Origin of the sequence: Paenibacillus turpanensis (genome assembly GCF_011421635.1) — a bacterium.
In the GTDB taxonomy this organism is placed as follows: Bacteria; Bacillota; Bacilli; order Paenibacillales; family YIM-B00363; genus Paenibacillus_AK; species Paenibacillus_AK turpanensis.
In genome coordinates this window covers 1-91,861 of record NZ_WTLI01000023.1, presented here as the reverse complement: position 1 = coordinate 91,861, position 91,861 = coordinate 1, and the positions used below count along the sequence as shown (strand labels likewise).

90 protein-coding genes, 3 pseudogenes and 1 riboswitch are annotated in these 91,861 nt (G+C 49.2%); of the genes and pseudogenes, 69 read left to right on the top strand and 24 right to left on the bottom strand.

Going from position 1 to position 91,861, the window contains the following annotated elements; genetic code table 11:
- Nucleotides 1-84: 84 nt before the first annotated feature.
- Entirely contained in the window at nucleotides 85-1,317 is a 1,233-nt protein-coding gene (gene sstT, locus GQS10_RS19295) for a serine/threonine transporter SstT (RefSeq protein WP_166245296.1), read from the bottom strand.
- 244 nt (nucleotides 1,318-1,561) lie between these two features.
- On the opposite strand from sstT, the gene GQS10_RS19290 reads away from it, so the two are divergent.
- The 10 genes from GQS10_RS19290 to GQS10_RS19245 all read left to right on the top strand — a co-directional run bounded on the left by GQS10_RS19290 (nucleotide 1,562) and on the right by GQS10_RS19245 (nucleotide 10,059).
- Entirely contained in the window at nucleotides 1,562-2,437 is an 876-nt protein-coding gene (locus tag GQS10_RS19290; protein ID WP_166245295.1) for a radical SAM/SPASM domain-containing protein, read from the top strand.
- Between the two features lie 164 nt (nucleotides 2,438-2,601).
- Nucleotides 2,602-3,138 (top strand): CueP family metal-binding protein, encoded by a 537-nt coding sequence (locus tag GQS10_RS19285; protein WP_166245293.1) that lies wholly within the window; start codon nucleotides 2,602-2,604, stop codon nucleotides 3,136-3,138.
- A gap of 159 nt (nucleotides 3,139-3,297) precedes the next feature.
- Nucleotides 3,298-3,972 carry a restriction endonuclease gene (locus GQS10_RS19280; protein WP_166245291.1) on the top strand — a complete coding sequence of 225 codons (675 nt, stop codon included), beginning with the start codon at nucleotides 3,298-3,300 and terminating at the stop codon, nucleotides 3,970-3,972.
- A gap of 18 nt (nucleotides 3,973-3,990) precedes the next feature.
- Nucleotides 3,991-4,386 carry a hypothetical protein gene (locus GQS10_RS19275; protein WP_166245289.1) on the top strand — a complete coding sequence of 132 codons (396 nt, stop codon included), beginning with the start codon at nucleotides 3,991-3,993 and terminating at the stop codon, nucleotides 4,384-4,386.
- 143 nt (nucleotides 4,387-4,529) lie between these two features.
- Entirely contained in the window at nucleotides 4,530-5,054 is a 525-nt protein-coding gene (locus GQS10_RS19270) for a DinB family protein (protein ID WP_166245287.1), read from the top strand.
- Nucleotides 5,055-5,077: 23 nt separating this feature from the next.
- Nucleotides 5,078-5,500, top strand: a complete 423-nt coding sequence (locus GQS10_RS19265) for a hypothetical protein (RefSeq protein ID WP_166245285.1) — start codon at nucleotides 5,078-5,080, stop codon at nucleotides 5,498-5,500.
- A 126-nt stretch (nucleotides 5,501-5,626) separates the two neighbouring features.
- Nucleotides 5,627-6,838, top strand: a complete 1,212-nt coding sequence (locus GQS10_RS19260; protein ID WP_166245283.1) for a hypothetical protein — start codon at nucleotides 5,627-5,629, stop codon at nucleotides 6,836-6,838.
- A 305-nt stretch (nucleotides 6,839-7,143) separates the two neighbouring features.
- The gene (locus GQS10_RS19255; protein ID WP_166245281.1) at nucleotides 7,144-7,593 is read left to right on the top strand and encodes a hypothetical protein; all 450 of its coding nucleotides are present in this window, start codon (nucleotides 7,144-7,146) and stop codon (nucleotides 7,591-7,593) included.
- A 15-nt stretch (nucleotides 7,594-7,608) separates the two neighbouring features.
- Nucleotides 7,609-8,526, top strand: coding sequence for a tetratricopeptide repeat protein (locus tag GQS10_RS19250; RefSeq protein WP_166245279.1), 918 nt, complete (start codon nucleotides 7,609-7,611; stop codon nucleotides 8,524-8,526).
- Entirely contained in the window at nucleotides 8,527-10,059 is a 1,533-nt protein-coding gene (locus GQS10_RS19245) for an AAA family ATPase (RefSeq protein ID WP_424991809.1), read from the top strand.
- A gap of 67 nt (nucleotides 10,060-10,126) precedes the next feature.
- On the opposite strand, the gene GQS10_RS19240 is transcribed toward GQS10_RS19245, so the two are convergent.
- Nucleotides 10,127-11,212, bottom strand: coding sequence for a copper amine oxidase N-terminal domain-containing protein (locus GQS10_RS19240; RefSeq protein WP_166245277.1), 1,086 nt, complete (start codon nucleotides 11,210-11,212; stop codon nucleotides 10,127-10,129).
- A gap of 88 nt (nucleotides 11,213-11,300) precedes the next feature.
- Nucleotides 11,301-11,389, bottom strand: a riboswitch (cyclic di-GMP riboswitch).
- A 316-nt stretch (nucleotides 11,390-11,705) separates the two neighbouring features.
- Between GQS10_RS19240 and GQS10_RS19235 the strand changes: the two genes are divergently transcribed.
- The 13 genes from GQS10_RS19235 to GQS10_RS19175 all read left to right on the top strand — a co-directional run bounded on the left by GQS10_RS19235 (nucleotide 11,706) and on the right by GQS10_RS19175 (nucleotide 30,564).
- On the top strand, nucleotides 11,706-13,187 hold the full coding sequence (locus tag GQS10_RS19235; protein WP_166245275.1) for a family 43 glycosylhydrolase: 1,482 nt from the start codon (nucleotides 11,706-11,708) through the stop codon (nucleotides 13,185-13,187).
- Between the two features lie 168 nt (nucleotides 13,188-13,355).
- A complete protein-coding gene (locus GQS10_RS19230; RefSeq protein WP_166245273.1) occupies nucleotides 13,356-14,354 on the top strand; it encodes a stalk domain-containing protein in 999 nt (332 codons plus the stop codon).
- A gap of 224 nt (nucleotides 14,355-14,578) precedes the next feature.
- The gene (gene desA / locus GQS10_RS19225) at nucleotides 14,579-15,601 is read left to right on the top strand and encodes a Delta(5) desaturase DesA (RefSeq protein ID WP_166245271.1); all 1,023 of its coding nucleotides are present in this window, start codon (nucleotides 14,579-14,581) and stop codon (nucleotides 15,599-15,601) included.
- A 94-nt stretch (nucleotides 15,602-15,695) separates the two neighbouring features.
- Nucleotides 15,696-16,838, top strand: a complete 1,143-nt coding sequence (locus GQS10_RS19220; protein WP_166245269.1) for a sensor histidine kinase — start codon at nucleotides 15,696-15,698, stop codon at nucleotides 16,836-16,838.
- Nucleotides 16,835-17,434, top strand: coding sequence for a response regulator transcription factor (locus tag GQS10_RS19215; RefSeq protein ID WP_166245267.1), 600 nt, complete (start codon nucleotides 16,835-16,837; stop codon nucleotides 17,432-17,434). Before GQS10_RS19220 ends, GQS10_RS19215 begins: the two co-directional genes overlap by 4 nt.
- 597 nt (nucleotides 17,435-18,031) lie before the next feature.
- Nucleotides 18,032-20,449 (top strand): nitrite reductase large subunit NirB, encoded by a 2,418-nt coding sequence (gene nirB, locus GQS10_RS19210; RefSeq protein WP_166245265.1) that lies wholly within the window; start codon nucleotides 18,032-18,034, stop codon nucleotides 20,447-20,449.
- A gap of 18 nt (nucleotides 20,450-20,467) precedes the next feature.
- Nucleotides 20,468-20,803 (top strand): nitrite reductase small subunit NirD, encoded by a 336-nt coding sequence (gene nirD / locus GQS10_RS19205; RefSeq protein WP_166245263.1) that lies wholly within the window; start codon nucleotides 20,468-20,470, stop codon nucleotides 20,801-20,803.
- A gap of 11 nt (nucleotides 20,804-20,814) precedes the next feature.
- Nucleotides 20,815-22,020, top strand: a complete 1,206-nt coding sequence (locus GQS10_RS19200; protein WP_166245261.1) for an MFS transporter — start codon at nucleotides 20,815-20,817, stop codon at nucleotides 22,018-22,020.
- A gap of 106 nt (nucleotides 22,021-22,126) precedes the next feature.
- Nucleotides 22,127-24,544, top strand: coding sequence for a nitrite reductase large subunit NirB (nirB, locus tag GQS10_RS19195; RefSeq protein WP_166245259.1), 2,418 nt, complete (start codon nucleotides 22,127-22,129; stop codon nucleotides 24,542-24,544).
- Between the two features lie 26 nt (nucleotides 24,545-24,570).
- Complete coding sequence (nasC, locus tag GQS10_RS19190) at nucleotides 24,571-26,691, top strand: assimilatory nitrate reductase catalytic subunit NasC (RefSeq protein WP_243735280.1); 2,121 nt, start codon at nucleotides 24,571-24,573, stop codon at nucleotides 26,689-26,691.
- 167 nt (nucleotides 26,692-26,858) lie between these two features.
- Nucleotides 26,859-27,665, top strand: a complete 807-nt coding sequence (gene speD / locus GQS10_RS19185) for an adenosylmethionine decarboxylase (protein ID WP_166245257.1) — start codon at nucleotides 26,859-26,861, stop codon at nucleotides 27,663-27,665.
- Between the two features lie 197 nt (nucleotides 27,666-27,862).
- Nucleotides 27,863-28,027, top strand: a complete 165-nt coding sequence (locus tag GQS10_RS19180; RefSeq protein WP_166245255.1) for a hypothetical protein — start codon at nucleotides 27,863-27,865, stop codon at nucleotides 28,025-28,027.
- Between the two features lie 140 nt (nucleotides 28,028-28,167).
- Complete coding sequence (locus tag GQS10_RS19175; protein WP_166245253.1) at nucleotides 28,168-30,564, top strand: immunoglobulin-like domain-containing protein; 2,397 nt, start codon at nucleotides 28,168-28,170, stop codon at nucleotides 30,562-30,564.
- A 181-nt stretch (nucleotides 30,565-30,745) separates the two neighbouring features.
- Here the strand turns inward: GQS10_RS19175 and GQS10_RS19170 are convergent, their stop codons facing one another.
- Complete coding sequence (locus tag GQS10_RS19170) at nucleotides 30,746-31,201, bottom strand: hypothetical protein (RefSeq protein ID WP_166245251.1); 456 nt, start codon at nucleotides 31,199-31,201, stop codon at nucleotides 30,746-30,748.
- Nucleotides 31,202-31,466: 265 nt separating this feature from the next.
- Here GQS10_RS19170 and GQS10_RS23820 point away from each other — a divergent pair.
- The 4 genes and pseudogenes from GQS10_RS23820 to GQS10_RS19160 all read left to right on the top strand — a co-directional run.
- Nucleotides 31,467-32,141 (top strand): annotated as a pseudogene (locus GQS10_RS23820) (S-layer homology domain-containing protein); the annotation flags it as partial.
- A gap of 942 nt (nucleotides 32,142-33,083) precedes the next feature.
- Nucleotides 33,084-34,598: pseudogene (locus GQS10_RS23815) on the top strand (bifunctional metallophosphatase/5'-nucleotidase); the annotation flags it as partial.
- A 354-nt stretch (nucleotides 34,599-34,952) separates the two neighbouring features.
- Entirely contained in the window at nucleotides 34,953-37,844 is a 2,892-nt protein-coding gene (locus GQS10_RS23810; protein WP_424991810.1) for an immunoglobulin-like domain-containing protein, read from the top strand.
- A 90-nt stretch (nucleotides 37,845-37,934) separates the two neighbouring features.
- Nucleotides 37,935-39,098, top strand: a pseudogene (locus GQS10_RS19160) (DNA-binding protein); the annotation flags it as partial.
- 92 nt (nucleotides 39,099-39,190) lie between these two features.
- Here GQS10_RS19160 and GQS10_RS19155 read toward each other — a convergent pair.
- Entirely contained in the window at nucleotides 39,191-39,787 is a 597-nt protein-coding gene (locus GQS10_RS19155; RefSeq protein WP_166245244.1) for a methyltransferase domain-containing protein, read from the bottom strand.
- Between the two features lie 313 nt (nucleotides 39,788-40,100).
- On the opposite strand from GQS10_RS19155, the gene GQS10_RS19150 reads away from it, so the two are divergent.
- The 4 genes from GQS10_RS19150 (at nucleotide 40,101) to GQS10_RS19135 (ending at nucleotide 43,145) form a co-directional block, all read left to right on the top strand.
- Nucleotides 40,101-41,351 (top strand): glycosyltransferase family 4 protein, encoded by a 1,251-nt coding sequence (locus GQS10_RS19150; protein WP_166245242.1) that lies wholly within the window; start codon nucleotides 40,101-40,103, stop codon nucleotides 41,349-41,351.
- A 66-nt stretch (nucleotides 41,352-41,417) separates the two neighbouring features.
- On the top strand, nucleotides 41,418-42,659 hold the full coding sequence (locus GQS10_RS19145; protein ID WP_166245240.1) for a glycosyltransferase: 1,242 nt from the start codon (nucleotides 41,418-41,420) through the stop codon (nucleotides 42,657-42,659).
- Nucleotides 42,660-42,664: 5 nt separating this feature from the next.
- Entirely contained in the window at nucleotides 42,665-42,838 is a 174-nt protein-coding gene (locus GQS10_RS19140) for a hypothetical protein (protein WP_166245239.1), read from the top strand.
- Nucleotides 42,839-42,884: 46 nt separating this feature from the next.
- Nucleotides 42,885-43,145, top strand: a complete 261-nt coding sequence (locus GQS10_RS19135) for a hypothetical protein (protein WP_166245238.1) — start codon at nucleotides 42,885-42,887, stop codon at nucleotides 43,143-43,145.
- A gap of 45 nt (nucleotides 43,146-43,190) precedes the next feature.
- Here GQS10_RS19135 and GQS10_RS19130 read toward each other — a convergent pair whose 3' ends face one another.
- Nucleotides 43,191-44,582 carry a peptidase G2 autoproteolytic cleavage domain-containing protein gene (locus GQS10_RS19130; protein WP_166245236.1) on the bottom strand — a complete coding sequence of 464 codons (1,392 nt, stop codon included), beginning with the start codon at nucleotides 44,580-44,582 and terminating at the stop codon, nucleotides 43,191-43,193.
- Between the two features lie 129 nt (nucleotides 44,583-44,711).
- On the opposite strand from GQS10_RS19130, the gene GQS10_RS19125 reads away from it, so the two are divergent.
- Nucleotides 44,712-45,227 carry a hypothetical protein gene (locus GQS10_RS19125; protein ID WP_166245234.1) on the top strand — a complete coding sequence of 172 codons (516 nt, stop codon included), beginning with the start codon at nucleotides 44,712-44,714 and terminating at the stop codon, nucleotides 45,225-45,227.
- A 273-nt stretch (nucleotides 45,228-45,500) separates the two neighbouring features.
- Here GQS10_RS19125 and GQS10_RS22975 read toward each other — a convergent pair whose 3' ends face one another.
- From GQS10_RS22975 to GQS10_RS19105, 4 genes are all read right to left on the bottom strand, one after another.
- Nucleotides 45,501-45,968, bottom strand: coding sequence for a YecA family protein (locus GQS10_RS22975; RefSeq protein ID WP_207952349.1), 468 nt, complete (start codon nucleotides 45,966-45,968; stop codon nucleotides 45,501-45,503).
- Between the two features lie 287 nt (nucleotides 45,969-46,255).
- The gene (locus GQS10_RS19115) at nucleotides 46,256-47,251 is read right to left on the bottom strand and encodes an SPL family radical SAM protein (RefSeq protein ID WP_166245232.1); all 996 of its coding nucleotides are present in this window, start codon (nucleotides 47,249-47,251) and stop codon (nucleotides 46,256-46,258) included.
- 326 nt (nucleotides 47,252-47,577) lie between these two features.
- The gene (locus tag GQS10_RS19110; protein ID WP_166245230.1) at nucleotides 47,578-47,940 is read right to left on the bottom strand and encodes a hypothetical protein; all 363 of its coding nucleotides are present in this window, start codon (nucleotides 47,938-47,940) and stop codon (nucleotides 47,578-47,580) included.
- Between the two features lie 27 nt (nucleotides 47,941-47,967).
- Nucleotides 47,968-48,882 (bottom strand): DUF1848 domain-containing protein, encoded by a 915-nt coding sequence (locus GQS10_RS19105; protein WP_166245228.1) that lies wholly within the window; start codon nucleotides 48,880-48,882, stop codon nucleotides 47,968-47,970.
- Between the two features lie 194 nt (nucleotides 48,883-49,076).
- Here GQS10_RS19105 and trhA point away from each other — a divergent pair, with 194 nt between their 5' ends.
- Both trhA and GQS10_RS19095 read left to right on the top strand, forming a co-directional pair.
- The gene (trhA, locus tag GQS10_RS19100; RefSeq protein WP_166245226.1) at nucleotides 49,077-49,724 is read left to right on the top strand and encodes a PAQR family membrane homeostasis protein TrhA; all 648 of its coding nucleotides are present in this window, start codon (nucleotides 49,077-49,079) and stop codon (nucleotides 49,722-49,724) included.
- A gap of 16 nt (nucleotides 49,725-49,740) precedes the next feature.
- A complete protein-coding gene (locus GQS10_RS19095) occupies nucleotides 49,741-50,079 on the top strand; it encodes a DUF1904 family protein (RefSeq protein ID WP_166245224.1) in 339 nt (112 codons plus the stop codon).
- 103 nt (nucleotides 50,080-50,182) lie between these two features.
- Here the strand turns inward: GQS10_RS19095 and GQS10_RS19090 are convergent, their stop codons facing one another.
- The 4 genes from GQS10_RS19090 to GQS10_RS19075 all read right to left on the bottom strand — a co-directional run bounded on the left by GQS10_RS19090 (nucleotide 50,183) and on the right by GQS10_RS19075 (nucleotide 54,511).
- Nucleotides 50,183-51,928, bottom strand: a complete 1,746-nt coding sequence (locus tag GQS10_RS19090) for an HD domain-containing phosphohydrolase (protein WP_166245222.1) — start codon at nucleotides 51,926-51,928, stop codon at nucleotides 50,183-50,185.
- Between the two features lie 378 nt (nucleotides 51,929-52,306).
- The gene (locus GQS10_RS19085) at nucleotides 52,307-52,525 is read right to left on the bottom strand and encodes a hypothetical protein (protein ID WP_166245220.1); all 219 of its coding nucleotides are present in this window, start codon (nucleotides 52,523-52,525) and stop codon (nucleotides 52,307-52,309) included.
- 180 nt (nucleotides 52,526-52,705) lie between these two features.
- Nucleotides 52,706-53,983 carry an ArsB/NhaD family transporter gene (locus GQS10_RS19080; RefSeq protein WP_166245218.1) on the bottom strand — a complete coding sequence of 426 codons (1,278 nt, stop codon included), beginning with the start codon at nucleotides 53,981-53,983 and terminating at the stop codon, nucleotides 52,706-52,708.
- A gap of 24 nt (nucleotides 53,984-54,007) precedes the next feature.
- Entirely contained in the window at nucleotides 54,008-54,511 is a 504-nt protein-coding gene (locus GQS10_RS19075; RefSeq protein WP_166245216.1) for an antibiotic biosynthesis monooxygenase family protein, read from the bottom strand.
- A 56-nt stretch (nucleotides 54,512-54,567) separates the two neighbouring features.
- On the opposite strand from GQS10_RS19075, the gene GQS10_RS19070 reads away from it, so the two are divergent.
- From GQS10_RS19070 to GQS10_RS19055, 5 genes are all read left to right on the top strand, one after another.
- A complete protein-coding gene (locus tag GQS10_RS19070; RefSeq protein ID WP_166245215.1) occupies nucleotides 54,568-54,903 on the top strand; it encodes a DUF1450 domain-containing protein in 336 nt (111 codons plus the stop codon).
- A gap of 122 nt (nucleotides 54,904-55,025) precedes the next feature.
- Entirely contained in the window at nucleotides 55,026-55,151 is a 126-nt protein-coding gene (locus tag GQS10_RS23570) for a hypothetical protein (protein ID WP_279538024.1), read from the top strand.
- A gap of 104 nt (nucleotides 55,152-55,255) precedes the next feature.
- Entirely contained in the window at nucleotides 55,256-55,408 is a 153-nt protein-coding gene (locus GQS10_RS19065; protein WP_166245213.1) for a hypothetical protein, read from the top strand.
- A 139-nt stretch (nucleotides 55,409-55,547) separates the two neighbouring features.
- Nucleotides 55,548-56,726, top strand: coding sequence for a MalY/PatB family protein (locus GQS10_RS19060; protein WP_166245211.1), 1,179 nt, complete (start codon nucleotides 55,548-55,550; stop codon nucleotides 56,724-56,726).
- Nucleotides 56,727-57,047: 321 nt separating this feature from the next.
- Nucleotides 57,048-57,794 (top strand): YwmB family TATA-box binding protein, encoded by a 747-nt coding sequence (locus GQS10_RS19055; protein ID WP_166245209.1) that lies wholly within the window; start codon nucleotides 57,048-57,050, stop codon nucleotides 57,792-57,794.
- On the opposite strand, the gene GQS10_RS19050 is transcribed toward GQS10_RS19055, so the two are convergent.
- Nucleotides 57,791-58,015, bottom strand: a complete 225-nt coding sequence (locus tag GQS10_RS19050; RefSeq protein ID WP_166245207.1) for a DUF1128 domain-containing protein — start codon at nucleotides 58,013-58,015, stop codon at nucleotides 57,791-57,793. The two genes, GQS10_RS19055 and GQS10_RS19050, sit on opposite strands and share 4 nt — an antisense overlap.
- 129 nt (nucleotides 58,016-58,144) lie before the next feature.
- On the opposite strand from GQS10_RS19050, the gene GQS10_RS19045 reads away from it, so the two are divergent.
- Genes GQS10_RS19045 through yyaC form a run of 3 tightly spaced genes read left to right on the top strand, consistent with a single transcriptional unit; the run spans nucleotide 58,145 to nucleotide 59,716 of the window.
- Nucleotides 58,145-58,498, top strand: a complete 354-nt coding sequence (locus GQS10_RS19045; protein ID WP_166245205.1) for a CidA/LrgA family protein — start codon at nucleotides 58,145-58,147, stop codon at nucleotides 58,496-58,498.
- On the top strand, nucleotides 58,488-59,210 hold the full coding sequence (locus GQS10_RS19040) for an LrgB family protein (protein ID WP_166245203.1): 723 nt from the start codon (nucleotides 58,488-58,490) through the stop codon (nucleotides 59,208-59,210). Before GQS10_RS19045 ends, GQS10_RS19040 begins: the two co-directional genes overlap by 11 nt.
- Complete coding sequence (yyaC, locus tag GQS10_RS19035) at nucleotides 59,207-59,716, top strand: spore protease YyaC (RefSeq protein ID WP_166245201.1); 510 nt, start codon at nucleotides 59,207-59,209, stop codon at nucleotides 59,714-59,716. The genes GQS10_RS19040 and yyaC overlap by 4 nt, the downstream gene beginning before the upstream one ends.
- Here yyaC and GQS10_RS19030 read toward each other — a convergent pair whose 3' ends face one another.
- Together GQS10_RS19030 and GQS10_RS19025 are read right to left on the bottom strand one after the other, a co-directional pair.
- The gene (locus tag GQS10_RS19030; protein ID WP_166245199.1) at nucleotides 59,717-60,829 is read right to left on the bottom strand and encodes a GGDEF domain-containing protein; all 1,113 of its coding nucleotides are present in this window, start codon (nucleotides 60,827-60,829) and stop codon (nucleotides 59,717-59,719) included. It lies immediately after the preceding gene.
- 191 nt (nucleotides 60,830-61,020) lie between these two features.
- On the bottom strand, nucleotides 61,021-61,788 hold the full coding sequence (locus tag GQS10_RS19025) for a TSUP family transporter (protein ID WP_166245197.1): 768 nt from the start codon (nucleotides 61,786-61,788) through the stop codon (nucleotides 61,021-61,023).
- A gap of 177 nt (nucleotides 61,789-61,965) precedes the next feature.
- Here GQS10_RS19025 and GQS10_RS19020 point away from each other — a divergent pair, with 177 nt between their 5' ends.
- Complete coding sequence (locus GQS10_RS19020) at nucleotides 61,966-62,640, top strand: Rossmann-fold NAD(P)-binding domain-containing protein (protein WP_166245195.1); 675 nt, start codon at nucleotides 61,966-61,968, stop codon at nucleotides 62,638-62,640.
- Nucleotides 62,641-62,642: 2 nt separating this feature from the next.
- Here GQS10_RS19020 and GQS10_RS19015 read toward each other — a convergent pair whose 3' ends face one another.
- Together GQS10_RS19015 and GQS10_RS19010 are read right to left on the bottom strand one after the other, a co-directional pair.
- The gene (locus GQS10_RS19015) at nucleotides 62,643-62,957 is read right to left on the bottom strand and encodes a dehydrogenase (protein ID WP_166245193.1); all 315 of its coding nucleotides are present in this window, start codon (nucleotides 62,955-62,957) and stop codon (nucleotides 62,643-62,645) included.
- A gap of 83 nt (nucleotides 62,958-63,040) precedes the next feature.
- Entirely contained in the window at nucleotides 63,041-63,490 is a 450-nt protein-coding gene (locus GQS10_RS19010; RefSeq protein ID WP_243735274.1) for a cupredoxin domain-containing protein, read from the bottom strand.
- 180 nt (nucleotides 63,491-63,670) lie between these two features.
- Here GQS10_RS19010 and uptA point away from each other — a divergent pair, with 180 nt between their 5' ends.
- The 16 genes from uptA to GQS10_RS18930 all read left to right on the top strand — a co-directional run bounded on the left by uptA (nucleotide 63,671) and on the right by GQS10_RS18930 (nucleotide 75,697).
- Nucleotides 63,671-64,270 (top strand): undecaprenyl phosphate transporter UptA, encoded by a 600-nt coding sequence (gene uptA, locus GQS10_RS19005; protein ID WP_166245191.1) that lies wholly within the window; start codon nucleotides 63,671-63,673, stop codon nucleotides 64,268-64,270.
- A 112-nt stretch (nucleotides 64,271-64,382) separates the two neighbouring features.
- Nucleotides 64,383-64,949, top strand: a complete 567-nt coding sequence (locus GQS10_RS19000; RefSeq protein WP_166245189.1) for a thioredoxin family protein — start codon at nucleotides 64,383-64,385, stop codon at nucleotides 64,947-64,949.
- An 18-nt stretch (nucleotides 64,950-64,967) separates the two neighbouring features.
- Nucleotides 64,968-65,594 carry an MBL fold metallo-hydrolase gene (locus tag GQS10_RS18995; RefSeq protein ID WP_166245187.1) on the top strand — a complete coding sequence of 209 codons (627 nt, stop codon included), beginning with the start codon at nucleotides 64,968-64,970 and terminating at the stop codon, nucleotides 65,592-65,594.
- 377 nt (nucleotides 65,595-65,971) lie between these two features.
- Complete coding sequence (locus tag GQS10_RS18990) at nucleotides 65,972-67,135, top strand: YhgE/Pip domain-containing protein (protein WP_166245185.1); 1,164 nt, start codon at nucleotides 65,972-65,974, stop codon at nucleotides 67,133-67,135.
- Between the two features lie 28 nt (nucleotides 67,136-67,163).
- Nucleotides 67,164-67,748: a TetR family transcriptional regulator gene (locus GQS10_RS18985; protein ID WP_166245183.1), complete on the top strand. Its 585-nt coding sequence runs from the start codon at nucleotides 67,164-67,166 to the stop codon at nucleotides 67,746-67,748.
- 81 nt (nucleotides 67,749-67,829) lie between these two features.
- Nucleotides 67,830-68,135, top strand: a complete 306-nt coding sequence (locus tag GQS10_RS18980) for a hypothetical protein (protein ID WP_166245181.1) — start codon at nucleotides 67,830-67,832, stop codon at nucleotides 68,133-68,135.
- 158 nt (nucleotides 68,136-68,293) lie between these two features.
- Complete coding sequence (locus GQS10_RS18975; RefSeq protein WP_166245179.1) at nucleotides 68,294-68,992, top strand: CpaB family protein; 699 nt, start codon at nucleotides 68,294-68,296, stop codon at nucleotides 68,990-68,992.
- Between the two features lie 34 nt (nucleotides 68,993-69,026).
- A complete protein-coding gene (locus GQS10_RS18970; protein WP_166245177.1) occupies nucleotides 69,027-69,896 on the top strand; it encodes a CpaE/TadZ family protein in 870 nt (289 codons plus the stop codon).
- Nucleotides 69,897-71,255, top strand: a complete 1,359-nt coding sequence (locus tag GQS10_RS18965; RefSeq protein WP_166245175.1) for an ATPase, T2SS/T4P/T4SS family — start codon at nucleotides 69,897-69,899, stop codon at nucleotides 71,253-71,255.
- Nucleotides 71,252-72,181 carry a type II secretion system F family protein gene (locus GQS10_RS18960; protein ID WP_166245173.1) on the top strand — a complete coding sequence of 310 codons (930 nt, stop codon included), beginning with the start codon at nucleotides 71,252-71,254 and terminating at the stop codon, nucleotides 72,179-72,181. The genes GQS10_RS18965 and GQS10_RS18960 overlap by 4 nt, the downstream gene beginning before the upstream one ends.
- A gap of 30 nt (nucleotides 72,182-72,211) precedes the next feature.
- A complete protein-coding gene (locus GQS10_RS18955; RefSeq protein WP_166245171.1) occupies nucleotides 72,212-73,120 on the top strand; it encodes a hypothetical protein in 909 nt (302 codons plus the stop codon).
- Between the two features lie 19 nt (nucleotides 73,121-73,139).
- A complete protein-coding gene (locus GQS10_RS18950; protein ID WP_166245169.1) occupies nucleotides 73,140-73,289 on the top strand; it encodes a hypothetical protein in 150 nt (49 codons plus the stop codon).
- Nucleotides 73,286-73,432, top strand: coding sequence for a hypothetical protein (locus GQS10_RS18945; protein ID WP_166245167.1), 147 nt, complete (start codon nucleotides 73,286-73,288; stop codon nucleotides 73,430-73,432). Before GQS10_RS18950 ends, GQS10_RS18945 begins: the two co-directional genes overlap by 4 nt.
- A gap of 33 nt (nucleotides 73,433-73,465) precedes the next feature.
- Nucleotides 73,466-73,891 (top strand): hypothetical protein, encoded by a 426-nt coding sequence (locus GQS10_RS18940; RefSeq protein WP_166245165.1) that lies wholly within the window; start codon nucleotides 73,466-73,468, stop codon nucleotides 73,889-73,891.
- A gap of 76 nt (nucleotides 73,892-73,967) precedes the next feature.
- The gene (locus GQS10_RS18935) at nucleotides 73,968-74,390 is read left to right on the top strand and encodes a hypothetical protein (RefSeq protein WP_166245163.1); all 423 of its coding nucleotides are present in this window, start codon (nucleotides 73,968-73,970) and stop codon (nucleotides 74,388-74,390) included.
- A gap of 119 nt (nucleotides 74,391-74,509) precedes the next feature.
- Nucleotides 74,510-75,697, top strand: a complete 1,188-nt coding sequence (locus tag GQS10_RS18930; RefSeq protein WP_166245161.1) for a M24 family metallopeptidase — start codon at nucleotides 74,510-74,512, stop codon at nucleotides 75,695-75,697.
- Between the two features lie 552 nt (nucleotides 75,698-76,249).
- On the opposite strand, the gene ytvI is transcribed toward GQS10_RS18930, so the two are convergent.
- Nucleotides 76,250-77,365 carry a sporulation integral membrane protein YtvI gene (ytvI, locus tag GQS10_RS18925; RefSeq protein WP_166245158.1) on the bottom strand — a complete coding sequence of 372 codons (1,116 nt, stop codon included), beginning with the start codon at nucleotides 77,363-77,365 and terminating at the stop codon, nucleotides 76,250-76,252.
- Nucleotides 77,366-77,537: 172 nt separating this feature from the next.
- On the opposite strand from ytvI, the gene GQS10_RS18920 reads away from it, so the two are divergent.
- The gene (locus GQS10_RS18920) at nucleotides 77,538-77,918 is read left to right on the top strand and encodes an ATPase (protein WP_166245156.1); all 381 of its coding nucleotides are present in this window, start codon (nucleotides 77,538-77,540) and stop codon (nucleotides 77,916-77,918) included.
- Nucleotides 77,919-77,969: 51 nt separating this feature from the next.
- Here GQS10_RS18920 and GQS10_RS18915 read toward each other — a convergent pair whose 3' ends face one another.
- Both GQS10_RS18915 and ilvD read right to left on the bottom strand, forming a co-directional pair.
- Nucleotides 77,970-78,959 (bottom strand): EAL domain-containing protein, encoded by a 990-nt coding sequence (locus GQS10_RS18915; RefSeq protein WP_243735273.1) that lies wholly within the window; start codon nucleotides 78,957-78,959, stop codon nucleotides 77,970-77,972.
- 251 nt (nucleotides 78,960-79,210) lie between these two features.
- Nucleotides 79,211-80,881 carry a dihydroxy-acid dehydratase gene (ilvD, locus tag GQS10_RS18910; protein WP_207952352.1) on the bottom strand — a complete coding sequence of 557 codons (1,671 nt, stop codon included), beginning with the start codon at nucleotides 80,879-80,881 and terminating at the stop codon, nucleotides 79,211-79,213.
- Between the two features lie 330 nt (nucleotides 80,882-81,211).
- Between ilvD and gatC the strand changes: the two genes are divergently transcribed.
- The 4 genes from gatC (at nucleotide 81,212) to GQS10_RS18890 (ending at nucleotide 85,082) form a co-directional block, all read left to right on the top strand.
- Complete coding sequence (gene gatC, locus GQS10_RS18905; protein ID WP_166245150.1) at nucleotides 81,212-81,499, top strand: Asp-tRNA(Asn)/Glu-tRNA(Gln) amidotransferase subunit GatC; 288 nt, start codon at nucleotides 81,212-81,214, stop codon at nucleotides 81,497-81,499.
- Between the two features lie 35 nt (nucleotides 81,500-81,534).
- Nucleotides 81,535-83,010 (top strand): Asp-tRNA(Asn)/Glu-tRNA(Gln) amidotransferase subunit GatA, encoded by a 1,476-nt coding sequence (gatA, locus tag GQS10_RS18900; protein WP_166245148.1) that lies wholly within the window; start codon nucleotides 81,535-81,537, stop codon nucleotides 83,008-83,010.
- A complete protein-coding gene (gene gatB, locus GQS10_RS18895; RefSeq protein WP_166245146.1) occupies nucleotides 83,010-84,458 on the top strand; it encodes an Asp-tRNA(Asn)/Glu-tRNA(Gln) amidotransferase subunit GatB in 1,449 nt (482 codons plus the stop codon). The genes gatA and gatB overlap by 1 nt, the downstream gene beginning before the upstream one ends.
- Before the next feature lie 174 nt (nucleotides 84,459-84,632).
- Nucleotides 84,633-85,082, top strand: a complete 450-nt coding sequence (locus GQS10_RS18890) for a MarR family transcriptional regulator (protein ID WP_166245144.1) — start codon at nucleotides 84,633-84,635, stop codon at nucleotides 85,080-85,082.
- A 201-nt stretch (nucleotides 85,083-85,283) separates the two neighbouring features.
- On the opposite strand, the gene GQS10_RS18885 is transcribed toward GQS10_RS18890, so the two are convergent.
- A complete protein-coding gene (locus GQS10_RS18885; RefSeq protein WP_166245142.1) occupies nucleotides 85,284-85,769 on the bottom strand; it encodes a hypothetical protein in 486 nt (161 codons plus the stop codon).
- Nucleotides 85,770-85,831: 62 nt separating this feature from the next.
- Between GQS10_RS18885 and GQS10_RS18880 the strand changes: the two genes are divergently transcribed.
- The 4 genes from GQS10_RS18880 (at nucleotide 85,832) to GQS10_RS18865 (ending at nucleotide 90,243) form a co-directional block, all read left to right on the top strand.
- Nucleotides 85,832-86,554: an MgtC/SapB family protein gene (locus GQS10_RS18880; RefSeq protein ID WP_424991808.1), complete on the top strand. Its 723-nt coding sequence runs from the start codon at nucleotides 85,832-85,834 to the stop codon at nucleotides 86,552-86,554.
- 48 nt (nucleotides 86,555-86,602) lie between these two features.
- A complete protein-coding gene (locus GQS10_RS18875; RefSeq protein WP_166245140.1) occupies nucleotides 86,603-87,889 on the top strand; it encodes a DUF4097 family beta strand repeat-containing protein in 1,287 nt (428 codons plus the stop codon).
- A 65-nt stretch (nucleotides 87,890-87,954) separates the two neighbouring features.
- Complete coding sequence (locus GQS10_RS18870; RefSeq protein ID WP_166245138.1) at nucleotides 87,955-88,398, top strand: Fur family transcriptional regulator; 444 nt, start codon at nucleotides 87,955-87,957, stop codon at nucleotides 88,396-88,398.
- A 189-nt stretch (nucleotides 88,399-88,587) separates the two neighbouring features.
- Nucleotides 88,588-90,243, top strand: a complete 1,656-nt coding sequence (locus GQS10_RS18865; RefSeq protein ID WP_166245136.1) for a glycosyl hydrolase family 18 protein — start codon at nucleotides 88,588-88,590, stop codon at nucleotides 90,241-90,243.
- A 52-nt stretch (nucleotides 90,244-90,295) separates the two neighbouring features.
- Here the strand turns inward: GQS10_RS18865 and GQS10_RS18860 are convergent, their stop codons facing one another.
- A complete protein-coding gene (locus GQS10_RS18860; RefSeq protein WP_166245298.1) occupies nucleotides 90,296-90,616 on the bottom strand; it encodes a DUF2614 family zinc ribbon-containing protein in 321 nt (106 codons plus the stop codon).
- A gap of 104 nt (nucleotides 90,617-90,720) precedes the next feature.
- Between GQS10_RS18860 and GQS10_RS18855 the strand changes: the two genes are divergently transcribed.
- A complete protein-coding gene (locus GQS10_RS18855) occupies nucleotides 90,721-91,611 on the top strand; it encodes a nucleotidyltransferase-like protein (RefSeq protein WP_166245134.1) in 891 nt (296 codons plus the stop codon).
- Nucleotides 91,612-91,679: 68 nt separating this feature from the next.
- Here GQS10_RS18855 and GQS10_RS22970 read toward each other — a convergent pair.
- On the bottom strand, nucleotides 91,680-91,861 hold a 182-nt coding region (locus tag GQS10_RS22970; protein ID WP_207952347.1), incomplete at its 5' end, for a hypothetical protein.

Here is a 91,861-nt window from a genome sequence, read left to right as displayed (position 1 = left end):
AAGTTGGCCCATCGCCTTAACTTAATGACATTGACCTCGGGCCTCCTGCTCTTTTTCTATGATACGGGCTATTACGACTGGCTTTTACGCCAAATTGGTCAGCTCTCTGCCTTCTTTACGATACTTCGCATATTCAGCAGTTGCGGTAAACAGTACGTCGGAGGACGAGTTCAGTGCAGTTTCGCAGGAGTCCTGAACTACCCCGATTATGAAACCAACGCCAACGACCTGAATTGCGACATCGTTCGGAATACCGAACAAGCTGCACGCCAGTGGAATGAGCAGGAGGGAACCGCCGGCAACACCGGAGGCGCCTGCAGCTGAAACCGCAGACAGGACGCTGAGAATCAGGGCCGTACTGAAATCGACTTGAATGCCAAGCGTATGAACCGCGGCTAATGTTAGGACGGAAATCGTTACCGCGGCCCCCGCCATATTGATCGTAGCCCCTAATGGAATCGAAACCGAGTACGTATTTGTATCCAGCTTCAGCTTTTCACAAAGACTCATGTTAATAGGGATATTGGCAGCGGAGCTCCGGGTAAAAAATGCGGTAATCCCACTTTCCTTCAGGCAGCGGAAAACAAGTGGATACGGATTTCTGCGAATCGTTAGGTACACAATCAGCGGGTTCACAACAAGCGCGATCAAGAGCATACATCCCACGAGAAGGAGCAGGATTTTGCCATAATCGAGTAAGGAGGAAAGCCCGTTGGAAGCAATGGAATCAAAAACGAGTCCCATGATTCCGAGTGGTGCCAGCTGAATGACCCATTTGACGATTTGAGATACGGCATCGGAAAAATGAGTGATCAGATTCTTCGTTGTGTCACCGGCACCCCGTAAAGCAATCCCTAGAAGAATCGCCCATGTCAGGATTCCGATATAGTTGCCGTTCATGAGCGCGTGGACAGGGTTGTCAACGATGTTGAATAGCAAGGTCTTAAGTACCTCAATAATCCCTTCCGGAGGGGTTAAGTTCTCGGCGCCCTTTACAAGCGAAAGGCTGACAGGGAACACAAAGCTTGCAACAACGGCAATTAGCCCCGCGAGAAATGTGCTTATGCCATATAGGGCCAGAATCGATTTCATATTCGTTTTATGACCCTTCTTATGGTTGGAGATGGCCGACATCACGATGAGCAGGACTAACACAGGGGCCACGGCCTTTAATGCAGATACGAATAAGGAGCCGAAAATAGTGACACCTTTTGCGGCTTCTGGCACTGTGAGTGCCAAGATAATACCCAATACGATCCCCACGAGTATTCGTTTGACTAGGCTAATTTGATTCCATTTGAGAAAGAGTGCTTTCATATTTTTCCTCCGAATCTTTAACCCTATCCGATACGCAGCGGTAGGGGGAAAGTTGTATTTTGCGTTAGTTTATCATGAATCATGTAGGATGTGTATATTGGATTGTGAAATAGAGTACAAGCTTAATTTAAATGCTTTGCTTATTCCCAACAAAGCTCCGTTATCGCAAAAGGCCATCCTGTGGTACTATGGCTATAGAATCACAGAATGAAAGTTAGACGAACCAGGGAACGGGGATAACGTGTTGAAAACATTTAAAAAGGTTTATATAGAAATTACGAGCATTTGCAATTTGGCCTGCAGCTTTTGCCCGCCGACGGAGCGCAAGGCCAACTTTATCAAGGTTGAAGACTTTGCGACAAGGCTTGACGAGATTAAGCCGCATACGAGCTTTATTTATTTGCATGTAAAAGGGGAGCCGCTCCTTCATCCTAATATCGACCAACTGCTCGATATAGCCCATGAGAAGGGCTTTAAGGTCAATATCACGACAAACGGCACGCTGATCGCGAAAAATCGGCATAAGCTGCTCGGTAAACCTGCGCTGAGACAAATGAATTTTTCGCTGCACAGCTTTGATGGCCATGAGGGCTCGACGAACCGCGAAGGGTATTTGCGGGAAATCCTTTCCTTTGTCCGCGCGGCGGAAGAGCATCAGGTCATCTTCTCGTTCCGTCTCTGGAATTTGACGCAGGACAACGTAACGAATGCGCAGCGTCAGCGAAACCGTGAGACACTCCAGGTGATTGAGGACGAGTTCGGACTTGATTTTAAAATTGAGGAAAAGGTCGTGCCCGGAAGCGGAGTGCGAATCGCTGAACGGGTCTACTTGAACCAGGATTATGAATTCCAATGGCCGAGCTTAACAGCACCCGAAGATGATGGAAAAGGCTTTTGCCACGGACTTCGTACCCAAGCGGCGGTTCTCGTGGACGGAACGGTGGTGCCGTGCTGTTTGGATGGGGAAGGGGTAATTAACTTAGGCAATATCAACAAGACTTCCTTTTCGAGTATCGTAGAAGGAGAGCGCGCAAACAACCTAGTGGAGGGCTTTTCCCGCCGGGAGGCTGTTGAGGAATTATGCCGCCGGTGCGGGTACCGCCAACGGTTTGGGGCGTAGGGCATTATACTAAGGCAAGGACACGGGATTGTTTTACTGTGTCCTTTTTTCGCTGCGTGATCATCGGAGCAGGGACTATCGGTTTTCCAATTTGTGATGTATTTCATTGTGAAATTCAAGCCTAAGGCTTATGATGCAGGTGCGGATAAGAGGAGGCTGAATTCATGTTAAATCGAAGGATCATCGGAGTTACTGCAGTCGTTACGGCTGTTTTGCTGGGGGCATATCTTTACACACAACAGGCGGGAAGCGACACTCTGAAGGAAACGCAGAACATCAAACAATTGGTGCAGGATTACAGCAGGGGGAGCTTAAAGGCTCAGGCGGCATCGATTACTCCACGGCAGCTGATCGTCACAACCAATGACAAAAGCAAGGTTGCTTATGATTTGCCGAAAGAGGAGTTTTTTGTATCCATCGCCCCATATCTCAACAACACGCATCCTTGCGCAACCCACAGCTTAACAAGCTGCCAAGGCGAATTAACGAACCAGTCATTTCACGTTTATATTGAAGACGCCAAGGGAAAGGTCGTCGTAGATCAGACGATGAAATCCGAGGCTAACGGTTTTATAGATTTATGGCTTCCCCGGGATAAGACATACAGCATAACGGTCAAACATAACGGAAAAACCGTAAAATCAGAGCTATCCACCTTCGAAACGGACAATACCTGCATTTCTACACTGCAGCTGATGTAAAGAAGAATATGTAGATGCCACTTTTAGTTTAATGAGCACCGAGATGGTGCTTTTTTTATTTGTCTTTTTCCTGAATTAAACTATTTTTACATGGATATTTGTAGGAAAATGTTCTTCTGTGTCGAAATGAACAATAAATACCTAAATGGAGAGTGGCTTATGGCACGTACGTATTATGCAGAAGGAAGGCAAGTGGCTTATCTTATACGAGGAGGGCTCATTTTAATCGGATTAAGTGTGTTCTTTTTTACAGGGTTAAAAAAATACTGGTGGTTATTTTTTATCATTATTTTTGGAAGTGTAATTGTGGGTGATATTTTAGGTGCTAGGTGGACGAGAAAAAGAAGACTGGAAAAGAAAGGAGGTTTGAAAAAACAGAAGAACGATGCGCCTGCTGTAGTAAAGGATAAAAAATCTAACCCATCCATTTCAAAAGCTTTGTCTGACAGGGAGCTGTTGAAAGCTAACGTTCATACCTTATCGGGCACTGATTTTGAACGGTTGATGGAGCTGTATTACATAGACCAAGGATACCAAGTTCAGCGTGTTGGAGGAGCAGGGGATCATGAAGTCGATCTTATCTTAAAGGGTAAAGAGGGCTATAAAATTGCGGTGCAATGTAAGCGCTGGAAGCAAGATGTTGGGAATGATATTGTCCTTCGTTTGAAGTCTGGCAAGCAAGTGCATGGTTGTTATGACGCTTGGATTGTAACGACGAGCAATTTTACGAAATCTGCGAAAGAGGCCGCGGAGAAACTGAATATTCGTCTAATTAACGGCTTAATTTTAGATGATCGTCTAATGAAGTGGAAGTCAAAAAAGGGCATTTCCTAATGTGCTGGAGGATAAAACATGAGAAGGAAACAAAAACAATCGATATCAACATTTTTGATCAGTGCACTCGCGTTTTTATTCGCTTGTAAAGCTTTCGTTTGGGTGTTGGAAAGTCAAATTGTTCATACAACGATCCATATACCAGAATTGAACTATGCAATTATTGGCGTAAGCATTGCGTTATTATTGCGAATAGGATTTGTTTGGATGAGGGCAAAAGGGAAAAATGTGAGTAAGAGTGACGTTTCGTTTGATTCTAACCAGGAAGAAGCATCCTACGAGAGTAACGAGTATAGTTGTGCAGCCTGCGGTAAATCCGTAAGTGAAAAGGTAAGACAATATTGTTTAAGCAAGCCAAACCGATTTAAGGGGAATGTATACTGCTATAACCATCAAGTAACTCATTCCTCATAAATTTTACAAAATCGAAAGCCTATCGTCTACGAATAGACGGTAGGTTATTTTTTATGGGATCGCTAAGTTAACTGTTGTATAATAATGGGAAAACGTCGAGTGTAAATACCTTAACTTAAGTATCCCACGAAAGGAGAGCCCTCATGAACTTTACTTTAAACGAAGCAATGGAGGTTTTGGAACGCACTCCGCAATCTTTTAAGACTCTATTGTCCGGCTTGTCCGTTGGCTGGCTGCAGTGCAATGAAGGCGAGGGGACATGGAACGCAGAGGAGGTCATCGATCATCTCATTGAAGCAGAAACGACTAATTGGCTGCCGAGGCTCGAGATGATCCTTCAAGAAGGCGAACGCCGTCCTTTCCCGCCGTTTGACAGGTTTGCTCATCTGAATGGCAAATCCGAACAGCAGTCCATGGAAGAAAAGCTGCAGCACTTCCAATCGATCCGTACTCAAAATATCGTCAAGCTACAGGCTCTCATACCACCGGGGACGAATCTAGAACAGACGGGGCTGCATCCCGCTTTTGGCAAGGTAAAGCTCAGAGAGCTGCTTTCAACGTGGGTCGTTCATGACTTGACTCACATGGCGCAAATCACCAGAGTGATGGCTAAGAGATATAGTGAAGACGTCGGGCCCTGGAAGGAATACTTAGGGATCTTGAAATAGACTCCACTGCCCCTTTAGCTTTAATGTATTACAATGAATTTCACGAATTCGAGCATCAAGCGGAAGAGACCAAGAAGGGTCTTTGGTCAGACGAGCTTCAAGTACGAGCCGAGGATGAAAAAGTGAATCGGGCATATGTGATGTCGGGAATGGACCAAGAGATCCTAACGTCGAAAGAACAATCGACACTTCGCTCCGATGAGGTTATGATTCATTTGCAAATCACCAACGACGGAGATTTTTTACGGTACAAGGCCCTGTCTGACGAGGCCAAAAAATCGCTGATCTTTGATTACGTAAAGTATAATGTAAGAACGGATATCGAATTTGCCCAAACGCGTTTCGTGAATATTTTGTATAAAGACGCGATCTACGCGGAGGCCAGACTCGAAGCAGGGGCCAAGCTTGAAGCGATGAAGGTTACTTTTTACAAAGAGGGCGAATAATTTGAAAGTGTAAGCCGGGTGCTAAAGCATCTGGCTTTTTTGTTATTCGAAAATAGGATAGGAATAAATGGATAATTCTGGTACCCTATGAATGGGTCAAGATGAAACGGAAGGAGGGTGCTGAATATGAAAAAGCTGATGGCAGTTCTAATTGTATTTGTTCTATTGATAACGGGTTGCGGCACGAGCGTGAGTCCCGGCACTTTCGGCGAAGCCCAGCCACCCCCAGCTCCTGAACAGGAGGAAGAGCCTCCTGATGTAAAAGAAACTGTAACGCTCAAGGAGCAAGCCGAGGTTCCGATGGAGAAAGAGGAAGAGTCGTCTCAAGCATCGACAGTAATCCTAGACGGTAATACCATTTCAGTAGATCTCAAAGTCATCGATTATGTTCAAAAGCTAGAAGGATTTGATTCCGCTTCCGATGAGCTGCTTTTTTACGAAACAACGGATTTGGATCAAGACGGGAAACAGGAGGCCGTGCTTGCGTTCGGGCAAAAATATGAGAATGCCGTGGATACCTATGTTACGCACAGCTATGTCTTGCGGAACAATGGCGGAGAAGTCGAAGTACTGGGCTCAAACCTGATTGGCGGGAGCGCCTATAATACGTACGAGGTTAACGTTATCGAGCTTAAGGGTTCACCCCATCGGTATGTATACCATGGACTGACGAACGGTGGAAATTTATCCGGATTCCTTCTGTATAAGCTGGAAGGGAACGAGATTGTATTATTTGACGGATCGGCGTCAGCGACCGGAAGCGGAATGGACGAGTTGGTATCCTCCGGCGAAGACGGAATCTATGATGGCTATATTTCGGATCGAAGCAGCTATGATGTTTATTACATCCCCGTACAAAAGTATTACCATTTCGACGGCAGCAAGTTCGTCCTTAGTGGAACATCGGTTTCGTTACCGGAGAAACCGACTACTCCGAGAGAAGCCTTATTCCAGTTCTTATCGTTAACGGCATTAATGATTGATAACGAGGATCTTTCGAAGCGTCTATCCGAGCTGTGCAGCTGCGGCCAATACGAGTTTAATGAACGTGAGATGGAGCTGATCCGATTTTGGCTGGATGAACATTTGCATGGGCTTTCGGCGGAGGAGGAGGCCCATGCGGAAACGAGTTTGCTGCAGGAATACGTCGAGCTTGTCATCAAGGACAATTTACAGCAGGCAGGTAAGGATGGCGGCGAACAAGCCGCACTATCCTTTAGGCTGAAACCAAACGGAACCTCTTGGGTTATTGAAAAAGTGATTCGAGGTGGAGAGGCGGAGCATAAGGAGCAAGAACCGATTTCTTCTCTCGATACAGCGAAGCAGCAGACGGAGTAGTCGAACTAGGAAACGCTGTTCTTAGAGTTTTTAGAATTAGAGGTTACGTAAGACAAAGCATCATAAAAACGCCCTTTCCCTCCAATTCGGGGGAGAAAGGGCGTTTTCCATTCGATTGAAATCTGCGGCTGACTCCCCGAATTTCAACATATATATAAAAAATCGACAAAATACGACTATAAGTTTAGTCTATGAATCTCGAAACAAGTAAATAAGTACTACTTGGGAAAAATGGTTGAATTATACAATAGATATGCTAGGATTAATGTCATAAAGTTATCTTTTTATAAAAAGGGGGCTCTTTGATGCGTGAGGAGTATCTAGTTCAACCGAGTCTAACGGTGAACTCGCAGCGTTCGGAAACGTATTCGATCGACAAGCTGTTTTATGTTGCATTTTTCGGGGGCGTGGTTGCTCTTACTGGATTGGCTGTCAAAAATGCAAAAATGCTGCGAATGAGCCAGGCGGTTGTGATCGGGATGATCGCTGCAGCTGTTATTGTTTTTGGAGTGAAGCTGGGCTTTTATTATGCCGTTCTGGAGCACCTCATTGAGGTGGAGAATCGGGTTGCTCGTTATATGGCCCGAGCGCTGGAAATGGTTTTATGTGCGGGGTTTTATTTTTCAATGAAGAAGAGCTATCAGAATCATATGCTGCTGGTCGGCGGCGAGCGACCGATTTTAAAGCCTGCCTTGGCATGGTGCGGGGTTTCGATTTTGATTGAAGGAAGCCTGATTATGCTGATAGCTATGTAGGCAAGGAGGTGCGGGATGGAATTTACAACGGTGAGAAATGAGAGTGCGGAACCCAGCCTGGAGAAGAAAATGCAGCTCATCCGTCATTATATAGGGCTTTTGAGATACGAGAAGACCTTGAGCCTTATCAAAGAAGCATTAGCTGATGAGCCGGAGCACGGGGAGTTGTATTTTTGGGGGGCGGCAGCATTTTATGCGCTAGAGAAGTATCCGGAAGGGGAATTGTACCTCGATGAGGCGTCACGGTTAGGATACAACCCGATTAAGGTTGCATCTTTGCGGGGCCATCTTTACCAAGATGCGAAACGCTGGGTCGAGTCGGAGCAGGCTTATCTGGAATCGCTGCGCCTGGACCCGAACCAAGCCGGTGTTTATGCCGCTTATGCGACGCTCATGCTTGCAGCCGGGCATGAATCGAAGGCGAAGAAGCTGCTAAAGATGGCCCAGCAGCTAGACCCGCAGGATTCCGACGTCTTATATTATCAGTTTTTATATAAGCTTACCAAGAAAAATAAGCAGGATATTCTGCATTCGCTGCAGCGCTCTGTTGAAGGGGCATCCAGTGAATTACAAATGCTGTACCAGTTAGCTTTACATGAGTTATATCATGAACGTTTGAAATCCGCGAAGGAATATTATCGGCAGGCATTTCTGCTCGACCCGAGCAATAAGTCGGTGCTGGAGGTGTTAGAGATCCTTGAGCTGGATACGCATTGGTTATTTGCTCCCATCCGATTCGTTAACAAAATCGGCGGTCCGCCTGTAGTGTATGCTGTAGGACTGATGCTCGTCTTGGGGCTGCGGTTCTTCGGTTGGGAGCAAGCATCGATGATCTGTATTTATGTGTATTTGGCTTACGTTGTTTATTCGTGGACCGCAGCAGGCATATATAAAGCAATTTGGAAGCGTAAATTTAAAGGAGTCGTCGTTTAAATGATGGATAAAATTGCATGGCTTCAGGATATGGCAAGGAAGAATCCAACGGAAGCACAGGGGTGGTACTGGCTCGGTAAGGAGCAATTGGAGCATGGTGATGCGATTGGTGCGCTGCAATCGTTTACGGAGGGGCTGCGGCACAGCGACGATTCGCTTCGCGGCATGCTTTTGACGGAGCTATCCAATGCAACGGCGGCGCTTCAGACTGGGGCTGCTAAGGGAGCTCCGGCGGTTGGGCCGGACTTGGAGGGCGGACGACCCGGAGCGGGAACAGAAGCCGCTGCCGCATCCAACACGGCAGGAGCTTCCGAAACCGCAACCAAGGAAACCTCCTCGGTCGAGCAGGAGCTGCAAGAGGTTACACAGGTAACGGCGGCGGTGCTTGCTTCGGTCGAACAGTTCTTGAGAGAGACCGAAGATTATAGAAAAGAATCATCCACGGGTGGACAGCTAGACTCAAGCGTAGACCTGCCGGCTGTAGTGGGGGATGTGTCCGAGGGTGGCGCTGCATCTTCTGCCGATATTGCCTCTAGCGAGGTGGATGCTGGTACAAAGGAAGAGGGGCTGAAGGAGCCGGAGGAAGCATGGAAGCCCCGAGGTAAACCCGGATTGCATGTTCTTCATGGCGGGTTGGACTCGGCTTCTGCCCCAGAGCCAGCACCGGACAAGCATCGGATTACCTTTGCCGATGTCGCGGGACTGGCAGATTTAAAAAAAGCGATTCAAATGCGCATTATCAGCCCGTTTTATAATCAAGGGTTATTCTCCAGATTCCGCAAGAAAACAGGGGGAGGCGTATTGTTATACGGTCCTCCGGGCTGCGGCAAAACGTTTATTGCGAGAGCGACGGCGGGAGAATGCAAAGCGAACTTTATTAATGTACATATTACGGATATCTTGGACCCGTATATCGGGGTAAGTGAGTCGAATCTATTGGAGATCTTTGAAAAGGCACGCCATCGGAAGCCGAGCGTCATGTTTTTTGACGAAATTGACGCGATCGGGTTTAACCGCTCGAAATCGTCTTCGCATATGAGGGGGCTAGTCGATACGCTGCTGACTCAGATGGAAGGAATGGATACTTCCACCGATCAGGTACTCGTCATTGGCGCGACCAATATGCCTTGGGATGTGGATAATGCCTTGAAGCGGCCGGGACGCTTTGACCGTTTGATCTTTGTGGCTCCGCCGGATGAGGTGGCGCGGGAGCAAATGTTCCGGCTAAAGCTTTCAGGGCGTTACGTCGGCATTATTAATTGCGCCCGGCTGGCCGAACGGACGGAGTTTTTCTCGGGCGCTGATATTGAAAATGTGTGCGAACGTGCTGCGGAGTATGTGCTGGGTGAAATTATGGACACCGGTGTGGAGCGTCCGATTGAACAGCGCGATGTGGAGCGGGCGATTGAGGAGACGCAGCCTTCCACGTTGGAGTGGATGCGCACCGCCAAAAATTACGTGAAGTACTCCAATCAATCCGGCCTGTACAATGACGTGGAGCAATACTTAAAAAAACATAGTAAACGAATATAGCAGACAGAGCTCAAACAGAAACGACCTTATCCCGCGAATGGCTGGATAAGGTCGTTTTTTCAATGCGTTAAGGAGCTGTGACTGTAGAATCCGTTGTATCGGTGCTTGTAGACGGGCTCGTCGTGGATGAATCCGTCGTTGCTTCTGTCGTGGATGGATCCGAAGTTGTTCCCGCCGACGCTTCTGTCGAGGAAGCATCTGTCGCCGCGTCGGTCGTTGTAGAATCGGCAGCAAGCGCGGCTTCCTCCGTGGTGGTTGCCGGCTCGGACTCAATGATGATGATGCTTTTCGTTTCCGGATCGTAAGAAACCTCCGCGCCGAACGCTTCCGCCAAGAAACGGGCAGGGATAAAGGTACGGTTGTGGATGGACTGCGCTGCAACATCCAGTTTATGTTCAACCCCGTTAATAAGTGCCGTAGAGCTTCCCAGTACTAGCTCCACAGTAGTATCCCCGCGTACGACGGATACCGTTCCTGTCGCCGCATCGAAGGATACCTCGGCTTCAAGAGCCTCTGCCATAGCGCGGAATGGGACCATTGTGCGTTCATTTTCGATGAACGGCTGTGCGTCGAAAGCCGGACGTTTGCCGTTGACGAACGCTTTTAATCCGTCTTCGCCTTGTTTCTCGAGAAGCTTGGCGAGCTTCTTCACGGCATTGATATCTTTGGGCGCAAATTGCACGATCTTTTCCTGAGTTTCAACGGCGGCCTCAGTGTCCCCTGCCTGCTCCAGCTCTTCGACAAGCTCCTCCGCGTTTTCTACATCTTCTTTGGTTGCCCGGCCGGCGAGTAAGCCTTCAATTACAGCTTGGGCGGGAGTGCCCTGTACTCGTTCCAGTGCCCGTTCCAAGCCCTTCGCCTTATCTTTCTTCACGGACCCGGTCTCCTCGTCAGCTTCCTCGGATGCAGGCTTGTCCGCTTCCTCAGCCTCTGTGGATTCCGCACCCGTCTCTAGCTGCGTATCTGCTTCCGAATCTGCCTTTAATTCCACCTCGTTCTCGCTCTTCTTCGTCTCCGCCTCACTTGCTTGTTCCGAGCGCACCTCGTCCTTTTCCTTAGGTCCCTTAGCTCCTACAGCCGTTCCGCCAAGCATGCTTCCAAGCATTACAGAGAGAGCCAGCAGCAATGTTGTTTGCTTTTTCCACCTTGTCATTGTTGTGTCATTCCTCCTACAAAGTTGTCTTGGGAAAAATAAAAACTCGCCACGGCTGCCCGCAAACGAGTTATATTGTTAATCGCTTTGCGGTAACTGGCTGGCATGAGCGCTGCTGCGCTGGTAGCCCCTATAGCTTTGCGTCCCCGTCTTTCGGCGGGTTTGCCTTTGTCGCTTATGTGGTTACTTCTAAGCTACTATGATAGGGGGCGCCTGTCAATGATAGTTTCAACACAATATTACAATTTTCGACATATATGTTTGGGGTGCTTCACAATCCATACGATAGAACCGTGAGATGATGAAAAAATACTACAAAACGATGAACAAATTATATTTTGTTTTTGTCCAAAGGTACTTATGATAGGTTTTGTACAGTAGGTTGTAAGCGCATACACAACAGAAATGGGAGTGAGGTGATTCGTTATTTTATAGGAGAAAAACTGGTAGGGGCACGGAGAACGAACATTCCATTCATTCAGGAGGTATCGTGATGAAGCACAAAAGTAAGCGAATAATAATGATTTTGGTGGCCACATTCCTTATGCTCGCCTCGTTTCCATTTCAAGCCCAAGCGGCTTCGACGACATTCATCAATCCGGTTGCACCGTACTCCTCGGCGGATCCACATGTCATGAAGCATACGGACGGGTATTATTATTTCGTCCATACGTCACAAGGATGGGATAAGCTCGATATTTCCCGCTCGACTTCACTGACGGGAATCGGTAATGGTGAAAGAAAAACCGTATTCACCAAGTCCTCAGCGTATTGCGCCGGATCCAATTGTTATTCCGGTAACATTTGGGCTCCTGAGCTGAATTATATTGACGGAGCATGGTACTTATATTTCAGTGCGGGGAGCAGTGAGCCGAATACTCCGCACCAGCGGATGTGGGTTATCAAAAATACGAGCGCCAACCCTTTACAGGGCACATGGTCCGCTCCGATCAAGCTGAAGGATACAGCCGATTACTGGTCGATTGACCATACCGTAGCGAAAATCAACGGTCAGCTTTATATCGCTTGGTCGGAAATTGCGCCCAACCAGCCGCAGCGCATTATGATCGCTAAGATGAGCAGTCCAACGGCGATACAGGGCAGAGGAGTCGTCATATCCTCTCCGACGAATGCTTGGGAAAGATCGGGATCACCTGTGAATGAAGCGCCTTCCTTTATCACGCATGGCTCTAAGGTGCATATGACCTTCTCGGCCAGCGGCTGCTGGACGGACGATTACAAGTTAGGATTGCTTTCGGCAAACTTGACTGCAGACCTAACGGTGGCAAGCAATTGGACCAAAAGCTCAAGTCCCGTATTTCAGAAAACAAGCACCGTATTTGGCCCGGGACATAACAGCTTCGTGAAATCGCCCGACGGGAAAGAGGATTGGATCGTCTATCATGCCAATGACGGTTCAGGACAAGGCTGCGGTGAGCAGAGAACGACGAGAATCCAGAAGGTAACCTGGAACGGGGATACTCCAGTTTTCGGAGCACCGGTGAACCCGGCGACAGCGATTACGAGACCTTCCGGGGAAGGAACTGGAGATATTTTTTACCGCATTAAAAACCGCAACAGCGGAAAGGTGCTTGCTGTAGAAACTGCATCAACAGCCGATCGGGCCAATGTGCTGCAGTGGACCTACAATGGATCGGGTGACCAAAAGTGGGCGCTTGACCCGGTATCCGGCGGATACTTCAAGCTAAGAGCAAGCCACAGCGGTAAAGTAGCCGACGTCCTTGATTTTTCTACGGAAGATGGCGCAAATGTGATCCAGTGGCCTGATCTTGGAGGCACGAATCAGCAGTGGAGCTTTATCTCAACGAATAATCAATATTTTGAGATCCGAAATCGCAACAGCGGCAAAAACCTTGACGTGTACAACGGAAGTTTAGAGGATGGCGGCAATGTCGGTCAATGGGCGGATTTGAACAATACGGTACAGCAGTGGATTTTTGAACGGGTGAATTAATGAAAACAGCCGATGCAGCTCCGGATGGGGAGGCGTCGGCTGTTTCTATTACCATATTGTTAAATGATTCACACGGAGAATTTGTCTAAATTTGGTGATTAATACAAGCGAATCTGCTATGATGGGTAGGCACAAATCGAATCTTATGTTTACTACTTGGAGGCTGTTATGAAAAAGAAATTGTCGCTTGTAATGCTTTTTACCATGCTTGTTTCTTGTTTTGCTGCGATGCCTGTAATGGCTGCGGAAAAAAGGGCTGAGACCATTAACCTCATTAATGATCAATCGGGTTACCAAATTATTGTTGAGAACTTTATCGGGGTTCAAGAAATTACGGCGAAGGATATGGACGATCAAGAGTTTCAAACGACGGTTCTCGTGATGCAAACTCCGGAGAAAGCGAGCGATGGAAGCTACCCTATCTTTGAAGTAGTGACACAGGATCCTGCAGCACATCAGCTGGAATCTTTTCCGGGGAGCTACCTAGACGGACAGCTGGGCAGCTTCAGCGGCACGTTTGCCGATGGAAAACTCATGTACAGTCCAAGCTTTAGTATGGAACGCGATTTGAAGGATATCGTAGAAGGAAGAGTATTCTCGTTTGACTTCTTCGTCGCGGATAAAGACGGGAACCTGATTTTTGATGTAGCCGACATGAATTTCATGTTTGTGAATGAAGGCAGCGCAAACGCAGCTGCTCCCACTCAAGAAGCTGCGGCACAGCAGCCCTCCAATGCGGTAGCGCAGTCGACGGCTTCCAAGGTAATCGTCAACGGAAAGGAAGTTGCTTTCGAAGCGTACAATATCGATGGCAGCAATTATTTCAAGCTGCGCGATCTGGCGCAGGCTGTCAACGCAACGGACAAGCAGTTTGAAGTAGGCTGGGACGGGGCAAACAATGCAATTAATCTAGCCACGAAGCATGCTTATACGCCAGATGGCAATGAACTAAAGGTGTCCGGTCAGGCGGGAGCGAAGGAAGCACTGCCAACTCCGTCGAAAATCTATGTTGACGGTCAAGAGGTACAGTTTACAGCGTATAATATTAATGGGAATAACTATTTCAAGCTTCGGGATCTCGCGCAAGCAATCGACTTTGCCGTGACATGGGATGGAGCAGCCAATCAGGTTGGAATTAACACGGCGGAAGGCTATACGGCAAACTAAGCAGCGGGGAACGAAAGCTGAACACATAAATAAAGGTGGAGCTGGGAAAATCCAGCTCTACCTTTTTTCATTAACGAACAAATGGACATGACATTTGTCATACTCTCGACTTGACGTTTATGACTAACCCATAAACCGTGTATTTTCTATAATGGAAAATACAACAATATTGCTTATAAAGCACGGTTTCGTACCGGTATACGAAAGTCGAGGAGGAATTTAGCATGTCTCAGGCGAAACTGATGGAATTGAAAAAAAATGTTGCCCCATACGAGGCGACCGACATAAAAAAGAGCATCTGGCAGATTGTGAATACGGTTGGGCCGCTTTTAGTGCTTTGGTACGCGGCTTATGCGAGCCTTTCGATCTCGTTCTGGCTAACCCTGCCGCTGGCGATCATCACGTCAGGCTTTGTCGTTCGAACCTTTATTCTGTTCCACGATTGCTGCCATCAATCCTTTTTCAAAAATCGTCTTGCCAACGATATTGTCGGGACGATTACCGGCGTGTTGACGCTTTGCCCTTACGAGCAGTGGAAACGTAGTCACTCGATTCATCATGCGACGAGCAGCAATTTAGATAAGCGCGGCATCGGCGATATGTGGGTGCTGACCGTTGACGAGTATGCGGAAGCATCCTTCTGGGTGCGCATGGCTTATCGTATTTACCGGAACCCTTTAGTGATGTTCGGTCTTGGACCGATTTATATTTTCTTGATCTCTTACCGTTTTAATGTGAAGGATGCGAGACGCAAAGAGCGAATCAACACGCATGTGACCAATGTTTTGATTGTAGCCTTGTATGCGCTGTTGATTTGGGCGATCGGCTGGCAGGCCTTCGTTCTTGTTCAGGGGCCGGTGTTTTTCTTCTCGGGCTTATTTGGAATTTGGCTGTTTTATGTTCAGCATCAATTTGAGGATACGTACTTTGAGCATGAAGAAGAGTGGACGTATGTGCAGGCTGCGGTCGAAGGAAGCTCTTATTACAAGCTGCCGAAGCTGCTGCAGTGGATTACGGGGAATATCGGCTTTCACCACGTCCATCATTTAAGCCCGAAGGTGCCGAACTATAATTTGGAGAAGGCGCATCTTGCTGCGCCGCCGCTTCAAAAGGCGACAACAATCACGATTCGCACGAGCCTCAAAGCTCTTCGATTCCGCCTCTGGGATGAGCGTCAAAAAATGTTTGTCGGCTTCAAGGATGTGAAGAATACGCTTCGTCATACGAAACCGGCAACAGACAAGTAACCGGCTTCGTACGCGCGAGCTGTCAATAGGGGCGTCTCCTTGAAGTCGTAAACCGGCCGGGAGCGCCCTGATTTTGTGAAATGAGGGATGATGCATGAACAAGTGGCATCAAATTTTCCAAAGAAATACGGGGTTATCCCCTTATGTGTGGGTTGTGTTTTACATCCTCCCGTTTTACTTTATTTTCCGCTCCTCCTCAACGTGGGAGGTTGTGTCAGGCATTGTGATGATTATTGTTTTCTTTGTTTGTTATGTGCTGTCCTTTGTGTCAAAAGGATGGCTCGTTTACTTTTGGACTAGTGTACAGATCGGCATTTCCATTGCCATGACGTTGATTTTCGGATATGTATATTTCTCCTTGTTTTTGGCTTTTTTTATAGGTAATATACATAATCGGATCGCATTTTTTACCTTATACACCTTTCATCTTGTCAGTACCTTTGCTACGATTAATTATGGCTTTGCCTCGCAAAACCCGGTGTTTATCACGCAGCTTCCATTTGTTCTCGTCTGTTTGATCGGTGTGATATTGCTTCCGGTCAATACTTATAATAAAAATAAACAGGATAAGCTCGAAGGGCAGCTGGAGGACGCGAATAAGCGGATTTCGGAGCTGGTGAAGCTGGAGGAACGGCAGCGGATCGCCAGGGATTTGCACGATACGCTCGGACAGAAGCTTTCTTTAATTGGGCTAAAGAGTGATTTGGCAAGCAAGCTGGTAGGCAAGGATCCGAAGAAGGCGGTGGCGGAGATGAATGACGTCCGTCAAACCGCCCGAAGCGCTCTGAAGGAAGTTCGGGAAATGGTTACGCAAATGCGGGGCGCTCGAATCGAAGAAGAGCTATTCCGTGTCAAGCAAATTTTGAAGGCGGCGGAAATTGAACTGGTTCTGAAAGAGGAAGCTCCCCTGGACGATATTTCGTTGATCTCGGAAAATGTGGTCAGCATGTGCTTGAAGGAAGCGGTGACCAATGTCGTCAAGCACAGTGCGGCCACGCAATGCATGATAGAGTTTAGCCCGAACCGGACTGATCTCACTGTAAAGGTGATGGATAACGGGGTAGGGATCGGCAGCCAGATGAGCTTTGTCCGGGGCAACGGATTGCGCGGAATGAAGGAACGACTGGAGTTTGTAAACGGAAGTTTAGAGATACAATCTGATGAAGGCACACAGGTGATTATTAAGGTGCCGAAGGCTTCCAAACGGCCCGTGGAGGAGAAGGAGGCGGAGACATGATTCGGATCGTTATTGCCGAGGATCAGCGCATGCTGTTAGGCGCACTGGCTTCGCTGCTTGACCTCGAAGAGGATATGACTGTTGTCGGTAAAGCGGCTAATGGTGAAGATGCAGTTAAGCTGGTCCATTTGCATAAACCGGATATTTGTGTAATGGACATTGAAATGCCGGTGAAAAGCGGTTTAGATGCAGCGGAGGAGCTGAAAGCTTCCGGCTGTAAGGTCATTATTTTGACCACCTTTGCGCGTTCGGGTTATTTCGAGCGGGCGCTAAAGGCGGGTGTCAACGGATACCTGCTGAAGGACAGCCCAAGTGAAGAGCTGGCCGATGCGATTCGCAGCATTATGGCTGGACGACGAATCTACGCGCCGGAGCTGATGGACGAGGCGTATAATCAGGGCAATCCTTTAACGGAGCGGGAGAAGGAAGTTCTTGAATTAATAGCCGACGGCAAAAATACGAAAGAAATCGCGAGCGAGCTGTTTATTACAACGGGGACGGTGCGCAATTATATATCGGTCATTTTGGATAAGCTGGATGTCAGCAACCGGATCGAAGCAATAAAGCGATTTAAAGAGAAGGGCTGGTTCAAATAGGGGAAAGGTTCAATCCCAGGTCGTGGGGTTGAGCCTTTTTTTATTTTATAGGGATAATTGGGAAAAAGAGGGTTGACTTCAAGTTGAATGTGTTATAGTATTTGACACATATTAATGTTAATTAAGTTAACACGAAATAACTGGCTCATCATTTTAGTGAAGGAGTGGTTCGGATGAGATTCCTAGTGATGATTGCAGGATTGTTTTCGGATAAAATAGAACCGGTATGTGCCAGCGCGCTAAATGAATCGTTTACAGGCTCTGAAAAACACTGGTCTTCACGGGCTTGAGACGGATTATACCGTATCGTTAATACGATTTACTTAAGACAACATAAAGGGGGTTCCTTTAACCAGGGGAACGCCTTTTTTTGTTCATCAAAACGTTGTCTACCATTTTTAATGAAAAGGAAAAAGACTTTGAAGAATTTTTTTTGTGTTAATAAGTTTGACATGAAACTATTGAACATTTCGTGAAAATGAGTTAACCTTATGATTATAAATGTTGTGTCACAAAACCTAACAACATAAATTATATTATTTTACACCAAAAATGTCGTTTATGGGGATTCGTTAACGAAATGGGAGTGTGAGTGCGATGAAGAAAAAGCTGGTGTTGGTCGGTAATGGTATGGCAGGTGTCAATTGTGTGGAACAGCTGTTGAAGCTGGCCCCGAATAAGTATGACATCACAATTTTCGGCAGTGAGCCTCATCCGAATTACAACCGTATTTTACTGTCTTCTGTGCTGGCAGGCGACGCCAAGATGGATGATATCGTCATTAACAGCTGGGACTGGTACAAGGAAAACCGGATTATGCTTCACGCAGGACATACAGTCAACCATATTGATACGAATGCTAGGACGGTGAGCACGGACAATGGTCTCTGTGTTTCCTACGATGAATTGATTATTGCGACAGGATCTCTTCCATTTATGCTTCCTCTTCCGGGCGCCGACAAACAAGGCGTGATCGCTTTCCGAGACATTAAGGACTGCGAGACGATGATGGAAACGGCGAAAAAATACAAGAAAGCGGTAGTTATCGGAGGCGGCTTGCTCGGGTTGGAAGCGGCGAGAGGGCTGCTCAATTTAAATATGGAAGTTTCGGTTGTTCATTTGGGCAAATCCTTGATGGACCGCCAGTTAGACGAGACGGCAGCGATGATGCTGCAGCGGGAGCTGCAAAAGCAAGGGATGAAGTTTTTGCTCGAAAAAAATACCGAGAGAATTCTCGGGAAAGACCGCGTGACCGGCCTTCGTTTTACAGACGGAACAGAGGAGTCGGCCGATCTTGTGGTCATGGCTGTCGGCATTAAGCCGAATGTTGCGCTTGCAAAGAATAGCGGTATTCAGACGAACAGAGGCATCGTAATTGACGATTTCATGCAAACGAGCGCGCCTGGCATTTACTCGGTTGGCGAGTGTGCAGAGCATCGCGGCATCGCCTACGGTCTCGTCGCTCCGCTGTATGAGCAGGGTGCTGTGCTGGCGAAGCGTCTGGCCGGGATCGAGACGGACGGCTATCATGGTTCGGTCGTTTCTACGAAGCTGAAGGTTTCCGGTGTGGATGTGTTCTCGGCTGGAGAATTCCGCGACGATGTCGATACGCGGTCGGTACGAATACAGGACGAATTCGGCGGTGTGTATAAAAAGGTTGTCATTCGCGACGGGAAGGTTATTGGGGCAGTGCTGTTCGGCGATACAAGCGAAGGCTCGCGTCTGTTTGCCATGATTCGCAGCGGGGAAGACGTAGCCGGCAAGGAGAAGGAAGTGCTGCTCGGAGACAGCGGACCTGCGCAGTCGGGTGCTGACCGTATTGCGGCGATGAGCGATGACGAGATTATTTGCGGCTGTAACGGAGTGAGCAAGGGCAACATTGTATCGGCGATCAATGAGAAGGGCTGCACGAGCGTTAACGACATTAAAGCGTGTACGAAGGCATCCGCCTCCTGCGGCGGCTGTAAACCGCTCGTCGCCGATGTGCTGGAATATGTGCTTGGCGCAGACGGCGTTAAGACGGTGAAGGAAGGCATCTGCGCTTGCACGACGTTAAGCCGGGATGAGATTGTGGAGGGCATTCGCAGCATGAAGCTGACCACCTCTAAGGAAGTCATGAATGTGATGGGCTGGGACAATCCGGAAGGCTGCTCCAAGTGCCGTCCGGCGCTCAACTACTACCTCGGCATGGTATGGCCGGAGGAGCATGAGGATGAGCGGGAATCCCGGTTTGTAAACGAGAGGAATCACGCAAATATTCAGAAGGACGGCACCTACTCCGTCGTTCCGAGAATGTATGGCGGTGTAACGACGCCGTCCGATTTAAAGAAAATCGCGGAGATCGCGGAAAAATACGGTGTACCGCTTGTTAAAGTAACCGGCGGACAGCGGATCGACCTGCTCGGAGTGAAAAAAGAAGATCTGCCGTCGATGTGGGCGGATCTGGATATGCCGTCAGGCTATGCCTACGGGAAATCGCTTCGCACAGTGAAAACCTGCGTCGGCTCGACGTTCTGCCGCTTCGGAACACAGGATTCGATCAGCATGGGGATCGAAATGGAGAAACGCTTTGAGCGCTTAAGCACACCGGCGAAGGTGAAAATGGCCGTATCCGGCTGCCCGCGCAACTGTGCGGAAGCGACAATCAAGGACTTCGGCGTCGTCGCGATCGACGGCGGCTGGGAGCTGTACGTGGCCGGTAACGGCGGTACGAAGGTAAGAGCATGCGACCTGCTCGTCAAGGTGAAGACGGAGGAGGAAGTGCTCGAGTGGTCCGGAGCGTATCTACAGTATTACCGCGAAACCGGAAAATACAACGAACGTACGGCGGAATGGATTCAGCGCATCGGTTTGGATACCGTTAAAGCCGCGCTTGAGAAGAAAGAGGATCGTGCCGCTTTCGTTGAGCGTTTGAACGTTGCCCTCGCGCAAACTCGCGATCCGTGGAAAGAGATTTTGGAGACGGAGAAGCTTCGCGCTGCGTACGAACATCTTCCTGCTTCAGCAGCAAATTAAGAAGGGGTGTAATGAACCATGGAACCTATGAAAGTCGGCCACATTTCGGATATTGAGCCGAAGCGCTCAAGAGTTGTCCGCATCGGCGATATGGAAATTGCATTGTTTAAGCTGTCCAGCGGAGAGATCCGCGCCATTGAAAATAAATGCCCGCATAAGGGTGGCAAGCTTTCGGAAGGCATCGTGTGCGATCATCATGTATTTTGTCCGCTTCACGATTGGAAAATCAACCTTCATGACGGCATCGTTCAGGCACCGGATGAAGGCTGCGTGGAATCGTACGAGGTGAAGATCGATGAGCAAAGCGGAGAAATGTACCTTTACGTAAATAACGAGGCTTCGAAAGCATCTTAAATTTGCAAAGGATGGTGACCGTGGAAAAAGAACGCATGAAAGCACTCTTGCTTTCCACCTTAGCCATGACCGTTTCGTTTATTATTTGGTCGGTGTTTTCCCCCATCGCGGGTCAGATCCAAAAGCTGTTTGCGCTTAGTACGCTGGAGAAAAGCATTCTCATCGCGGCTCCAGTGCTGCTCGGATCGATCATGCGCATCCCGATGGGGATCTTGACTGACCGTCACGGCGGCAGAAGCGTATTCACGCTTACGATGTTATTTCTGCTCATTCCGCTCGTGGCGGCCGGTTCGGCCAATTCTTACGCATGGCTGCTGGCTTGCGCATTGTTTATCGGGATGGCAGGGACGACGTTTGCGATTTCGCTGACCTTTGTATCGCGCTGGTATCCGCCGCAGAGGCAGGGCTTTATTCTTGGAATCGCCGGGCTCGGCAATCTGGGTGGAGCCGGAGCGAATTTTCTAGTCCCTTCGATCTCAGCGAATTTCGGACTCCCTTGGGTGTTTTACAGCATGGCGGCGGCAATCGGCATGACAGCTATCGTATTTTACGTATTTACAACCGATTTACCGAAGCCTGCAGAGCCGAAAACATTGAGACAATCGTTGTCGGTGCTGCGTTATAAAACGACTTGGCAGTTATCCGTTTATTATTTTCTAACTTTCGGCGGGTTTGTGGCGTTTAGTGTGTATCTGCCGACCTTCCTAAGCGAACTGTTTGGGCTTAACGCTATGGATGCGGGGATGAAGACGGCCGTCTTTGTTCTTCTTGCCACCTTAATTCGCCCGGCAGGCGGGTATTGGGCAGACCGTTACGATGCAAAGCTGGTGCTGTCGATCATTTTCGTCGGGATCATGATTTCGGCGCTTGGTTTAGCCTTCACGATTGAAAATTACGTTTCCTTCAATATTTTGTGCCTTATTCTTTCCTTACTGCTCGGGCTCGGCAATGGTGCGGTGTTCAAGCTCGTTCCGCAGGTATCGTCCGGAAATACGGGAGCAGTGACTGGGATCGTCGGTGCGGCCGGAGGTGTAGGAGGATTTTTCCCGCCCATTGTACTTGGATTTATAAAGGACATGACAGGTCATTACAATATAGGATTTGTTTTCATGATGCTGTTTGCACTGATTTGTCTTATTTTGAACCATTTAGGCTCAAGACCCAGACGGAAGCAAAATTATAGAGAAAGCCACAAAGGCTTGGAGTTGACGACGTAGAACGGAAGTGTACGGAAGGATCTCAGGGCCGAGTGTTGGCAGAAGCAAAACGGCACTTTCCTTTTGCAGGGATTGGAGCCGTTTCTTCTGAATTGGAGGGTTTGTGATGGGAAAAAGAAAGCTGGTTGTCATCGGCAATGGAATGGCGGGCGTGCGCTGCGTGGAGGAGATTTTGTCGATTGATCGCAATGCGTTTGACATAACGATCTTCGGCAAAGAGCCGCATCCGAACTATAACCGGATCATGCTGTCCAAGGTGCTCCAAGGCGACACGTCGGTTCATGATATTACGATCAACGATTGGCAGTGGTACAAAGAAAACGGAATTCACCTATATACGAATGAAACGATAAGCAGCATCGATACGGCTCGGAAAATCGTTACGGCGGAATCCGGGCGAACGGCGGAATATGACGAACTGATTATCGCAACCGGCTCGCTTCCTTTTATGCTGCCGCTCCCGGGGGCAAATAAGGCCGGTGTTACGGCGTTCCGTAATATCCAAGACTGCGAGACAATGGTGGAGACGTCGCAAAAATACAAAAAGGCGGTTGTAATCGGCGGCGGATTGCTTGGGCTTGAAGCGGGTCGCGGACTGCTGAATTTGGGCATGAAGGTGGATGTCGTCCATATTTTTGACAGCATCATGGAGCGGCAGCTTGATCCGACGGCGGCGAAGATGCTGCAGCTTGAGCTGGAAAGGCAGGGGATGAATTTCCTGCTTGAAAAGCATTCCGAGGAGATCATCGGGAGAAGCCGGGTGTCGGGGCTGCGGTTTAAGGACGGCACGATGACGGAAGCCGATCTTGTCGTGATGGCGGTGGGGATCCGCCCCAATATACAGCTGGCGAAGGACAGCGGCATTGAAACGAACCGCGCGATCGTGGTCGACGATTACATGCAAACCAGCGTGCCCGGCGTGTACGCCGTAGGGGAATGCGCGGAGCACAGGGGCCTGGTTTACGGCTTAGTCGCTCCCCTCTACGAGCAGGGAAAGGTGCTGGCCAAGACGCTGTGCGGAGTGGAAAGCGCGGGGTACCATGGCTCGGTGCTGGCGACGCAGCTTAAGGTTTCGGGAGTCGACGTATTTTCGGCCGGTGAATTTACCGACAGCGACGAGGTTCAGACGCTTAAGTGGTACGACGGGCTGCGCGGGACGTACAAGAAGATCGTCGTTCGCGACGGGAAGCTCGTAGGCGCGGTGCTGTTCGGTGATACAAGCGAAAGCAGCAAGCTGCTGGGCTATATTAAAGAGCAGAAGGACATCTCCGTATACGAGAAGGAGATGAATGGTACCGGAGGCGGACCGGCGGCCGGACTTGATTTTGTCGCTTCGATGTCGGATAAGGATATCGTTTGCAGCTGCAACGGGGTATCGAAAGGGGCGATTGTGCAAGCCATCCAAGAGCGCGGGCTGGAAACCGTAGACGAGATCAAGAAATGCACGAAGGCGTCCAGCTCCTGCGGCAGCTGCCGGACCATGGTCGGCAGTATTCTTGAGTATGTGAAGCTGCATGGCTTCGGTCAGCAGGAGGAGAAGCAGACGCTTTGCGGCTGTACCTTGTTAAGCCAGGAGGAGATTGTTGCTGCGATTCAGCGGCAGGGCTTCTCCAGCAAGGAGGAGACGATGTCTGCGCTGCAGTGGGGCACGCCGGATGGATGTCCGGTTTGTCTTCCGGCGCTGCAGTATTACGTAGGCATTCACGGCGGATCAGCTCCGTCAGAGGGAGGGGCAGGCAGAGCCGCTCCTGACCAGCAGGAGCCGGAGGCACCGCGTACCGGGTATGCAGCGCTTCAGGCGGATGGGACGTACGCGATTTCTCCGCGTTTCTACGGTGGAGTCATTACCGCCGATCAGCTGCGCAGGCTGGCTGATGTGGTGGAAAAGTACGAGGTCCCTCTCGTAAAGCTGCTGGAAGGGCCGCAGCTGGCGCTGTTCGGAATTCCGAAGGAAACCGTCTCTTCGGTGAAGGTGGATTTAAATATGGAGCCGAGCGGCGCTGCAGCGCGTTATGGCAAGACGATCGGCGCCGTTTCGGCCTGCGGCGGTCAGCGTTATGCGCCTGACGCGATCCGAGACTCGGTCGCGTTGGGAGCGGCTTTGGAACGCAGGCTCGCGCGTTTGCAGCTTCCGCAGGAAGTGGCGGTTGGCGTGTCGGCCAGCCCGCGCAACGATGCGAGACCGCTGACGAAGGACATCGGGCTCGTCGGTGTCCCGGGCGGCTGGGATCTTTATGTGGGCGGCAGCAGCCGGAAGCAGGTGAAGGAAGGGCAGCTGCTCTGCACTTTGGCGACGGATGAAGAGGCGCTTACAGCGGTCATGGCGTTCCTGCAATTTTACCGGGAAACCGCTGTGTATGCGGAAACCGTGCTGCAGTGGGTTGAACGAATGGGGCTGCAAAACATCCGGGAAGCATTATTTGATCCGTTTGTGCTTCAATTGCTGATTAGCCGCGCGGGAAGTGGAAATGCAGCTTATCTTGAGCAAATAAATCAGCAGCCGGCGGCTGCGGTAATAAGGTGATTTCGATGAAACCATTGTTGGACATCATGAAACGGCCGGACCCCGCAGCCTTCGGGCTGCCGGGCCGGGTCATGGATACGCAGTGCCCGTTCTGTAGTGTGCAGTGCAAGATGCAAATCATCGAGCACCCTAGCGAAGACCGGATGACCTATTCCGTCGTTCCGAAGCCGAATGCGGCCTCCGAGGGACGGCTCTGTGTGAAAGGGATGAATGCATACCAGACTGCGCTAAACGGGGACCGCTTATCCTATCCAATGGCGAAGGTGGATGGTGAATTCGTGCGGATCAGCTGGGAGGAAGCGTACCGGCTCATTCATACGAATTTTACAGGCGTTCAGAAGCAGTATGGCTTCGACGCCGTCGGTGTTTACGGCGGCGGCTCGCTCACGAACGAGACCGCGTATTTGCTGGGGAAGTTCGCGCGAGTGGCCCTGCGTACCAAATATATCGATTATAACGGGCGATTTTGTATGTCTGCGGCGGCTTCGGCGGGTAATAAGGCGTTCGGAATCGATCGCGGCTTGACCAACCAGCTGTCGGAGATTCCGCTGGCGAAGTGTATCATTCTTGCCGGAACGAATATCGCCGAATGCCAGCCGACGTTAATGCCGTACTTTGAGCGCGCCAAAGAAAACGGCGCCTACATCATTGCCATCGACCCGCGCAATACGGGCACGACGGATATGGCCGATCTTCACCTGCGCGTGAAGCCGGGCATGGATGCGGCGCTGGTGAACGGCATGCTCAAGGTGCTGATCGAGCAAGGGTACACCGATGAAGCGTTCTTGAACAGCCGTACGAAAGGCTATGAGCAGGTGAAGGAGCATGTCGCATCGCTTGAGCTGGAGCAAATTGCCGACATTACCGGCGTGCCGGCAGCGCAAATCCGCCAAGCGGCGGAAGCGTTCGGCAAGGCGCCGACCGGCATGGTATTTACCGCTCGCGGGGTCGAGCAGCAGACCGACGGCTACATGGCTGTTCGCAACTTCCTGAATATGGTGCTCGTCACCGGCAAAATCGGCAAGGAAGGCTGCGGCTATGGAGCGGTGACCGGCCAAGCCAACGGTCAGGGCGGACGTGAGCACGGACAAAAGGCCGACCAGCTGCCGGGCTACCGGCTGATCGAAAATCCGGCAGATCGCGCTTATATCGCCGAGGTATGGGGGATTGATGCGGAGGAGCTTCCGGGTAAGGGCGTCTCCGCATACGAAATGATGGAGAAGGTGCATGCGCAGGAAATCCGCGTATTGTTCCTGATGGGCTCGAACCCGATCGTTTCGAACCCGAACGCAAATTTTGTAGAAGAGGGGCTGCGCAAGCTTGACTTCCTCGTTGTTGCCGACATGCTGATGTCGGAGACGGCGCGGCTGGCCGATCTAATCCTGCCGATTTCGTCCTATATCGAAAATACGGGGACGATTACGAATTTGGAAGGCCGTGTGCTGCTTCGCGAAGCGGGCCGTGAGCCGGAAGGCGAAGTGAAGCATGACTGGCAGGTGCTGTGCGATGTGGCGGAGCTGCTTGGACGCGGGGACAAATTTTCGTTTGCTTCGGCGGAGCAAATTTTCGAGGAGCTGCGGACCGCAAGCCGCGGCGGGCTTGCCGATTATTACGGCATTACGTATGATCGTCTCCGCAAGGAGGAGGGTGTTTACTGGCCTTGCCCGAGTCCCGAGCATCCTGGTGAAAAGCGTCTGTTCGGCGAGTCCTTCGCTCATGCGGACGGCAAAGCGGAGTTGACGCCGGTGGAGAACCATTTTCCAAAGGAGCAGGTGTCGGAGGATTTCCCGCTCTATTTAACGACAGGGCGTGTGCTGTCGCACTATCTTACAGGCGTACAAACCCGGCGCAGTCATACTTTGGCCGCGCGAAGCTTCGAATCGTTCGTGGAGATCCATCCGAAGACGGCTGAGCGTTACGGTATCGGCGACACGGAGCTGGTGAAGCTGGAGTCAAAGCGAGGAAGCATTGTCGTTCGCAGCAAGCTCAGCAGCGCCATCCGCGAGGATACGGTGTTTGTGCCGATGCATTGGGGCGATCTCCAGAACGTAAACAAAATTACGAATCAGGCTCTTGATCCGACCTGTAAAATGCCGGGCTTCAAGGTATGTGCAGTGAAGGTGGAGCCGCTTGTTCGATTGGTGTAAACGAAACGAAGAACTAGGCTAAGGGGTAGGAGAGGTTCTCTGCAAGGGAGGAGACCTCTCTTTTTTGCATTTTCAAAAAAATGCATCTTGTTGTGATTTTGGGGAATGGGAATTCGAGTTAAGGGAATAGTAGGGATTGAACAGAAATGGATTGGGGGAAGGAAACCATGGTATTTACTCCGGAGCAGCGGATTACGCTGCATGGCTTCAATAATTTGACGAAATCCCTTAGCTTTAATATGTACGATATTTGTTTTACGAAGACCAAAGAAGAACGTGAAGCCTACATTGAATACATAGACGAGCAGTACAATGCCGATCGGCTGACCAAGATTTTGAAAGCTGTATCGGATATTATCGGGGCGCATGTGCTCAACATTGCAAAGCAGGACTATGTGCCGCAGGGAGCCAGTGTTACGCTGCTGGTTTCGGAAGGACCGGTCGTTGAGGTCCCGAATGAAACCTTTGCGGAATCGCCGGGGCCGCTGCCGGATTCGGTTGTTATGCAGCTCGACAAGAGCCATATTACGGTTCATACTTACCCGGAATACCATCCGGACGAAGGAATCAGCACCTTCCGCGCGGACATCGATGTTTCGACCTGCGGCGAGATTTCACCGCTCAAGGCGCTTAATTATTTGATTCACTCTTTTGATACGGATATTATGACCATCGATTATAAAATCCGCGGCTTTACGAGGGATATTAGCGGACACAAGCTCTTTGTTGACCATGAAATCAGCTCCATCCAAAACTACATTCCCGAGAAGGTACGGGATCTTTACGATATGATCGATGTAAACGTGTATCAAGAAAACATTTTTCATACGAAATGCAAGCTGCGGGACTTCGATCTCAACAACTATTTGTTTGGATACACGAAGGATACATTGAGTGAAGAAGAGCAGAAAGAAATTACGGCAAGATTAAAGTCCGAGATGGATGAAATTTATTACGGGAAAAATATTCAATAGTGTTCGCGTTCAGCGAGGATGAAGGGAAGTCCGGCCAACTGCAGGCCGGGCTTTTTTTCGTTTCCGTTATGGGCAGCAGTTTACATTAAGTTTTAATGAAGATTAGCGCTTTTCGATCATTTTGGCTTGCTAAGTATAAGTGCCTATTATTATCATTGATACGTAATGTATCATTTTTACTAGAGAGGAGTAGAACGATGTCTATGAAAAACAGCGGGGAAAAGATGATAGAGAAAAAGGCATGGTGTGAGCCGGAGCTGCAGGTATTGGATATGAGAGAGACCAATGAGAGCACAGGCGGCGGGTATTGGCAGTTTATTCAAGAAGGCGAATTTTGGAAAAGGACCTTTGTGGACAGCTAAAAAGGTTGAATCTGCCCGGTTGAATTTCGTAATACGGCGGACGAAGCGGGAAAAAAGACCCGCTTTTCCGTTTGTCTTGACATGGGTAATTTTTTCGCAGCTGGAGTGAAGAAAGTTATACAAATAGGAGGTTGTGAAATTTGAAACGGCATTCCCGCAAATATGTTAGTGCAAGTGTAGTATTCACGATGGCACTGGGCATTTTGTCTCCATTCGGCGTCCATGAAGCCCAAGCGGCTTATGCAGGGAATTTATTTTTTACCCAATACACGGAGGGAAGCGGCTATAACAAAGCGGTTGAAATTTATAACGGCACAAGTAAAGCCGTCGACTTGTCCGCTTATAAGGTATTGGGGTACCAAAACGGCGGGAAAAGCCCTACCTATACGACGAATTTGTCGGGATCCATTCCTAGCGGCGAAACCTACGTGCTCGTAAACAACCAAGCAGGCGCGGCTTTAAAGGCGAAGGCGGATTTGCTTACGGGAAACCTGCAGCATAATGGTAACGATGTGCTAGTGCTGCAGTATAACGGGACCGTCATTGATACGATCGGAACGGTCGGGAGCAGCGCGAATTTTGGCAAGGATGTAACGTTGTTCCGTAACAGCGCCGTCCTTTCCGGAAACTTGACTTACAATGCATCGGAGTGGACCGCCGGTCCTGACGATACGGCAGACGGCTTTGGCGAGCATCAGATGGACGGTTTTGGCGAGGAGCTAGGTGATGATGAGGCCATTGCTGCTGATCTCGCTTCTCTGGAAATTGGCTTTGCTGCCGGTGATGATGCCGACAACGTTACGCAAAATATAACTCTAATCACACAAGGAAGAAACGGCACAACGGTCTCGTGGTATTCTTTTGATCGATCTGTTGTATCGACTGACGGCACGGTGAATCGTCCGGCATCTGGAGAAAAGCAGGTTTCCTTAATCGCAACCGTACGTAAAGGAAGCGGGCGGCAGCAAAGTAAAGTATTTTCTGTGACCGTAAAAGGATTGGATGCTTCTGAGGTTTATCCGACGATCGCCTCAGTCCGTGGGAAAATCGGGGAAACCGTGACGATCAAAGGAATTGTGACGGCGGATAACACAGCACTCCGTGCCAATGATAGAAGTATCTCAACTTACCTGCAGGACAGTACGGCTGGCATCAATATTTATTCGTCTAACGGATCTTCCTTCCCGGTCTTAGAGCAGGGGGATGAGGTTGTCGTCCAAGGCGAAATCAAAGAGTACAACGGTCTGGTGGAAATTGTCCCTTCTGCAGGCGGTATCCAGGTCGTTTCCAAAGACAATGAGCTTCCGCAGCCGATGGGGATGAAGATCTCTCAAATGCTTGAACCGGTATTCGCTGAAAGAGCTGAAGGGCGTCTCGTGAAGGTGACGGGTTACATCACCAATATTCCTGATAGTCCTGCCGGCGGCGGTTATAACGCTTCGATTGTGGACGCAGAGTTTAACGGGGTTACGCTGCGCCTTATGACGGGAACAGGGATTTACGGTAATGTACAGGCTGGGAAATGGTATGAGGTTACAGCAATTTTAAGCGATTATAACGGTGCTCAGCTGCTCCCAAGAAGTGCTGCTGATTTCACCCTTCTTGACCCGCAGCCGGCGAAGCCGGACGGCTCGCTGCAAACGTACGAAGCCAAGGTAACAAAAGTCGTTGACGGGGACACGATTCATTTGGACCGGACCATTTTTGGCACCAATAAAGTTCGCTTCTTGTCAATTGATACACCGGAGACCAATTATGAAGGCCAATCGCAGGGGTATCATGCCGAGCAGGCAACCGCGAAGCTGGCCGAGCTGCTTCCGGTAGGTACCACAGTGCGGATCGAGCCGGGTACGGAGCCGCTCGATTCTTACGGAAGACTGCTCGCCCATGTTCACAAGGGTGACATGGATGTGAATCAAGAGATGGTCCGCCTCGGCATGGCGGTTAACTACTTCATTTGGCCGAATATGGGCCACTTTGAAGAGTACAGCGAAGCGGCGAAAGAGGCGATGGAGAACGGACGCGGGATGTTCGACCCGAGCAATCCGATCGAGAAGCTCCCGTATGAGTTCCGTTTCAGCCTTCGCGGCGCGCCGGACAAGTTCGTAGGGGACTATTTTACCAAAGAGTTCGTCACTCCGGATAAATGGGATCTGATTCCAACCGAAAATCGCGTGTTCTTCTTTACAGAGGAAGAGGCGCTGGAAGCTGGCTATACGAAGGTTGATGCGCCAGGTCAGGGCGGGGTCGATCAATTGGCACCGGTTACGTATTACAGCATCGAAGGACTCAACAATGGAAAGTATGTGTACGGCTTAAAGATTACCTTGAATGCGACAGATGCCGGCTCCGGTGTTCAAACGACGGAATACAAAGTGAACGATGGGGCATGGACGCAGTACCAGAATCCGTTTGATGTTTTGGCTGAATCTACTCATAAGGTGGAGTACCGCAGTATTGATAAAAGAGGCAATGTGGAGAACGCGAATGTGATGGATTTTGATGCGGGCGTCTGCACCTGTGCAAGACCGGAATAGAGAGAAAGTGAACGAATAGGATAGGAACACGTGGTCATATAAAAAGAGATGAAGAGATAAGAAGGGATGCGTCGAGATAAAAGAGAATCATGACGCAGATTCCACTGTGGTTGGAGAGAGAAGCGGGGGCAGCCCCGCTTTTTTTGTTTTGGCCTTGTTTCTACTTATTTGGTGAACTAGACTAGTTTACTTGTTCCTCCTTAATGCTAACAACGTAGCCGTCCTTCGTTTCAACCCAAAACGGTACTTTGGCCGCTTTGTCGGAATATGTATTTAAGTATTTGATAAACTCCTCTTGTTTCGTTGTGCTGTACCTACGGTCCTCATCCTCACCGACAAAATCAGTGCCCCAGTCGATGAAGCTGTATACGGTTTTTTCGTTTATTTGAAACGATTTTAGGTCCGAGCTCGGGTTGTAAATATAGTACCCGCTCGCCATATCGAATTCGGTTAGCTTTAATTCATTTATTCGGTCCTTGTTTTCATCCGTAATCCACTCCACCTCGTCTACATATAATTTATTTTCCTCTAGGCGAATGTGACCGATATACTTGTTCGTATTTTCATTGGATTGGCTGCAAGAAACACAAATCAACATGACTAGGCAAATCAAAAACATACCGGCTATCTTTCTCATTTCTTCATTCTCCTTTTCTTTTTTCAAGAGATTCCCCGCGTTGTTACGATTTCATTATATTCCTTTTAATGGAAGTTTAGTATGGTTCATCTTGACGAGGTCTTCATTTACTAGAGCTGGTTTTCGATTATCTCTGTCTATGAAATGAGTGATTTTTAATTTTTTTCAAAGATTGAAATGAAAAATGTAAAAAATGATTGATGTTTTATATCTATTATTGAGATTTCTTTACAGTCTAGTAAACTACTTTGGTGTATGATAGAAAGTGTGTTTTTCGACAACAGCATACAGGAATTACAGAGGATACGACATACTTCTTAACAAATGGGGAGGAAATAAGGTGCATTACCAAAAACCGTTTAAGAAAACGGTCAGTACGATTGTTTCTTTATCACTGTTAGCCGGGTTGGCCATTCCAGGTACAATAACGGGAATACCGACTGTGGCGGCAGCAGCTGACGGCCAATCCGATCGTAGAGGACATTGGGCACAGCTGGAGCTGGATAATTGGAATGACCTCGGCTTGATTAAAGGATACGACGACGGATCGGTTCGTCCGGATGCAGAAATTACGCGGGCGGAATTTATCGCAATTGTAAACCGTGTTTTTGAATTTAGTGGAACGGGAACGGTTCCGTTTACCGATGTTCGAAGCTCGGATTGGTTTTATAAGGAAATTGCTGCAGCCGTGAAGGCTGGTTACATATCCGGATATGAGGATCAAACGATCCGTCCGAACCAGAAAATCAGCCGCCAAGAAGCAGCTGTTATTTTGCAGAAGGTGCTTAAGCTGCAGGGAGCGTCGGAAGAGCAGGTCAACCGCTTTAAGGATGTGAAGGATATCCCGGCTTGGAGCAAGGGAGCGATTGCTTCTGTTTTAGAGAAGCAGTACATGAAGGGATACCCGGATGAAACGTATCGCCCGGCTCATTCGATTACCCGTTCGGAAGCGGTCGTGTCTCTCGATCGTGCGAAAGCAATTTCCGCGAATGTCGTTCGAGTGGAGAAGGCGGGGGAATTCACTTCGGATGTGAAGGGTCATCTAATCGTCTCTAATGAAGATGTGACGCTTCGCAGTGTGAGTGTTGGCGGCAACCTCGTGATTGCCAAAGGGGTTGGAGAGGGAGATGTAACCCTTGAAGACGTAACCGTATCAGGTCGGACGCTTGTTCATGGGGGTGGACCGAACAGTATTTATTTTGTGGATTCACAGCTTGGTTCGGTTCAAGTAAACAAGGCGAATGTGCGTCTTGTTGCGAGGGGTTCAACAGCGGTTCGCGATGTTCAGATGGAATCGGGCGGAAAGCTTGAGAATACAAGCTCGTCAAGCCAAGCGTTTGGCAGTGTGACTATTACTGGAAATGTACCGTCGCTGTCAACGATTCGTTTTGAGGGCGGATTCGATAATATTGAGCTTTTCGCTTCTGGCGTATCCGTTGAATTCGAGGGAGGTAATGCGCAAAGCATTACAACGAATGTAGCGGGAGCGCAATCGTCGGTAACGGTGAACGAAGGAACCGTAAACTCGATGAGCATCGGTACAAATACACTTCTAACGATTCGTGGCGGTATTGTTTCTACGGTATCGACTAAACCGAAATCTAATGGATCAGAAATTCATGTTGGTAAAGAGGGGCGAGTCAATACCCTGGAAATGACAGGGCCGGCCCCCGTTTATGGACCGGGTATGATTCAGCAAGCCATTGTTTCTGTAAACGGAGTTACGTTTGAAAACGCACCGGGCGCTTTGCAATTGGCGGCGGGCATTACGGCTAAGGTCGCTGGGGGAGACGTTTCGGAAAGCACCGGCAGCAGACCAGGAGGAAGTTCCGGCAGCTCTGGCGGCAGCAGCGATGATGACGATGATTCTGATGATACACCTTCCGCGCCGATTCAGGTTCAGCTTCTGAGCTTGAACGACCTGCACGGCAAGATCGACAATGTGTATGATCTTGACGTGAACGGCGACAAGGTGAACGAAAAGGTCGGCCGCATGGATTATGTGGCGACCTACTTGAAAGAGCGTAAAGCGGCGAACCCGAACACGTTGATCGTGCATGCGGGCGATATGATTGGCGGCAGCGGCCCGGTATCCGCGTTGTTCCAGGACGAGCCGACAGTCGAAATTATGGAATCAATCGGCTTTGATGTCGGTGTGATTGGCAACCATGAGCTGGATGAAGGTACGGCGGAAATGCTCCGTATGGTAAAAGGCGGAGAGCATCCGGAAGGAAAAGGCACGCCAAACTACGACGGAATGAATTTCCCTGTATTGGCTGCGAATGTGAAGTATAAGAAAGACGGAGCACTCGTGCTTCCTGCCTATGCGGTAAAAGAAGTGGGCGGGGCGAAGATCGGCTTTATCGGTGTCGTCACAGAGTCGGCCGCAGGCATGGTAATGCCGGAGGGTATTAAAGACATCGAATTTACCGATGAAGCGGCGGCTGTGAACGATGCGGCAGCAGCATTGAAAGCACAAGGCGTGAAGGCCATTATCGTGCTGGCGCATGTGGACGGAACGCAGAGCGGGGAGACGGTAACTGGACCTGTTGCTGCCCTCGCGGAAAAAGTGGACGACGAAGTGGATATCATCTTTGCAGCCCACAACCATGTCGTGAATAACGGTCTGGTGGACGGAAAGCTGATCGTGCAGGCGCTTGAGTACGGAAAAGCGTTTGCTGATGTGGATATCGTCATCGATCCGGTTACGAAAGATATCGTAAGCAAAACGGCTGAAATTGTTTATGTGGATCAAGCGAACCGAACGCCGGACGCAGCGGTCAAAGCGATTCTGGATAAGTACCTTGCTGAAATCCAGCCGATTTTGAACCAAGTTGTTGGTAATGCCGCAATTCCGATGGAAGGCGGATACACCAACACGGGCGACAATGCGCTTGGCAATCTGATTGCCGACAGCATGAAATATGCAATGGACAGCGATTTCGCCATGATGAACGGCGGGGGCATTCGCGACAAGCTGAACCAAGGCGACATTACTTGGGGTGAGCTGTTCAACATTCTTCCGTTTAACAATGTCTTGGTGAAGCTGGAGATTAAAGGAGCAGACCTGATTCCGATTCTCGAAGCGCAGATGAGCGCGAGATATGGACCGGACTACAGTGTGGGCGGCTTTAAATACACGTATAACTTCGCGACAAGCAAAGTCGTTGAGGTTACGCTTCCGGACGGAACGCCAATTGACCCGAATGCGACGTATACGTTAGTGACAAATAACTACATGTCGACTTCGACTGGATCGAGATATGCGCCGATCGGCCAGCTTGGTAAAAATTCAATTACCGGACCGGAAGATCTCGAGGGACTTATTTCTTTTGTAAAGAGCTTCGGTACTCCAATTGAGTATCATGCCGAGGGCCGCATCCGTTACGTAAACGAACTGTCTGCATTGAACGACGCGGGTGCAGCCGATACAGTAACGGTAACAGGGCTTACGGCGGGCAATGTAGTTAAGGTTTATGCTACGGCAGACACTTCTGTGCGGACTGTACTGGGACAAGCGACGGTCGCTGCGGGAGAGTCTACGGCGACGGTTACAGGACTTAATCTTGGTGAGGCCGCTGGAACGGTTTATGTTTCGAATACAGTGGGAAAAAACGAGGGACCTCGTTATGCAGTAGCTTACAAGTCTGAATATCCAACGATTCAGCAAATCCGCAGCTTGGCTAATGGTCAAGAGGGTACGACAATAGGGATCGTTACAACTGCCCCGCTAAGCGACGGCTCGTTTTATATGCAGGATTCCACTGGAGGAATCTATGTATATAAACCAGCGATAGCAGATACGATTACGATCGGCGACAAGGTGAAAGTATCCGGTAAAAACAAAAATTACAATGGAGAAGAGGAGTTTGATTCCGGTTCGACGGTGACTAAGCTTAATGAGCCGAATTCTCCAGTAACGCCGAAGGAAATTGCTTTATCGGAGCTTGATAATCATAAAGGTGAGCTGATTACTGTAAAGGGAGCTATTGTTTCTGACCTTGCGTCTGACCGGTTTATGATCAATGCAGGCGGTGCAAAGTTTACCGTTTATTTCAAGAAATACAATGTGTCAATTGGTTCATTGAAAAATGGAGACACCGTGACCATAACGGGTGCAGTTGCGGTGTTTAGCAATACTTCCCAAATTTACCCGCGTACCTCCGCCGATATTACCGTAACGGCTGAAATGACCGATGCCGATGCGGTAGCAGCGGATAAAGCCGCATTAACATTAGGGGACACAATGGAAGTCATTGACAATCTTACACTGCCAGCTTCCGGGGCTAGTGGAACGGTGATTACGTGGACATCTAGTAACGCTGCTGTTATTTCTATGGATGGCGTGGTTACTCGTCCGGCTAAAGGACAGCCAAACGCAGTCGTTATGCTCACGGCCACGATCACGAAAGGCAGCGTTGCAGATCAAAAATTGTTTCAAATCATCGTATTGCCGGAGGTGTTGGACGAGCTCGAGATCGTCCGCGAAGGCGATACGTTGGTTAAGGGTAGAGCGAAAGCTGGAGCATCCGTAACGGTACGTACCGGAGCGGATGTGCTTGGTAACGCTGCAGTAGATAACACAGGTACTTATTCCGTTGAAATTCCGAAGCAATTAGCTGGAACGGTACTTGAAATTACGGTATCGAGCGCGGACGAAGCGGATACCGTGACCTATCGTCTTGTTCTAGAGCCAAAGCCGCTGCCGGATACAGAGGCTGTTCAGGCCGACAAGGACGTTCTTACGGAAACGGTTATTCTTGGCGGTAATACTGCGCTTACGGAAGTGACCAAGATGTTGTCGCTTGTGACAAGCGGCTCGAATGGAACGTCTATTGCTTGGACATCAAGCGATCCGTCTGCCGTGGGAAGCACTGGAGCAGTTACACGCCCGGCGATGGGCCAGCCGGACAGAACCGTAACGCTGACGGCGACGATCCGTAAAGGGGCTGTCAGCGACACGAAGACTTTTACCGTTATTGTGCTAGCACATACCGTTGCAAATCCTGCAATGACGATTGCCGAAGCGAAAGCATCGGCCAGCGGTACTCCTGTGGTTGTTCGAGGGTACTTAACTTCGAAAACAGAGAAGAGTAATACGAACACGGTATTTGTCTTATCGGATACGCTTGGACGAACGGATTTTACAGCGAATGCGGATACGATTCAGGTTCCGCAGTCCAACAGTTATTACAGTGATACAGCTCTAAAAGATAAGCTGGTGAATGCCGAGCTGAACTCGCTCGTCGAAATCGAAGGCGCAATTGATGCTTACAATTCAAAGCCTTCTATCGAAAAAATTACGGGTGTCACGATCTTGGGCGGTAACACACCTGTGAATCAAGCGCCGGAAGCAAAAAATGTGAGTGTAACGGGCACATTCCGCGTTGGAAATACCTTGACCGGTCATTACGAATATATCGATGCAGAAAATGATGCGGAAGGACAATCCATTTATGCTTGGTATGCAAGCGGCTTAAAGATTGAGGGAGCAACAGGTATAACGTATGTCCCAACTTCAGAAGATGTTGGGAAGTTCATCCAGTTTGAAGTAACCCCAGTTGCACAAACTGGCAGCTTGAATGGTATGAAAGTACTTGGTATTGAAACCTCCGAGGTGCGGGCGCAGCTGCCTCCGCAGACTGGAACAATCTCTTTTAATAAAACAACTTATAGCTTTTACGAAGGCCCGGTAATCACATTAAATGATGCTGATCTTGATACCAGAAGCAACAGCCAGGAATCCGTTACAGTCCAAGTGTATTCGACGGCAGACACAAACGGAATTTTTGTACAATTAAACGAACTGACTGCCGACTCTGGAGTGTTCAAAGGCAGCTTTTCAATTGCAACTGATATCCCCGAAGGTGTGACAACAGTACTAAAGGCTGTGTACGGCGACACACTTACTGCTGTGTATGTCGATGCGATGAATGCGAATGGTGAAGTGAATCAAATCACTACGGTTACTGCTGCAACATATGAGGAGTCATCAGAAAATGTAGTGAACAAGACAGTATTGGATGCTGTCATTCGTTCGGCAGATGAGCTGTACGATAATGCGGTGGAAGGTAGTGCGGTAGGCGAGTATGAAAGCTCTAGGCAGCTTCTATATGATGCTATTATTCAGGCGCAGATCGTTCTCGCGGATGAGAATGCTTCCCAGAACGATGTGGACACAGCAGCTTCAGCTTTAAATAATCAAATAGCGATTTTCAACTCGGGTAAAGTCCGCATCACGGAAGGCTTTACGGAATACCCTGGATCTACTCCTAAAGAGTGGACACTGCATTCCATCGCGACGTATACTACATCCGGCAATTTTGGACAAAGCTCGCCATCACTAAAATTTGATAGCGCTGGGGATTTTGCCGAGTCTCCTGAATTTACACTTTCAGGGGAAGGTACACTTTCGTTTTGGGTGAAAAATCAGGGTTCAACCAACACTTCATCCTTTATTATTGAAGGATACCGTAATGGAGAATGGGTAACTATTCAAACGCTACAAGTTGGTACAAACCTTACGAATGCTGCTGTGGTGCAATCATACTCTCTACCAAAAGAAACTACTAAAATCAGGCTAACTTACAACAAGAGTGGCAACGGCAACTTCTCGATCGACGACATTAAAATTAAAGGCTAAGAACGGCTCCGCCCCTTCCCATGAAGGGGGAGCTCCAATTGGAGGTTACCAACCGTGTCTACCACACGTTTTACTTGGAAAAAGGCCGCGATCGTATTAGCGGTAGCGATTCCTGTATTAGCTTCGAGCTATCAGGCGATCTTAGTGCAAGCAGAAGGCCCAACTGACCAAGCCCCTTACATTACAGCCAAAGGTACACCGAATGGCAAAAAAGTGTTGTTCGACAACACGCATGGACAAACGGCCGGAGCGGCGGATTGGGTTATTGACGGCGGCTTTTCCGATTTCGGCAATGGGGTTGCCAATGCGGGTTATGAAGTGAAGGAGCTGCGTAAGTCTACTCCAATCACACTGAGTGACTTGCAAGGCTACGATGTATTTGTAATCGCAGAGGCGAACATTCCTTACAAGACCTCAGAGCAGGAGGCCATGCTTCAATACGTCAACTCCGGCGGCAGCATTTTCTTTATCTCTGACCATTACAATGCGGACCGCAACAAAAACCGTTGGGATTCCTCCGAGGTATTTAACGGCTATCGCCGCGGCGCTTGGGATAACCCGGCGAAGGGGATGTCCAGCGAAGAAGCGAGTTCTGCTGCAATGCAGGGCGTAGAAAGCTCTGACTGGCTGAGTGAAAACTTTGGTGTACGCTTCCGTTATAATGCGCTTGGCAATATTACGGCAAACGTAATCGTTTCGCCGGAGCAGTCGCTCGGTATAACTAAGGGTGTGTCCGAAGTAGCAATGCATGCAGGTTCTACGATAGCGATTACCGATCCGAACAAAGCAAAGGGCATCGTTTATTTGCCGAAGACGAGCGCGAAGTGGGGCAACGCGGTGGATAAAGGCGTGTACAACGGCGGCGGAATCGAAGAAGGCCCTTACGTTGCAATTGCTAAAGTCGGAAAAGGAAAGGCCGCGTTTATCGGGGATTCGTCCCCGGTTGAGGATGTTACGCCAAAGTATAAGCGTGAAGAGAATGGCGCTTCCAAAACAACGTATGACGGCTTCAATGAAGTAGATGACGATGTGCTTCTAATTAATCTGGTTAACTGGCTGGGCAAGAAAGAAAACTACACGCAGTTGAGCCAGATCCAAGGTCTGAACCTAGATAAGCCGACGGAATTAGTTACAACGGGCAGTGAAAACGAAATCCCTGCGCAAACGGTTGAACCGCAAGCCGAGCCTTGGTCAGAGCCTGCAGCCGGCTATAAGTGGTGGGACCCGAGCACCTTTGCGACAGGCTCATACGGGTACTAAAACAGTAAAATTATATAGCGTAAAACGGGCTATGACGAATTGACGTCATAGCCTTTTTTTGCTCATCTTGTACTTCTCGACCCGCCTTAATTCTTATAAAACAAGATTAAGGTATCGTCTTGAGAGGGAGATGGAAAATGATAAATCGAGAGGCCTTTAGGCTTCAAGGAAACCATAGTCGACATCACTTCATTCCAATCATAATAATTGTTGATATAACTATTGTGATCAATTCTTTGTTTCACTGTTTTTACTCCTAGCCCATGGAAAAAGTTGACCAAAACATATTTTTGGCTCACCCGTAAAAGCTCTGTGAACGCTTTCGGCCATTCATCTACATGATTAAGCACATCCTTGCAATAGACGAATTCAAATTGTCCCGATTCAAAGGGAAGTTGAAATATATTCGCTTGGTAAAACAGGCCGGCACTGTAATGCTGTCGGCAATACTGTACCATTTGTTCGGTTATATCTACGCCTGTATATTGAATGCTTGGGCATGTATTGACTGCTCCGATAAAATCGACTCCCGGACCGCATCCGACTTCCAGCATCGTTTTTGGTTGAAGAGACTGCAAAATTTCACGATACTGTTTACGCACAGGCTTATCGTAGCCTTCCGCCACGCCCTGTAAAAATTCATTCGGATTGACGTGATCCCAGTATGACAAGTCGATCGCCACCTTTCTTAAGAATGTGATCACTCTTATCGTTTTCTTTACAATATTCGCGGAGGGACGAGGTTGTTACGGACAAAAGAGGATACTTATCATAAAAACTGAGTGCGTGCGTAATTGACTTGTTCTAACTATTGATGGAAAGTCATTAAAACGGGAACAAGCGGGGGAACTGGCTGAAAACTTCCTCCGCTTTTTCATGTTTTCCCGGCGTGCAACCACCGGCATAGATTCTCGTCCAAACGAACCACATTTTCTCAGCATACGATATCTCAAACTTTGGCTGAAAAAATGCCCTATCGCGAAAGGGTGAATCAAATTGAAAATTTTGCTTGCAACTTATTGGGTCATTCCCCATCTTGGCGGAGTTTGGGAGCAAATGAAAATTGTGAAAACCTATTTGGAGCAGGAAGGACATGAGGTGGACATCCTCGGGAACACGCCGGACGGCAATGGATACTACCTTGTCAATCACGGCAAATGGATCGGCAAGGATACGCTCCTGCCCTTGATTCGTGAAAAGCTAGGCGGCGCTTCCTTTTCTTTTTTACAAGGGGACAAAATTAGCTTTGATATGGAAGTTGATCGATATGCTATGGAGCTTTCGGCAGCTTTTTTTGGCTTGGGGCAGTACGATATTATTCATGCTCAGGACGTGATCGCTTCGATTGCATTAAGCAGGGTAAAACCCAAGCATATTCCTTTAGTCACTTCGATTCACGGCTCGTTTTCCAAAGAGCAGCTTATCGTGCAGCAGACGGAAAATCCAGACTTGACTATAGAAGAAGGTATCAATAGCTTTCCCTACAAATACTACAGTGCTTTAGAATATTGCGGAGCGCATTCTGCGACCCATGTCGTATCGACAAATCGTTGGCTTCAAAACATGTTGATCGACAAATACGCGGTTCCTAGTCAAAAGATTACGGTGATTCGAGGCGTTTTCGATACGGCTAGTTTTTCTCAAGGGTCGTCGGCACCTCCTACTTACCCAAGTAAAGAGGTGGGAAAGAAGGTGATTTTTACGGCTGCTCGGCTTACCCGTATAAAAGGAATTCATGATTTACTTTCAGCTCTTTCTTTTTTAAAACAGTTCCGTCAAGACTGGGTATGCTGGATCGCTGGAGACGGTGCGGAACGCAGCACGCTTGAAACGGTGTGCGCAGCAGCGGGGCTGTCTGATCATGTTGCCTTTTTAGGGTATCGACAGGATATTCCCGCGTTGCTTGCGCAAGCCGATCTGTTCGTACTCCCCAGCCTGCAGGATAACCAGCCCGTTGCGGTGATCGAAGCTCAGGTCGCGGGTTTGCCCGTTATTGTTTCCGACGCTGGTGGTTTGCCGGAAATGGTGCAGCATGGGACATCGGGCTTTGTGTTCCCTGCCGGTGATGCCCATTCGCTCTACTTTACTCTAAAGCATCTAATCGAAAACGACGGATTACGAGTGCAGGTTGGTGCTTCGGCAAGACGTTGGGCAGAAACCCATTGGTCCGTTCAGCGTATCATGCCGGAGCTTATCTCTCTTTATCGGTCGCTGCGTAGAAGGATGAGGGCAGGAAGAAACATTTGATGAGTACGCATTTGAGCACTTAGGCTCGTTACGATAAAAATCGGAATTTTTTACGGAGGTGTGACGGTGAAAATATTGCTGGCAACGATTTGGAATGTGCCGGATGTCGGTGGGGTATGGAGGTTCATAGAGCTGCTGCAGTCGGGGCTCGAGCGGATTGGGCATGAAGTGGATATATTGGGAACCATGCAGGGTTATACGGGCTTTCAGCTGCTAACCCGGCATCACCATCAATCGGTTGGCAGAGAAAGTCTGGAGCCTCTCATTTGGAAAAAGCTGCAGGGGCCAATGTTTCAATACTTGCATCAGTATCCATGGCTCCTTGATATGGAGTTAAAGCGGTATATGTTTGAAGCGGTATCCGCTTATTGGGGATTAGAACAGTACGATATTATTCATACGCAAGAAGTGATCTCAACACTTGCGATGCGCAGGGTAAAGCCTGAATGGGCACCATTGGTCGCGTCTATTCACGGATTGCTGTCGTATGAGGTGTATCTACAGTTTAAGCAAAATGTTTCTGACATGACAGAGCAGCATTTTCAAGGCACGGAGACAGGTAAATATTTCGCAGCGATAGAAAGGGAAGGAATAAAAAACGCAGACATGCTAGTCAGTGCGAGCACTTGGCTTGCAAGCGAGTTGAGTGGTCGCTACGGGTTTTCTTCCGACTTGTTTGAGCACAGCCCGTACGGAATGGATATCGATCGTTATCTGCTCGCACAGCAACAATCGGTCTCTTCCGAGACCCCAGGAAAAAAAGTGATTCTCTGCGTTGCAAGGCTGACGATGATCAAAGGCGTTCAAGTTTTGCTGCCTGCATTGGCACGGTTAAAACAGGTTCGAAGCGATTGGGTTTGCTGGATAGCAGGCGACGGAGAAATGAAAGAGCAGCTCATGCAAACCGCCGCAGAACTCGGGTTGAGCAGCGATATCGTATTTCTAGGACACCGTAGTGATATTCCTCACCTTTTGAACTGCGCGGATATTACCGTTTTTCCTAGCCTTCGGGATAATCAGCCCTATGCGGTATTAGAATCAATGGCTGCCGGTATAGCGCCAGTGGTTTCAGATGCGGGAGGGCTGCCGGAATTGGTGAACGATGGGTACAACGGATGGATATTCAAAGCTGGGGATAGCGAAGGATGCTATCATTATTTGCGTCATTTTTTGGATAATGAGGACCAGCGCAAAATAATGGGAGAGAATGCAAAGAATTGGTGCCGCACTCATTTTTCATTAGAAGCACTGGCTAGACGATATGAGTATTTATATCGCAAGTGCGCTTCAAATCTTAACAGGGGGTGAGCAAAATGGTTTCAGGGGACAATTACAAGCAGTTGTTTTATGATAAAGAAACACCATCGCAGACGTTGGTTGATCCTAACATTTGGGATAAGATTGCGGCGTCAGTTCCAGATGATTATCTGATCCCTGATTTTAGAATGACGGATGTGATCGCGGCCCATCATTATTATGGGAAGTAGTTTATACGTGCAATAGAGAAGGGGCTGTCCCCATTGTCATCAATAGATGACAAGGGAAGCCCCTATTTTAATATTGTATAACAAACCAAAACCAGACGTTGCTAAAACGGAGTGCGATTCAACTAAATATGATGGAATTGCTCTATCTTTCAATGGATTTGGAGGAAAAAATTTCGGGTCATCTCCTTGTATGTATGTCAAAGGTAAAGGAAAAAGAGCGGGTGTTAGTGGGGATTTAAGCCCCTACACTCGCTCTTTTAAAATCAATAGAAAAAGATCACCACTATTCGGCCGTTTACCAAAGTAACACTTACTTTTGGGACTGCCCCTTTGATTTATGGGCTGGCGACACTTAGAGGACTTGACCTGATACAAACAGGATGAGAATTTGATCCTCCGATGTCCGTTCTAACACTCGGAAGCCCCGCTCTGCTTTAGTCGCGATTCCGTCGTCACTGGGGGCACAAAAGCCATCTACCTCGCAGGTGCCGTCATCGCGGACAAGTAGCTTCCCGAGCATGCCGACCGCCACCCATTCGGGGCGTAATCTACGGGGGGTATAAGCTAACTCTGGGTTGTAATCGGGATTTAACACAGGCTGCATTTCCCGCCGTTCCGGAACAATCACTTTGCCTCGGTTATCCACTTCTGCGGGGAGAATAACCTCCTGCATTTCCACTGCTCCCCACTTGTCGGTTTTATATTTACCATGCCAACGCATTTCTGCACTGTCGCCAATGATAGCCGGGGAGGCACTGGTAACGCCAGCGACATAGGATCCGGATGTAGCCTTCTGTATTTTACGACCCTTCGTGGTGACAAAGTAGCCCGGTGCGATCGGGGTTCCGTCGACGGTTTCAAATAGCTCTGCATAGTCAGCCCCAGACGGAACAAACGATCCGTCTACGTACATACTTCCCGTAGAGGCAAGCCATTTGGCACCAATCCCGGTATTTTGTTCGCTGGTTCCATTGGCGATAAACCAAGAGTAAGCCTCTTGGGCAGTGCCGAATCGGCCCATAATATGCGCTCCGGCGTATCCGCCTGTCTGGGTGTTGAGCCCTTCCGCATGCGCGGTTTCGGCATCCGCAACCGTACGGATCCCTTCTGCGTGAGCTGTATTTCCGCTTGCGGTAGTACTAAATCCTTCGGAATGAGCGGCAACGCCGGTTGCCGCAGTTTGGCTGCCTTCCGCGTGAGCCGTGTCGCTGTTGGCCACAGTCAGGTAGCCTTCGGCATGCGAGGCATGGCCGATCGCTTGGGAGTACAGGCCTTCCGCGTGGGCGGATTCGCCTCGTGACTCCGTAAATGCCCCTTCCGCGTGGGCAGTGTCGAGCGAAGCAACGGTCATCCAGCCTTCTGCGTGGGCTGCGTTACCGCTTGCAATCGTTTGGTCGCCCTCCGCATGCGCGGCGGAACCACTTGCGATGGTTGTCGTTCCTTCCGCGTGAGCAGCATTACCGCTGGCGGTGCTGCGGTAACCTTCCGCATGAGCAGCCGGTGCACTTGTCGTGCTCTCGAGGCCCTCGGCGTGAGCGGCATCTCCGCCGGCAGTCGTGTTGGAGCCTTCGGAATGTGCGGCTGGCCCGCTTGCAGTGGTAAAATACCCCTCAGCATGGGAGGAATTTCCCTCCGCCAATGTGCTAAAACCTTCAGCTTGAGCGCAGACACCTGTTACGCGTTGGTTGCAAGCCATAATCATCATCCTTTCTCCACCGGATTGCCGCGGCTTCGGCTTCAGCATCGCGACTTATAGTAATCTATTCGAGATTGATAGAGACTGCGAGGGCTTTGTTCTCTTATAAAAAGCGGAAATACTGGGAAATAAGTTATAATAAAAAGAACCAATCCGATTAAAAGAAGGGAAATGAACATGTTCGATCCGACCATTTATGAAAATATAAAAGTAGCAATGGAAAATCGTATATATGATTTAGATAATTTAACCGGGGAGATTGTCGTGACTGGGCGGAAGGATCTTCTGGATCAGGCTGTGATGTCCAAACAATTTACCCTAAGGTTTGTCCGTAAGGGTTACCCGGAAATAGCAGCGGAAATTTGCCTTGAAGCGAACTTAACGGACTTGGCTGCAGAAATATTGGAGTGGGAGAAAGCGGAGCCAGGCTGTCTCTTTACATTACGTTTTTACATGCATGTAGAGCAGAACGAACGACAGTGCAGCAGAATTGAGGCGGTGTTAAACGAAATTTGGGAGCCGGAACTACGACCGAGACAAAAGCTAAGCTATATCTATAACCAGTATAAAGGTCAGTACTTAAACGAAATCGAGCTTGGCTTTGAATCGAAAATCAATGAGGAGCATATTGGTGAAATCCCACGACTGCTTGAGCATATCGTACTGACTTTGGAAAGGCTGCGGGAGGTCTAGTATATGACAAAGGCTTCAGCAAGCAGCAGAAGTTATTTCAACAGAGCTCTCCCAAGGATACGGAAACCGTCTGTATGCGCTGTTCCATGGTTCAAAACCGGATGTGTATATTTCCATCGGGGATCGTGATGTTGGAGAGTTCTCAGAACTTATGTATTCGTATGAAAAGGGCATGCTTTTCCGGAAGGAGCATGAAAAATAACACAAAAAAACACGGCTCGCGGCCGTGCCTTCAGAGGGGACATCGGTGATGCCCGCCTTCCGCCATGTTTATTATTGGGCAAATGCCGCAATCTCTTGATAACGCTTAGAAATCGTTGCAGCGGATACGCCGTATTTTTGCGCCAGTCCGGATTGGCTCGCTTGCGGTCCTCCGGCTTGTGCGACCCAATATTCCAGAGCAGCACAAAGCGTTTCGCTCTTACGTATAACCGGACGCGTTTCGTTGGCGTAACGGTTCCACAGAACAACGGCTTCTTCCAGAAGCTTCGGATCTACTGCCTGGTCTACATTGGAAACAAACTCATGGGCAAGCTCGCTGTACGCTTCATTCTCCCAGTTCAGCTGAAGAATACGGCTTTTGATATCGGGAGCTTGCTGGTCGGCTTCACGAATCGAAGCAACGATTTCTGATGGAACGGCGGCTATTTGCGTACTCGCTTCTTTTTTATTTAAGCAGCATTTTTTGTACTTCAATCCGCTGCCGCAAGGACAAGGGGCATTTCTTCCGATTTTCGGCAAATCTATCTTCCTCTCAGCAAAATACTCGTAACACAATGTCGAATTATATCATAATTCAATGGCTCTTGACACCCTTTTTCCCCGCAAAACATGAAATGTCAGGTTTATTCATGGAAAATATTCAATATCCTGATAGGTGAGAAGAAAAATATGATATTCGAATTGGTTAATGAAAAGGTGAGTTATTAAGACATGAGTGGACGGGATGAATGCACTGACATAAAAATTTCTATTAGTAAGGAGGAGGCGCATATGAGTTTCTGTTTATAGAATGCGAGTAGTCATCGTTAAAATGCAAAGGTCAGCTGTTCGGGAACAATGCTGGACTGAGTGGACGGAACATTTGGATATCCTTCAGCCGTTTGTCCGTCTGTATCGAACTCCTGCAGTTTTCGTTTTGGCGCTGTTTTGATTCCTCCCTCTGAAAGCCCGTGCTGCTCCAGCAGCTTGCGAACGCCAGTCATGACGGTTTCGGCGTAACTGCGGTTGGCATATGTGGTCGGATATAACGAAAGGTACGAAGGGACAATAGCGGGAAAATGCTGCTTTAACGTTTGCAGGTACCAATGCTTGACATCCGGCGATAAACGAAGCAGGGAGGCCATTGCAAATGCGGCGCCTTTATTTTTCGCGGACGAAATTAGGGCCGCAATATCACGCAGCGAATCGGTTAAGCAGGGCAGTATTGGTGCTATAAATATTCCTGCATGTATCCCTTCCCTCGAAAGTGTTTCAAGTGCTTCAAGGCGTTTGGCGGGCAGGGGAGATGCGGGCTCCAGCTTTCGAGTCACTTCAGGATCGAGCGTATTGATGCTGATATTTACGGATACAATTTCCATTTCCCTCAAAATGTCCAAATCTCTCAGTATTAGCGGGGAGCGCGTTGTGATGGTCGTAGGTATACGATACTTGGCCAGCACTGTAAGGCAATTGCGTGTGATCTCCTCCTTTCCCTCGATCGGTTGATAAGGGTCGGTGGCAGTACCGATGGCAACGCTCCCGATGGTACGAGCAGCGGCATCTACGCTTCCCGCTTTCCGTACTGCTCTGGAGAGCTGCTGTTCCAGAGCCTCCGCAGCATTCATTTTCATAAATATATGGTTTTGAAACTCGTCGTTAGCTTCCATGCCGATAAAGGATTGGAAGGCGCGGGCGTAACAAAAACTGCAGCCGTGTGTGCAGCCGCGGTATGGATTAATAGACCAGTCAAAGGGCATTTTTTCCTCTTTGACGCGGTTTAAGGTTTGTTTGGTTTTTATTGGCTCGTATATTTTTTGGCTCATCCCTCAATCCCCCTATGATATAATGGGAACATATGTTCTTGATTTTTCTAGTTTATCATAAATTGATGAATTTTCAACATTAACGGGGTGGAAATCGCTGGATCAGGGGAATATCGTGCAATCATCTAGTAAGTGAAGTGGAGCTTGCATACAACCAGCATGCCTTGATCAACGAACAAGTAATGAGGAAACGTGGAAACAGGAGAAACGCAAATCGTTCTTCGATCGACTGCATCAGGAGCTTAAAACAAGAATGAAAAAAGGCTATCATCCGGAATGTCCGGAAGATAACCCTTGTAAGCAAGCAATACATTGACTCTTTATTTTTAGTCCCCGGAGGTCTGGGGATTTGGATTTGAATCCACGGTGTGAACGGGAGAAGGCTGCACGACATATGAAGTGTTTTCCTTCTCCACCATTTCAATTTCAAGCCCGCCAAAGCGGCCGGCCAGCGCGTTATAAATGACAGCGATCAGCATGCTGATCAGCAAATAGATGGCGAGCATGAGAAGCGGCATAAACGTATAGGCGATGCCTACCATCAGGAGCTCCGTCACACCCGAGACGGCGCCAAATAGCACGAGAGCCAAGCCAACGATAAATAGTAATGATAGCGGGATTGCTGCAATGTAGATCGTTGCCTTTCCTAAGCTCGTCGGACCGATTTTTTTGATTTCGAATTTTTTCATCAACATCATAAGCTCCTTTCAATTTCCCTATGGAATTGGATCGTAGTTGTACAGCAGCGATGGGCTCGCTGGGTCATGCCGCTTAAGTGCGGCGCGAACTGCCTTCTCCGATTGAATGGCATAGCAGTACGTGCAGTTAAAGCTGCAGGTGTTATACATGCCCACGTCAACCGCTTGAGTACAGAGACATTCCGGGCGCTGGTTCGGATCCTTCTTGTAAGGCAGCTCGATACCCCAAGCCCGCCGGATGAAAGCCGGATCGATACAGCGGCCGTGCGTTATGCCGCAGCTTTCAAGATCAACGGCCTCGGCACAGGTTTCGATCTCCATGCCGTTCCGGCGGGCAATCTCTGCCAGTTGTCGGGAGGCCAAGTCCAGCATATCGCGGTGCTCAGGCGCGGTGATGTCCGTAAACGTGATGCCATGCTGCTTTTCGAGCAGCTCCAGCCTGCGCTCCACCTTGCCGTAGAAATCCATAAAGCTAACGGTCAAGCGCTTGGCTGCACCCTTAAGCTGTGAGGCAATCGCCGAAATTCGTTCCAGCTGATCATCCATTGGACTGATCGAGCTGACCATGATCGGATCGTAACGCCATACGACCCGGTCGGGACCCAATCGCTCGCTTATTCGCAGAAAGGTATCGATCCGGCTGCCGAGAGGAGGGACCCCGGGTTCGAATTGCGTCGGATAATCATTTAAGGTAAATTGGAAATAATAGCGATATCCGTGGCGGTCCAATGCATCAATATGCTTCAGGAACGGCTTCGGATTTTTGCTCCAGAATACGATCACCTGCACATCCTGCGGAAGAAGGCTGACCTTGCTGACCTGTTTGGCATTAAACGGGTTCACTCTGTAGAAAAAGCCTTCGGAAATCCTCTTCATCATCCACTCGCCGAAAAATGCAGGAATATCCGTTCTGCGGCTGGCGCTTATAATCAATGGGGGCTCACCTCATTCGCCAAAACTTACGCTACAATATCATACCCTAACTTAACGAAAATTGCATATTCTAACATAAATCACAACTTGTCCGAAATGGAAAATCGTGATACATGTCATGTGTGATTAAACTTGACCCGTGGTATAATAACCTCATTTACTGCAGTTTGCAGTTAGGGACGGAGGTAAGTACGATGGCAAATACCCATGTGTACAGCAGAAAAGAAGAAATCGTGAATGCAATCACGCACGGCATCGGAGCTCTTTTCAGCGTGGCGGCGCTGGTGATTTTGATTGTGTTCGCAAGCCTGCAGGGGACAACCTGGCATGTCGTAAGCTTCACCGTATATGGAATCACAATGCTGCTGCTCTATACCTCATCTACCTTGGTCCATTCCTTTCCGGAGGGAAAAGTAAAGGACATTTTTGAAACGTTTGACCATTCTTCTATTTACTTATTTATCGCAGGAACGTATACGCCAATTCTGTTGACCGCTTTACGCGGCCCGTTGGGATGGACCCTATTTGGGATTGTTTGGGCCATTGCTATCGGTGGTGTCGTGTTTAAAGCCTTTTTTACCAAAAGGTTCTTATTCTTATCGACGATTTTTTATGTTTTGATGGGCTGGCTGATCGTATTTGTATGGGGGCCGCTGCAGGCGATGATGCCTGCTGAAGGAATTCGTCTGCTGGTAGCGGGCGGCATTTTATACACGGCGGGATCTATATTTTATGTTTGGCGGGCTTTCCCTTTTCACCATGCGGTGTGGCATTTGTTTGTGCTTGCCGGCTCGGTGGTTCATTTCTTCGCGATTTTATCGCTTCTGTTCATTTCATTCTAAAGGAGGACAATCGTCCATGCCCCATGTATTGGTTCGTGGGATTCCTGCCGAGCAGCTGGCAACCTTAAGTACGCTGCTTATCGAACAATTGGCTGAGGTATGCGAATGCGGCACAGACAATTTTACCCTTGAGAGTGTCCCGACCACCGGTGTTTTTGGCGGGAAGGTAATTGCTGCGTTTCCGTTTGCCGAAGTATATTGGTTTGAACGCGGAACGGAAGTTCGAGATCGTTTTGCAGATGTACTAGACCGTCATTTACGTTCGCTGGGATATTCGGAAGTAGAGATTGCTTTTCAAGCGTATCGAGAGGACAGCTATTATATAAACGGAAAGCGATTTAATACTTTAAAGTGATAGTTGCTCCAAGATAGAAGAAAAGGCTGGCTGCAATCATCCGATGATGAAACAGCCGGCCTTTTTACGTTAAACGCTTCATTTCAGCATTGCAGCCCATGTCTCATGCCTTTCTCTCTAAAGGACGGCTGCGCCTCATCTCAAACTCCCCTTGCAGGGTATCGATATACCGGTCGCGAATGGCGAGGAAATCGGATAAATGACGTAAAAATAAATCCACCAGCTCCGGGTCAAAATGCCTTCCCTTTTGTTCCTCAAAGTAATCGATAATTTGCTGCAACCCCCAAGCTTGCTTGTAAACCCGGTCGCTGCCGAGCGCGTCGAATACGTCCGCCACCGCCACAATGCGCCCGTATAATGGAATATCCTTTCCTTTGAGCTGCTTCGGGTAACCTGTACCGTCGTACTTTTCATGGTGAGTTAAGGCAATCGTAGCTGCAGCTTTCATGACCTCACGATTGGAGTGTTTGAGCATTCCATAGCCCTCAAGCACATGGGTCTGCATAAGCGAATATTCCTCGGTGGTGAGCTTACCGGGTTTATTCAAGATCGTATCCGGAATGGCCAGCTTACCAATATCATGCATGGAGGAAGCGAGTCTGACGGTCTCCGCTTCTTTTTCAGGCAGACCGTACTTTAGGGCGAGCAGCTTGGAATACTCGGCAACTCGTTTGACATGATAGCCTGTTTCCTGCGACCGTTTTTCCGCGACCTCGCTAAGGGTAAATATGATTTCTTTTTGATTTTCGTTTACTTCCAGAAGCAAGCTTTCCACCTTAGAGTGCATTTGACTGAAGCGGAAGGCCAGGATGAGAGATTGCCCGAGGACGATGCTTGCAACGCCGGTCAAATGGAGCTCGTATGATTGAAAATAGAAGTTTTTAGTAAAAATATCGTGAATAAAGGTTGCGAAAAAGATGGCTAGTGTAATAAACGTGATTAGTCCGTGGCTTTCTCCTTGAATATAGGATCGTAAGAGCTGGATCATCAGATAAACGGAAAAGGATATAAGTATGGCATAAAACAGAAACGCAAGAAAACCGAACAAGGAAACAGGTGTGGCAAGTATAAGTATGATGGAAGCCGCCGTGAGCCACTTTAAGACGCGAAGCGCCGATCTGTGAATTCGGGACGGATACATTTCATTGTAAAATAAAAACAGGAATAATGCCGATCCGAATAAATGAATGTATTCTAGTTTGTATCCAAGCTGATAGGACAGCATTTCGGTGACTAAGTTAATCGGCTTCGTTCCGGTAAAAGATACAGTGACTACAATGCAAAACGAAAACAAGCTGAAGTACAGGTGGGAATAATCTGCACGTCTCATAATATATAGCAGCAGATGATAGATCGCAGACAATAAAACGCCGCCTGCAACGATAACCTCAATCAGCATTTGTTTTAACGTGATCGATTGAATATCGGGCTCTAATCCAAGCTTTACTGCACCGTCAATACCGCCTTTTCGGTGATGAAAGTTGGAGGCTTGAACGACGACTTCCACATAGGGCCGGGTTGGAGTAAACAGGATCGTATCCATGCGTTCTAACGGCTTCACCTGATGCTTGTACAATCCGACAACGCCGTTGGATATTTTGTATTCTCCGCCGATCCAAATTTGCGAGGCCCCGAATATGCGCGGAAACGAAAGGGCGAACTGCTTTCCAAGATCGCTTTCATGGAAAAATAAATGAAGCCGCATCGTCGCGTAACCGACGTTGTTCAGCCCCTCTTCATCGTTCCAAAGCTTTGGCTGTGTTGTAAACCTGGTGAGCTCGCCTTGATGCTGGCGAAAACCATACGGGTCAATCAGCTGCTGCCAATAAAGCTCCCATTGACCGGTCATATCTAGAGGTCCATCGGCTGAAAAGGACCAATGTCGTAAGTCTAACGTACCATTGATGGCGGAAATGGAAGGAGCTTGCCTTTGGGTGTGATTATGTAAAAGGTAAATCAAAGGTGCAATTATAATAAGAACACACATGCATAAAATCATATATTTAGAAAGACGGCCGGTCATAATTTCATCCTCTCCAACAAAGCTGTCGGGAAAAATAATCGAAAAATGACGATAAATGTCGATATGCAAATTGTACTACAAAATGGGAAAAGTTGTACAAGGCTATTTCTTCCAATTGACCATTGTTTTAAAACGCAAAAAAAAAAGACCGGACAAACTGTCCGGCAATAGGGAGGGATATTGAGAAAATGAGAGTCTAGCAACTTAGAGCAGGTACAGCTCCTGCAAACCGCATTCCTGCATGAAGGTTAACGGTTTTTCCTTAACATCCTTTCGGACGTCATCGGTGCGTACCAGTGGCTCGCAGCCGGGACAATCGGCGGGAATGCCTCCAGCGATTTCGGCAAATAAAGCACCGCCTTCACAGCAGAAGCAATCGCGACGGACTTGCGGGTCGGTTGGTTTAACTTGGATCGCCTTCATACGTTGTCACCCTTTCAGGAATACGGTTGTTGTTGCTATGTCCTTATTGTAGAGCATCCAAGCTGTATTTGTTGTGACTATTTTCACAAGCGATTAAAAAAGAAAGGCCTGAACAAAAAGAGGCTTCATTTGATAGAAGAACCGGAAGAACCTCTTGTTCAGGCACAATCTCTTACTAATTTAAAAATAGCGGAACCAAATATAAATAGCTGAGATAACAATCGAAAGAAGCATGATCGGAAACCCGATTTTCATAAAACGCCAATAGGAGACCGGCGCACCCTGCTTGGCGGCCATGGCTGCCGCAATCACGTTTGCGCTTGCCCCAATGATCGTTCCGTTGCCGCCCAGACAAGCCCCTAAAGCAAGACTCCACCAGATCGGCTCAATCCGCGTCATGCCCATACTCTCTAAATCTTGAATCATAGGGATGAGCGTGGCCACCAAAGGGATATTGTCGATGAAAGCAGAGGCGACGGCGCTGAATGCTAGGATCAGCATCGATGTTGACAATAATTCGCCGTGAGTGGCTTGAAGCAGGCTTTGCGCAAGCTTCGCCACAAGTCCGGTTTCCACCAGCCCTCCGACGAGCACGAATAATCCGATGAAAAACAGCAGTGTGGCCCATTCAATTCCACGAAACGCTGACTTCACATGGCCTCCTCCGGTTAAGATCATAAGGCAGACGGCACCGCCTAAAGCGATGATGGAGGATTCGATGTGAAGCACGCCGTGGGCGAAAAAACCAACCACGGTCAGCGATAATACGGTGATGCTTTTAATCAGGAGCACACGGTCACGAATTTCCGCAGCCGGCTGCAGCTCCAGCATTTGCCGGCGCAGCTCGGCCCCTGTCCGCAGCTGGCTCCGATAATAGAGGGCCAGCACGGCAAGAGAAACGGCGATAATGATAAGCGCCGCCGGTCCCAGATGGAGCAGGAAGGCGGAGAATGTCAGCGTCTCCGGATTGGCGCTGCCAATCATGATATTCGGCGGATCGCCGATCAGCGTTGCCGTGCCGCCAATGTTGGATAGCAGCACTTCGGTCAGCAGGAACGGAATCGGCGATATGTTCAGCCGTCCGGCGATATGAAAGGTAACCGGCGCAACGAGCAAAATCGTCGTTACGTTATCCAGAAAAGCCGAGCATACCGCAGTTATGACCCCAAGGAGCACGAGCATCCGTACGGGATCGCCTTTGGCGCGTTTCGCTGCCCATAACGCCAAAAAACGGAACACTCCGGATTCCGCAGTTATGCTTACGATCATCATCATTCCGGCAAGCAGGCCTATCGTATTCCAGTCTACATGCTCGATTGCTGCCGGCAGTGGGACAATGCCGGTTGCTACAAATACGACGGCACCGGCCAGTGCCACAATCGTTCGATTCACCTTCTCCGAAATGATGAATGCATAGGCAACGAGAAATACCAGTAAAGCGAATACCGGTTGGTCCAATCCGATCAGTCCTTCTCCGTAACGTTAGTTTACGCTGACACTGACCCGGTAAGTCGTAACAAAGGACGGGCGGGGAAAGATGGACGGCTGCTGTTGGTCAATACCTTGCGAGGTTTGACGTTTCTTGTGAGCATGCTCGTACGCTTTTGAACTTTGCCACGCTTTAAAATCAGCTTCCGAACCCCATAGGGTAAGGATCCGATAGGTATCGCCGTTCAGCGGACGAAGAACACGAATGGCCACGAAGCCGGGCTCGGATTCAACCATACGGGCGCGGTTTCGAAACCGTTCCTCAAAGGCTTCTCGACCGTCCTCCGTAACCGGGATGTTATTAATGACCGCGAAGGAATCGCCGGTTAAAGAGCCGACCCCATCGAGCACCTCGTATTTCTCCGCTCCGTCCGGGCCGGTAAGCTCTGCATTCGTTTCCAGAAGAGAACGCTGTTCTTGTTCCCCGTTCAGCATCAGCACGGTTCCTTCTGGACCAGCAGTCCAAGCCCCTATTTCATTATGTATGTAGACAACCATCGAGATATCACCCTTTCCATATTTTAAAAGCTAATTCTTATTATAATGAATCGTTGGTGTCACAACAAAAGAAAGACGGTGTCAATCTCTTGACAATGGGCGAAGCCGCCATTATGATAATGAAGTATCCGAAAATGAGAATCATTATCACGCGAGAGGTGAGAAGGCCGATGAAGCTTCACTACTGCTGCCGGAATTTAAAAAAAGGCGCTCGTCCCTTGTATAAGCATCTGAAAGAGGCTTTTCCCGAGGTGAAGCATAAGAAGAAGGATTGTCTTGGAAGATGCGGCAAATGCTCGAAACAAATGATGGTGCGGGTAGGAAAAACGGGCTTTTTCTGTTCATCGTCGGCCGATGATATTTACAGCGAAATTAAAAAAATGCTGGGATAACGAAAATCAAGAGGGAAACCTTTATTATAACGAAACGCGGCATGGCGCAGGCCATGTCTTTTTTTATATACTGAACCTGTCGATCGGCAATGACTAAAGCAAATTGGAAAGGAGGATGCGTCATGGAAAACTTCAACGTTAACAAGAAGATGGATATTGGTATGCCGAAGCATTTCTTTATGGTTGCTCAATTGTATAGCATGATTGTTTTCGCCCGTATGGCGCATCGCCGAAGACGGACGCTGTAGGCGTGCGCTCTTCATCCCATAGATGCAGCCTGTTATGCCGCGGTGAAAAACCGCGGCTTTTTTTATTGTCTATCCCATATTACCCGCTATGAGGTGAGAATAAGTTGGAACATCATTTTTATGATTTGGAAATGGAAATGCGCTACCGCAGCGGCGAGATCAACAAACAGATCGAGGCCGGCAGCTGGAAGCGATCGGCGGCTGGAACGGATTTGCCGCTGCTCCTGCGAATGCTGATGAAGCTGCTGCCGCTGTAATCGTGAGCGCTATAGAAAGAGCTCTATAACGATGAGATCAGCCTCTTTTTCAGCCTGCGAGGGCGAGAAAGGGGCTGTTCAGTTTGCCCCCGTTTAGTATAATGGTAATACAATTGGCATTTGAAGGGAGCTGCATGACTTGTCTTTTTCATTTGATGATCATATAGATCGCCGAAATACCCGTTCCTACAAATGGGATCAATCCGAAAAGCTGTTCGGGGACGCTGATCTGCTTCCTCTCTGGGTGGCGGATATGGACTTCAAAAGCCCGCCGCAAATTGAGGAGGCGCTGGTAAAGCGTGCTCAAGAAGGCATTTACGGCTACCAGATCCGAACGAACGACATTGATGAAGCCATTATCGGCTGGTTCCAGCGCCGTCACCAATGGAGTATTCAGCCGGGGTGGATTTCCGATCTGCCGGGAGTGGTAACGGGCTTGAGTCTTGCCGTGGAATGCTTTACCGAGCCGGGCGACCGCATACTCGTGCAAACGCCGGTATATTACCCGTTTTTTGACGTCATTCGCATGAACGGCAGAGAAATTGTGCGCAGCCCGCTGCTGGAGCAGGACGGCCGTTTTGTGATGGATTACGCCGATGTTGAGCAGCAGTTCCGACAAGGTGTTAAGCTCATCCTGCTTTGCAACCCGCATAACCCGGGGGGAAGAGTATGGACGAAGGAGGAGCTTTCCCGTCTTGGCGAGCTTTGCTTGAAATACGGGGTAACCGTTGTCTCCGATGAAATTCACTGCGATCATACCTATCCGGGTCATCCCCATATCCCGTTCGCCTCTATTTCGGAACAGCTGGCGGACATTACGTTGACCGTGCTCGCTCCATCCAAAACGTTTAATATACCGGGGCTGCATTACGCCTTTATGGTAACGCCGAACGCTCAGCTTAAGCGGAAGCTGGATTACCGGATTAAGGCGCTCTCACTGCATATGACCAATTTCTTCGGTCCTGTGGCGACAGAGGCTGCTTATCAATACGGGGATGAATGGCTGGACGCCCTGCTCGTTCATCTTAAGGGGAACATTGATTATGCAATCGAACGTCTGGAGAACGAGCTGCCGGAAGTGAAGCCGATGCGTCCGGAGGGTACCTATTTGCTGTGGGTCAACTGCCGCGGACTGGGCCGTTCCGTTCCGGAGCTGAAGGAGCTAATGTTCAAGCAGGCGAAGGTAGCTTTTAGCGAGGGCTCCGTGTTCGGCGAGGAAGGCGTAGGTCATCTCCGCATCAATATGGCATGTACGAGAGCGACCTTGAAGGAAGCGCTGGACCGGTTTATCGGCGCAGCCAAATCTCAAGCGAGATAAAGAGGGTAACTTGGTAAGTTGGTATAAAACATAATCGCATGCTTAAAGCGCATCTCACTTCCGAGATGTGCTTTTTTAACGTTATAGAATTTATAAGTTTCGCTGAGGTCGGAACGAGTAAATTCTATACCAAGGAAAACGCTTAATGACGTACCCGCTTCTTTGAAAGGACTTCGATAGAAGTTTTTCTTGTTTCGGCAATGACACGACGTAAACCTCATGAATAGATAGCGAAAAATTTTCGGTCCCAAGAGTATAATCTAGCAACGCCGCGGTCATACTGGTGATAGATTACCAGATTCGGTTGCGGAGGCGGGACGAATGAAGCGGAATGCAGGTCTGTGGGTGCTGTTGGTGGCGGCAGTGATTATGCTTGGCGGATGGAGCTTGGTACACGCGAAAGCGGCGGATGGAAACGCCCGCGGGGATGCGCTTGCTCTATTGGAGCTTGCTCATGAGCAGCTAGAAGGCCCTGTGCAATTGTCGGCCAAATGGAGCGCTGCGCTGCCATCGGACGAAGCAGCCCTGCCGGCTCCGGGTACGGGGTGGGAGGAAGTAAGCGGCGCTGATAAGGACGCTGGGCATGCGGGGGCGGAGATTGTCACTCGAACGTATCGCACGGCGGATGGAGCGCAGCTGACCCTGATGGCGATGCCCGTAGACTCGGGAATGCGGATTACGGTGAAATTGGACGGTGAGGCTGCGGCCGCTGTGGAGCAGCTGGGTGCGCTGCAGGAGGAGCTGGCACATTATTCCGATCGTGTTCATGCAAAGGGTGCATGGGTCGTTAATATTCAAGGGGCAGTCAAGGGCCAGCTCATCGCTGACGGAGAGCTGAAGCTTATGGAGAGCATTCGTGAAGCAGCTGCGGCCGAAGCAGTGGACAGCTATGTAGATTCCGGCTCCTATAGCATGTCGATGAGCTCCGATAAGTTCACGGCTGAAGCGGCTATGAAGCCGGGCTCTAAGGTGCAAAAAATAAACCTCCAAGCCGCCGTTCACCGGGACACGGAGAACGGAGCATGGAGGCTGACGCTGGGCACACCGGCCCTGTTCATTGAATATTAAGCCTTGCGGAGCTTGCCGAGCTCTGCGACAATCGCTTCAATTTCGCTGATGCTGAATTTGTCCTTGCTGTTTACCAGGTCGTACAGATCTTTAATATCGTCATATTGATCCTCGTTAAAGTGGGAGCCTTTAATTGCGGCGCCGGAAACCACCCTCAGCTTTTGTTTAATTTCCTCGACCATGTATGCGACATTCTCGACTGTTTTCTGCGTTAAATCCATCGGTCTTCATCCTTTCGTTCGGATCATTGTCATTATTGTACCAGCTTCTTGACAAAAAACCTATTCCTTTTGTGGTACGATAAGTATGCTCATTTTTTATAGAGCCGTGCATGATGGGGAGGAATAGGCTTGAAAGGCTTTGCGGTGTTGGCTCTGTTTTACGGTGCGGGGCTGGCGGGGCATCACGTGCTGGGCATTCCGATGCCGGCCGGAGTTCTAGGCATGCTGCTGCTGGCGGCCGCTTTATTTACAGGAACGGTCTCGCTGCAGACCGTTGAAGAAAGTGCGCAATTTCTACTGCGCCATATGATGCTCTTTTTTATTCCCTTTATTGTGGTGAGCCCGATTTATTTCGCCGGGCTGGGCGGGCAGTGGCTGCCGGCAGCCGCAGGCTTCCTCGGCAGCTTTATTGCCAGCCTGGCGGCTGCAGGCTGGGTCACTCGTTTGCTGGGCCGAGGCGGAGGGAAACGCCATGGAGCTTGACGTGTTGTGGGGGCGGCTGTGGAGCGACCCGATGGCAGGCGTAGCGCTGACGGTCGGCGCTTATGCCGCCGCATTGGAGCTGCGCAGCCGCTTTGCGTGGCTGCATCCGCTGTTTGCCGCAAGCGTGCTGCTGTACGCGGTGCTTGCGCTGCTGCGCGTGCCGCTGGCGCTGTACATGAGCGTCAGCGGCAGCTGGCTTACGGCGCTGCTCGGGCCGGCGACGGTCGCCCTAGCGGTGCCGCTGTATAAGCAGTGGCCGAAGCTGAAGTCGGCCTGGCTGGCAGTGCTCGGCGGCGTAACCGCCGGCTCGGCCGCGTCGATCGCGGCGGCCTGGGGCCTCGTCGCCGCGCTGGGCGGCTCGCGCGAGCTGGCCGTGTCGATGCTGCCGAAGGCCGCCACGACGCCGATTGCGGTGGAGGTGTCGGCCCTTCTCGGCGGGAACGCGCCGCTGACGGCCTCCTTCACCGTCATGACCGGCCTGCTCGGCAGCATGGCCGGCCCGAGGCTGCTGCGCCTCTTCGGCGTCAGCGCCGACATCCCGCTCGCGGTAGGCGTCGGCACTGCCTCGCACGGCATCGGCACGGCGCGGCTCGTCCGCGAGTCCGAGCTGCTGGGCGGCGTCAGCGGCGCGGCCATGGCGCTGGCCGGCATCGTAACGGCCGTCGCCGCGATACCGCTGTCGATTTGGCTCAACGGAGGTGGGACGCCTTGACGCAGGCGAACGGCAAAATAACCGGAGCGGAGCTTCCGGCCTTCTTTGCGACTGTAAAAGATAAAATAAAAGAGGCGCCGGAGCGCCCCCTCGTGTTTTTATGTATCGGAACCGATCGATCGACTGGGGATGCTCTCGGTCCGCTTGTCGGTACTGCACTCCGGCAGCACGGGTATCCCCATGTCATCGGAACGATGGACCGTCCCTTGGACGCGGATTCCTTCGTCTTACGGACGAAAGAAATTCCCGATGGCGCATGGGTGCTCGCTATTGACGCTTGTCTTGGCAAGACGGCCGAGTCGGTCGGTCTGTATCAGGCGGAGCATGCGCCGCTGCAGCCGGCCTATTCCGTTGGCGGGAAGCTGCCGCCGGTCGGTGATTTCAGCGTCGCCGCGATTGTGAATCGAATGGGCTTGAAGCCGTACTGGACGCTTCAAACCACCTCGTTGTACCGGGTCATGAAGATGGCTGATGAAATTGCAGCAGCCATCCGCCTAACGTTATAGCTAAGCCAAATGCGGTTTTTCGCCGCATTCCATTTCACCGGGCCGCACGGTCCGGTTTTTTCCGTTCCTCTTCGCATAATACAGGGCTGAATCGGCACCTTCAAACAGCTGCTCCTTGCTCATGCCGCTCCGATAGGCTTCAATCCCAATACTGAGGGTAATGCTATCTCCTCCGAGCTGCGTGTGCCGAACTTCACCAATGGATTTTCGAATTTTTTCCATCATGGCGTAAAATTGCTCGCCGGATTTCTCAGCACTGACGATGGCAAATTCTTCCCCGCCATATCGGGAGGCAAAATCATTCGGATCACTGTTTTCCCGAATCTGGCTGGCCACGTAGGCAATGATAATATCGCCTGTGCGATGACCAAACGTATCGTTGATTCGTTTGAAGTTATCGATGTCCAGCAGTGCCAAATGGATGTCGAGAGAGGCGGTTTGACTTAATTGCAGAAGGCTGTCGATATGCTCGTGAAACGATCTATGGTTATACAGCTCCGTAGCCGGATCGATCCGGTTCAGCCGCTCCATCAGAACCGCTTTCGTTTGCAGCGCCTGCTTTTCTTCAACGGTTCGAATTAATTGATCCGCAATTTTAAAGGCGCGGTTCATCAGGCTGGAAATAAGCAAAGCCGATGCCAGCAGGATGGCCACAATGAGAATAATGTCGGAGTGTCCCATATACATTCGCACTTTGGACAGCGTCAAGATTAGAAGCAGCGAGGCAAGGCCAAGAGAGCAGGAAAACAAGGCAAGCTTACGGCTGTAGAAAAACATAGAGGTCATAATCGGAAAAACAAGCACATAAATGCCCATCGGCAAATCATATAAAGCGGTAATGATCACGGCGGCAATCAAGTTCATGGCAACGATCAAATAATACTCGATATGCTTTACATTTCGCAGCAGCAGCAGCTCCATGAGCCCGATGACAGCGGCGATTTTAAGAGAAGGCAGGACAACGAACTCCCGCAGGAACATCACTTTTTCTTTGGATGTAAAAATAGCGTTGCAGCCGGTTCCCAGCAAATACAACGCAAAAATCCACCAGCAGGCGGTCAGCAAATCCCGAGTTAAGGACCGTGTATCAAGCTGTATGTCTTTTTCGAGCATGAAAGTACCTGACCTTTCCGGTAAAAATACAAATTGTCGAGACAAGGAAAGTGGTATATGGACCTACCATTTTGTTACTATCTTCCTACAATAATAATGTGAATAGAGGAAGAAAAATAGGTTAAGCCCTTCCATTTTTCGATAAAAAATAGAAAGCCCCCGTGCTTTTAAAAGCAGCGGAGGCGTATTTTTTAGCGGATAAGCAAATCCCAAATTTGTTTGCCGATCAGCAGCGTCGACATTGTGATAAACAGCGGCTTTACGAACGTTGAGCCATTGCGAATGGCAAATCGGGACCCAATCCACGCCCCGGCAATCATGGCCACTGCCATTGGAAGCCCATAGTAAAAATTAATATGCTTAAGCGCAATGAAGGTCAGGAGGCTGGCGATGTTGCTGGCGAAATTGAGCATTCTTGCATTTCCGGCCGCTGTTACGAAGTCGAAGCCGAGCAGCAGAAAGGCGAACAGCAGGAACGAGCCTGTTCCTGGTCCGAAGAATCCGTCGTAAAAGCCGATGATAAACGCGATGACTGCGCTCAACACCCATTTTTTTGTGGTAATATCAGTGTAGGTCGACTCTTTGCCCCAATTCTTTTTGAACAGTGTATAAATCGTGACAAGCGCAAGCAGAACGATAACCATTGGCTTCAAAAAGGCTGAAGGCAGCAGGGTAATGATGTAGGAGCCGATAGCCGAGCCGACAAAGGAGAACCCGAACAGGCTCATTGCCAGCTTAAGATGAATTTTTCCGGAACGCAAAAATGACAATGTGCTGGTTAACGAAGAAAAGGTGCCTCCCAGCTTATTGGTGCCAATGGCGATTCCCGGCGGCAGTCCGGCGAGCAGCAGCGCGGGCAGGGAAATGAGACCGCCGCCGCCGACGATGGAGTCGATAAACGCAGCTAAGAAGCCTGCACCGATCAGAAATAGTAATACCTCTATGGCGGGCTGTTCCACACAATCACGCTCCGAATTTGTAGGATGGCGGTAAGATTTTCTAATTATAAACGGAGGTAGGTAATCGCACAATGGGGTGGTTCCTTCCATTTGACTTTCGGAGCTTGCTTGGAAGGGAATGGAGAATAATTGGAAAAGGGTTCATAACGATGTTCAACGATCGGAGGCGGTAATGGCATGAAGAAAAGAGCGTTGGTATTTGGAGGAAGCGGCCTTGTCGGCTCCCAGCTGCTTCAGCTGTTAGGGGGAAGCCCGCTGTACAAGGATGTATATGCATTTGTACGCAGACCTCTGGAGGGTGCCCCTTTATCGGTCATCCAAATTACGGTGCCGGAGCTCTCCGAGGAAGAGCTGGGCAAACATCGCGAGCTGTTCGGCGGGAGTGATGTTTACTGCTGCCTGGGGACAACGATTAGAATCGCAAAGACTCAGGAAGCGTTCCGCAAGGTGGATTACGAGTATCCGCTCGCGATTGGACGGTTATGCCGCTCGGAAGGTGCCGCCGCTCTACTCGTTATTTCATCCATGGGCGCAAATCCGGCTTCGCGCGTATTTTACTCTCGAACGAAAGGCGAGATGGAGCGGGATTTGGCTGCACTGGGTCTGCCCGCGCTGGTGCTTGTCCGTCCCTCTCTGCTCATCGGCGAGCGCAAGGAATTCCGCTTGGGCGAACAAGCGGCCGCGGTCGTGAGCAGGGTGCTGCCGTTTCGGCTGCTCGGTCCCCTGCGCAAATACGCGCCCATTGAGGCCTCAGCGGTAGCCGCAGCGATGCTGCATGCCGCCGGCGAAGGCCGCAAGGGCACTGTGGTGCTGGAGTCCGAGCAGCTGGCGCAGCTTGCCGCAAAGCGTTAAGTTCAGCCGCCAAAGGCGTTGCGGAACGCATGCGAGAGACGGTCGCGGTCTATTTCCCAGAGCTTCGCAATGTCGTCCGCAACCGCTTCGTCGAACCAGTCGGACAGCTTTTTACGGTTTTTGCCGTTCTCCGCAATCCAAATCAGATTGCCTGCGACTTTCCGAAAATAAAGCTCCTCCGCCTCTTTTACCTTCTCGGGCGGAATATACGTTTTCAGCCGCTTGATTGTCCGGTACAGCTCCTTGCTGCAGGAGCGGCGAATGCCTCGGGCGGTCGGAAGCGGCTGTTCGTGTTTTCCTTTGTTTCCGAATTGCATCCGTCATCGACTCCTTCCTCCCACAGCATATGCGCTGGGAAAAAGGAGGGTGCATCCGCCCTGCATTCAAGTCCTGGCCGGTTCTAGTCGACGACAATGTAACCGATCATCGGCCCGCTGTGCGAGGCGTCGGGATGCTGCACGCATATGATCCGGTAGACCCCTTCTTTTTCACCCTTGAAGGTGACCACGGTTTCCTTTCCTTTTTTCACCTCGCCCTTAATCGTTGTGCCCTCAATATAGAACGAGTGCATCTCGCCGTTCACTCCTAGAATGTGAAGCTTGACGGTTTCGCCTTCCTTTACATGAATCGTGCCGGGATCCCACCGGTAGGACTCGATTTCCTTGCCGTCGGGAAGCGTGGATTTATACTCGCCGGTTACCAGATGAATGGCCCGCGGATTGTCGGGGGCGCCGTCCACCGGCTCGCTGTACGCACCTTTCCAATATACGAGAGAAGCGGCAGCGATAAACAGCATCGCAAGCGAATACGTAATGACATGTTTTTTTCGCAAAATAAATACTCTGGACAAGGGAGCCCCTCCTTTTGATACGATCCAAAACTGCCTTTGTCCATGTATATGCGCGGGCTTGTCAGCGAATGCCGGATACTGTGCGGTGCCCTGAAGTTAGCGGAAAGATGCTAGTTCGAATAAGTGGGCTTGTGCTACAATATGATGTGGAAAAATATGACGAAAGCAGGTTTTCGGAGGATGAGCGAAATCATTCATGATCTATTGATGTGGCTTACGGATTTAGGCTATTGGGGAATTATGATTGGACTTATGATCGAAGTCATTCCAAGTGAAATTGTGCTCTCGTACGGCGGTTATCTCGTATCCTTAGACAAAATCTCGTTCGTCGGCGCTGTCATCTATGGAACGATCGGGGGCGTCATCGCACAAATTTTTGTATACTGGATCGGCCGGTACGGAGGCAGACCGTTTCTTGAGAAATACGGCAAATACATACTCATTCATAAAAAGCATATCGACGTAGCGGAGCAGTGGTTTGAGAGATACGGCTCAGGCGTTATTTTTACCGCTCGTTTTATTCCTGTTGTGCGGCATGCGATCTCTATTCCGGCGGGCATCACACGTATGCCGCTCGGACGCTTCACCATTTTAACGACGCTTGCCGTTATTCCTTGGTCCATTTTCTTTATTTATTTGGGCATGGAGCTGGGAAGCAATTGGGAAAATATCGAAGAAATGGCGGCGCCGCACATCGGGAAGTTTATCTGGGCGGCAGTCGGTCTGACGGCATTATATTTTATTTTTATGATTATCCGGAACAGACGAAACAAGAGATAAAAACAAAGGGTCCCGCGAATGGGGCTCTTTTTGCATGAGTGGATATGCGTTTCTAAAATCGGTATGATGGAGATATCACTTTACAACGTACATAGAAGGAGGCCGTGTTTCGATGAGTAAGAATGTATCGCATAAGCTTGGCCAAGGGATTACCCCGCAGCAATTTATCGACGGCATGACGAAAAACAAGGAGCAGTTCGTGGAGTGGTACGAAGCATTCCAATGGGCAAACGAGGATGAGAAGGAATTCTTCGACTCGCTGAACAATCGCGACGACCTGCGCTGCTTGATTTTGGCGGCGGATTGGTGCGGAGACGTGGTTCGGAACGTGCCGGTCGTGTTTAAGGCTTTGCAGGACAGCGGCATTCCGACCGAAGTGTTTATCCAAGAGCAGCATATGGATTTGATGGATGAATTTCTGACGATGGGCGGCCGTGCGATTCCGGTTGTTATTTTTGCCGATACCGGCGGGTTTGTGCTGGGCCATTGGGGACCTCGTCCGAAGCATGTGCAGGAGGTTATGATCCGCTTTAAGCAGGAGAACCCGGACCGCGAAGCGCCGGATTATCAAGAGAAGATTGCGGTTGCACGGGCGGAAATGGGCCGTCAGTACGGCGAAGGCACAGGCTACCACGCGGTGATCGTCAAGGAACTGCGTGAGCTGCTGTCATCCTTCTAGAAACGGAGCTGTTCGGTTATGAAGCTTAAAGTGGAGAAGTTTGCGCTCGGTCCGCTGCAAACGAACTGTTATTTGCTGGTGGATGAAGAAGCAGGGCGAGCTGTTGTGATTGACCCGGGCGTGAACCCGAAGCCGCTGATGAAAAGGCTGGAGCAGCTGGAGGTCGAAGCGATCGTCCTGACGCATGCGCACTTTGACCATATCGGGGGTGTGGACGAGGTTCGCAAAGCCAAAGGCTGTCCGGTTTATTTGCATGATGCGGAGCGGGATTGGCTGGAGGATCCAGAGCTGAACGGGTCGAAAATGTGGCCGGACGTCGGACCGCCGATATCTACGCAGCCTGCGGAATTTGCAATGGATGAAGGGATGCAGCTAAAGCTGCTCGGTGAAACCTTTCTGATCAGGCATACGCCCGGTCATTCTCCGGGAAGCGTAAGCTTGATTTGCGGAAAGCATTTGTTTTGCGGCGACGTGCTTTTCCGGATGTCGGTCGGACGTACGGACCTTCGCGGCGGGAGCTCGCGGGAGCTGCATGACTCGATTCACCGCAAGCTGTTTGTGCTCGGCGACGAAACGACCGTTTACCCCGGCCATGGACCGACAACGACGATTGGCTATGAAAAGCAAAATAATCCGTATGTGTAGCTGCCGCTGAAAATGTAGGCTAAGCAAAAATAGCGTAGGCGTTTGTCCGAAAAGGCAAATCCCTACGCTTTTTCATTATGCTTTTCTTTAGTATGGATGAAAAATACGGCTGCGACCAGCATACCCACTAATAAGAAACGGTAGGAATGCTCCAGCATCAGTTGAATCATTGGGGAACCCTCCTAAATCGGTGGTTTTCATAATACAAATGTAAATGACTACGATGTTTCCGGCATCTGGCTGCAGATTGGGTTGTGAGCTGGACTTAAGTCGGGGCAAGATTAAGGATTGACAGAAAGCAGACAGCATCGCTATAATCTTAAACGAACGTTTAATTTAAACGAACGTTTAACAATAGAGAGATGGAGAGTGCCAAAATGGGAGTAGTTCGTGCTTTATTGTCTAAGCAGACGACGAAGGCTGGAATTATTACAGCAATTATGTTTCAATTAATTTTTAGTGTGATATGGATGACGGGTTATCAAGGAATTAACGACAACATGAAAAACCTCACGATTGCGGTAGTCAATGAGGATCAGGGAATCGGGAAGCAGATCGTGGAGCAGGTAAAAGCGGTTCCGTTTCAAGTGATCGAGGAAAACAGCCTCGAATCCGCGCAAGCGCTGCTTGAAAACCGCAGCATCCAAATGGTCATGCATATCCCGGCAAATTTCAGCCAGCAGCTTCAAACGAATGGAAGCCAGGCAGCGCTTGGCTATTATATTAATGAATCGAACCCTCAATTGATTAAAAGTGTAATGAGCTCGGCTTCAGCTACGATTACCGGGGCCGTCGGTAAACAGGTGACGATTGCGGGAACACAGTCCGTATTGACCCAGGCAGCCGGGATGCCTGCTGAACAAGCAGGTGCGGCGGCGCAGCAGCTTTCCAATAAACTGACATCCGAGCTGACTTCGATTCATCCGGTTCAAAACTTCGCTAGTCAAATGGTGCCGATGATGACAGTGCTGGCTTCTTATGTCGGCTCGATGCTGCTTGCCATGAACATGGAAATTTCGTCCGGGATGACCGGAGGAGCATTTTCGAAGTGGCAGCGTTTTGCAGGAAGAAATCTAATAAATGTTGCCGCAGCGCTAATCGTGTCGTTGGCAGGATCCGGCATGGTGCTGGCGTTGGGTGGTCAATCGGAGCAAGGGTTCTTTACGATGTGGATGTTCCAGGCGCTGTTCGTACTCGTGTTTATGCTGACGGCGCAAGTCTTTATTTTACTTCTCGGCGTTCCGGGTATGCTGTTTAATATTATTTTACTGTCGGCACAGCTGGTTTCCTCGGGAGCGATGGTGCCTCGCGAGCTGCTGTCCGGATTTTACCACGGCTTAAGTGTGATAATGCCGGCGACCTACGCGGTTCAAGGCAATATGAATATTTTGTTTGGCGGCAGCGGTACGGCAGGCGATGTATCTGCTCTGCTTATCATCGGAGGATGTGCACTTGTACTGGGAGCGGCGGCTGTTGCCGTTCGTAAAGAGAAGCAGCCGAAGGGCGCACCGGGGGCAGCCCAGGCTCCTGCACAAGCATAAGAAGTATAGATAGCGGAGGTTTTCAGCTGTGACAGAAGAACAACAGGCCATGCGAATGAGGATTTTGCTTGCAGCCAAAAAACTATTTGCACAAAACGGTTTCGGGGAAACCTCGGTAAGGCAAATCTGCGAAGAAGCGGGCGCCAATCTGGCGCTTGTTTCTTATTATTTCGGAGGGAAAGAGGGGCTGTTCCAGGCGCTCTTTGAAACCTTTTATCCGAAGGACAGAGTACGTTTGCACGAAGAGAAGGGGCTGGACCCGGAAGCGGGCCTGCAGCTGGTCGTCTCGGAAATTATTCGGTTTCGGCACGCCGAGCCGGAGCTGATCACGATCCTGGAAAGCGAAATTGCCCGCAATAGTCCTCGAATCGATGTGATTCGCGGAAATGTGTTTCCAACGTGGAAACTGGTGCGAGGCCTGCTGGAAAAAGGACGGGAGCAGGGCATTTTTCATTTCCGGGATACCGATCATACGCTGCTTTTTGTATTAGGCGCCCTTTTGTTTCCAAAGCGCTGGAACTATTTTAGTCCATTGCTGGAAAAGAAGGAGCCGGATATGGAAGACATGATCGAGGATACGTGGCATTTTATCCGCAGCGGCCTTTCAAAATGATTTTTTTTCCAGAGCACAAAGCGAAGGAATTTTCTGTTTTCCCTCGAATTATTTTGGATAGCCCTGAAGGGAGGACATCTTATGATTTGTGTATTTCAACAAAATGTACGGATCGTCGATATGAATGACGAAATTATTCATGAAACAGTGTTTGAACACGGCCAATTTGATTCGGTGATTCCAACGGTGGGGAGCTCGGTTGTTTCTCATGAGCTCGGACTTCGGCAGTTCGAGGTTGTGCTGGACAAGCGGCCAGGTAAGACCGCCCGCTACAAAATTGTTGATGTGGAGTACGACATTTTAGGCGAAAAGGTTCGGGTTACGGCTCAGTTGGAAGCGATTACGCTTATTGTCGGCCAGCATGATGTCGGCTTAATCAATTCTTAAAAGCAGGGAAATACATGTTGACTCTCTTTTGTAATTTTGTTACTCTTTGATTAATTTCATAGGTTTGAGTCAAGCGAAGCACGCAGACGTCGGAAATCCTCCGATGCTCTGCGTTTTTTGTTTTTCTTGGTGAAAACCGGGCAGAGAGGAGGTGAATTATGTTTTTTCGCAGGGGCTGGGTCATTAGCGGAGTTTCGTTGCTATTATCGGGTGCCTTGGTGTTTGCCGTTTACATATTGCAGCTGCGCCAAATTGAGCTTCAGAAAACGGTGTCGATTGTTGTGCCGACTTCATTTGTCGATGCAGGAGTAACCCTCACGGAGTCGATGCTGCAGTATCAGCCCATGGTATCGGGAGCGGTCGCTGACGATATGGTTACGGACCTGCAGGAACTGGTGGGCTTAGAAGCTGCGGTGCCACTGGGTAAAGGAGAGCCAGTGCTGCGCTGGAAAGCGCAGCGATACCCACTTCTGCCGAAGGCGGGGGAATCCTCTTTTCCGATTCCGAAGGAATACGTGCTCTCTGTTTCCGGGAGCCTTCGGGCCGGTGATCAGGTGCGGGTTTATGTTACCGGGCAGGGCGTCGAATCGCAGCGTTTGTACAGCAGGGAGGTAACCGTAGCTTCTGTGAAGGCAATCAACAACATAGAAGTCGAGGATCCGAAGGAGCCTCATTTGTACGCCAGAGCGGAAGGCGATTTAGAAAAGCTGCACGCCGCTAGGCGGGAGGCGAACGGGGCTGTCGATCGGCTTGTTCTTAACTTAACGGAAGAAGAGTGGCTTGCTCTCGACAGCCTGTGTAAGACGGGCAAGGCGAAGGTGGTTTTAGCCGGAGTGCCGATTTCTAGCCCAAGATAGATAGGATTGCAGCGGAATGAAAGGTGGGATTCAATTGAGCAGTGCACAATCGAGCGGCAAGCTTGCCATATTTATCGGTACCTCGCCGAATATCGGAACGACGCTTGCTTCATTTGCGGCAGCTTCCAGACTCGCAGGACGAACAGGACAGCGGAGAGTATCGTATCTCTGCCTAAATTTAAAGAGCTCAAAAATTCATCATTACTTAGGAATGGAGCCGCCGGCCGTAACGCTGGATGCGCTTCGTTCCGAGCTTCGCTCCGGCAGCTTAACCGGTGAGAAGCTGCTGCAAGGATGCACTTCTTTGCCGGTACAGGGAAACAGAAATTTGTATGTACTGTTCGGCAATCAAAACCGGGAGCAGGCGGAATATTATATGCCCGCAGATATCGAGCACTTGCTCCGCTGCGCTAGGGAAGCATTTGATTTAACGATTGTTGAAGTCAATGCATATTGGGATAACGCGGCGACCATTTGCGCAGTGAGCGAGGCGGATGCAGGCTTTCTTGTTACAACGGCGGCGCTTTCCGACTTTCAAGAGGATGCGCGTCAATGGTTTAAGGCCGGTACATCATTGTTTGGAATCGAGCCGAATAAACGATTTAAAATTATCGTGAATGAGCGTTCGCCTCAGCCGCGTCCCGTTTCCTTTAAGCCCCAGCACATTTCAAAGGAGATCGGGCTGCCGGTTGCCGCAGAATGGGATTGGGAGAAGGAGCTTGGCCCTGCGCTTCAGAGAGGAAGGCTTTTGGAGTGGATTGGCGCTCATGGAGAGCAGCTTGAGGGGGTGCTTGGTCAAGTGCTTTCGGAGCTGTCTGCTTTAGGGGACCTCCCGTCCCTGACGCGGGAAGCGAAGCGAATTTGGTTTCGTCGCTGGGAGCCGCATGGTGAAAGGCGGGCGTAGATGAGTGTGGGCGATCTGAAGTTTTCCCCGCTTGGGTATGCGGCACAGGCGAATCCTGCTGCAACCTCGGCGCATCCTTCCTATACCTATATTATTGATGAGATGCGAAGCTTTCTTGTTTCCCGCAAGGGCGGCTCGGAGGAAGAGCGGATCCAATGGACGGAAACGCTGAACCGTGCGGTGCTAGGTTATCCGGATGCGAAGCGGGTATGCTTAGGAATTATTCAAGACGAGCTAATGAAGAGGCGTTGGTTGGATACCGTTTGGAGCAACCGATTGTATCAATCGCTTGAAGAGGCAGTGTATGCCGAGGTGGTCGGGATGAGTGTGCTGGAGCTGCTCCTTCAGGACCGGGCAGGCCTGGAAGAAATCCAAGTAGTAGGGACGCAGGTGTACGAGGTTCGGGCGGGACAAACCCGGCTGACACCGTTTCGGTTCGAGGATATCAGGGCGTTAGAACGTGTCCAGCAAAACCTGGTGTTATTTAACCAAGACAGTCTTCACCAACGAAAGCGGTGGGCGGAGGTTCGGCTGCGCGATGGCTCGCGGGTAACGATGACCGGCTTCGGGTATACCTCCGAGCCTACCTTAACGATTCGATTTTATACGGTCGCTCACTTTGGATTGGAGCGGTTGGCAAGCGCGGAGCTAGATACAATTAGTGAACCTGTGAGGCGGATGCTGCTCTGTATTTTAGAAAGCCGATTGAATGTGGTCATCATCGGGCCGACCAATTCGGGGAAAACGAATTTATTGAAATCGTTAATTGCAGAGATTCCTGACGAGGAGCGGATCGTGACGATTGAAGCGAGGCTGGAGCTGATGCTGCGTCGGGATTTCCCAGCGAAAAATGTGGTGGAATTTGAGGTGGACGAGGAGGATCCGACTCACAATGGAAGGCAGGCCTTCAAGCTTGCGCTTCGGCAGACGCCGAAACGGATCATCCACGCCGAAATTCGCGACGAAGATGCAAACCTTTATGTGCGCGCGTGCACCAGGGGACATGAAGGAAGCATGAGCACGGTCCATGTTACCTGCTTGGAGGATGCACCGGAGGCAATCACCGATATGTGTATGCTGGACGGCCGGGGAATGAATTCCGATCGGCTGACCAAACGCATAACCGAGCATGTTACCCAAATCGGGATTGAAATGCGCATCTCCGCTGGAAAGCGCAGACTGGTGAGGCTGGGAGAGTATCAATTCAGAGAAGGTGCAGTACAGGTGATCGACTGGGCGGTTTTCAATCCAGCCGAGGAAGCTTGGGATTATCCGCAGGCTCCGAGCCCGTCTGTAAGACAACGGATGCTTCGATTATGCCCCTCCGAGTATACCGAAGTATGGGGGAGCGGGCATTGATGATAACGGTGCTGCTGGCCGCTTTGTTTGTTTCATTTTTTTCGGTATTATACCCCTTGGTAAGGACGGTTTTTACACGGGTAGGTGTTAGGCAAAGACTCCGCTATCCGCTGAATGCTGCGAAAAAGCGCTGGAGGCAGATGACACCGATTGTGCTTCAAACGGCGGGCGGGCACCTTCGGCATTTACTCGCGGCGTCGGGAACGGACATGCCCCTGGTACATTTCGTATGGTTGAGTCTCCTTCTTGGAACGGGCGGGGTCGCGGCAGGGGTGCTGCTGTTTGAAGGGGTTAAGGGATCCCTCGTATGTTTGGCGGTACCTGCATGCTTGCCTTACCTGTTGGTTTACATGCGTCTTATTAATTTGCAAATGCGGACCCGCCTTGAGTTTCTGCCCGCTGTAGAGGTCATCTACCGCTGTTATGTAACCTTTGGCAAGGAAAACGGAGCGAAGCATTCGCTGCAGGCCGCATTGACGCAAAAACGGCTGCCAATTCCGCTGCGGCCGGTATTTGAACGCTTGCTGAGACAGCTGCTGCTCCAAGAGGATCGGGAACGTGCGCTGCGGCTGTTTCGCGTATCACTGGGTCATCGGTGGGCCGATTATTTTTGTTCGCTTTTGCGGTTGGACTTGGAGGAAGGGATCAACATTGAGGGCGGTTTACGTGAGTTGATTATGGACATGCGGCGAGCCCAAAAGGAGGATGAGAAGGAACGCAGCCGACTGATGGAAATTCGAATCGCAAACTTTACGCCTGTCCTTTTTCTCGCCTTGTTTTTAGGAGTGAATCTATACATGAATCCGGAAGCTTCGTATTTTTACTATTTGATAGACCCCGGAGGAAGAGATTTGCTTCTTGATGCGCTGCTGCTCATTTTCGCCTCATTCTTTATGGGGATCTATTTGTCGGTAAAGCGAATGTGAACCAGGATTTTTTGGAGGAAGGAGACGAGAATGTCGGAGGACCTGCTGTTCGAACTGCTGTTATGGGCCGCACTGCTGTTATTATTGATTTGTTTTTATATAGGATTATTTTTTATTCTTCGCACGAGCTTTGACTCTGTCCTTAAAAACCGCAAGTTCCGTTCCTTTTTCCGATCTGGATCAAGAGAGGGGAAGCTTCCTCCCTGGCTGCTCAAGCTTTGTTTCGTTCGGGAGGGAATGCCCGAGGTTGAACTGTACAACCGATTGCTGGCTTCTTGCGGGTGGTATATAAATGGAGCTGTTGTGATTGTCGGCAAAAGGCTGGCCTATGCTGCTGCACTGGTACTCCCGGCGGGTGCCTCCATTGTTTTTGAACGGGTGGCTGTGGTCTATTCGTTTTCATGGATTCAGGCAGCTGTTGTTTCCATACTGCTGATTGTACTGCTTCAGCTAGATCAAATGCTCCTGCGTGCAATGGCCAAGCGAAGAAGCAGGGCAATCGTTGAGGAGATTTACGAGGTTAGCCGAAATTTGGTGTATTGCGCGAGCTCTAGGCTTAGTTTGCATGCAAGGCTGATGAAATGCTTGCCTTTTACGAGAGTCATTCGTCCGCAGTTCACACTGCTGTTGAATTGTTGGTACTCCGATTCAGAAAAAGCGATTCAACAGTTTCAGCAATCACTCGGAACGGAGGAGGTGTTTACCTTTGCCGAGACCCTGCAATCGCTGCGGAGTTATGACAGCGAGGCGTTTTATGAGCTATTAAGGCGGCAGATGGATGACTACAAGGAAAAGCTGATTTTGCTCAAAAGCGATAGAAAAGAAAGCATCTCGTATGTATTATTCGTGCTTGCGGGATTGCCGATCGTCAATACGTTCCGAGTATTTGTGTACCCTTGGGTACAGGAGGGAAAAAAGCTGTTTGATTATTTACAATAAACACGGGGGTTGGATTCGGATGCGAAATATTTTAATGACAGTGATGCTGCTCGTAGCGGTTGCGCTTCTGTTTACGAGTGTAATTGGCGGTACTAACGGAACCAAGGCACAGATTCAAAATAAAGGGACGAGTGCAAATACGACTATTTCCAATTTATCGGCTGGATGAAGCAGATTCTTGTTACTGTTATGCTGTTGATCGTTGTTGCGTCCATTTATATGACCACGGTTTCCGGCGAACAGGGGGCGGTGAAATCGGTTCGGGACGGGGGACAGAAGGTAAGCCGATCCATCGAAGCGATCAATCCTTGAGGATCATATTTTGAATGTAGGAAGCGAATCATCATGAAGCAAATTCTCGTGTTTATCCTGTTTGCCGCGGTGCTGTGTTGGACGATGTTTACCCCGATTTATAAGCATGTGCTTGTGATGCGGCAGGCCCATCTGCAAAAAGAAGTGGATTATTTACTGGAGGTGGGGGCTTCCGGTTCGCGGGGATATATCGATCAAGAAATGATAGGAGCGTCACGCCTTCGCTTGGAAAAGGTGGGGTTCAATAGCACGAGACTGAATTACACCGTAGGTACGACGGACGGAAGCTCCGGTTCCGACCGCTTCATGCCTGTTACGCGTGGGGTCGGTCTTCATTTGACCATTACGTATCCATACGAAGGTTTGTTTATGCTGGACAAGCTGATTGGTATCGATTCGCCGGGCTCTGAGGAGAGAATGGGGGCCTATGGTATAAAAATGAGCGAGTTCGTGCCTTAAAGGAGGGCCTTCCATAGAGAAGCTGCTGCTATTTATATTGCTGCTTGCAACCAGCTCCGTTATTCATGCCTCGCAAGTGGATCAGGAGATATCTGTTCATACGTTGTTTTGGGCGAAGCGGGGGATGAACCGGGCTGTACATGCGGGCGCACTGCAGCTGGATCGCGAAAAGCTGGCGTTAGGTATCCGCTCTATCGACGAGGAACGGGCGCTGCAGGCTTTTCGCGAGACGCTTGAAAGGAACTTACGGCTTGAGCCGGACGGAACACCGAGAACCGGCAGCTTTTTGCGCGATGATGTGGAGCTGGTCGATTTTTATGTGGCTGAGGAATCGGAGGGTTTTCCTCATACCTATCGAAACGAAAGCTTCGATTATACCGTTACCTTTTCCCGGCCGGGCGTTGCCGCGATCGTAAAAATAAAGTACCCCGCACTGTTTACCGTGCTTGATCCGATTGTTTGGTATGTAAAAGCATCGGCAGAGCTTGTTTATGAGTAGTCGATGAATATCAATGATTGCGAAGCTCTCCGTCATGGATTCGTCCGTTTTTCGTTGGTAGACGTTCTTTTGAGGTTATGGTACGTTGCGTATAGGATATAACCAAAGGAGGAACGGGAATGGCGGTGGAGCATCAAAAGAGGGTTGAAGCGCTTCAAGAAAAATTACGAGAACGAGGCTGGGCGGCTTATCTTGTTACTCATAACGTAAATCTTTACTATTTCACGGGTTCTATGCAGCAGGGATATTTCTGGATACCGGACGAAGGTGAGCCTGTTTATTATGTGAAGCGCAGTGTAACTCGTGCGGCGTCTGAAAGCTCTTTTCGGGTAGAGCCGCTTGGCTCGTTCCGCGCGTGGGGTGCTGAACGAAGTAAGGAGATTACAGACAGCTCCCGTATCATCGCGACGGAATATGATGTACTGCCTGTGCAGCAGCTTGAGCGGCTGCAGGCCGTTCTGCCAGATGCACAGTGGCAGGATGGCTCGTCTATGGTTCGTGAGCAGCGGATGGTAAAATCCGACGAGGAGATTGACGCGATTCGGCGTGCAGCTGCCGTCATTGACGAAGCTCTGCACGAATGTGCCGCAAAAATCGTGGCAGGGATGACGGAGCTGCAGCTGATGGCTGAGATTGAATATGCGATTCGCCGGCGGGGCCATTACGGGATTATGAGAATGCGCGCCTATAATCAGGAGCTGTTTACAGGAATGGTCGCTGCGGGAGCGGCTGCGGCTATGCCTTCGTCTTTTGATGGACCTGCGGGCGGCGAGGGTCCGGGGCCGGCTGCTCCGGTGGGAGCGGGAAACAGGCCGCTGCAAAGAAATGAGCCCATTTTGATTGATATTGGCTGCTGCATCGATGGGTATGTGATCGATCAAACTCGTACTGCAGTGATTGGGCAAATGCCGCCTGAACTGGAGTCAGCGTATGCCCATTCCGAACGCATCTTGAGAGCAACCGAAGCCATGCTTCAACCTGGAACCGTATGTGAGGAGCTTTACACTCAAGCTTTGCAGCTGGCTGCCGAGGCTGGGCTCGAAGGTAACTTTATGGGGTACGGGCAGGATCAAGCGAAATTTTTGGGACATGGGATAGGCCTGGAGATTGACGAGTGGCCTGTACTGGCCCGCGGTTTTCGGCAGCAGCTGGAGCCCGGTATGGTTGTGGCAGTTGAGCCGAAATTCACTTTTCCGGGGAGTGGGGTAGTCGGTATCGAGAATACGTATCTCATCACGGACACCGGCTTCGAAAAGCTGACGACCTCACGTGAGGGGATATGGAGAATTGAGGGGGGCCAGGCCTGATTGGAGCCCAGTCTGACTGGAGCCGAGAGTTCGTGCTGATCCCGGTTGAGTAAGAGTACCCACAATGTTGGCAGCAGACTTTACCAAACGCTTTCCTGAACATGGTGCGATGGGAATACAAATCATATGTATTATTTTTCGAGATTCTGAAGATAGCTTAGAAACTATACAAATATTTTGTATAACCTCATCTCCTGTATAACGAAAGAGGGCCGCAGGCGCAAAACAATACAACTAATTTGTATAACATGAGCAGCGGAAGAGGCCATTGGCTAAAACAATACAAATCATTTGTATTAAGAAATTACAGATTCTCTAGATCGATATTCAAATGCCAGTTGGATCTTACCTTACTATCATCACGGAAACGAAAAAGAAGCCGGTATCTATTTCATAAGAATAGATTATCGACTTCTTTTTAATTTGAAGCTTGTCGTTCCTGTCTGTATCTTCATTCAGCTTTCAGATGTACAAGGCAGGCGCACGTAATGGCCATCGGTGCTGCTTGGTTTATGTGCAGTAGCTCTGCCTGTCCTTCGTGGGATTCTACTTTTAATACAATTTTTCTTGTGATTCGTATTCTTCCTCAGGAAGTCTTATCCACCGTTTTAAATACCCTTGTTCGTAGAGCGCCTTCATCAGAATGATGAGTACCGGCGATAGAATCAGCCCAGCTACGCCAAAGAGGGATAAGGAAATGACCATAAAGGAAAGCATCGTAAACGCAGATACGCCGAGAGTGTCCCCCGTTATTTTAGGCTCCATAATTTGACGGACTAGTATGACGATCCCGAGCAGAACAGTCAACCAAATCCCTAGCGTTACCTTACCGGTAACAAACAGGTAAATGATCCACGGCACAAAAACGGTGGACACGCCAAGGAGCGGGAGCACGTCAAATATAGCTGATAATAACGAGATGGAGAACGCGTTATCCACTCTAAGAATAAGCAGTGCAGCAAAAATAACGATAAAGGTAAGCGTAATGAGTTTGAGCTGTGCTTTCAAGTAACCGAAAATCCCCTTCAATACGTTTTCGCGCAGGAAGGTGAAGGCGGTTTTAAACGTTTTTGGTGTTTTATCACTCGCTGTTTTCTTCCAATAATCAATTTCAATTGAAAGAAAATAAGCGAGAATCACCGCGATAACCAAATTGACGAGAAAGGTTGAGAAGGAAGTAAGCATGGCAAACAACCAGCCGAGCACAAAAGTTGCTGCTTTTGAGCCCCATGACGTTAACGTGCTGACATACTCCTGCAGCTTTGCCGTTAAATCAGCGGTCATATCTGGGGGAAGAGCTTCAATTTGGGTCTGGATATAAGCAAGGCCTCTTGTCAGCTCAATTTGCAGTGTTTCGGCATACTTCGGAATCATAACTTGAAGCTTATCGATTTGGTTAATAAAAATGATTCCTGCGGCAATAAAAGCGCCAACAATGATCAAAAGAAAAAATAAGATGGCAATCGCCGAAGCAATTGACTTTTTAATCCCTCTCCGATTGAGAAAGCGTGCCGTCGGCTCGATCATATAGTAAATGAGAAAAGCCAGCAATATTGGCGCCGCAATTTTGTACACAAAGCTAAAGGTTAGCATGATTAAATAAACGGTTAATGCGATTAAAGCAATGTCGATCGCAGTTTTATAGTATTTTCGGTAAAACGTCTGCATCGGATTCCCCCAACAAGTTTTTGATGATTCTAGTTTATCCCATTTGTTCTCAAAATACGAGTTTGCTTACGCGGCGTGGGCTGGTGTCGATAGACACTGTACATTTTTTTTAGTAAAATAATATAAATATATAAGGAAGCGTCCAAACACCATTCATGGGGGAGGGAACGTCATGCTGCGTTTGGGGCAGAAGGTTTATATTGTTGCCGATCAATTTGAACAAAACCTGCCAATCGGGGATTATGGATATATTATTGCCTACGACCGTAATGCGGATAATGTTTTTGATTATGTCGTGCGAATTCCGAAGATGAATCGCAATTTTTTTGTGCCTGCTTCCGATATTGAGCTGGAGGAAGTGCTTCTTAAGAAAGAAGCGGAGCGTGTAGAAATGGAAGCACTAATCGATTATGCGCTTGCGACTAAGAATGAGTATTTGTTTCGCCGGCTAATGAACGGAGAAATTCCGGAACAGGAACCGGAAGAGAAGGCCAAGGAAGTACAGAGCCGGGAAGATTTTGTTAAACAAATCAATTTGCGGGCTTGGATTTAAACAAAAAGGCGGACCCTAGGGTCGCGCCTTTTCTTTACAATGAACGTTTATTTACGATAAATGAATCTTGTTTTCACGAAGTGGTGCATGCTCTGGCTTGCCAAGCAAATAACCCTGGGCAAGATCAATTCCAGCTGTTTTGCAGAACTCCCATTCCTCAATCCGTTCGATCCCCTCGGCCAATACGGTTGCTCCGAAGCTCTCTGCAATCTCTAAAATTTCCTTTATCTTCTGCTGCTTCTGATTGTCTTGATCGCAAAAGCTGATAATCCCTCGGTCAATTTTCACATAATCCGGTTGAAGCGCCCGCAGGACCTCTAATGTGGAAAAGCCCGAGCCGACATCATCTAAAGCAACCTGCATCCCGTTCTTCTTGTATACATCAAAGATAGATTGCAAATGAGCTATATTCGTAATTTTCTCGGTTTCAACGACTTCAAATACGAGATCACGAGGATTCACCTGGTATCGTTCTACCGCTTGAAACGTATGGCTCAAACAATAATTCGGATTGTAAATAGATGAAGGTAGAAAGTTAATAAATCGTTTTATTCCATGTGGAAGAAGCTCTGCACTAACACGAATTGCCGAAATCCTTGCCTGGCGGTCAAGAAAGGAGTGGAGGCCTGCTTCTTGCGCAGCATAAAACAGTTCGTAAGGCCGGAAAGATACTTCTCCCGGCAGGGGGCGGAGCACAAACTCGTATCCAAAGATGCTTTGATTCTCGAACGATACGATCGGCTGCAGATGACTGGTGAATTTACCGTCTTGAATGTGGGACATCATATCATAGTGCTTCAGGCGTGCAGTAAATTGCTTCAGCGTAGAAAATGCAGGTTCTTCACCAAAGCGGGGCGCTTCTGGGAAACCTTTAACAACCTCGATTTGAACGAGGTCGCTCTCGTTATCAGGATAAAGGGTTTGCAGTTGATGAAGCACGTTCAGCAGCTGCTCCTTCGATTGATAAGGAAGCTTCATTTCTGTTTCATTGACTTCAACGGGAATAGAAGCGGTGTTCAGTGCCTCAAAAGCTTTTGTCATTATTGGCTGGGAGTTCGTATGTAATCTGACGATTCCCGTATCTTGAATGGGGTCTAAAATACTGCATTGAGAACAAAAGTGAGACATGCCGCTCCTCCTAGTTAGGCGTTTATAGTCCTATTATATAATCCAAACGTATGAAGAGGAACTTAATAATTACCATGGGTCAAGTTTCCAATAAAAGAAAAACGGAGCCGAATGGGCTCCGTTTATACTCAAGCTATTACTAGGGAATATACAGTACGAGATGTTTAGATTTTCATTACTCCGCCTGTGCTTGCGGAAGTTACGAGCTTGGAGTAACGCGCAAGATAACCGGTCTTTACTTTTGGCTCGAAGCCTTTCCAGTTCGCTTTACGACGTTCCATTTCCTCGTCGCTGATAAGAAGCTGGATTGTACGGTTAGTCAAGTCGAGCTCGATCTCGTCTCCATTTTCTACGAATGCGATCGGACCGCCTTCTGCCGCTTCCGGAGAAATATGGCCGATACTGATCCCGCGGGATGCACCGGAGAAACGACCGTCTGTAATGAGACCAACCTTCGCGCCAAGGCCCATACCAACGATTTGCGACGTCGGAGCTAGCATTTCCGGCATGCCCGGTCCGCCTTTTGGACCTTCGTAACGGATTACCACGACATGACCTTCTTTTACTTTACCGTTCGCAATACCTTCCAAGGCTTCTTCCTGCGAATCGAAGCAGATCGCAGGACCTTTGTGGTAACCGCCGACGGACTTATCGACCGCGCCAACCTTAATAATCGAACCGTTTGGAGCAAGGTTGCCGAACAATACCGCAAGACCGCCCTGCTCACTATGAGGGTTGTCCAAAGTATGGATGACATCCGTGTCCTTAATTTCGCAGCCTTCAACATTTTCACGCAGTGTCTTACCGGTAACTGTAATGCGGTCACCATGCAGTGCGCCCGGCTTTTTGAACAATTCATTTAATACCGCGCTTACGCCACCGGCATTATGAACGTCTTCAATATGATAGTCGGAAGCAGGAGCAATCTTCGCAAGATGCGGAACGCGAGCCGCTACTTCGTTGATACGCTCGATCGGGTATTCAAATCCTGCTTCGTGCGCAAGTGCAAGCGTGTGAAGAACGGTGTTTGTCGATCCGCCCAGCGCCATATCAAGCGCGAACGCATTGTCGATCGTTTCGATCGTAACGATGTCACGAGGCTTAATATCTTTCTGGATCAGCTCCATGAGCTGGCGAGCGGATTTTCTCACGAAATCTCTGCGTTCAGGAGCTACTGCTAGAATCGTCCCGTTGCCAGGAAGGGCAAGGCCAAGTGCTTCCGCCAAGCAGTTCATCGAGTTCGCGGTAAACATGCCGGAGCAGGACCCGCATGTTGGACAACCGTATTGCTCAAGCTCAAGCAGACCTTTTTCGTCGATTTTTCCGGCTTGGAACGCGCCAACGCCTTCAAAAACGGAGGACAAGGAGATCGAACGACCAGTGCTGTCCTTACCGGCTTTCATTGGACCGCCGCTGACAAAGACAGTCGGAATGTTGACGCGCAGTGCGCCCATCATCATTCCCGGCGTAATTTTATCGCAGTTCGGAATACATACCATTCCGTCGAACCAGTGTGCGGAAACGACCGTTTCCAGCGAGTCCGCGATAATTTCACGGCTTGGCAGCGAGTAGCGCATACCGATATGGCCCATGGCAATGCCGTCATCAACACCGATCGTATTGAATTCGAACGGAACGCCTCCTGCCTCGCGAATTGCTTCCTTTACAATTTTGCCGAACTCCTGCAGGTGAACGTGACCCGGCACGATATCAATATAGGAATTGCAGACCGCGATAAACGGTTTGCCGAAATCTTCTTCTTTAACGCCCGCTGCGCGCAGCAAGCTGCGGTGGGGAGCACGGTCAAAGCCTTTTTTAATCATATCGGATCTCATTTTTTTGTTAGGCGCTGCTGACATGGCGTACCTCCAATATATGGTTTTTAAATTTGGTTTACTTAATCCCTCTAAAGGGTTAAAGCACAAAAGTGATCGAATTGCCGTTATCTAAGATAAAAGACTATCATAAATGTGCTGTTTTTACTAGCGAGAGTATTAGGAAAAGAAGTATTTCAGGGAAGCTTTTTAAAACTGGTTGCATGACATGCGCGTCGATTTTTCATACCATGGTTTCGGGCGCTGCAGCAATGTTCGTTGAGTTCAAAAGGAGGGTAAGCTATAATACTAGGAACAAAATCATTATGGAAACGGTTGGAGGTGCTCTAATTGAGCATAACGACGAAAGATGTCGAACATGTGGCCAAGCTGGCCCGGCTGCAATTGAGTGAAGAAGAGAAAGAAACGTTTACGGGGCAGCTCAATGCCATTCTTAAATACGCGGCGAAGCTGGATACATTGGACACAAATGAAATCGAGCCAACCAGCCATGTGCTGCCGCTTGTCAACGTAATGCGTGAGGATGTACCGCGTGATTCGTGGCCGATTGAGAAGGTCATGCAGAATGCGCCGGAAGAAGAGGATGGACAATTTAAAGTGCCGGCGGTGCTTGAGTAATCGTTTAATTTGTCATTGGAAATGGAGGAAGCGCAGTGTCTTTGCTTGATTTAAGCTTGGAAGAAATACGCGGCAAGCTGCAGAAGAAGGAGCTTCGCGTTGCCGATTTAGTAGATGCCTCATTTTCCCGAATTGCTTCAGTGGACGGGAAGGTCGGAGCGTTTCTTACATTGAATGAGGAAGCGGCTCGTGAGGAAGCGCGTCAAAAGGATGAGAAGCTGGCATCCGGCGGTGAGCGCGGGTTGCTGTTTGGCCTGCCGGGCGGGCTGAAGGATAATATTGTGACCGAAGGACTGCGCACGACCTGTGCGAGTAAATTTCTAGACAACCATATTCCGATTTATGACGCAACGGTGGTTTCGAAGCTGAAGCAAGCTGAATCGATTACGGTCGGAAAGCTGAACATGGACGAATTTGCGATGGGTGGCTCGAATGAAAATTCTGCCTACCATGTAGTCCGCAACCCTTGGAATCTTCAACATGTTCCGGGAGGCTCCAGCGGCGGTTCGGCTGCGGCGGTTGCGGCAGGAGAGGCGTATTTCGCACTGGGCTCCGATACAGGCGGCTCCATTCGTCAGCCTGCGGCTTATTGCGGCGTTGTGGGGATGAAGCCCACCTACGGCTTGGTATCTCGTTTTGGCCTTGTCGCGTTTGCGTCTTCCCTGGACCAAATCGGCCCTGTTACGAAGAATGTTGAAGATACAGCTTACGTGCTGCAGGCGATTGCCGGCTATGATCCGCATGATTCCACTTCCGCAAAAGTGGACATTCCGGATTACACCGGTGCGCTTACTGGGAATGTCAAAGGCTTGCGGATTGCCGTTCCGAAGGAATATATGGGTGAAGGTATTGATCCGGGAGTGAAGGAAGCGATTCTGCAGGCACTGAAGGTGCTCGAAGGTCTTGGCGCGACGTGGGAAGAGGTATCGCTGCCGCATACAGAGTACGCGGTTGCCGCCTATTATTTGCTTGCTTCCAGCGAAGCTTCCTCCAACTTGGCCCGCTTTGACGGCGTTCGTTACGGTGTTCGCGCCGAAAATCCGAACAACCTGCTGGACTTATACTTCCGTTCGCGCAGCGAAGGCTTCGGCGATGAAGTAAAGCGCCGCATCATGCTGGGGACGTATGCACTTAGCTCGGGCTACTATGACGCTTATTATTTAAAGGCGCAGAAGGCACGGACGCTTATTAAGCAGGATTACGACAATGTCCTGAAAACATACGACGTGATCATCGGCCCGACTGCACCGACGACGGCGTTTGCCATCGGCGCTCAATCCGGCGATCCGTTAACGATGTATCTAAACGATATTTGCACGATACCGGTAAATCTTGCCGGTCTGCCAGCGATCAGTGTTCCGTGCGGTTTTTCCGGCGGACTGCCGGTTGGGCTGCAAATCATCGGGAAAGCTTTCGATGAAATGTCCGTGCTGCGTGTAGCTCATGCCTATGAGCAAAGCACAGATCATCATAAGCAGCGTCCGCCGCTGCTCAAGGAGGTGCAGGCGTAATGTCTACTGCCGCTAATCCGAAATATGAAACGGTTATAGGTTTAGAGGTTCACGTCGAGCTTCACACGAAGACGAAAATTTTCTGCGGCTGCGCGACTTCCTTTGGTGCGCCGCCGAATACGAATACATGCCCGGTGTGCTTGGGTCACCCCGGCGTCCTCCCGGTATTAAACCGTCAAGCGGTGGAATACGCGATGAAGGCTGCGATGGCGCTGAACTGCGAAATCGGCGACATTTGCAAATTTGACCGTAAAAATTATTTTTACCCGGATTCTCCGAAAGCCTATCAGATTTCGCAATACGATCAGCCGATCGGCTTGAATGGCTGGATCGATATCGAAGTGAACAGGGAAACGAAGCGCATCGGTATTACACGTCTTCACTTGGAAGAGGATGCGGGCAAGCTGACTCACGTGGATGGCGGATACGCTTCCCTAGTTGACTTTAACCGTGTGGGTACACCGCTCGTTGAGATCGTTTCCGAGCCCGACCTGCGTTCCCCGGAAGAAGCGAAGGCATACTTAGAAAAGCTTCGTTCCATTTTGCTGTACTGCGATGTGTCTGATGTCAAAATGGAAGAGGGCTCGCTGCGCTGCGATGCCAATATTTCGTTACGTCCACATGGTCAAGAGGAACTTGGCACGAAGACCGAGCTGAAGAACATGAATTCGTTCCGCGGTGTACAGCGCGGCTTGGAATATGAGGAATACAGACAAGCGGAAGTATTGGAATCCGGCGGCCGTGTTGTTCAAGAAACGCGCCGTTGGGATGAAGCCCAAGGAAAAACCTTAACGATGCGCAGTAAAGAAGAGGCGCATGATTATCGTTATTTCCCTGATCCGGATCTCGTCCGGCTTTCGATCGATCAAGAGTGGAAGGATCGAGTTCAAGCGTCGATTCCGGAGCTCCCGGATGCAAGGAAGGCTCGCTACGTATCTGAGCTTGGACTTCCAGCATATGATGCTGAAGTAATTACAGCATCGAAGAAGCTTTCCGATTTCTTCGAGGACGCATTAACGACCACGCAGGACGCGAAAGCCGCGTCCAACTGGATTATGGGTGATTTGCTGGGTTATCTTAACGCCAACAACTTTGATGTTGACGGAGTTCCTGTGACGGGTCGCCAGCTCGGCGAGATGATTACCTTGATCGAAAAGGGCACGATTAGCGGTAAGATTGCGAAGACGGTTTTCAAATCCATGATTGAAACCGGCAAGTCTCCGCAAACGATTGTTGAAGAACAAGGACTCGTTCAAATCAGCGACGAGGGCGCAATTAAAGAAGTGGTTGTTCGTATTGTGGCGAACAACCCGCAATCCGTAGCAGACTTTAAAGCCGGAAAAGAAAAAGCGGTAGGGTTCTTGGTCGGCCAAGTGATGAAAGAAACGAAAGGCAAGGCGAATCCTGGCCTTGTAAACAAGCTGATCATTGAAGAGCTGCAGAAGTAAAGATCCAGCTTTAAAACTTTACAAAAACGTATAGAAATCTACTCCGCGAAACGGTGATGAGGAGCTGTCCTGCAGGACAGCTCTTTCTTTTTCGTAACAATTCCTAATTCATACCACTTAATTACTTGCATAATGCAATTATATATGGTATAACTTAATCATGAGGTGAGAACAGTGGATAACTTAAGAGGTTTGTTTCAGCTGCTTGCGCGTAACTTCGGGTTTCTTAATGAGCGATGCTGCGAGAGCTGCTGCGGACAAGAGCTCTCACTTACGCAAAGCCACATTCTTTACGAAATACAACGGAAGCATCAGCCGTCTATGCAGGATGTATCCGGTGCGCTCGGAATCGATGTAACTACGTTCAGCCGGCAGATTAAGACCTTGGTAGACAAGGGACTTGTTAAGAAGACGCCGCATCCAGACGATAATCGCATCAATATTTTATCCCTGACCCTTGAGGGGCAGCAGCTTGAGAATCAAATTAACGGCCAAGTGAATGCCCAGCTTGCCGGCGTAATGTCGCAATTGACCGCCTTTGAAAGAGAGACGGTAATTCGTTCCATTGAATTGCTTAACAAAGCGATGCAGAATTCAGGATCCTGCTGTGTTCCTCCGAAATAATGGAGGATTCCTTTTTGGTCCATACTTGCATATTGCAATTAATTAAATTACGTAAAGGAGGTGAAGCCCATGCTATTCAACAACACTTGCTGTGACGATAACTGCTGCACAACGGAAGAGAGAGAGGACTGCTGTACTCCTGAATGCTGTTAATAGTTGACCGTAAAAGGGCTTCCTAACAAAGGGAGCCCTTTTCTTTTCTTACTGTTCCCCTTTTGTTTCCTTGGCCTTGGTGCTGCTCGTTTGCTCGCTCTCTCCAAACATGGTATTGATTGTTGATTCGAGTTTATGCGTGAGCTTGCCGAATCCGTAGCCGACAAGGAAGCTGAGGCCGATTTTTGCCTGAACGGTATCTTCAATGGTAAAAATTAGAATGCCGCTTTCCAGCAGGATAACAGTCATTACAGCCGTCCCGCCGCTGAACATCGGTCGAAGCACATACCATATCCAGTAGCGTTCAATATCGAGGAGTCCGCTGGTATACATTTGATGAAAGACGCGCATGCAGTATAAGCTGCCTCCAATTAATCCGCCTAAAAAATATACGATTGCGATTTCCAGCTCCGGATTTGTATCTAGAAGAATTTGCATCGGTCCCAGTAAATTGGCCCATATTGCTGCGCATATAATAAAACTGCCAAGGAAACACAAAATTAAATATAATAAAACGATACGTGTTAATTTCAATCCCGGCACCTCCCTAATACATATTGTATGGAAGCTTGCTTTGAAGGTTCGGGAGCAGAGGAGTGAAAGAAAAAATGGATCAGTCGCTAGCCATATGGCAAGTGGATGAAGTAACCATTGCAATTCGGGTTATGATAGCTCTGCTATTAGGAGGGCTTATCGGTTTGGAACGGGAGTATTCTCAGCATGCAGCAGGCTTTCGTACTCATATTTTGGTTTGTGTCGGATCGGCCACGATCATGCTGCTTTCGATCTACGGATTTTCCGATTTCGTAGCTGAGGAAAATGTTCGGGTTGATCCAGCGCGTCTTGCAACTGCGGTCATATCCGGAATCGGCTTTTTGGGCGCGGGTACCATTATGCAGCAGGGAACACTTGTAACCGGGTTAACAACGGCGGCATCCTTGTGGGTGGTCGCGGCGATCGGATTAAGTGTTGGTGCCGGCTTTTATTTCGCCGCTTTTTTGACAACGGCAGTCGTTATTATAAGCTTATGGATGTTAAGCAAGGTGGAGCACCGCCTAATAAGCGGCGGCCGTGTCAAGAAGCTTACCCTGCGACTCGGTGACCGGGCTGGAACCGTAGCGGATGTATCGGCTATTTTGCAGGCTGCTAATGCCGAAATTTTACGAATGTCAGTGGGGCAGTCTGAGCGGTCAGGTCTGTCCGTATCGATTACCATTCGTCTTCGAAAAACTGCGGAGCTCCCGCTGCTGCTGGAACAGGTCCGCTCTCTGCCGGGGGTTGAAGAAGTGTTATGGGATGGAGATTTGGCGAAATCATAGTATAATTTGGTTACGCACCTCCATTTGCCATAGAAAGAGGAATTTCGGATGTATAAAGCTGGACGTTACACCGCGGCCTTGCTTCTCATTGTTGTAGGGGGCACACTGCTGGCGGATAAAATGCTTCAGACGAACTGGCTTGTGCTGCTTTTGCATTTTTGGCCCGTTGTTATTATTGTTCTTGGAATTGAATATCTCTTATTTACTTTTTATCTACGCAAACGTTCTGAGGGGCTGAGGCTGGGGGTAGGCAGCGTGATGCTCTCCGTATTGATTTCGGCTGCAGTTATTGTGTTCTCTCAAGCTTCGGGCTCGCCTCTTTCCTTATCAGCCATTAAAGAAACGTTAAATTTAGAGCAGCTTGTCAGCAGGTTTAGTCAACTTGATGGGGAGAATGGGTACCGGTTTGAAAAAGAAAAACAATCGATTGTAATTTCCGAACTGACGGAACGAATTGAAGTGGAAAATCCGAACGGGAATCTAACGATCCGCAAGAGTGACTCCTCCCAGCTTGAGCTTGAGGTCGTTGTTTTTGTTGATCGCTATGTAGAAGAGGAAGAGGCGCGGTCGATCGCGAGTGGTTCGAAGGTGAGTATTGAAACAGGTTCAAATGTCCGTCTGCGTGCCGAGCCGCAGCAGTATGGTCATGATAACCGCCGCAAACCCCGCATGAATATGACGTTGTATGTACCTCCGCATATTGCTGCCGATTACGAGAGCCAGCTAAGTAATGGAAGTCTTACGGTATCGGACGTAACCGTACGAGATCTGCTTCTTACAGAAACCCAAAACGGGGAACTATCGCTGTCCGATATTCGCGGCGGAAATATTGAGGCCAGAACGACCAACGGAAACATCTTCGTTCTACATACGGAGGGCAGCATCCAACTTGAGACGCGGAACGGCAAAATTGAAGCGGAGGGCATCAAGGGAGCAGCCGAATTGAGCACTACGAATGGTTCTATTATGGTTTCTGAGGTAACGGGGGATGTAACGGCGGAAACCGTCAACGGATGGATTCAAGCAGAACAACTTAGCAAATCCGTAAATTTGCAGACGAGGAACGGAAAAATTACAGCCACCTCAGATCGTGTAGGCGGAAACTGGGAGGTTGATTCATCGAACGGAAGCCTAGAAATTGGAGTTCCGGTAGAGGGTCATTTTACAATCCGGGCTGAAGCGCATGGGAATTTGTCCATAGATCCATCCTTCCCGCTGAAAGTACAACGAGGAGAAGCAGAGGGAACCATTGGAAATGGCGAATTTGAAATCAATTTGGAAACAAGTAGTGAAATTTCAATCGTACCGGCTAAAATTATTGACAAACTTAAATAATAAAAAGTACAATTAAGATTAACAGTCTAAGATGACAAAATGGTAAAAGGTTAGGAGGGAACAACATGGCTGCGAACGCATTTCATGAAGCCGTTGAAAAACTAAAAACAAATGGGGTCAGAATGACACCACAACGGTATGCCATATTGTCCCATTTGATGACATCAATGATCCACCCGACTGCGGATGAAATTTACAAAGCGCTGGGACCACAGTTCCCGAGCATGAGCGTTGCAACCGTGTATAATAACTTGCGTGTATTTATAGAGGCCGGACTTGTACGGGAAATGACTTACGGGGACAATTCCAGCCGCTACGAAGCGGATATGTCCGATCATTATCATGCAATTTGCAACGAGTGTGGCAAAATGGTAGATTTCGAATACCCGTCTTTGCATGATGTGGAGCATGCGGCTGCAGCGGCAACTGGATTTCGAGTGAATGCGCATCGAATGGAAGTATATGGCACTTGTCCGGATTGTATCGATAAAGAAAGCAAAAGTCACTAAGTCCCTATTACTCTATTAATTATTGTATAATAGGCGTGTTGTGTTCCATTCATGGAGCTGGCACGTCTTTTTGCTTTTCTAAAACCTATGCGGGGGACAACGATGAAACAAAACAGAGCTCAGACTCAAAGGTCAAACAGAGGAATTCGCAACATTTTTGGACTAATGTTCATGCTTATTCTTTTTACCATGTCTGGTTTTATCGCGTATTGGGCCTTTCTTGCTGAAAACAATACGAAGACGGGGCCTCAATTTGAAGGCTTAACACAGCCGGTCTTCTATCAGGGAAGTATAGTCGGCGAGTCGGCAATCGGAAGTGGGGAAGCGTTGAAAATACCGGTCGAGACCGTGAAGGAATTGCTGGATCCCGCTATTTTGTACGAAGAGGCCAGCGATTCCGTGATTATTACTTCAAAAGATAAGGTCATTCGCTTGCGAACGGATCAGTTGGAGGCTGCGGTTAACGGGGTTCCGTTTACGCTTCGCTTCCCTGTGGAAAAGCAAGGGAGCACCGTTTATGTTCCTGCTCAACCGTTGATTGAAGTGTATGGGGCGAAATTTATACAAACCGATTCAGGAGCGGTTATTTTGCATAAGCAAGGAGATGCTCTCCAGTACGGCACGATTGTATCAGGGTCACGAAAATCGGATGGAAAACGCGCGGTTCGCTCCGCACAGGGCAGACAGTTTCCTATTGTATCCGAGGTCGATTCTTCCGAACGGCATTATATTTGGGGGGAAAAGGATGGCTGGTACTTTGTTCAATCGGAACGGACGGGCATTCAGGGATATGTTGATAAACGCTTTTTCACGCTAGGGGAGCGAAAAGTTGAGCCTCTACGGCAAGAGAAGCAAGCATTTACTCCTTGGAAGCCGATCGGCGGAAAAATTAATGCAACATGGGAGCATGTCGTTAGCCGGAACCCGGATACCAGGAAAATTGGGGAGATGCCAGGGTTGAACGTCATCAGCCCGACTTGGTTCCATATTGCAGATGGAGATGGAAATCTTAAAAATATGGCGGATTCCGCCTATGTGAAGTGGGCGCATGATCGAGGTTATAAGGTTTGGGCGCTTTTTAGCAATAGCTTTGAACCTAAAATAACGGCAGAAGCGCTGAAAACCTATGATAAACGCATGCATATGATCCGCCAGCTCGTCAGCTTCGCCGGATTGTACAAGCTGGATGGGATCAATATCGATTTTGAAAATGTGTACTTGGAAAATAAAGATGAACTCACGCAGTTTGTACGCGAACTGACACCGCTGATGCATGAGCAGGGACTTGTTGTTTCCATAGATGTTACGTTCAAGTCAACGAATGAGATGTGGTCTATGTTTTACGATCGCGAGGCGTTAGCTGAAGTCGTCGACTTCATGATGGTTATGGCTTATGACGAGCATTGGGCGACAAGTCCAAAATCAGGCTCTGTTGCGTCTCTGCCTTGGGTCGAAAAAGGGATCGTTCGCATTATGGAAGAGGACAACGTACCTGCATCTAAGTTAATATTGGGGATTCCGTTTTATACCCGAGTATGGACTGAAAAGCTGGAGGACGGCAAAACCAAGGTGAGCTCGAAAGCGGTAACGATGGATGCAGTCAAACGGTTGATGGAAGAACGTAAGCTTACACCTGTGTACAAAGAAGAGGCTGGACAGGACTATATCGAATTTAAAGACGGAGATACATTGCAAAGGGTATGGATCGAAAACGAAGCGTCAATCCGAAAACGGGTCGAACTGGTGCATAAGTATGGACTGGCAGGCGTCGCTACCTGGCGCAGAGGCTTTGAACGTCCGGAAATTTGGAACACGATCCAAGATGAGCTGAAAATAAAACCATAACATACGAAAACCCCTTCGGAAGATGAATCCAAAGGGGTTTTCTGTATTTACATTATTTAGGTGCTTCAAGAGATAAGAGCGTTTTACAGAACATGCAGCGGTCGGTTTTACCGAGCATTTTGGTTTGCTTGCCGCATTCCGGACATTCCAGCATAATCGCGGAAGTTGAAAGCATTCCCGCCCAAAAATAAATTGCCGTACTGGCCAGCATGGTAATAAGTCCAATCACAAGGAAGATTCCAGCAATGATTCTGCCACCCGGCAAACCGAAGACAATTCCAGCTGTTCCGCCAATCATACTTCCCATACCAACTAAAGTAAGAAGCAAACCCCATAGACGGAATTCATTGATTTTACTGCTTTTAAAACGCATAACGATACCTCTTTCCGCAAGTATATACAATTTGTCCAGAAGGAAGGAAACGGGGCTATGATGTAGAATTAACATGTACACTGTCATGTGGAGGAATCAGCAGAATGGAAACACTGCGCCAGCATTATACCCGCAAGCTAAACGATAACCCGATTGTGCAAAGTGCGTTGTTTTATTTAAGCACACCGGAAGCGGGAAAGCTGACCGACACGTTTGATGTACTGTTAGTGATCATTTGTAGCCACGACGATTCACAGCATACTGTCTCTCATTATAGTAAAGAGGGACTTCGTATACAAGAACGGTGGATGAATAAAGCTGCTTTCTTGAAATTGCTTGCCGGAAAAGAGATGCGAAGTGCTTTATATGAATTGCTGCAAGGAGAGATACTTGTGGATCATGACCTTTTTCTTGAGGAAATTCGAGACTCATGGAGCGGAGTTCCTGATGATGTACGTCGCAAAAAGCTGTTTGCTGAATTCGCGTCATTTTTGCGGACATATTTGCTAAGCAAGGAATATATGCTTGATGGAGATATTATGGATGCCTACAATTTTGTGCTCGAAGCTCTTCATCATTGGGCACGTATTGTATTGATTGAGGCAGGACTGCATCCGGAAGTCACAGTATGGAAACAAGTGCGAAGTGTTAATCCGGGCGTATATAAGCTGTACGAGGAGCTTGCTTCAAGCAGGGAGACAGTGGAACAGCGGGTGCAGCTTGTGCTTCTGGCATGTGAATTTTCGATTATGTCGAAAATGAAGCTTTGCTGTGAAGCGCTTCTCCAGGTCTTGGAAAGCAGGGAGGAGCCATGGAGCTACGCGGAATTGAATTCTCATTCCGAGCTGTCCGATTTGTCGGGGGATCTTGCTTTGGTTTTGAGAAGGCTGGCCAATAAACAGCTTATAAAAGAAGTGGCTTTTGCCGTTCAGAATGAATCTGATCTATTAGAGATTCGATATACACTCCGGCCGGAATATCGAGACCAATCCTAGGATTGGTCTTTTATGTTCACACTCGGACGAAAAAAAGTTTGGACTAAGGGTTGACTTTGTTTTGTTGTTTATGATACATTAATTCTCGCCGCTCCGAACGAGAGGCAAATCGGACAAGCAGATTGATAAGTGTTAGAAATTAACACTTGCAATGAACGAATCCGATGTGATATATTAATCGAGTCGCCATTGAGGCGGTAACGATCAACGAAATAATAAGTGCTCCTTGAAAACTGAACAACGAGCGTTA

Coding starts and splice junctions, on each gene's coding strand:
- sstT (WP_166245296.1), bottom strand. CDS start 1,317: ATGAAAGCACTCTTTCTCAAATGGAATCAAATTAGCCTAGTCAAACGA.
- GQS10_RS19285 (WP_166245293.1), top strand. CDS start 2,602: ATGTTAAATCGAAGGATCATCGGAGTTACTGCAGTCGTTACGGCTGTT.
- GQS10_RS19280 (WP_166245291.1), top strand. CDS start 3,298: ATGGCACGTACGTATTATGCAGAAGGAAGGCAAGTGGCTTATCTTATA.
- GQS10_RS19275 (WP_166245289.1), top strand. CDS start 3,991: ATGAGAAGGAAACAAAAACAATCGATATCAACATTTTTGATCAGTGCA.
- GQS10_RS19270 (WP_166245287.1), top strand. CDS start 4,530: ATGAACTTTACTTTAAACGAAGCAATGGAGGTTTTGGAACGCACTCCG.
- GQS10_RS19265 (WP_166245285.1), top strand. CDS start 5,078: ATGTATTACAATGAATTTCACGAATTCGAGCATCAAGCGGAAGAGACC.
- GQS10_RS19260 (WP_166245283.1), top strand. CDS start 5,627: ATGAAAAAGCTGATGGCAGTTCTAATTGTATTTGTTCTATTGATAACG.
- GQS10_RS19255 (WP_166245281.1), top strand. CDS start 7,144: ATGCGTGAGGAGTATCTAGTTCAACCGAGTCTAACGGTGAACTCGCAG.
- GQS10_RS19250 (WP_166245279.1), top strand. CDS start 7,609: ATGGAATTTACAACGGTGAGAAATGAGAGTGCGGAACCCAGCCTGGAG.
- GQS10_RS19245 (WP_424991809.1), top strand. CDS start 8,527: ATGATGGATAAAATTGCATGGCTTCAGGATATGGCAAGGAAGAATCCA.
- GQS10_RS19240 (WP_166245277.1), bottom strand. CDS start 11,212: ATGACAAGGTGGAAAAAGCAAACAACATTGCTGCTGGCTCTCTCTGTA.
- GQS10_RS19235 (WP_166245275.1), top strand. CDS start 11,706: ATGAAGCACAAAAGTAAGCGAATAATAATGATTTTGGTGGCCACATTC.
- GQS10_RS19230 (WP_166245273.1), top strand. CDS start 13,356: ATGAAAAAGAAATTGTCGCTTGTAATGCTTTTTACCATGCTTGTTTCT.
- desA (WP_166245271.1), top strand. CDS start 14,579: ATGTCTCAGGCGAAACTGATGGAATTGAAAAAAAATGTTGCCCCATAC.
- GQS10_RS19220 (WP_166245269.1), top strand. CDS start 15,696: ATGAACAAGTGGCATCAAATTTTCCAAAGAAATACGGGGTTATCCCCT.
- GQS10_RS19215 (WP_166245267.1), top strand. CDS start 16,835: ATGATTCGGATCGTTATTGCCGAGGATCAGCGCATGCTGTTAGGCGCA.
- nirB (WP_166245265.1), top strand. CDS start 18,032: ATGAAGAAAAAGCTGGTGTTGGTCGGTAATGGTATGGCAGGTGTCAAT.
- nirD (WP_166245263.1), top strand. CDS start 20,468: ATGGAACCTATGAAAGTCGGCCACATTTCGGATATTGAGCCGAAGCGC.
- GQS10_RS19200 (WP_166245261.1), top strand. CDS start 20,815: ATGGTGACCGTGGAAAAAGAACGCATGAAAGCACTCTTGCTTTCCACC.
- nirB (WP_166245259.1), top strand. CDS start 22,127: ATGGGAAAAAGAAAGCTGGTTGTCATCGGCAATGGAATGGCGGGCGTG.
- nasC (WP_243735280.1), top strand. CDS start 24,571: ATGAAACGGCCGGACCCCGCAGCCTTCGGGCTGCCGGGCCGGGTCATG.
- speD (WP_166245257.1), top strand. CDS start 26,859: ATGGTATTTACTCCGGAGCAGCGGATTACGCTGCATGGCTTCAATAAT.
- GQS10_RS19180 (WP_166245255.1), top strand. CDS start 27,863: ATGTCTATGAAAAACAGCGGGGAAAAGATGATAGAGAAAAAGGCATGG.
- GQS10_RS19170 (WP_166245251.1), bottom strand. CDS start 31,201: ATGAGAAAGATAGCCGGTATGTTTTTGATTTGCCTAGTCATGTTGATT.
- GQS10_RS23810 (WP_424991810.1), top strand. CDS start 34,953: ATGCAGGATTCCACTGGAGGAATCTATGTATATAAACCAGCGATAGCA.
- GQS10_RS19140 (WP_166245239.1), top strand. CDS start 42,665: ATGGTTTCAGGGGACAATTACAAGCAGTTGTTTTATGATAAAGAAACA.
- GQS10_RS19135 (WP_166245238.1), top strand. CDS start 42,885: ATGACAAGGGAAGCCCCTATTTTAATATTGTATAACAAACCAAAACCA.
- GQS10_RS19130 (WP_166245236.1), bottom strand. CDS start 44,582: ATGCTGAAGCCGAAGCCGCGGCAATCCGGTGGAGAAAGGATGATGATT.
- GQS10_RS19125 (WP_166245234.1), top strand. CDS start 44,712: ATGTTCGATCCGACCATTTATGAAAATATAAAAGTAGCAATGGAAAAT.
- GQS10_RS19115 (WP_166245232.1), bottom strand. CDS start 47,251: ATGAGCCAAAAAATATACGAGCCAATAAAAACCAAACAAACCTTAAAC.
- GQS10_RS19110 (WP_166245230.1), bottom strand. CDS start 47,940: ATGAAAAAATTCGAAATCAAAAAAATCGGTCCGACGAGCTTAGGAAAG.
- trhA (WP_166245226.1), top strand. CDS start 49,077: ATGGCAAATACCCATGTGTACAGCAGAAAAGAAGAAATCGTGAATGCA.
- GQS10_RS19095 (WP_166245224.1), top strand. CDS start 49,741: ATGCCCCATGTATTGGTTCGTGGGATTCCTGCCGAGCAGCTGGCAACC.
- GQS10_RS19090 (WP_166245222.1), bottom strand. CDS start 51,928: ATGACCGGTCAATGGGAGCTTTATTGGCAGCAGCTGATTGACCCGTAT.
- GQS10_RS19085 (WP_166245220.1), bottom strand. CDS start 52,525: ATGAAGGCGATCCAAGTTAAACCAACCGACCCGCAAGTCCGTCGCGAT.
- GQS10_RS19075 (WP_166245216.1), bottom strand. CDS start 54,511: ATGGTTGTCTACATACATAATGAAATAGGGGCTTGGACTGCTGGTCCA.
- GQS10_RS23570 (WP_279538024.1), top strand. CDS start 55,026: ATGGAAAACTTCAACGTTAACAAGAAGATGGATATTGGTATGCCGAAG.
- GQS10_RS19055 (WP_166245209.1), top strand. CDS start 57,048: ATGAAGCGGAATGCAGGTCTGTGGGTGCTGTTGGTGGCGGCAGTGATT.
- GQS10_RS19050 (WP_166245207.1), bottom strand. CDS start 58,015: ATGGATTTAACGCAGAAAACAGTCGAGAATGTCGCATACATGGTCGAG.
- GQS10_RS19040 (WP_166245203.1), top strand. CDS start 58,488: ATGGAGCTTGACGTGTTGTGGGGGCGGCTGTGGAGCGACCCGATGGCA.
- GQS10_RS19030 (WP_166245199.1), bottom strand. CDS start 60,829: ATGCTCGAAAAAGACATACAGCTTGATACACGGTCCTTAACTCGGGAT.
- GQS10_RS19020 (WP_166245195.1), top strand. CDS start 61,966: ATGAAGAAAAGAGCGTTGGTATTTGGAGGAAGCGGCCTTGTCGGCTCC.
- GQS10_RS19015 (WP_166245193.1), bottom strand. CDS start 62,957: ATGCAATTCGGAAACAAAGGAAAACACGAACAGCCGCTTCCGACCGCC.
- uptA (WP_166245191.1), top strand. CDS start 63,671: ATGAGCGAAATCATTCATGATCTATTGATGTGGCTTACGGATTTAGGC.
- GQS10_RS19000 (WP_166245189.1), top strand. CDS start 64,383: ATGAGTAAGAATGTATCGCATAAGCTTGGCCAAGGGATTACCCCGCAG.
- GQS10_RS18995 (WP_166245187.1), top strand. CDS start 64,968: ATGAAGCTTAAAGTGGAGAAGTTTGCGCTCGGTCCGCTGCAAACGAAC.
- GQS10_RS18990 (WP_166245185.1), top strand. CDS start 65,972: ATGGGAGTAGTTCGTGCTTTATTGTCTAAGCAGACGACGAAGGCTGGA.
- GQS10_RS18980 (WP_166245181.1), top strand. CDS start 67,830: ATGATTTGTGTATTTCAACAAAATGTACGGATCGTCGATATGAATGAC.
- GQS10_RS18975 (WP_166245179.1), top strand. CDS start 68,294: ATGTTTTTTCGCAGGGGCTGGGTCATTAGCGGAGTTTCGTTGCTATTA.
- GQS10_RS18965 (WP_166245175.1), top strand. CDS start 69,897: ATGAGTGTGGGCGATCTGAAGTTTTCCCCGCTTGGGTATGCGGCACAG.
- GQS10_RS18955 (WP_166245171.1), top strand. CDS start 72,212: ATGTCGGAGGACCTGCTGTTCGAACTGCTGTTATGGGCCGCACTGCTG.
- GQS10_RS18950 (WP_166245169.1), top strand. CDS start 73,140: ATGCGAAATATTTTAATGACAGTGATGCTGCTCGTAGCGGTTGCGCTT.
- GQS10_RS18945 (WP_166245167.1), top strand. CDS start 73,286: ATGAAGCAGATTCTTGTTACTGTTATGCTGTTGATCGTTGTTGCGTCC.
- GQS10_RS18940 (WP_166245165.1), top strand. CDS start 73,466: ATGAAGCAAATTCTCGTGTTTATCCTGTTTGCCGCGGTGCTGTGTTGG.
- GQS10_RS18930 (WP_166245161.1), top strand. CDS start 74,510: ATGGCGGTGGAGCATCAAAAGAGGGTTGAAGCGCTTCAAGAAAAATTA.
- ytvI (WP_166245158.1), bottom strand. CDS start 77,365: ATGCAGACGTTTTACCGAAAATACTATAAAACTGCGATCGACATTGCT.
- GQS10_RS18920 (WP_166245156.1), top strand. CDS start 77,538: ATGCTGCGTTTGGGGCAGAAGGTTTATATTGTTGCCGATCAATTTGAA.
- GQS10_RS18915 (WP_243735273.1), bottom strand. CDS start 78,959: ATGACAAAAGCTTTTGAGGCACTGAACACCGCTTCTATTCCCGTTGAA.
- ilvD (WP_207952352.1), bottom strand. CDS start 80,881: ATGAGATCCGATATGATTAAAAAAGGCTTTGACCGTGCTCCCCACCGC.
- gatB (WP_166245146.1), top strand. CDS start 83,010: ATGTCTACTGCCGCTAATCCGAAATATGAAACGGTTATAGGTTTAGAG.
- GQS10_RS18875 (WP_166245140.1), top strand. CDS start 86,603: ATGTATAAAGCTGGACGTTACACCGCGGCCTTGCTTCTCATTGTTGTA.
- GQS10_RS18870 (WP_166245138.1), top strand. CDS start 87,955: ATGGCTGCGAACGCATTTCATGAAGCCGTTGAAAAACTAAAAACAAAT.
- GQS10_RS18865 (WP_166245136.1), top strand. CDS start 88,588: ATGTCTGGTTTTATCGCGTATTGGGCCTTTCTTGCTGAAAACAATACG.
- GQS10_RS18860 (WP_166245298.1), bottom strand. CDS start 90,616: ATGCGTTTTAAAAGCAGTAAAATCAATGAATTCCGTCTATGGGGTTTG.
- GQS10_RS18855 (WP_166245134.1), top strand. CDS start 90,721: ATGGAAACACTGCGCCAGCATTATACCCGCAAGCTAAACGATAACCCG.